This window comes from Streptomyces neyagawaensis (assembly GCF_023516595.1).
GTDB classification, from domain to species: domain Bacteria; phylum Actinomycetota; class Actinomycetes; order Streptomycetales; family Streptomycetaceae; genus Streptomyces; species Streptomyces neyagawaensis.
In genome coordinates this window covers 282,101-379,289 of record NZ_JAMGBG010000011.1, presented here as the reverse complement: position 1 = coordinate 379,289, position 97,189 = coordinate 282,101, and the positions used below count along the sequence as shown (strand labels likewise).

86 protein-coding genes and 4 pseudogenes (1 of these 90 only partly in view) are annotated in these 97,189 nt (G+C 70.5%); 53 read left to right on the top strand and 37 right to left on the bottom strand.

Translation table 11 applies throughout. The annotated features are described in order from the left end of the window. Positions 1-464 (bottom strand): annotated as a pseudogene (locus M8J73_RS08190) (IS5 family transposase); the annotation flags it as partial. A 433-nt stretch (positions 465-897) separates the two neighbouring features. Between M8J73_RS08190 and M8J73_RS08185 the strand changes: the two are divergent. From M8J73_RS08185 to dacB, 6 genes and pseudogenes are all read left to right on the top strand, one after another. Then, positions 898-2,976, top strand: coding sequence for a sensor histidine kinase (locus M8J73_RS08185; protein WP_055541151.1), 2,079 nt, complete (start codon positions 898-900; stop codon positions 2,974-2,976). Between the two features lie 634 nt (positions 2,977-3,610). Continuing rightward, complete coding sequence (locus M8J73_RS08180; RefSeq protein WP_249828395.1) at positions 3,611-4,219, top strand: DJ-1/PfpI family protein; 609 nt, start codon at positions 3,611-3,613, stop codon at positions 4,217-4,219. 679 nt (positions 4,220-4,898) lie between these two features. Next, a complete protein-coding gene (locus M8J73_RS08175) occupies positions 4,899-5,729 on the top strand; it encodes an alpha/beta fold hydrolase (RefSeq protein WP_055542326.1) in 831 nt (276 codons plus the stop codon). Between the two features lie 406 nt (positions 5,730-6,135). Further along, positions 6,136-7,338: pseudogene (locus tag M8J73_RS08170) on the top strand (IS3 family transposase). 173 nt (positions 7,339-7,511) lie between these two features. Next, a complete protein-coding gene (locus tag M8J73_RS08165) occupies positions 7,512-7,730 on the top strand; it encodes a hypothetical protein (RefSeq protein ID WP_169797940.1) in 219 nt (72 codons plus the stop codon). Positions 7,731-8,083: 353 nt separating this feature from the next. Continuing rightward, positions 8,084-9,463: a D-alanyl-D-alanine carboxypeptidase/D-alanyl-D-alanine endopeptidase gene (dacB, locus tag M8J73_RS08160; protein WP_055542328.1), complete on the top strand. Its 1,380-nt coding sequence runs from the start codon at positions 8,084-8,086 to the stop codon at positions 9,461-9,463. 192 nt (positions 9,464-9,655) lie between these two features. Here the strand turns inward: dacB and M8J73_RS08155 are convergent, their stop codons facing one another. Both M8J73_RS08155 and M8J73_RS08150 read right to left on the bottom strand, forming a co-directional pair. Continuing rightward, entirely contained in the window at positions 9,656-10,525 is an 870-nt protein-coding gene (locus M8J73_RS08155; protein WP_055542329.1) for a DUF1989 domain-containing protein, read from the bottom strand. Next, positions 10,522-11,214 (bottom strand): GntR family transcriptional regulator, encoded by a 693-nt coding sequence (locus tag M8J73_RS08150; RefSeq protein WP_055542330.1) that lies wholly within the window; start codon positions 11,212-11,214, stop codon positions 10,522-10,524. The genes M8J73_RS08155 and M8J73_RS08150 overlap by 4 nt, the downstream gene beginning before the upstream one ends. A gap of 180 nt (positions 11,215-11,394) precedes the next feature. On the opposite strand from M8J73_RS08150, the gene M8J73_RS08145 reads away from it, so the two are divergent. Together M8J73_RS08145 and M8J73_RS45735 are read left to right on the top strand one after the other, a co-directional pair. Then, positions 11,395-12,237, top strand: coding sequence for an ABC transporter substrate-binding protein (locus M8J73_RS08145; protein WP_055542331.1), 843 nt, complete (start codon positions 11,395-11,397; stop codon positions 12,235-12,237). 2 nt (positions 12,238-12,239) lie between these two features. Then, positions 12,240-13,769 (top strand): amino acid ABC transporter permease/ATP-binding protein, encoded by a 1,530-nt coding sequence (locus M8J73_RS45735; protein ID WP_435026445.1) that lies wholly within the window; start codon positions 12,240-12,242, stop codon positions 13,767-13,769. A gap of 435 nt (positions 13,770-14,204) precedes the next feature. On the opposite strand, the gene M8J73_RS08130 is transcribed toward M8J73_RS45735, so the two are convergent. Next, entirely contained in the window at positions 14,205-15,965 is a 1,761-nt protein-coding gene (locus tag M8J73_RS08130) for a S8 family peptidase (RefSeq protein WP_055537324.1), read from the bottom strand. A 280-nt stretch (positions 15,966-16,245) separates the two neighbouring features. Here M8J73_RS08130 and M8J73_RS08125 point away from each other — a divergent pair. Further along, positions 16,246-16,653: pseudogene (locus M8J73_RS08125) on the top strand (SDR family oxidoreductase); the annotation flags it as partial. A gap of 83 nt (positions 16,654-16,736) precedes the next feature. On the opposite strand, the gene M8J73_RS08120 reads toward M8J73_RS08125, so the two are convergent. From M8J73_RS08120 to M8J73_RS08100, 5 genes are read right to left on the bottom strand one after another with little or no spacing between them, the layout of a single operon-like run. Continuing rightward, positions 16,737-17,753 carry a branched-chain amino acid ABC transporter permease gene (locus M8J73_RS08120; RefSeq protein ID WP_055537323.1) on the bottom strand — a complete coding sequence of 339 codons (1,017 nt, stop codon included), beginning with the start codon at positions 17,751-17,753 and terminating at the stop codon, positions 16,737-16,739. After that, positions 17,750-18,622: a branched-chain amino acid ABC transporter permease gene (locus tag M8J73_RS08115; RefSeq protein WP_055537322.1), complete on the bottom strand. Its 873-nt coding sequence runs from the start codon at positions 18,620-18,622 to the stop codon at positions 17,750-17,752. Before M8J73_RS08115 ends, M8J73_RS08120 begins: the two co-directional genes overlap by 4 nt. Continuing rightward, the gene (locus tag M8J73_RS08110; protein WP_055537321.1) at positions 18,619-19,347 is read right to left on the bottom strand and encodes an ABC transporter ATP-binding protein; all 729 of its coding nucleotides are present in this window, start codon (positions 19,345-19,347) and stop codon (positions 18,619-18,621) included. The genes M8J73_RS08115 and M8J73_RS08110 overlap by 4 nt, the downstream gene beginning before the upstream one ends. After that, positions 19,344-20,072: an ABC transporter ATP-binding protein gene (locus tag M8J73_RS08105; protein ID WP_055537320.1), complete on the bottom strand. Its 729-nt coding sequence runs from the start codon at positions 20,070-20,072 to the stop codon at positions 19,344-19,346. The genes M8J73_RS08110 and M8J73_RS08105 overlap by 4 nt, the downstream gene beginning before the upstream one ends. Beyond that, positions 20,069-21,391, bottom strand: coding sequence for an ABC transporter substrate-binding protein (locus tag M8J73_RS08100; RefSeq protein ID WP_055537319.1), 1,323 nt, complete (start codon positions 21,389-21,391; stop codon positions 20,069-20,071). The genes M8J73_RS08105 and M8J73_RS08100 overlap by 4 nt, the downstream gene beginning before the upstream one ends. Before the next feature lie 550 nt (positions 21,392-21,941). Between M8J73_RS08100 and M8J73_RS08095 the strand changes: the two genes are divergently transcribed. The 7 genes from M8J73_RS08095 (at position 21,942) to M8J73_RS08065 (ending at position 30,164) form a co-directional block, all read left to right on the top strand. Further along, positions 21,942-23,309: an amidase family protein gene (locus M8J73_RS08095; RefSeq protein ID WP_063799159.1), complete on the top strand. Its 1,368-nt coding sequence runs from the start codon at positions 21,942-21,944 to the stop codon at positions 23,307-23,309. 20 nt (positions 23,310-23,329) lie between these two features. After that, positions 23,330-24,340 carry a carbon-nitrogen hydrolase family protein gene (locus M8J73_RS08090; RefSeq protein WP_055537318.1) on the top strand — a complete coding sequence of 337 codons (1,011 nt, stop codon included), beginning with the start codon at positions 23,330-23,332 and terminating at the stop codon, positions 24,338-24,340. Next, on the top strand, positions 24,337-25,074 hold the full coding sequence (locus M8J73_RS08085) for an IclR family transcriptional regulator (protein ID WP_055537317.1): 738 nt from the start codon (positions 24,337-24,339) through the stop codon (positions 25,072-25,074). Before M8J73_RS08090 ends, M8J73_RS08085 begins: the two co-directional genes overlap by 4 nt. A 105-nt stretch (positions 25,075-25,179) precedes the next feature. Next, on the top strand, positions 25,180-26,808 hold the full coding sequence (locus M8J73_RS08080) for a thiamine pyrophosphate-dependent enzyme (protein WP_055537316.1): 1,629 nt from the start codon (positions 25,180-25,182) through the stop codon (positions 26,806-26,808). Positions 26,809-26,848: 40 nt separating this feature from the next. Then, the gene (locus tag M8J73_RS45215; protein WP_055537315.1) at positions 26,849-27,790 is read left to right on the top strand and encodes a malate dehydrogenase; all 942 of its coding nucleotides are present in this window, start codon (positions 26,849-26,851) and stop codon (positions 27,788-27,790) included. A 49-nt stretch (positions 27,791-27,839) separates the two neighbouring features. Next, entirely contained in the window at positions 27,840-29,300 is a 1,461-nt protein-coding gene (locus tag M8J73_RS08070; protein ID WP_055537314.1) for an aldehyde dehydrogenase family protein, read from the top strand. Positions 29,301-29,534: 234 nt separating this feature from the next. Continuing rightward, on the top strand, positions 29,535-30,164 hold the full coding sequence (locus M8J73_RS08065; protein WP_055537313.1) for a TetR/AcrR family transcriptional regulator: 630 nt from the start codon (positions 29,535-29,537) through the stop codon (positions 30,162-30,164). A 25-nt stretch (positions 30,165-30,189) separates the two neighbouring features. Here M8J73_RS08065 and ccrA read toward each other — a convergent pair whose 3' ends face one another. The 4 genes from ccrA to M8J73_RS08045 form a co-directional block, all read right to left on the bottom strand. Then, positions 30,190-31,470, bottom strand: coding sequence for a crotonyl-CoA carboxylase/reductase (ccrA, locus tag M8J73_RS08060; protein ID WP_055537312.1), 1,281 nt, complete (start codon positions 31,468-31,470; stop codon positions 30,190-30,192). Between the two features lie 33 nt (positions 31,471-31,503). Continuing rightward, entirely contained in the window at positions 31,504-32,892 is a 1,389-nt protein-coding gene (locus tag M8J73_RS08055; protein ID WP_055537325.1) for an aldehyde dehydrogenase family protein, read from the bottom strand. Positions 32,893-32,897: 5 nt separating this feature from the next. Then, on the bottom strand, positions 32,898-35,012 hold the full coding sequence (locus tag M8J73_RS08050) for an acetate--CoA ligase family protein (RefSeq protein WP_249828394.1): 2,115 nt from the start codon (positions 35,010-35,012) through the stop codon (positions 32,898-32,900). Between the two features lie 118 nt (positions 35,013-35,130). Then, a complete protein-coding gene (locus M8J73_RS08045) occupies positions 35,131-36,504 on the bottom strand; it encodes an aspartate aminotransferase family protein (protein WP_055539703.1) in 1,374 nt (457 codons plus the stop codon). A gap of 672 nt (positions 36,505-37,176) precedes the next feature. On the opposite strand from M8J73_RS08045, the gene M8J73_RS08040 reads away from it, so the two are divergent. Continuing rightward, entirely contained in the window at positions 37,177-38,622 is a 1,446-nt protein-coding gene (locus M8J73_RS08040; protein WP_107424004.1) for a family 43 glycosylhydrolase, read from the top strand. Between the two features lie 158 nt (positions 38,623-38,780). Here M8J73_RS08040 and M8J73_RS08035 read toward each other — a convergent pair whose 3' ends face one another. The 9 genes and pseudogenes from M8J73_RS08035 to M8J73_RS07995 all read right to left on the bottom strand — a co-directional run bounded on the left by M8J73_RS08035 (position 38,781) and on the right by M8J73_RS07995 (position 47,627). Further along, complete coding sequence (locus tag M8J73_RS08035) at positions 38,781-39,716, bottom strand: ABC transporter permease (RefSeq protein WP_055539704.1); 936 nt, start codon at positions 39,714-39,716, stop codon at positions 38,781-38,783. Beyond that, on the bottom strand, positions 39,713-40,840 hold the full coding sequence (locus M8J73_RS08030) for an ABC transporter permease (RefSeq protein WP_055539705.1): 1,128 nt from the start codon (positions 40,838-40,840) through the stop codon (positions 39,713-39,715). Before M8J73_RS08030 ends, M8J73_RS08035 begins: the two co-directional genes overlap by 4 nt. Continuing rightward, positions 40,837-41,541 carry an ATP-binding cassette domain-containing protein gene (locus tag M8J73_RS08025; RefSeq protein ID WP_240501380.1) on the bottom strand — a complete coding sequence of 235 codons (705 nt, stop codon included), beginning with the start codon at positions 41,539-41,541 and terminating at the stop codon, positions 40,837-40,839. Before M8J73_RS08025 ends, M8J73_RS08030 begins: the two co-directional genes overlap by 4 nt. A gap of 407 nt (positions 41,542-41,948) precedes the next feature. Continuing rightward, positions 41,949-42,419 (bottom strand): annotated as a pseudogene (locus M8J73_RS08020) (ATP-binding cassette domain-containing protein); the annotation flags it as partial. A gap of 26 nt (positions 42,420-42,445) precedes the next feature. Beyond that, positions 42,446-43,540 (bottom strand): BMP family lipoprotein, encoded by a 1,095-nt coding sequence (locus M8J73_RS08015; protein ID WP_055539706.1) that lies wholly within the window; start codon positions 43,538-43,540, stop codon positions 42,446-42,448. Between the two features lie 121 nt (positions 43,541-43,661). Then, positions 43,662-44,393 carry a purine-nucleoside phosphorylase gene (gene deoD / locus M8J73_RS08010; protein ID WP_055539707.1) on the bottom strand — a complete coding sequence of 244 codons (732 nt, stop codon included), beginning with the start codon at positions 44,391-44,393 and terminating at the stop codon, positions 43,662-43,664. After that, complete coding sequence (locus M8J73_RS08005; protein WP_055539708.1) at positions 44,393-45,142, bottom strand: glutamine amidotransferase; 750 nt, start codon at positions 45,140-45,142, stop codon at positions 44,393-44,395. The genes deoD and M8J73_RS08005 overlap by 1 nt, the downstream gene beginning before the upstream one ends. Positions 45,143-45,220: 78 nt before the next feature. Next, positions 45,221-46,273: a LacI family DNA-binding transcriptional regulator gene (locus tag M8J73_RS08000; RefSeq protein ID WP_249828393.1), complete on the bottom strand. Its 1,053-nt coding sequence runs from the start codon at positions 46,271-46,273 to the stop codon at positions 45,221-45,223. Continuing rightward, positions 46,263-47,627 carry an amidohydrolase gene (locus tag M8J73_RS07995; protein WP_055538044.1) on the bottom strand — a complete coding sequence of 455 codons (1,365 nt, stop codon included), beginning with the start codon at positions 47,625-47,627 and terminating at the stop codon, positions 46,263-46,265. Before M8J73_RS07995 ends, M8J73_RS08000 begins: the two co-directional genes overlap by 11 nt. A gap of 552 nt (positions 47,628-48,179) precedes the next feature. On the opposite strand from M8J73_RS07995, the gene M8J73_RS07990 reads away from it, so the two are divergent. Beyond that, positions 48,180-51,128, top strand: a complete 2,949-nt coding sequence (locus M8J73_RS07990) for an esterase-like activity of phytase family protein (RefSeq protein WP_055538043.1) — start codon at positions 48,180-48,182, stop codon at positions 51,126-51,128. Between the two features lie 130 nt (positions 51,129-51,258). On the opposite strand, the gene M8J73_RS07985 is transcribed toward M8J73_RS07990, so the two are convergent. Next, the gene (locus M8J73_RS07985; RefSeq protein ID WP_249828392.1) at positions 51,259-52,407 is read right to left on the bottom strand and encodes a LacI family DNA-binding transcriptional regulator; all 1,149 of its coding nucleotides are present in this window, start codon (positions 52,405-52,407) and stop codon (positions 51,259-51,261) included. Positions 52,408-52,617: 210 nt separating this feature from the next. Between M8J73_RS07985 and M8J73_RS07980 the strand changes: the two genes are divergently transcribed. Next, positions 52,618-53,064 (top strand): ATP-binding protein, encoded by a 447-nt coding sequence (locus M8J73_RS07980; protein ID WP_055538041.1) that lies wholly within the window; start codon positions 52,618-52,620, stop codon positions 53,062-53,064. Positions 53,065-53,203: 139 nt separating this feature from the next. On the opposite strand, the gene M8J73_RS07975 is transcribed toward M8J73_RS07980, so the two are convergent. Continuing rightward, positions 53,204-53,449 carry a DUF5133 domain-containing protein gene (locus M8J73_RS07975; protein ID WP_055538040.1) on the bottom strand — a complete coding sequence of 82 codons (246 nt, stop codon included), beginning with the start codon at positions 53,447-53,449 and terminating at the stop codon, positions 53,204-53,206. Positions 53,450-53,741: 292 nt separating this feature from the next. Here M8J73_RS07975 and M8J73_RS07970 point away from each other — a divergent pair, with 292 nt between their 5' ends. Then, positions 53,742-54,347, top strand: a complete 606-nt coding sequence (locus M8J73_RS07970; RefSeq protein ID WP_055538039.1) for a dihydrofolate reductase family protein — start codon at positions 53,742-53,744, stop codon at positions 54,345-54,347. A gap of 81 nt (positions 54,348-54,428) precedes the next feature. On the opposite strand, the gene M8J73_RS07965 is transcribed toward M8J73_RS07970, so the two are convergent. Beyond that, positions 54,429-55,454, bottom strand: a complete 1,026-nt coding sequence (locus tag M8J73_RS07965; protein ID WP_055538038.1) for an alpha/beta hydrolase — start codon at positions 55,452-55,454, stop codon at positions 54,429-54,431. A gap of 91 nt (positions 55,455-55,545) precedes the next feature. Then, a complete protein-coding gene (locus M8J73_RS07960) occupies positions 55,546-56,949 on the bottom strand; it encodes an APC family permease (protein ID WP_055538037.1) in 1,404 nt (467 codons plus the stop codon). A gap of 77 nt (positions 56,950-57,026) precedes the next feature. On the opposite strand from M8J73_RS07960, the gene M8J73_RS07955 reads away from it, so the two are divergent. From M8J73_RS07955 to M8J73_RS07920, 8 genes are all read left to right on the top strand, one after another. Then, positions 57,027-57,626 carry a TetR/AcrR family transcriptional regulator gene (locus M8J73_RS07955; RefSeq protein WP_240501150.1) on the top strand — a complete coding sequence of 200 codons (600 nt, stop codon included), beginning with the start codon at positions 57,027-57,029 and terminating at the stop codon, positions 57,624-57,626. Positions 57,627-57,897: 271 nt separating this feature from the next. Further along, the gene (locus tag M8J73_RS07950; protein WP_169797828.1) at positions 57,898-58,068 is read left to right on the top strand and encodes a hypothetical protein; all 171 of its coding nucleotides are present in this window, start codon (positions 57,898-57,900) and stop codon (positions 58,066-58,068) included. 223 nt (positions 58,069-58,291) lie between these two features. Next, positions 58,292-58,849, top strand: a complete 558-nt coding sequence (locus M8J73_RS07945; RefSeq protein ID WP_206187803.1) for an MOSC domain-containing protein — start codon at positions 58,292-58,294, stop codon at positions 58,847-58,849. 198 nt (positions 58,850-59,047) lie between these two features. Further along, a complete protein-coding gene (locus tag M8J73_RS07940) occupies positions 59,048-59,329 on the top strand; it encodes a hypothetical protein (protein WP_055538036.1) in 282 nt (93 codons plus the stop codon). Positions 59,330-59,370: 41 nt separating this feature from the next. Then, positions 59,371-59,604 carry a hypothetical protein gene (locus tag M8J73_RS07935; RefSeq protein ID WP_055538035.1) on the top strand — a complete coding sequence of 78 codons (234 nt, stop codon included), beginning with the start codon at positions 59,371-59,373 and terminating at the stop codon, positions 59,602-59,604. Positions 59,605-59,622: 18 nt separating this feature from the next. After that, positions 59,623-59,838, top strand: a complete 216-nt coding sequence (locus M8J73_RS07930; protein WP_055538034.1) for a hypothetical protein — start codon at positions 59,623-59,625, stop codon at positions 59,836-59,838. Positions 59,839-60,224: 386 nt separating this feature from the next. Further along, positions 60,225-62,192 (top strand): sensor histidine kinase, encoded by a 1,968-nt coding sequence (locus tag M8J73_RS07925; protein ID WP_169797827.1) that lies wholly within the window; start codon positions 60,225-60,227, stop codon positions 62,190-62,192. A 763-nt stretch (positions 62,193-62,955) separates the two neighbouring features. Then, entirely contained in the window at positions 62,956-64,392 is a 1,437-nt protein-coding gene (locus M8J73_RS07920) for an FG-GAP repeat protein (RefSeq protein WP_055538032.1), read from the top strand. Between the two features lie 333 nt (positions 64,393-64,725). On the opposite strand, the gene M8J73_RS07915 is transcribed toward M8J73_RS07920, so the two are convergent. Further along, the gene (locus M8J73_RS07915) at positions 64,726-65,760 is read right to left on the bottom strand and encodes a S8 family peptidase (RefSeq protein WP_240501149.1); all 1,035 of its coding nucleotides are present in this window, start codon (positions 65,758-65,760) and stop codon (positions 64,726-64,728) included. A gap of 207 nt (positions 65,761-65,967) precedes the next feature. Between M8J73_RS07915 and M8J73_RS07910 the strand changes: the two genes are divergently transcribed. Further along, complete coding sequence (locus M8J73_RS07910; RefSeq protein ID WP_249828391.1) at positions 65,968-66,876, top strand: NAD-dependent protein deacetylase; 909 nt, start codon at positions 65,968-65,970, stop codon at positions 66,874-66,876. A gap of 129 nt (positions 66,877-67,005) precedes the next feature. Here the strand turns inward: M8J73_RS07910 and M8J73_RS07905 are convergent, their stop codons facing one another. Further along, positions 67,006-67,869 (bottom strand): oxygenase MpaB family protein, encoded by an 864-nt coding sequence (locus tag M8J73_RS07905; protein ID WP_055543073.1) that lies wholly within the window; start codon positions 67,867-67,869, stop codon positions 67,006-67,008. A gap of 158 nt (positions 67,870-68,027) precedes the next feature. On the opposite strand from M8J73_RS07905, the gene M8J73_RS07900 reads away from it, so the two are divergent. The 7 genes from M8J73_RS07900 to M8J73_RS07870 all read left to right on the top strand — a co-directional run bounded on the left by M8J73_RS07900 (position 68,028) and on the right by M8J73_RS07870 (position 74,967). Further along, positions 68,028-68,873 carry a UbiA family prenyltransferase gene (locus M8J73_RS07900; RefSeq protein WP_079055282.1) on the top strand — a complete coding sequence of 282 codons (846 nt, stop codon included), beginning with the start codon at positions 68,028-68,030 and terminating at the stop codon, positions 68,871-68,873. Between the two features lie 3 nt (positions 68,874-68,876). Next, the gene (locus M8J73_RS07895; RefSeq protein WP_283946406.1) at positions 68,877-70,046 is read left to right on the top strand and encodes a type III polyketide synthase; all 1,170 of its coding nucleotides are present in this window, start codon (positions 68,877-68,879) and stop codon (positions 70,044-70,046) included. Further along, positions 70,043-70,561 (top strand): isoprenylcysteine carboxyl methyltransferase family protein, encoded by a 519-nt coding sequence (locus M8J73_RS07890; RefSeq protein ID WP_055543070.1) that lies wholly within the window; start codon positions 70,043-70,045, stop codon positions 70,559-70,561. The genes M8J73_RS07895 and M8J73_RS07890 overlap by 4 nt, the downstream gene beginning before the upstream one ends. 12 nt (positions 70,562-70,573) lie before the next feature. After that, positions 70,574-71,731: an NAD(P)/FAD-dependent oxidoreductase gene (locus M8J73_RS07885; RefSeq protein ID WP_249828390.1), complete on the top strand. Its 1,158-nt coding sequence runs from the start codon at positions 70,574-70,576 to the stop codon at positions 71,729-71,731. Positions 71,732-71,834: 103 nt separating this feature from the next. After that, complete coding sequence (locus M8J73_RS07880) at positions 71,835-72,536, top strand: TetR/AcrR family transcriptional regulator C-terminal domain-containing protein (RefSeq protein WP_055542535.1); 702 nt, start codon at positions 71,835-71,837, stop codon at positions 72,534-72,536. A gap of 128 nt (positions 72,537-72,664) precedes the next feature. Continuing rightward, entirely contained in the window at positions 72,665-73,654 is a 990-nt protein-coding gene (locus tag M8J73_RS07875; protein WP_055542536.1) for an NAD(P)-dependent alcohol dehydrogenase, read from the top strand. A 128-nt stretch (positions 73,655-73,782) separates the two neighbouring features. Further along, positions 73,783-74,967 carry a serine hydrolase domain-containing protein gene (locus M8J73_RS07870; RefSeq protein ID WP_079055175.1) on the top strand — a complete coding sequence of 395 codons (1,185 nt, stop codon included), beginning with the start codon at positions 73,783-73,785 and terminating at the stop codon, positions 74,965-74,967. Between the two features lie 46 nt (positions 74,968-75,013). Here M8J73_RS07870 and M8J73_RS07865 read toward each other — a convergent pair whose 3' ends face one another. Then, positions 75,014-75,451 carry an Lrp/AsnC family transcriptional regulator gene (locus tag M8J73_RS07865; RefSeq protein WP_055542067.1) on the bottom strand — a complete coding sequence of 146 codons (438 nt, stop codon included), beginning with the start codon at positions 75,449-75,451 and terminating at the stop codon, positions 75,014-75,016. Between the two features lie 166 nt (positions 75,452-75,617). On the opposite strand from M8J73_RS07865, the gene M8J73_RS07860 reads away from it, so the two are divergent. Together M8J73_RS07860 and M8J73_RS07855 are read left to right on the top strand one after the other, a co-directional pair. Beyond that, complete coding sequence (locus tag M8J73_RS07860; RefSeq protein ID WP_055542068.1) at positions 75,618-76,892, top strand: ArgE/DapE family deacylase; 1,275 nt, start codon at positions 75,618-75,620, stop codon at positions 76,890-76,892. Positions 76,893-77,058: 166 nt separating this feature from the next. After that, the gene (locus tag M8J73_RS07855; RefSeq protein ID WP_169797931.1) at positions 77,059-77,259 is read left to right on the top strand and encodes a hypothetical protein; all 201 of its coding nucleotides are present in this window, start codon (positions 77,059-77,061) and stop codon (positions 77,257-77,259) included. A 37-nt stretch (positions 77,260-77,296) separates the two neighbouring features. On the opposite strand, the gene M8J73_RS07850 is transcribed toward M8J73_RS07855, so the two are convergent. Beyond that, complete coding sequence (locus M8J73_RS07850) at positions 77,297-77,893, bottom strand: GNAT family N-acetyltransferase (protein WP_055542070.1); 597 nt, start codon at positions 77,891-77,893, stop codon at positions 77,297-77,299. A 274-nt stretch (positions 77,894-78,167) separates the two neighbouring features. Between M8J73_RS07850 and M8J73_RS07845 the strand changes: the two genes are divergently transcribed. The 3 genes from M8J73_RS07845 to M8J73_RS07835 all read left to right on the top strand — a co-directional run bounded on the left by M8J73_RS07845 (position 78,168) and on the right by M8J73_RS07835 (position 81,254). After that, on the top strand, positions 78,168-79,448 hold the full coding sequence (locus M8J73_RS07845; RefSeq protein ID WP_249828389.1) for a serine hydrolase domain-containing protein: 1,281 nt from the start codon (positions 78,168-78,170) through the stop codon (positions 79,446-79,448). 123 nt (positions 79,449-79,571) lie between these two features. Continuing rightward, positions 79,572-80,561, top strand: coding sequence for a BtrH N-terminal domain-containing protein (locus tag M8J73_RS07840; RefSeq protein ID WP_055541267.1), 990 nt, complete (start codon positions 79,572-79,574; stop codon positions 80,559-80,561). A gap of 129 nt (positions 80,562-80,690) precedes the next feature. Next, complete coding sequence (locus M8J73_RS07835) at positions 80,691-81,254, top strand: dihydrofolate reductase family protein (RefSeq protein WP_055541268.1); 564 nt, start codon at positions 80,691-80,693, stop codon at positions 81,252-81,254. Here M8J73_RS07835 and M8J73_RS07830 read toward each other — a convergent pair. Then, positions 81,211-82,182, bottom strand: a complete 972-nt coding sequence (locus M8J73_RS07830) for a LysR family transcriptional regulator (RefSeq protein ID WP_079055098.1) — start codon at positions 82,180-82,182, stop codon at positions 81,211-81,213. The two genes, M8J73_RS07835 and M8J73_RS07830, sit on opposite strands and share 44 nt — an antisense overlap. Positions 82,183-82,292: 110 nt before the next feature. Between M8J73_RS07830 and M8J73_RS07825 the strand changes: the two genes are divergently transcribed. The 3 genes from M8J73_RS07825 (at position 82,293) to M8J73_RS07815 (ending at position 85,159) form a co-directional block, all read left to right on the top strand. Beyond that, positions 82,293-83,237, top strand: a complete 945-nt coding sequence (locus M8J73_RS07825) for a PhzF family phenazine biosynthesis isomerase (RefSeq protein ID WP_249828388.1) — start codon at positions 82,293-82,295, stop codon at positions 83,235-83,237. Positions 83,238-83,401: 164 nt separating this feature from the next. Continuing rightward, positions 83,402-84,118 carry a hypothetical protein gene (locus M8J73_RS44725; RefSeq protein WP_274757683.1) on the top strand — a complete coding sequence of 239 codons (717 nt, stop codon included), beginning with the start codon at positions 83,402-83,404 and terminating at the stop codon, positions 84,116-84,118. A 216-nt stretch (positions 84,119-84,334) separates the two neighbouring features. Then, positions 84,335-85,159 carry a phytoene/squalene synthase family protein gene (locus M8J73_RS07815; protein WP_308408337.1) on the top strand — a complete coding sequence of 275 codons (825 nt, stop codon included), beginning with the start codon at positions 84,335-84,337 and terminating at the stop codon, positions 85,157-85,159. A 31-nt stretch (positions 85,160-85,190) separates the two neighbouring features. Here M8J73_RS07815 and M8J73_RS07810 read toward each other — a convergent pair whose 3' ends face one another. The 3 genes from M8J73_RS07810 to M8J73_RS07800 form a co-directional block, all read right to left on the bottom strand. After that, positions 85,191-85,838, bottom strand: coding sequence for a DinB family protein (locus tag M8J73_RS07810; protein ID WP_055541387.1), 648 nt, complete (start codon positions 85,836-85,838; stop codon positions 85,191-85,193). Between the two features lie 5 nt (positions 85,839-85,843). Further along, a complete protein-coding gene (locus tag M8J73_RS07805) occupies positions 85,844-86,488 on the bottom strand; it encodes a GNAT family N-acetyltransferase (protein WP_055541386.1) in 645 nt (214 codons plus the stop codon). Between the two features lie 240 nt (positions 86,489-86,728). Continuing rightward, entirely contained in the window at positions 86,729-86,962 is a 234-nt protein-coding gene (locus M8J73_RS07800; protein WP_055543024.1) for a hypothetical protein, read from the bottom strand. A 181-nt stretch (positions 86,963-87,143) separates the two neighbouring features. Here M8J73_RS07800 and M8J73_RS07795 point away from each other — a divergent pair, with 181 nt between their 5' ends. The 3 genes from M8J73_RS07795 (at position 87,144) to M8J73_RS07785 (ending at position 90,728) form a co-directional block, all read left to right on the top strand. Then, on the top strand, positions 87,144-88,232 hold the full coding sequence (locus M8J73_RS07795; protein WP_055543023.1) for a glutamate--cysteine ligase 2: 1,089 nt from the start codon (positions 87,144-87,146) through the stop codon (positions 88,230-88,232). Positions 88,233-88,388: 156 nt separating this feature from the next. After that, complete coding sequence (locus tag M8J73_RS07790; protein ID WP_055543022.1) at positions 88,389-90,116, top strand: SpoIIE family protein phosphatase; 1,728 nt, start codon at positions 88,389-88,391, stop codon at positions 90,114-90,116. 165 nt (positions 90,117-90,281) lie between these two features. Further along, positions 90,282-90,728 (top strand): ATP-binding protein, encoded by a 447-nt coding sequence (locus tag M8J73_RS07785; RefSeq protein ID WP_055543021.1) that lies wholly within the window; start codon positions 90,282-90,284, stop codon positions 90,726-90,728. 105 nt (positions 90,729-90,833) lie between these two features. On the opposite strand, the gene M8J73_RS07780 is transcribed toward M8J73_RS07785, so the two are convergent. From M8J73_RS07780 to M8J73_RS07770, 3 genes are all read right to left on the bottom strand, one after another. Then, positions 90,834-91,292 (bottom strand): ATP-binding protein, encoded by a 459-nt coding sequence (locus M8J73_RS07780; protein ID WP_372503911.1) that lies wholly within the window; start codon positions 91,290-91,292, stop codon positions 90,834-90,836. A gap of 48 nt (positions 91,293-91,340) precedes the next feature. Next, complete coding sequence (locus M8J73_RS07775) at positions 91,341-91,643, bottom strand: DUF5133 domain-containing protein (protein WP_249828386.1); 303 nt, start codon at positions 91,641-91,643, stop codon at positions 91,341-91,343. A 108-nt stretch (positions 91,644-91,751) separates the two neighbouring features. Beyond that, positions 91,752-92,618 (bottom strand): SigB/SigF/SigG family RNA polymerase sigma factor, encoded by an 867-nt coding sequence (locus M8J73_RS07770; RefSeq protein WP_249828385.1) that lies wholly within the window; start codon positions 92,616-92,618, stop codon positions 91,752-91,754. Between the two features lie 358 nt (positions 92,619-92,976). On the opposite strand from M8J73_RS07770, the gene M8J73_RS07765 reads away from it, so the two are divergent. The 6 genes from M8J73_RS07765 to M8J73_RS07740 all read left to right on the top strand — a co-directional run. Then, positions 92,977-93,855, top strand: a complete 879-nt coding sequence (locus tag M8J73_RS07765; RefSeq protein WP_249828384.1) for an RNA polymerase sigma factor SigF — start codon at positions 92,977-92,979, stop codon at positions 93,853-93,855. Between the two features lie 119 nt (positions 93,856-93,974). Beyond that, complete coding sequence (locus M8J73_RS07760) at positions 93,975-94,379, top strand: STAS domain-containing protein (RefSeq protein ID WP_055540091.1); 405 nt, start codon at positions 93,975-93,977, stop codon at positions 94,377-94,379. 540 nt (positions 94,380-94,919) lie between these two features. Continuing rightward, positions 94,920-95,819: an STAS domain-containing protein gene (locus M8J73_RS07755; RefSeq protein WP_055540090.1), complete on the top strand. Its 900-nt coding sequence runs from the start codon at positions 94,920-94,922 to the stop codon at positions 95,817-95,819. After that, positions 95,816-96,256, top strand: a complete 441-nt coding sequence (locus M8J73_RS07750) for an STAS domain-containing protein (protein WP_055540089.1) — start codon at positions 95,816-95,818, stop codon at positions 96,254-96,256. The genes M8J73_RS07755 and M8J73_RS07750 overlap by 4 nt, the downstream gene beginning before the upstream one ends. After that, positions 96,256-96,696, top strand: a complete 441-nt coding sequence (locus M8J73_RS07745; RefSeq protein WP_055540088.1) for an anti-sigma regulatory factor — start codon at positions 96,256-96,258, stop codon at positions 96,694-96,696. Before M8J73_RS07750 ends, M8J73_RS07745 begins: the two co-directional genes overlap by 1 nt. Further along, a protein-coding gene (locus M8J73_RS07740) for an ATP-binding SpoIIE family protein phosphatase (RefSeq protein WP_055540087.1) crosses the window boundary here: on the top strand, positions 96,696-97,189 show its start. Its footprint extends 568 nt past the window's final position; the window shows 494 of its 1,062 coding nt (coding positions 1-494); its start codon is at positions 96,696-96,698; its stop codon lies off the right edge, out of view. Before M8J73_RS07745 ends, M8J73_RS07740 begins: the two co-directional genes overlap by 1 nt.

The window sequence follows — 97,189 nt, the reverse complement described above, 5'->3', positions numbered from 1 at the left end:
CCGGATACCTCGTTTGCGGAGCCAGCGGCGCAGGTGGTCGTAGTCGTAGCCCTTGTCCGCGTGCAGCTTGGCGGGCCGGCGTCTGCGCGGGCCGCGGCGTGAGCGGATCGGCGGGATACCGCGCACGAGCGGCTCGAGTGCCTGGCTGTCGTGCAGGTTCGCGCCGGAGATGCCGATCGAGAGGGGTAAACCGGTCCGCTCGGTGATCAAGTGGACCTTCGAGCCCTTCTTGCCCCGGTCCACAGGATTCGGACCTGTCCGGTCCCCCCTTTCAGGGCCCGCATGTTCACCGAGTCGATCGCGCAGCGCGACCAGTCCAGATCGCCGCGCGAACCCAGTTCGTCGAGGACGAGGGGGTGCAGCTTCGCCCAGACCCGGGCGGCACTCCACTCGGTGAAGCGCCGGTGCGCGGTCGGCCCCGACGGGCCGAGGACCGGCGGCAACTGCCGCCAGGTGCAGCCCGTCGCGAGGGTCCGTCAGCTTGCTGCCGGACCCTTTCTGCTCGTTGTGAGCGGCAATTCCTGCTTGCGGGCAGGCTGACGGCCCGGCTGTCGTGCCGCGTGAGCGCCGGATTCCACGGCTCCGGGGTGTGCTGTTCATAGGGACGGGATGCTGCTGATCAGCCAGGGTTGGGGAGGGCATCAAGCCGGTCGAGCGCGGGGATGATCCTGTTGGTCCCGGGCCGGTGGGCCGCGAGGCGGAGGATGCGGCGGCGGCCGGCGGTGACCAGCTGGGCAGCGGCGGAGTACAGCGCAGGCGCAGGCGGGCTTCGCCGACCTCGCGGCCGAGAGGTCGTCGGGGGGGAGCCGGCGGCCTTGCCCCAGGCGATCGAGGCCACCTGGGAACTTGTCCTCGTACTGATCTGCGGTTGGGGTCATTGTCTGGACGGACGGCTTCGTGCTGCTTCGGGCGCCGTTCAAGGACATGTTGCTTGTTCTGTCGTGGTCGGCTGACGGTCAGTGCGGTGCGCGCGACACTGGGTTCGTGTCGTCGTTGTCGCGAGTGTCGGATGCTGCCCTGCGCCGAACCGGCTTTGTTCTGGCGGCGGTTGCAGTGGTGGCCGCCGGCCTGACGGTGTTTCTGGGGCGTGGACTGCGGTTTCCGGCGGAGGCGGGGGACCAGCCGGTTCCGTATGCGCAGCTTGTCGGTGTGACGCTGGCGCTTCCAGCGAGCGTGGTACTCATCGGCGCACGCCCGCGCAATTCGATCGGTTGGTTGCTGCTGGCCGTCCCGGTGTTCGGCACGGCCCAGGATGTCGCCTCGGTCTACGCGGTGCGGGCCCAGGCCAGGCCTGAGGAGCGGCTGCCCTGGGGAAGCCTGGCTTACTCGCTGGGCAACGCGCTGTGGGTGCCGGCACTCTGCCTGCTGATCATGTTGGTGATTTTCTATCCGCAGGGTCGGCCGGCCTCCGCCGCATGGGCCTGGCTGGCATGGCCCCTTGTCATCGGTGCCCTCCTGGCGACGCTCGGCATGGCCACAGCGGCTCGGCCCGCTGCGGAGTACTACCGGGGCGAAGGCCCCGTCGTCCAGCTTCCGGCCGTGTGGACGCACGTGCTGACGCTCGGTGGAGCAGGGCTCGCGGCTATTGCGACTGTGCTGATCCTGGGAGGTGCTTGCGTGCGCGTGCGGCGAGCCGCCGCGCCGGAGCGTCAGCAACTACTGTGGCTTCTGTCGGGGTTGGGGCTGCTGCTCGGCGTGTCGTTCGTGCCCGCAGGGGAGTGGATGCTGCCGCCAGCCCTGGCGTCGGTCTCGTTCGCCGTCACGGTGGGCGTGCTGTGGTACCGGTTACTCGGCATCGAGCTCATTCTGCGGCGCACACTGCTGTACGGCGGGCTCACCGCGGCGGTCCTGTGCGTGTACGGCGGGGTGACCGCCGCCCTCTCCACGGCCGTGTCGGCAGGGCCGGTACCCGCGGTGGTGGCGGCCGCCGTGGTGGCCGTGCTGCTCACTCCGGTAAGGGACCGTCTGCAGCGGGCGGTCGACCGGGTCGTCTACGGTGCCCGCCATGACCCGCTCCTCCCCTTGCGGCATCTAGGCAGCCAGGTGTCCGCCGGTGCGGCCGACGTCCTGCCCGTTGTCGTGAAGGCGGTGGCCTCCGCGGTGCGTGCGCCCTACGTCGCACTCACCGCGGCCGACGGGACCCTCCTCGCGGAGACCGGGACACGGTCTGAGCCGGTGCTGGTGCGACCGCTCACCGTGGCCGGGGCGCACGTCGCCGACCTTGCGATCCGTCCGGCGGAGCGCGACGGTCTGGCCGCCACCGATGCCCGGATCGTCGATGCCCTGACGGCACCGGTGGCGCTCATCGTGCACACCCAGCACCTCAACCGCGAGCTCCGGGCCGCCCGTCGGCGTGCCGCGGACGCGTCCTCGGCGGAACGCGCCCGTATCCGCCACGATCTGCACGACGGCCTGGGGCCCTCGCTCGCCGGTGTCGCGCTGGGTCTTGAGGCGGTGGAGACGTCCGTCGCGGGACATTCCGCGGACCTGGACGCTCTCGTCCGCCGACTCCGGACGGAAGTCGCCGCCGCGATCGACGACATCCGACGCGTCATCGACGCGCTTCGCCCAGTGGCGCTCGACCTGCGCAGCCTAGTCGCGGCTCTGCGTGAGCGGGGGGACATCCTGACCCGGACGACGGGCGGTCGCCCACGCGTCACGGTGGAGGCACCCGACGAAGCCCCCGTGCTTCCGGAGCAGGTCGAGACCGCGGTCTACCGGATCGCCGACGAAGCGCTCACCAACGTGGTCAGGCACGCCGGTGCCTCGCACTGCCGGGTCCGTCTGACGTTCGGTGCGGACCTGGTCCTGGAGGTGCTCGACGACGGTCGGGGCCCGTATCCAGCCCGTTCCCGCGACGGAGGGGTGGGGCTGGCCTCCATGCGCCGTCGGGCCGAGGAGTTGGGCGGCAGCTTCCGGATCGTCCACAGCCGCCAGGGCCACCGCGTATACGTCCGGCTCCCCCTGCTGGCATGAGACGGGACGGAGGCCCGGGTGCCAGGGCCGGATCCAGCGCACCAGCTACAGCTCGTTTGTGTCCTTCAGTGACCCGGACGGCAACGGTTGGCTTCTGCAAGAGGTCACCAGCCGGCTTCCGGGACGCCTCGATCCCGCGACCACGACGTTCGCCTCGGCCGAGGACCTGCGAGCGCGCTGCGCCGTGCCGTGACCGCGCACGGGGAGCATGAGAGCCGCATCGTCGCGGAGGACGAGAACTGGCCGGACTGGTATGCCCAGTACTGGGTGCGCGAGCAGGCAGGGACCGAGCTGCCGTCGTGACCGCATAGCGCTGCAGGAGGCCAGGACCGGCTCCTCTTCGCAGTCGAACGTCGCGGCAGAGGAGGGCGAGGCACTTGGCGTGGACGCGGCCGCCGCCGTCCGCCGACGGACGCATGCGTGCGGCCGGACGGTGCCGGGCCGTGGGGCTGCGGGGGGGGCCGGGGGCGACTCGGTCGCGTGCTCGGTCCGGGAATGACGTGCGTCGGGACCTGACGCGGGTGGTGCTCGAGCGATGGTGGGCAGGCCACAGGCAGCAGATTGGCCCTCGTCCGGTACAGGTGGCCCGGAGGAGACTGCAGATGGCGCGGATGCCGTACGTGAGGGAGTTGCGATGCAGGTAGCGGTAGTCACCTTCGACGGGTTCAACGAACTCGACAGCTTCATCGCTTCCGCGCTGATCAACCGATGTCGCGGGGACGGCTTGGAAGCTTTCATCACTACGCCGACATCGGTGGTCACGTCGATGAACGGCGTCAAGGTGACGGGGCAGCGCCCGGTGGAGTTCGTCACCGAGGCTGACGTTGTGCTGATCGGCAGTGGCGTGAAGGCGCGAGAAGTGGTGGCCGACGACCAGCTGATCTCCCAGCTGCGGCTCGATTCGTCGCGCCAGCTCATCGGCGCCCAGTGCTCCGGCGCTCTGGTGCTCGCCCGTCTGGGGTTCCTGGATGGCATGCCGGCGTGCACGGACATGAAGACCCGGCCCTTTGTCGAGGCTCTCGGCATCCCTGTGCTCGACGAGCCGTTTCACGCCGAGGGGAACATCGCCACGGCGGGCGGTTGCCTGGCGTCCCAGTACCTGGCCACCTGGGTGATCACTCGCATGCTCGGGGAGGACTCAGCGCGCAACGTCCTCGACTACGTGTCCCCGGTCGGCGAGAACCAGGAGACGATCGAGCGCGCCCTGCGCGCTGTCCACTCGGCCGAGGGCGCACTGGCCTGACGCCCACGCGATCGCGTACGGCGCGGTCGCAGGCGTCACCGTCGCTGCATTCGCCGAATCGGGGATACCAAGCGGGTGACCAATCCCGCCCAGGATGGACCAAGGCCAGGCGGCTTGCTCATTGCCCAGGCGAAAGAAGGCACCCCATGGACGAGCCTGGGCGGGGAGAAGTGTGGAGTGGGCCCGGTGTCGCGGCCTCATCCGTGCGGGGACGGTCGGCCTGGACGGCGACCACATCGTGCCAGATGGACCGCCGCCGCTCGACGACGGGGCTGCCCGCCGCGCCCCCGGCGGCACGCCCCGGGCGGCAGCGGCTTTTCCCGGGGCGTCGTGCAGCGTGGCGGGACGGAGATTTCTCCCCTGCCTGAATGGGCGGAATGTCGCAGGTGGCGGAACTGGACAAGGGGCAACGCGAGCGCCTGTGACTGAGCGCGCTACTTGGCCATTCGGAGCGTCACAGTTGGCCACACCTGCCCACCTTGAGATGCGTGTCCCCCGGGGCCGTCCTTGAGACGATTCCGAGACTTGGCGAACGTCGACAAGCTGCGGATGTGGCCTGCAGGGACAGGGCGTAATGTGGGCCATACATCCGGACCGCGCCCGCTGGGCGTGAAGTCGCAGGTGCCCCACACTCATTGGTCCGTGGCTAGGGTGCGCCTGGACGAGCGGAGGATCTGCGATGGGTACAGTCACGACCGACGACCGCACCACGATCTTCTACAAGGACTGGGGTCCTCGGGATGGGGAGCCGATCGTCTTCCACCACGGGTGGCCGCTGAGCGCCGACGACTGGGACAATCAGATGTTGTTCTTCCTGGCGCAGGGCTACCGAGTCATCGCACACGACCGCCGTGGCCACGGACGCTCCACCCAGAGCGCGACCGGCCACGACATGGACACCTACGCCGCGGACGTGACCGCTCTGACCGACGCACTCGACCTGCGGGGCGCCGTGCACATCGGCCACTCCACCGGCGGTGGCGAGGTGGCCCGCTACGTCGCCCGCGCCAAGCCCGGCCGGGTCTCGAAGGCGATCCTGGTGGGCGCGGTGCCCCCGCTGATGCTGAAGACGGAGGCCAACCCGGGCGGCCTGCCGATGGAGGTCTTCGACGGCTTCCGTGCGGGCGTTGCCGGCAACCGGGCTCAGACGTTCATTGATATTCCCTCGGGGCCGTTCTACGGCTTCAACCGTCCCGGAGCACAGGTGTCGCAGGGTTTGATCGACAACTGGTGGCGCCAGGGCATGATGGGCGCGGCGAACGCGCACTACGAGTGCGTTGCGGCGTTCTCCGAGACCGACTTCACCGAGGACCTGCAGCAGATCGAGGTGCCCGTCCTCGTCGCGCACGGAACCGACGACCAGGTCGTCCCGTACAACGACTCGGCACCCCTGACAGTCAAGCTTTTGAAGAACGGGACCCTCAAGTCCTACGAGGGCTATCCGCACGGGATGCTGTCCACGCACCCAGAGGTCCTCAACCCGGACATCCTCGCGTTCATCCGTTCCTGACCCCGGCGGGCCGGCCTCACAGCGAAAGCCTGCCTTTGTCATCGACCCCTGGGGTTCGACTCATCCGGGGTGTGGGGCACCGCTGGTCATGGCGTGTGCAGGCCCGCATCAGGTGCCCGCTGGTCCTGTGGGTCCCGGCTGCTGAATTCCCGGTAACGGCGCATGGCCTCATCTACGCGTTCAAGATCCTCGGCAGAGTGTCTGCGTAGGTCGCCGAAGAGCACCCGCAGGCTGGACCCTGCCTCGCAAGCCCTCAACCACCAAAATCACCATGGCTCCGACAGCGACGAAGCCGTCCCGAAGCGCCTCAAAGATCCTGTCACGCAGAGCGACACACGGGTCTGCCGCACGATCGGGTGACATCTGAACTGGCTTGCCCTGTGGGGCGGGTGTGAAGGATGTCGCTGTGCCCAAGCCTTGTCCGGAAGAGTTCCGCCAGGACGTCGTGCGGGTCGCGAGGAACCGTGGGCCGGGTGTGACGGTCGAGCAGGTGGCCACCGACTTCGGAGTCCACCCGATGACGTTGTGGAAGTAGATGCGTCGCGCGGATATCGACGACGGGGTCAAGCCCGGCACGACCAGCCAGGAGAGCGCAGAGCTTCGGCAGGCGCGTCGGCGGATCAAGCTGCTGGAGCAGGAGAACGAGGTCCTGCGGCGGGCCGCGGCCTGTCTGTCGCAGGCGCATCTGCCGGGAAAAGGATCTACCCGCTCGTGAAGGAGCTGGCCGGGGACGGGGTGCCCGTCACGGTTGCGTGCCGGGGCTGAAGCTCGCCAGACAGCCCTACTACCGCTGGCTGGACCAGCCGGTGACCGACGCCATGCTGGAAGAGGCGTATCGCGCGAACGCGCTGTACGACGCGCACCGTGACGATCCGGAGTTCGGGTACCGCTTCCTGGCCGACGAAGCGCGCGACGCCGGGGCCGTGATGGCGGACCGGACCGCGTGGCGGATCTGCCGGGACAACCGCTGGTGGAGCGTGTTCGGCAAGAAGCGCGGCAAGGGCAGGAGGGCCGGCCCGCCGGTGCACGACGATCCGGCCCGCCGGTGCACGACGATCCGGTCCGCCGGTGCACGACGATCCGGTCCGCTGTGACGTCACCGCGACCTGCGCGAACCGGCTGTGGCTCGCCGACATCACCGAGCACGCCACCGGCGAAGACAAGCTCTGTCTCTGCGCGATCAAGGACGTCTTCAGCAACAGGATCGTCGGCTGCTCCATCGACGAGCGGATGAAGTCCAACCTGGCCGTGGCTGCCCTGCGCCATGGCCCGGCGTGGAGACGTCGACGGGTGCACTCTGCACAGCGAACGCGGATCGCAGTTCCGCTCCCGGACGTTCGTCCGGGCGCTCGACCGCCACCGGATGGCCGGATCGACAGGGAGGGCCGGAGCTGCCGGCGACAACACGGCCACGGAGTCCTTCGTCAGCCCGCTGCAGAAGAACGTCCTCGACCGCCGCGTCCGGGCCACCCGTGAAGAACTCCGGATCGCGATCGTGACCTGGATCGAGCGGACCTACCACCGGCACCGCAGACAAGCCTCACTCGACCGGCTGACCCCCATCGAATGCGAGACCGTCATGACCACGCCAGCCCTCCAGGCCGTGTGACCGAACCTGTCACCCGAACCTGCATCAGACCCGCGGTGGTGGTGGCGAGTGCCAGCAGGGCCCGGGCAGTCTGCGCTGGAGAGGCACCGGGCTTTTCTCCCTGTTCCGTTCAGGTCCTTCAGAGCGATCCGGCCGGGCAGGTTCTGGTCCTGTGCCCGCAGCCAGGACGCCAGATGGGCCTTGGCGAAGAGATGGTCGGCGCTGTCCTTGCCGCGCTCCTTGCGGCCGCACTGATGGCCGGAGCCACTTCCGTAGTGGGCGAAGTGGCAGACCTTATCGGTGCACCGCCGGGTCAAGAGCCGACGGCCACAACCGCCCTCGAGCATGGTGCCGCACCAGATGGTGACGCCCTCATGCTCACGCCGGAACGCATCCAGAAAAACACGCACTGACAGGGAGTCCCGGGAGACCGGCCAGGGCAGCCGCTCAGGTGACGCGGCGGGCGGCTGACGGTCGGAGGGCGGCTGATGGTAGGCGCGCCGTAGGACGACGTATCGGTGGGACACCTCTGGTCCTCTTGAGCGGCCGAGGAAGGGGAACAGTCGGCAACGCCCTTTGGGATCCGGGCCGGCTGGCGTGCGCTAACTTGTGATTCCTGTCTCTTACTTGTGAGTCATCTTTCGCCGGTCGTGGGGTTCATGCAACCACTTGTGCGGCACTGATCATTTAGCGTCACAGGCTCATATCCAGTCCCACCGCGCCGGCTTGACCTTCCGTCGGCGCGTCCCATCACGGAAAGCCCCCCATGAACGACAGAACCGAAGCCGTGCCCCCATCCGCCTTCACCCCCGGTGGACGCCACCGGCACCGCAAGTCGAAGCAGCTCGGCGCGGGCGCCCGCCGAGCTCTGGTCCTCGCCATGGCCGTGCCCGTCGCGTCGGCGGCACTCGCCGGCCCCTCGGCCTTCGCCGCCAACGGAAAGACCACCGCGACGGCCCCCGACGCGGCCCCGGCCACGGACGAAGACCTCGACCCTGCCGACCAGGCGATCGCCGCGAACCTCGACACCCGCATCAACGACGCGCGGTTGGGCGGCAACGTCAGCGGCGTGGTGCTGGACGCCGAGTCGGACAGCACCGTCTGGGACCACAACGGCGCCACCGCATTGATGCCGGCGTCCAACACCAAGCTCGCCACCGCGACCGCCGCCCTGACCGTGCTCGGCCCGAATCACCGGTTCAAGACGAAGGTCGTCTACGGCGACGGCACCCTCACCCTCGTCGGCGGCGGCGACCGGACGCTGACCACCGCGGACCTTGCCGCCATGGCCAAGGACGCGGTGGCCGGGCTGAAGGCCGCGGGCCTCACCACCGTGAAGGTCGCCGTGGACGACAGCCTCTTCTCCGACTCGACCCAGGCCCACGGCTGGAAGCCCGACTACTTCCCCGGCGACGTCGCTCCGGTCCGCGCCCTCGTCGTCGACGGACACGCCGTCAACGACACCTCCATCGACGCCGGACAGGTCTTCGCCAAGCAACTCGCCGACGCCGGCGTCACCTTGGACGGCGAGGTCACGCGCCGGACGGCTGAGATCACCGACGTACCGGTCGCCCGCCACAGGTCCGCTCCCCTGTCGGACATCGTCCACCGCATGATCAAGGTCAGCGACAACAACATCGCCGAGACCCTGCTGCGGATGACCGCGCTGGGCGCCGGGCAGCCCGCCACGTTCGAGGGCGGTACGGCGGTCGTGCGCGACGTACTGAGCCGGCGCTACGGAGTGTCGCTGGAGAACTTCCAGATCTACGACGGCAGCGGCCTCTCCCGTGCCAACCGCATCCCGGCCCGGACCCTGGCGGAGATCCTCGACCTGCTGACGGAGAAGCGCTACGAGCACCTGCTGAGCTCGATCCGCGACGGCCTCCCGGTCGCGGGCGAGGCCGGCAGCACGCTCGGCCCGGAGTGGGGCCGCTTCGACGACGAGAACTCGAAGTGTGCCGTCGGCAAGGTGCACGCGAAGACCGGCACCCTCACCGGCGCCATCGCCCTGAGCGGCCTGACGGTGGGCAAGGACGGCCGGTGGAAGGTCTTCTCCTTCGTGGAGAACGACTCGACGGCCGGCAACAGCGCCATCAAGGACGCGATGGACGGCCTCGCCGCGACCGTGAACGGCTGCTGGGCATAACGGCTGCCGGGCCTGACACAGAACGTGCGCCCCGGGCGCGGATGCCCCAGGGCGCACGTTCTGCGTGAAGGCTGTTCCCACCGTGCCGCCGGCACCTCCCGGTCAGCATTGCATGTCGGCGGGCGCTCTGGGGCCCCACGAGCGCACCGGGCCGCCTGGGGCGCCCGGCCGGCCCGGGTTCGCAGTCACCGCTCAGCCGGTGGCCTCGGCGTGGTCGGGCCGGCGCAGGCCGTGGAGGTTGCGGTAGGCGGCCCTGGCGGGTGGGGTCCAGCCGTCCAGAAGGGCGGAGTCAGGGCGGTAGACCTCGACGCCGAGGGGGCGGCAGACGTCCAGGGGGTCGCGGGCGTCAGGACCCCACAGCGGCACGGACAGGTCACCGCCGGGGCAGGTGGACAGGGCGCAGAGCAGGTCGGTCTCGGCGAAGAACTCGAAGTGGTCGCCGGGGCGCGCCGGGCAGTCCTTCATGAAGTACTGGTCGGCGTCGTTGAGGCCGGTGCACTGGAAGACGTTGAGCACGTCGTGCACGTCGAACTCGGTCAGCCCGTACGGCAGTACGGCCCGGACCAGGTTCGAGTGGCAGTGGAAGTCGAAGTCCTCGCCGGTGAGCATGCGGTTGACGTACGGGTCGCAGCGGGTGCCCAGCAGGTCGTGGACGCGTCCGCCGTCGGCGTCCACGCCGTAGCCCGCGAGCGAGTCGGCGGTGACGGTCAGCAGGGGGCGCAGGAACGGCAGGTTCGACCAGATCCGGTCGTAGGTGGAGATGTGCGCGCGCTGCAGCTGGCGGGTGCGGGCGGCCCACATGCGCTCGCGCGGGTCGTTGAGGTTCCACACGTTGAGGTCGCCGACCTGGGGGCCGTCGACGGTGACGATCCGGCACAGGTGCCCCTGGGGGACGGTCCAGGCGCGGCCCGAGCGTATCGGGATCTCGAAGGAGTCCACCAACTCGTGGTCCACCCCGGCGAAGCGGTCGTAGAAGGCACGATCGACCTCGAGGGCGCCGCCCTTCGTGCTCTGGTAGGCGGCCGCCGCCCTGGGCGCCGCGGATGCTGTGCGGGAGGTCATCGCTTGCCTTTCGCTGCTGTTGTCGTACGGGAGTTGGCGCGTACGGCGTCGAGCACCGTGCGTTCGGAGTCGTCGAGGTAGAGCCGCAGCGCGGCTGCGGCGTCCGCGCGTCGGCCGCCGCGGACCAGGTCACAGATCTCGCGGTCGCGGGCGACCCACGGAGCCTGGAAGGCGCCCTGGTCCGCCATGACGGCGAAGGCCAGACGCAGTTGGGCGATCGTCACCCGGAAGAATCCGTCCAGGCGGGCGCTGCACAACAGCGCCACCAGCGACTGGTGGAAGCGCAGGGACGCGGTGCCGACCTTGTCCCACGCCTCGGCGGACACGGCCAGTTCGGCGGCGGCGACCTTGGCCTCCATCGCGTCGAGCAGCGGTTCCGGGGCGAGGGGGCTTGCGTCGATGGCGCTGAGTTCGAGCGTCCGGCGGGCGATGTAGATGTCCGTCACGTCCTCGGCGGACAGGGTCTTCACTGCTGTGCCCTTGTGCAGTTGCTGCGTCACCAGACCCTCGTCGTGCAGGGTGCGCAGGGCTTCGCGCAGGGTGTTGCGGGACACCCCGAGCTCGGCGGAGAGCGCCACGTCCCGCAGCGGGGTGCCCGGCGGGAGGTCTCCCTCGACGATGCGTTCGCGCAGCACATCGGTCACCAGGACGGGCCGTCCCGCGGCCGCCGCACTGTTCTGAGTCGACATGGCCCCACCCTAGCGCACCCTTTGTTGAACAAAAAAGGCCCGACTGATGACCTGCCGAGGCCTGTCCGCATGCAGCACTGAGGGGAGTTTCGACCTTTTACCTGGTTGAAACAATGAGGCGCCACCATCATCGGCAACCAGATTGTTCAACAGTCTCAGTTCCGCTGGAGAGGCCCCCTCATGCGCGTGACCGTCCCCGCCCTCATCCGCTCCACCACGGCCCTCGGGGCCATCGGCGTACTCCTCGCCCTGTCCGGCTGCTCCGGCGGTTCCCCGGAGGGCGAGGCGGCGGACGGTTCGGGCACCATGACCGCCGGCACTCTGACCGTCGGCTCGGACCTGACGTATCCGCCCTACGCCTATCTGGACGGCAAGACCCCGGCGGGCTTCGACCCGGACATCTCCCGGGCCTTGGCCAAGGCCTCCGGGCTGAAGGCCACCTTCGTCGACACGCGCTTCGAGCAGCTCATCGCCGGGCTCGGCACCGGCCACTTCGACGTGATCGCGTCCGACCTCTACATCACCGACGCGCGCAAGAAGCAGGTCGACTTCATCCCGTACTTCACCACCGGCAACTCGATCATGGTGAAGGCCTCGGGCGGCCCTGGGCCCACCGGGGTCACCGGACTGTGCGGAAAGACCGTCGCGGTGATCAAGGGCGGCCAGATCGTCGGGAAACTGCGCGACGAGGCGAGCAAGGAGTGCGGGGCCAAGGGCGCCAACGCCATCGACGTACGGGAGTTCGCCACCGATCCCGAAGGCACCCAGGCGCTGCTGTCCGGCCAGGTGGACGCGCAGGTCACCGACGGCGCGGTCGCCAAGGCCGCCGCCGACAAGACCGGCGGGAAGCTCACCATCTCCAGCCGGGAGCTGATCTACCCCGTCCAGTCCGGGCTCGCGGTCAAGCGGGGCGACACCGCCCTGAAGAAGACCCTCACCGACGCACTCGCCGAGCTGAAGAAGAACGGCACCTACGCCGAGCTGCTGAAGAAGTACAACCTCGGTCAGGCCCAGGAGAGCTGAACATGGGCAGCTTCGACTGGCACTACGCTCTCGGCCTGCTCGCCGACGCCGACCTGTGGCGGGCGGCCCTGCTCGTCGTCGAACTGGCCGTCGCCGCCTGGGTCCTGTCCACCGCGCTGGGCCTGCTCGTCGCCCTCGCCCAGCAGTCGCGGCTGCGCCCGCTACGGCTGCTCGCCTCGGCGTACGTCTGGTTCTTCCGCAGCCTGCCCCTGCTGGTACTGCTGATCTTCGTCTACAACTCGCCGCAGCTCTTCCCCGACCTCCGGCCCCTGCTGTCGAGCCCCTTCACCGCGGGCCTGGTCGCACTCGTGCTCAGCGAGACCGCGTACATCGCCGAGATCCACCGCGGCGGTCTGCTGGCCGTGGGCAAGGAACAGGGCGAGGCCGCGCAGGCACTGGGCATCCCGTACGCGGGCGTGCAGCGGCACGTGGTGGTGCCGCAGGCGTTCCGGGTCGCGCTTCCCGCCCTGGGCAACGAGTTCATCAGCATCCTCAAACTGACCTCACTCGTCAGCTCCATCTCCCTGGCCGAACTGCTGCTCGTCGGCCAGCGCCTGTACACCCAGAACTTCCTCGTCCTGGAGACACTGCTGGCCGTCGCCGTCTACTACGTCATGCTGGTCACCGCCTTCGACCGGCTGCGGGCCCTGCTCGAACACCGCCTCGACGTCCGCAGGCGCCGTACGAAGGCCGGGGCCGACACCGCCCCGAAGAGTGTGGCCGTCCCCGCCGCCCCGCAGGGCGAGGCCGTCCCCGCCGCCCCGGTGCGGACGCGGCCCCGCACCCCGCACGAAGGCGAGGTGGTGGTACGGGCCCGGGGACTGCGGAAATCGTTCGGCCCCGTCACCGTCCTGGACGGGGTGGACCTCGACGTGCACCGCGGCGAGGTGGTGGCCGTCATCGGCCCCTCGGGCTCGGGCAAGACCACCCTCGTCCGCACCCTCAACCACCTCGAACAGCCCGACCAGGGCAGTGTGGAGATCGACGGCCGGCTCATGGGCGGCAAGGACCGTGAACTCGCCGCCCAGCGTCGTCACGTCGGCATGGTCTTCCAGCGGTTCAACCTCTTCCCGCACCGCACCGTGCTGCAGAACATCACCCTCGCGCCCCTCCAGCAGCGGCTGTCCGGCCGGGCGGACGCCGAACGCCGGGCACGGGAACTCCTCGGCAAGGTGGGCCTTGACTCCCATGCGCACAAATACCCCCACCAGCTGTCCGGCGGCCAGCAGCAGCGCGTGGCCATCGCCCGCGCCCTGGCGATGAACCCCAGCGTGCTGCTCTTCGACGAACCGACCTCGGCCCTCGACCCTGAGCTCGTGGGCGAGGTCCTGTCGGTGATGAGCGACCTCGCCGCCGACGGCACGACCATGGTCGTCGTCACCCACGAGATGCGCTTCGCCCGCGAGGTCGCGGACTGGGTGGTCTTCATGAACCACGGCCGCATCCTGGTCCAGGGCCCGCCCGAGACGGTCTTCGACCACTCCGGCGAACCACGCCTGGAACGGTTCTTCGCCGCGATCGGCCCCGCGTGAACCCCGCCTGCGTGAATCCCGCCGGCCCGGTGCGCCGTGCGGTGGAGTCCGTGTCGACTTTGAGCAAGCATCCTGGCCGAGGAGAAATGCGCGACGCTCATGGTCGGTGGTGCTGCGGTCCTGGCGGGGACGGTGACCTGCCGCTCAACCGGCCGGCACTCCTCGAGGCTGTGTCCGCACCGCCCGTACCGTCAGCGCGGACACAGCCCCGCAGCTCGTCAGGCAGGCGCACGGTGCGCTGGACACCGGCTCCAGGCCGTCCGGAGCCTTCCTGGACGCCTCCGACAAATGGGCCCCAACTGCGGCGTACACCGCCGCCGGGGCCCATATGCCCTCTGCCCGCCCGCAGTTCGCAGCGCTGGCCGAACAGACCGCAGCCCGCCTTGTCCCCGGCCGCGGGGCGGGAGCTGTACGCGGGCGTTGCCCGGCCCTGCGCTAGAAGGTCAGGTTCCAGGCGTCGATCTTGCCTGTGTCGGAGGCGGCGTTGTCGTTGACGCGCAGCTTCCAGGTGCCGTTCGCGACCTCCGAGGAGGCGTCCACGGTGTAGGTCTGGGCGATGTTGTCGGCGCTGCCGCCCGCGCGGTTGTGCAGCGTGTGGACGGTGCCGTCCGGCGCCACCAGGTCGACCTTCAGGTCGCCGATGTAGGTGTGCTTGATGTCCACACCCACCTTGAGGGTGGCCGGGGCGTTGCCGACCACACCGGTCACGGCGATCGGGCTCTCCACGGTCGCGTTGTCGTTGATGGCGAAGTCTGCGAGGTTCTCGAAGTACTTGCCGGGCGGCGGGGTGGCCCCGACGGCCTTGAGGGCGTCGACCTGTCCTTCGCCGAAGAACGCGTTGTTGGCCGTCGTGCCCGTGCAGCGGCTGTCCGAGGGGCAGGCGATGTCATTGGCCTGGGTGGCCAGCTTGGCGCGGATCTGCGCCGGGGTGATGCCCGGGTTGGCGCTGGCGATGAGCGCCGCCACGCCGGCCACGTGCGGGGTGGCCATCGAGGTGCCGCTCTTGCTGCCGTAGCCGCCGCCGGGGACGGTGGAGTAGACGTTGCTGCCCGGCGCCGCGACGTCGATGACGCCCTGACCGTAGTTGGAGAACGAGGCCTTGGTGACGCCCGTGCCGTTGGCCGCGACCGTGACCACGCCCGGCAGCTCGGTCGGGATGTCGAGGCAGGCGTTGGTGATGGTGCGGGTGACCGGCGTCGAGTCGTTCGGGCTCGCGGAGTCGGTCGTCTTGTGGGCGAGGTCGTAGTTCTCGTTGCCCGCGGCGGCGATCTGGAGGGAGCCCTTGCCCTCGGCGTACTCCTGGGCGCGCTTGACGCCCTCGATGATGGCGGCCTGGTCGATGTTGTCCGGGCAGTTGAACTGCCACGGGTCCGTGTAATAGCTGTTGTTGGTGACCTTGAAGCCGTGGTCACCGGCCCAGACGAAGCCGCAGATGGTGTTCTCGGCGAAGAAGAAGGCGTTGCCCGGCTCGGCGACCCGGACCGCGGCGATCTTCACCCCGGGGGCCACGCCGACGACGCCCTTGCCGTTCTTGGCCGCGGCGATGGTGCCCGCCACGTGCGTGCCGTGCGTGTCGACGTCCCGCCACGCGCCGGCACGGGTGTCGGGCTTGCCGTAGGCGCACGAGACCGAGTCGGCCGCGTCGAAGTTGGGCGCCAGGTCCTGGTGCTGGTCGTCCACACCGGTGTCCAGGACGCCGACCGTGACGGAGGCCGAGCCCGGGTTCACGGCCCACGCCTGGTCCGCCTTGATCTGGCTCATGTCGGCCCGGACCGGTTCTCCGGCCGGCGTCGAGGACTGGGCCGGATTGGCCGGGAGTGCCGGGTTGTAGGCGTCGGCCGGGACGTCCGAGGTACGCGTGGCGCCGACCTGCTGCACGCCGGCGACGCCGCGCATGGTGGCGGCGAATCCACTGGACGCCGAGTGGGCGACGATCACGCCGATGGCGTCGAAGTCCGAGAAGACGGTGCCGCCGTTGGCCGTGATCGCCGAGCGGACCGCCGAATTGTCACCGGGGGCGGTGATCACGAGGTAGGCACGCGTCCCGGCCACCCAGGCCGCGCTCTGGGATCCCGGCATGGCGGCAGGAGCGTGGGCCTTGGCGGCCGGCGCGGTGGAGGGGCCGACGGGGAGCGTGCCCGCGAGGGCGCCCGGAGCGCCGAATGCGAGGGCGGCACCGACCGTGGCCGCCAGCACCAGCGTGCGTCTGGGGCGGCTGGATATGTGGGGTATCAATGCGTCCTCCGGAAACGGCCCGGCCGTGCTGAGGGCACCGGCCGGGCCGTACGAAACGAATGGTGGATGCAAGATGTCAGGTACATGCCCTCATACGGAAGTACCTTTCCGTACAGGGACGTTGCAAAGACATGGCTGAAAACAGACGTACTCCGGGCACCGAGGACCGGGATCCACCGAGAGCTCCAGCCGGACCCCGCAGTGGCGTGCCCTCGTGCGCATGAGGTCCCCACATTCCAGGGCGTTGAGGGGGAACCTGCGGGCGGGGATGGCGCACCGGGGCGTCCGCTTGGGCATCGCCTACCTCAACTGGACCGACACGGACATGACCCGCGACGCCGACCGGTACGCCGCTCTGCGCGAACTGCGCGCCCACATGCCCCCGCCGGCCCGGCGGGTGTATCCCGTCGACACGGTCGCCGCCCGCCTGGTCCGCGGTTCGGAGTGCCGTCGTACGGCCGTGTACGCGCCGGACTGGCTGCGTCTGACCCAACCGGTGCGCGTGGTCCTGGTGCCGGTGGTCCTGCGTGTGTCACTCCGGGCGCCGGCCCGCATCGAGGCGGCGGAGCCCCTGGGGAGCACCGGGACGCTCGGCCCGGGAGGGCTCGCCGAGCGTGCAGTGTCCGAACGGGGGACGGCTCACCACTGACAACCAGAACGGGGCGAGAAGGGGGTGGCCCCCAGCCCGGGCCGTCCTCCTCGGCGTGGGGGATTACAACCCGGCGTGGGGCATTACAACCGCACTGTGTGGCGCACCGGGAAGACCGCGAAGCCCGTGCGGTGGGCCAGTGTTCCCCACAGGCCGCGCGGCAGGTACAACGAGACGACGATGGCCGCCGCGCCGACCACGACCAGATACCAGACACCGCTCTGCGCGAAGTACTTGTCGAGCAGGAAGTAGGCGACCGCGCCGACGACCGGTCCCTCGACCGTGCCGATGCCGCCGATGACCACCATGAAAACCATCAGGGCCGAGTACTGGACCCCGAAGATCTGGTTCGGCGAGGCGACGCCCAGGCTGTTCACGCAGATCACCGCGCCTGCCGCCGCACAGCCCGCCGCCGCGGTGACGTAGATGATGCGCTTGCCGCGGGTGACGTTCACACCGAGGGAACCCGCCGCGGTGTCGTCGTCGCGGATGGCCTGCAGGGCCAGGCCGAGCCGGCTGCGCAGGACGGCGTACGTCCCGAGCACGGCCGCCGCCATGACGACGAGTGCCAGCCAGTAGGTGTATGCCCGCCGCAGCACCGGATCGGCGGTGACATCGGACAGGCTGCGTCCGCTCGCCGCTCCCAGCGAGTCGAAGCGCACCACGATCAGACGCACGACCTCGGCGATCACCCAGGTGCCCACGGCGAAGTAACCACCGCGCAGCCGGAACGCGAGGTACGACATCGGCCAGGCGACCAGGGCCACCAGCGCGGAGACCACCAACGTGCCCATGTAGACGTTCAGGCCGTGGTCGTTGACGACGAACAGGAGGTAGGCCCCCAGGCCGATGAAGGCCTGCTGGCCCATGGACATCATGCCCGCGTAGCCCGTGAGCAGGTTCCACATGGAAGCGAGGGCCACCAGGTAGCAGAGCTTGACGAGTTGGGCGGTGACGTCGGAGGCGACGAGGTACGGCAGGGCGGCCATCGCCAACAGGACGACGGCCGTTCCGGTCAGGCCGAGGGCCGTGGCGCGGCCACCGCGGTGGACGGCGGGCAGCGCGGTCGCCTCCGGGGCGGGGGCTGTCTGGACGGTCATGCGAGAACGCTCCTGCCGAACAGGCCCTGGGGGCGGAACACCAGGATCAGGAGGAAGACCAGATGCCCCGCGAGCAGGGGCAGGTCGGGAGAGATCTGGGCGCCGACGGACTGCGCGATGCCCAGGACCATGCCGCCGGCGAGGGTGCCCCACAGCGACCCCAGGCCGCCGATGATGACCGTCTCGAAGGCGAACAGGACGGTGAGCTGACCCTCGTACGGGGTCACTCCGCCCTGCCGCATGGTGTAGAGCGACCCGGCCAGGGCGACCGTGGCGAAGGCGATGACCGAAGTCAAGGCGTAGACGCGGCGGTTGTCCACGCCCATCAGGCGGACCGTGGTGCGGTCGTCCGCTGTGGCGCGGACGATACGGCCCGGCTGGGTGCGGTGGAGGAAGAGGTGGAGGGCGGTCAGCACGGCGACCGCCGCCGCGACGGTGATCAGCGGGAACCAGCCGACCGCCAGGCCGCCGCCCAGGTCGATGCTCGCGGTCCCGAGGGAGCCCGTGGACAGGGGCTGGGCGTCGTTGCTGAACACCTGGACCAGCACATTCGGGATGATGAGGGAGATGCCGAAGGTGACCAGCATCGGGGCGAGTTCGCCCAGGCCCATCGCGCGGTCCAGCATGGAGCGCTGGACGAGATAGCCGAGCGCGCCGACGGCGGTCATCGACACGAGGACGGTGAGGGGGACGGGGACTCCGTAGTGGGCCGCCGCCACGGAGGCGACGTAACCGCCGAGGATCATCAGGTCGCCGTGGGCGAGGTTGGCGATCCGCATCACGCCGAAGATCAGGGACAGGCCGGCGGCGGCCATGGCGAAGATGCCGCCCAGCAGCATGCCCTGCACGATCGCGTTGACCCAGGTCATGTGGAGGTCACCTCCGGGAGAGCGCCGGTGCCGAAGTAGGCGGCGGTCACCTGGTCGCGGGTGATCCCGTCGGCCCGCCCGGTCAGCACGATGCGCCCTTCCAGGACGCAGGCGATACGGTCCGCCACGGCGAGCGTGCGGTTGAGGTCCTGTTCGACGAGGATCACTGTCGTGCCTTCGGCGCGGATGCTCGGCAGCGCCGTGTACAGCTGGTCCACCACGAGCGGGGCCAGCCCCAGGGACACCTCGTCGAGGAGCAGCAGACGCGGATTGCCCATCAGGGCGCGGCCGATGGCGACGGCCTGTTGTTCACCGCCGGAGAGCCGGGCCGCCCTGCGGGTACGGCGGTCGGCTACCAGCGGTATCGCCTCGTACACCTTGGCCAGGTCCCAGGGGCCCTTGCGGCCGGTGGCGGCGCCCACCTGGAGGTTCTCCTCCACGGTGAGGGAGGGGAAGAGCCGACGGCCCTCAGGGACCAGACCGATGCCCTGGCGGGCGCGCCGGAGGTCGGGCTCCGCGGTGACGTCCTGGCCTGCGAAGCGGACGGTGCCGCCGAACGGCCTCAGGGCCCCGGCGATGGTCCGCAACAGCGTTGACTTTCCCGCCCCGTTGGCGCCGACGAGGGCGAGCAGCTCGCCCTCGTCCACCTCGAGGTCGATACCGAACAGGGCCTGGAAGTCCCCGTATCCGGCGTCGACGTTCTCCACGCTCAGCAGAGCGCTCATGCCGCCGCTCCTCCCAGATAGACCTCGGCCACCTCGTCGCTGGCCAGTACCTCGTGAGGGTCGCCGTCGATGCGGATGCGGCCGTAGGCGAGGCAGACCAGCCGGTCGACGACCTGGACCAGGGCCTTGACGACGTGCTCGATCCACACGATCGTCACGCCGGACTCCTTCAGGGACAGCACGGTGGCGACGAGTTCCTCCGCCTCGGCCTCGGTGAGGCCACCCGCGATCTCGTCGAGGAGGAGCAGTTCGGGGCCCGTGGCGAGCGCCCGCGCAAGCTCCAGCCGTTTGCGGCCCAGGAGGGGCAGGGAACCGGCGGGCTTGTTGGCGAGGCGGAGCAGCCCTGCTGTCTCCAGCGCGCGCAGGGCCTGTTCGCGGGCGTGAGCGCCGCGCAGCCGGGCTCCGCGCTCGGCGCCGACCAGGGCGTTCTCGAACACGGTCAGGTCGCCGAAGGGGCGCGGTATCTGGAAGGAGCGGCCGACGCCCAGCTGACATCGGTCGGCCGCGGAGGTGCGGGTGACGTCGCGGCCCGCGAGCCGCACGGCACCCGCGGTCGCGCGCTCGACGCCCGAGATCGCGCTGAGCAATGTGGACTTGCCCGCGCCGTTGGGGCCGACGATGCCGACGGCCTGTCCTCGAGGGACGGCCAGCTCGACGTCCTCCAGGACCCGCAACTCACCGAACCGCACGGCAAGGTGGTCCACTTCGAGCAGCGGGGTGGTCACAGTTCCGCCGCCTTGGCGTCGGTCTTGACCTGCGGGAGCAGGTCGTTGCTGATCACCTTCAGGTCGTACGCCCCACCGCTGCCCTTGACCCACTGGGTGCCGACCATGGGGATGGTGGCGACGTTCTTGACCGGGTTGGCCGGGCCGCCGCCGGTCCAGGAGAGGTGGCCGAGGACGGTGTCGAGGCTGGTCTTCGCGATCTGGGCGGCGACGGCCTCGCGGTCCTTGGGGTTCGCCTTGCGCAGAACGTGGTTGGCGACCTCGAACAGCGCGTGGTTGGGGCCGAGGCCCTGGTTCCACGTTCGGCCCTTCGCCAGCGGGGACTTCTCGTAGTCGTCGGCGAGCGCGGTGGCGGTCTGACCGGTGATCGTGGAGGTGAACGGGAACTGCGGTACCCACCAGCTCGCCGTGCACAGCCCGTTGCCGAGACCGTTCGGCAGGGAGGCCACCGTCGACTCGAAGAGGATGGCCTTGGAGATGGTGGCGACCCTGGGCTTGAAGTTCTGCTGTGCGGCCTGTGTCCAGAACGTCGCGAAGTCGGGCGGCGAGGGCACGCCGGCGAGGATCTCGACGCCCTCCTTCTTGAAGTTCGCGATGATCGACGAGAAGTCCTTGGTGCCGGGCTCGTAGGAACCCGGGTCGACGAACGTGAAACCCTTGGTCGAGGGCTGCGAGCGGTAACCGGTGGTCTTGTCCCGGAAGGCGTTGCCGTCGGAGTCGTTCGGCCACAGCACGCCGACCTTCTTGTTCGTGTCGTGCTGCCGCCACATGTCGGTCTCGACCCTGGACAGGTGCTCGATGCCGTCGAAGAAGTGGAACGTGTACTTGAAGGTCTTCTTCGGCGTTGCGCCACGCCCGAAGAACCAGGCCTGCCACGGCTCGATGGTCGAGACGCAGGGCACGCCCTCGCTCTCGCACTTGGCCGCCACCGGGTGGATCGTGTCCGGCGTCGCGGTGACGAGGACGAGGTCGACCTGCTGCTGGGAGATCAGCTCGTCCGCGATGGTGGCCGCCTGCTGCGGGTCCGAGCCCGTGTCGCGGTCCAGGATCTTCACGTCGTACTTCTTGCCGTCGTAGGTGATTCCCTTGGCGAAGAAGTCACGCACCTGCTTGAGGATGTAGGCGTCGGACTCGGCGAATGCCGCGAAGGCGCCGGTGCGCGGGCTGATGTAGCCGATCTTGATGGTGTCGCCGGTCGAACCGCCCGAGCCCTTGAGGCCGGAGGAACAGGCGGACAGGATCGGAGAGGCCGCCACGGCAGTGGCTCCGAGGCCTCTGAGGACGCTGCGGCGGGACGGCTGGATCGCGGGGTGTTCCATGGCGGGCTCCGGAGGACCTTGAGCCGCAGGTCGCAGGCTGCGGCGGGTGGAGGAAGTGGCCGCGAACGTAGGCCCGCCGTCCGCACCTGGACAGGGCGCGGATTCGATATGAGAGACGGCGATGCCGTCGGTGACCTCAATGAGACATCAGCGGTACGCAGAGAGACGCGAAGGAGATACGGCTCGCCCATAACGGGATGTGTGGGACTTCCGTGGTCGGCGCCGGCGCGCGTCAGGGCGTCGCGCGGATCCGCTCGACCCTGCGGGTGTCGGGTGCCGCGGGCGTGAACTCAGCCGAGCGCCCCCGACGCCGGCTCGCCGGTTTCGCCATCGCCCGGGCCGCCGCAGGAAAGGCGACCGTCGTGGAGAGCCCAGTGCCCCACGTGCGTGCCGGTACGGCTCAGCCTCGGAAAGTGACCCCATACAGTCGTCCACCTCCATCACAGTCCGGCGTACCGGGCCCCGGGGGTCCTGCCGGCCACGTATCGGGGGTCTCGCATAGCGAAACAGTCCTGTTCACCGGTAGTGGCGAGGCCCCTATGGTCCGCCCATGCACACCGCCCTCTCCCGGCTCGCCGCCGGGACGCTCAGCAGCGTCTCCCTCACCGAGGCACTCCTCACGCGCGCGGAGCGGGCCGGCGACCTGGGAGCCTTCGTCACCCTCGATGCCGACCGTGCTCTCGCCGAGGCCGCGGCGGCGGACCGCGGCCCCCAGCGGGGCCCGCTGCACGGGCTGCCGATCGCCGTCAAGGACAACATCCACGTCGCCGGGCTCCCCAACACCGCGGGCTGCGAGGCGCTCGCCGGATTCGTGCCGGACCGGGACGCGGAGGCGATCAGCCGACTGCGGGCGGCCGGCGCGATCGTGTTCGGCAAGACCAACATGCACGAGCTGGCACTCGGCGCCACCACTGCGGGCGGCCCGTACGGCCCCGCCCGTAATCCGGCCGACCCCGACCGCTTCGCGGGCGGCAGCAGCGGCGGCACCGCCACGGCCGTCGCCGCCGGTCTGGCCCCGGCCGGGCTGGGCACCGACACCGGCGGCTCGGTCCGCGTCCCGGCCGCGCTCACCGGCATCGCCGGTCTTCGACCGACCACGGGCCGTTACCCCAGCGGGGGCGTGACGCCGCTGTCGCGGACGCGCGACACCATCGGCCCCATGGCCGCGACCGTCGCCGACCTCGTCCTGCTGGACACCGTCCTCGCCGCAGACCGGGGCCCGGCCGAGGCACCCGACCCGCGCGAGGTCGTGCTCGCCGTTCCCGAACACCACTTCGCCGAGCCGCTGCACCCGCGTACCGCCGAGGTGTGGAAGCATTCCCTGGACGTCCTGAGGACCGCCGGGGTCCGGCTCGTGCCGGTACGGCTGCCGGAGGTCGAGACGGCCGAGGAACTGGCCGGATTCCCCATCACCCTGTACGAGGCCGCCAGGCAGCTCCCCGGGTACCTGAGCACGGCGACGGGCGGCACGGAACCGGCGGAACTCCTGGCCCGGATCACCCACCCCGACGTACGCACGACGATGGAGCGGGTCGTGTTCCCGCAGACGGTCACCGAGTCGGCGTACAAGGCCGCCCTCGAGGTCCGCGACCGTGTCCTCGTGAACGGCTACCGGCAGGTCTTCCGCGCGACCGGGGCTCACGCCGTGCTCTTCCCCACCACTCCCCTGCCCGCCGGACGCATCGACACCGACACCGAGCGCGTAGAGCTCGACGGTGTCCTGCGTCCGACCTTCCCCACGTACATCCGCAACACGGGACCCGGCAGCGTCGCCGCTCTTCCCGGTCTCACCGTGCCCGTCCGGTCGGCGGGCCCGGGACTCCCGGTGGGTGTGGCGCTCGACGCGCCCTGGAACACCGACCGACGGCTCCTGGGCCTCGGCCTGCTGGTCGAAAAGCTCCTGGAAGCGGGAGCATGAAGAGAAGGAGACGATCGGACATGACAGAGACCACTCGCCGCTTCAAGGCCGCGGCCGTCCAGGCCGAGCCCGCCTGGCTCGACGCGGACGCCGGGGTCGCCAAGACCGTCGATCTGATCGCGGAAGCGGCCCGCAACGGTGCCTCGCTCATCGCCTTCCCCGAGGTGTGGATTCCCGGCTATCCGCACTTCCTGTGGCTGGGCGCGGTCGCCGACCAGGTCCCCTTCGTCGGCCGCTACCACGCCGCCTCGCTCGCCCCCGACGGCGACGGCCTGACCGCGATCCGCCGCGCCGCCCGGCAGCACGGCATCACCGTCGCGCTCGGATACAGCGAGAAGGACCACGGCTCCCTCTACATCACCCAGACCGTGATCGCCGCCGACGGCAGCGTGCTGCTGCACCGCCGCAAGCTCAAGCCGACCCATGTCGAGCGCAGCCTGTTCGGCGAGGGCGACGGCAGCGACCTCAAGGTCGTCGACAGCGCGCTCGGCCGGCTCGGCGCCCTGAACTGCGCCGAGCACGTCCAGCCACTCAGCAAGTACGCCCTGTACGCGCAGAACGAGCAGGTGCACGTGGCCAGTTGGCCGTGTTTCGGTCTCTACCGCGACCTCGCCTTCCAGCTCAGCGCCGAGGCCAACATCGCCGCGACCCAGGTGTACGCCATCGAGGGCAGCGCCTTCGTCCTGATGGCCACCCAGGTCATCTCCCCGGCCGGCATCGACGTCTTCGCGTCCACCCCCGAGCAGCGCCGCCTGCTCACGGCCGGCGGCGGCTGCTCCCGGATCTTCGGCCCCGACGGTCGTACGCTCACCAAGGACGTCGACGAGGGTGAGGAGGCACTGGTGTACGCCGACATCGACCTCGACGAGATCGACCTCGCGAAGAACGCCTACGACCCGGCAGGGCACTACGCGCGCGCCGACGCCACCTATCTCGTTCACCGTCGCGAATCCCGTCGGCCCGTGGTCCGGGAGGGAATCCCCGCCGAGAGCGTGTTCCCGGCGCTGGACGAAGAGATCCCCGAGCCATGACCGGACCCGCCGAAGACCCCCCGCCGCCGGGTCGGCCCCCCGTCCAGACCCTGGACCGAGGGCTCAGGCTGCTGGAGGTGATCGCGCTGTCGGACGTGCCGCTGACGCTGGCCGAACTGAGCCAGCAGATGGGGCTGCACCGCTCGATCGTCTACCGGCTGCTGCGCACCCTCCAGGACCACCACCTGGTCGCGCACACCACGCACGGGTACGTCATCGGCACCCGCGCGCAGTCACTGGGCCGGCGCACCCTGCCCATGCTGCAGCGCATCGCCAAGCCGGAGATCGCCAAGCTGGCGGCGCGCGTGGGCCTCACCTCCTTCTTCGTGGTACGGGACGGCGATGAGGCGGTGACGCTGGTCTCCGTCGAGGTCGAGAGCACCCGCTCGCGCACCGTCTACAGCCCCGGCGACCGGCATCCCCTGACCCTGGGCTCCCCGGGCATCGCCATGCTCTCCGCCGAGCCGCAACTGCTCGGTGAGCGACCGGAGGTCAGCCGGGCCCGGGTCTGCGGCTACGCCGCCACACGCAACGAGGTCGTGCCCGGTCTCGGGACGGTCTCGGCGCCGGTCGTGTCGGCGCCGGGCCACGCCGTCGCCGCCGTGTCGATCGCCTTCACCGTCGAACTCCCGGGCCCGCCACAGATCGAGGCGGTCCTCGACACCGCCCGCCTCATCACCGGGCGGCTGCGCGGAGAGTTGTCCACCGGAGCGGTCCTGCCCGGGGTCGACTGACTCGTCCGCCGTTCCTTGAGCGACACGTTTCGCATAGTGAACGTGCCGGTGGTCCCCCGGTATTGAACGGCTTAGCGTCCAGTCCTGCCAGAAAGGGGACCCGAGATGACCACGGCCGCCCACTCCAGGACCGTCAAGGAACAGACCTTCGACGTCCTGCGCACGTACGACCTGACGACGCTCTTCAGCAATCCGGGCTCCACCGAGGTCGGTTTCCTCGCCGACCTGCCGGCCGACATCTCCTTCGTCCTCGGCCTGCACGAGGGCTCGGTCGTCGGGATGGCCTCCGGCAGTGCCCTGGCCACCGGTCGTCCGGCGCTCGTGCTGCTGCACACCACCGCCGGATACGGCAACGCCGTCAGCGCCCTGGCCACCGCCCGTGCGAACCGCGCGCCCCTGGTGGTGATCGTGGGCCAGCAGGACCGCCGGCATCTGGCCCACGAGCCGTTCCTGGCCGGTCGGCTGGACGGACTGGCTGGGGAGTACCCGGTGTGGCAGCACACCCCGGCCCGTCCCCAGGACGTGCCCGGTGCCGTGGCCCGAGCCTGGCACGAGGCCCGGGAAGGCCGTGGCCCGGCGGTGGTGGTGGTCCCGATGGACGACTGGTTCGCCGAGGCCGACGAGGACGTCGCGCAGGCCGTACCGCACGGACCGGCCGCGGTCCGAGGCGGTCGTACGGCCTCCGACGACGCCCTCGCCGCCCTCGCCGCGCTCCTGGCGGAGGCCGATTCGCCCTGCCTGGTGGCGGGCGCCGGCAACGACACGTCGGACGGCTGGCAGGCACTGGTCGCGCTGGCCGAGCGGCTGGACTGCCCGGTGTACCAGGAGCCGTTCGGTGCCCGCGCGGGCTTCCCCCAGGACCACCGTCTCTTCGCCGGCCATCTGCCGGCGGTGCGCTCCGGGCTGCGCGAGGTGCTCGCGCCGTACGACACGGTCCTCACGGTCGGAGCCGCCGCGTTCCGCCAATACCCCTACGCCCCTGGTGACTTCACCGAGCCGGGCACCCGGGTCGCCGTCATCACGGACGACCCGGACGAGGCCCACCGCAGCCCGGCGGAGCTGGTGCTGCTCGCCGAACCCGCCGACACCGTAAGCCGGTTGGCCCCGCTGGTGCCCGCCGTCCCGCGTTCCTCGTCGCCGAACCGGCCGACGGCACCCCAGCCGCCCGTACCCGGTGAACCGCTGCGCGCCGCCCACGTACTGGCCGCTCTCGCCGAGCGGCTCGATCCGAAGGCCGTGGTGGTCGAGGAGACCCCCTCCAGCCGCCCGGACCTGCACCGGCTGCTGCCCGCCCGCGCACCGCTCGGCTTCCTCAGCGCGGCCATGGGCGGACTGGGCTTCGCCATGCCGGCGGCGATCGGTGTCCGCCATGGCGCCCCGGACCGGCCGGTCGTGGCCGTGCTCGGCGACGGCTCCTCCCTCTACTCGATCCAGGCCCTGTGGAGCGCCGCCCACTACGGCGTCGGCGTCCTGTTCGTCGTCCTCGCCAACGGCCGCTACGCGATCATGGACCGCCTCTCCGAGCGCGAGGGCTCCGCCGCCCCGGCCTGGCCCGCCTTCACCGAGCTGAGTGTGTCGACCCTGGCCAAGGGCCTGGGCTGCCCGGCCGAACGGGTCGAGGACCACACCGCGTTGCTGTCCGTCCTGGACAAGGTCCTGCCCACACTGGCGGACCGGCGTGAGCCGCTCGTGCTCGAGGTCGCCGTCGAGGCCGACGCCCACTACTCCTCCTGACCAGCCTCTTCCTGACCCGCCGAACAGAAGGCACAGACACGTGAAGGTCGTCATCATCGGAGGCGCCGGCGGCATCGGCTCCTCCGCCGCGTTCAACCTGCTCTCCGCGCAGGGGACCTACGAGATCGTGCTCGTCGACACCCGGCCGAACATGATCACCAGCCACACCATGGACCTGGAGAACGCCCTCGGCCTCGGCACCACCGCCGACACCGTGCGCGGCGGCGCCCCCGAGGACGCCCTCGACGCGGACGTGGTCGTCCTCAGCGCCGCCGTCCCGCTGCGGCTGAACTCCTCACGCTCGGTCTTCCTCGCCGACAACGCGCGGATCGTGGAGGAGTGCCTGCGCCCGGTGCGGGAAGCCGGAGCGGACTTCGGCGGTGTGGTCCTCATGCTCACGAACCCGGTCGACCCGCTGCTGACATGGGTGCACCGGCAGGGCTGGCTGCCCCGCGAGCGGCTCATCGGCTACACCCTCAACGACAGCCTCCGGCTGCGCACCGGCGTCGCCTTCGCGCTCGGCGTCCCGGTGAGGGACGTCGGCGCCTGGATGCTGGGCGAACACGGCGAGGGCCAGGTCCCGCTGTACAGCCGCATCACGGTCGGCGGCGAGCCCGTCGTCCTCACCGAGGCGCAGCGCACAGCGGCCGAGGAGTATGTGGACACCTGGTACACCAAGCACGTCGCCCTCGACTCCGGCCGCACCTCCACCTGGACCACCGGCCTGGGCACCGCCCGCCTCATCGAGGCGCTGAGCACCGGGTCCGGGACCGTCGTCCCCGCGTCGGTCGTGCTGGACGGCGAGTACGGCGTCCACGGCGCCAGTCTCACCGTGCCCGTCGAACTGCGACCCGAAGGCGTGCGCCGCATCGTGGCCTGGGACCTCCCGCCGGAGGAACTGGCCGGCATGAGCCGGGCCGCGGCCAACGTCGAGGCAGCAGCCTCCGAACTCACCGCCCACTGCGCGACCCGGCTTTCCTGACACGGCTCATCGCGTACCGACGACGTTACGTAGCAAGGAGATCACCCCCATGGCCATCACCCGCGACTTGTTCATCGCCGGCAGAGACGTACCCGCAGCCTCCGGACGGACCACCGACGACATCAACCCCTTCACCGGGGAGGTGTACGCCACCGTGGCCGCCGCGGGACACGACGACGTCGTGCGCGCCGTGGACGCGGCCCACGCGGCTTTCGAGGAATGGGCGTCGACGACCCCGTTCGCCCGACGCGCGATCTTCCTCAAGGCGGCCGACCTGCTGGAGGGGCGGAGTGACCAGGTCGCTGACCTGATGGCGCAGGAGGCGGGCGGTACCCGGCCCTGGGCGTACTTCAACGTGGCTCTGGCAGCGAACATCCTGCGCGAGGCCGCCGCGGCCGTCACCGCGCCGCGCGGTGAGGTGCTCAACGCCCAGGAACCGGGCGCGCTGGGTCTGGCCGTGCGTGAACCGCTGGGCGTGGTCGCCGCGTTCGCGCCGTGGAACGCGCCGGTCATCCTCGGCGTGAGGGCCGTGGCGGCGCCCTTGGCCGCCGGTAACACGGTCGTCGTCAAGGCCAGCGAGGACGCGCCGATCGCCTGCGGACTGCTGGTCGCCGATGTACTGCGGGAGGCCGGGCTGCCGGACGGGATGCTGAACGTGATCACGAACGCCCGTGAGGACGCCGCCGAGGTCGCCCAGACCTTGATCGCCGACGAGCGGGTACGGGCGGTGAACTTCACCGGCTCCACGGGTGTGGGCCGCATCATCGGCGAGCTGGCGGCCCGTCATCTGAAGCCAGCGGTATTGGAGTTGGGCGGCAAGAACGCCGTTCTCGTCCTCGATGACGCCGACGTGGACTACGCCGTCGACGCCGTGACCTTCAGTGTGTTCATGAACGCCGGGCAGATCTGCATGTCCGGTGACCGGATCCTCGTCCACGAGTCCCTGGCCGAGGAGTTCATCCAGAAGTTCACCGCCAAGGCGGCCTCGCTCCAGGCCGGCGATCCCGGGCATCCCCACACAGTGGTGGGCCCGCTGGTGAGCGCGCAGGCCGCGCGACGGGTGGCCGGGCTGGTGGCGGACGCCGTGGCCAAGGGCGCGAAGGTTCTCGTCGGTGGCGGCGAGGCGGAGGGCGCGGTACACCCGGCGACCGTTCTCACCGGCGTACCGAAGGAGGCGGATCTCTACCACGCCGAGGCCTTCGGCCCCGTCTGCGTGGTCGAGACGTTCACCGACGACGACACGGCGGTGGCCCTCGCCAATGACACCGCGCATGGTCTGACGTGCGGCATCATCACCGAGAACGCCACTCATGGGCTCGCCGTCGCCCGCCGGATCCACACGGGCATCGTGCACATCAACGACCAGTCGGTGGCCGACGAGCCCCAGGCACCGTTCGGCGGGGCGAAGGCATCCGGATACGGCCGCTTCGGTGGCCGTTGGGGGATCGAGGCGTTCTCCAACACACGTTGGGTGACCATCGCCACGCAACAGGCGCACTTCCCGTTCTGAGGCACCTGCTCGGACTGAGCGGTCGTGTCGCGTGTGGGACTGACGTCGCCGCCGTTCTCGCCCAGCCCCCGGCCGCGAACCCGGGTGTCGGGCGGGCGAGCGGCTGGTCAGCCGCCCAGCGAGGGGGCACGATCTGCCCGTCCACGGCCCCTACTAAACGTTCATACGAAAGCTTGGGGGCGGTAGGCTGGCAGGTGAGGGGGTCCGACGGGCCCGTCCAGCGGGAGGGCGAGAATGCCACGAGGCAGATTCGCGACGGAACAGGACGACGGCAGGCGTGTCCGGCGTGTCGCGTCCGAGACCGAGGACCGGCGGAACCAGATCCTGCGCGCCGCCGCCGACGTCATCAGCGAACGGGGCTTCGCCGACACCCGCATCGCCCAGATCGCCGACCGGGTCGGGGTCAGCGGTGCCACCATCATCTACCACTTCCGCACGCTCGACCGCCTGCTGGTGGAGGCTCTCAAGCACGCGGAGGAACACTTCTACGCCTCCGCCGAGCAGGTTGTCGCCGACGGCGCCACCCCCGAGGAACGCCTGCGGCGCCTGGTCGAGTGGGTCTTCTCCGCGGAGCACGACAACCCCCAGCTCTGGGCTCTGTGGCTCGACACCTGGTCGCAGGCGACGCGCCATGAAGAGGTGGCGGCAACCCGTGCGGCACAGGACGAACGGTGGCGGGCCATGATCGCCGACATCGTCCGTGAGCTTCCGCTCGAACCGGAAGACGTCGAGCGCTTTTCCGTGGGGTTCGGCGCCTTCATCGACGGGCTCACCATCCAAGTCGCCCTCGACGACCCGAGCATGACACCCAAGTTCGCGTGCGAGCTGGCCCTGTCCTATGCGAAGGCCGCACTCGGACGGTGAGTCACGTGCGGTGCTCCCGCTCCCGTCAGGACGCGCCCGTACCGGGCCCCGGGGCACCGACGAGGGCGACGACATTGCCGAAGACATCCTCCCCACGCCCCATCGCCGCGTGCGCCGCGGGGAGTTCGGTGAAGGCGATGGTACGTCCGAGGCAGGGATCGATCTTCCCGTCACGGACGAGGTCGTTGTAGGCGACGGCCTGGGCGTCGTTGGTGCCGTGTGAGCCCTGCAGACGCTTCTGCCTCGTCCAGTGGTAGCGCAGGTCGACGACGGCGTCGTATCCGGTGGTTCCCGCGCAGATGACGACCATGCCGCCCGGCCGGCAGACGAGGACGCTGGTGGGGATGGTGGCCGCGCCGGGATGCTCGAAGACGATCGCGGGATCCTTTCGCTCACCGACGATGTCCCAGAGCCGCTTGCCGAAACGTCGTGCCTCGGCGGTCCACTCCTTCTGACCGGCCGTGTCGTCGACGAGGGGCGGGATGCCCCAGTGGGTGAAGTCCCTGCGGTCGATCCAGCCGACGGCGCCGTGGCGTTCGCTGTACTTGCCGCGTTCCTCGTCCGAGACAACGGCCACCGGCGTGGCCCCGGCGAGCCGGGCGAGCTGCGACGCCTGGGTTCCCAGACCGCCCGAGCCGCCCCAGACGAGCACGACGTCGCCCTCCTGGACGGTGTTGCCGGCCCAGCCGTGCAGCATGCGGTAGGCGGTGGTGCCCACGAGTGTGGGTGCGGCGGCCTGTTCCCAGGTCAGGTGGTCGGCCTTCGGGAGCACCTGGTGGGCCTGGACGCGGGCGAACTGGCCGAACGACCCGTAGTTCGTGTCGTAGCCCCAGATCCGGGCGCTGGGCGCGATCATCTGGTCGCGGCCCTCGGTGATCCAGGGGTCGTCCGCGTCCCACCATCCCGGGTGGATGACCACGTGGTCGCCGACGGTGATGCCGGTGACCTGGTCGCCGACGGCGTAGACGATGCCGGAGGCGTCGGAACCCCCGACGTGGAAGTCCTCCGTCTCGCCGCGCTTCTGTCGGGTGCCGATCTGGTCGACGGGGTAACCGCGGGCGGCCCAGACGTTGTTGTAGTTGACGCCGGCGGCCATGACGGCGACGAGTACCTCGTCCGGTCCGATGGCCGGGGTGGGTACGAGTTCGGGCCGGAACGCCTGGGCCGGGTCACCGTAGCGGTCGGGTCGTACGACCTGCGCGTGCATGTGCGTCGGCACCTGGCCCAAGGGGGGAAGGCTGCCGATGTCGACCGATGACAGGCCGGGAGTGGATACGGAACGCCGGTCGGCGTCTGTGGTGCTCATGTGCTGCCTCTCCGAAGGAAATGCCGGGGCGGGTCAGAGGAGTTGGATGGCCTTGGTCTCCAGGAACTCCTCAAGGCCGTAGCGACCGAGTTCGCGGCCGTTCCCGGACTGCTTGTAGCCGCCGAAGGGCGCCGCGATGTTGAACTCGGCGCCGTTGACGTCCACTTGTCCGGTGCGAAGTCGCCGCGCGATCGCCAGGCCGCTTTCCGCGGTCGCGGCCCAGACGCCGCCGTGCAGCCCGTAGGGGCTGTCGTTGGCGAGCGTGATCGCCTCGTCGAGGGTGTCGTAGGAGAGGATCGCCAGCACCGGGCCGAAGATCTCTTCCTGGGCGATGGTCATCTCCGGGGTCACGTCGCCGAAGACGGTCACCTTGGCGTAGTTGCCGTCCGGCCGGTCGTCGGGATGCCCGAGTCCACCGGTGATCAGTGTCGCTCCGGCGTCCAGCCCGGCCGCGATGTGGGACTGCACGCGGTCGTACTGGTCGCGAGACACCAGCGGGCCCAGCTCGGGCTGGATCTCGGCGGCGACACGGGCGGCGATCCGGGCGACGTCGTCCCTCGCGGACCGCGGGACGATGAGGCGGGTCCAGGCGTTGCAGCACTGCCCGGAGTTGGTCATGCAGTACCGCACGGTCGCGGTGACCGCCTGCTCCAGGTCCGCGTCGGGCGTGACCAGGCTGGCCGACTTGCCTCCGAGTTCGAGTGCGACCCGTTTGACGGTCGCGGCGGCGGCCTGGCCGACGAGGGCGCCCGCGCGGGTCGATCCGGTGAAGGAGACCATGTCCACGTCGGGATGACGGCTCATCGCGTCCCCCACGACGGGACCGGTGCCGAAGACCAGGTTGAACACGCCCGCGGGGAAGCCCGCTTCGTCGAGGAGTTCGGTGAAGCGGAAGGTCGCCAGGGGCGTCAGCTCGGCCGGCTTGGCCACGACCGTGCATCCCGCGGCCAGGGCCGGGACGATTTTGGCGACGAGCTGGTAGAGCGGGTAGTTCCAGGGCAGGATCGCGGCGACCACGCCGATCGGCTCCCGGACGACGAGCGAGTTCCCGATGCGCTCCTCGTCGGGTTCGTGGGCGAGCCCGGCCACGTAGTCGTCGATGATGGCGATGGGTGTGCCGACATGCTCGCTCAGCGCGAACGCCTGCGGTGCGCCCATCTCCGTCTCGACGAGCCGGGCCAGCTCCCCGGCATGTGAGCGGAGGAGCTCGCCCAGCGCGCCGAGCAGCCGGGCCCGTTCGGCCCGTGGTGTGGCCGCCCAGCCGGGGAAGGCCGAACGGGCGGCGGCGACGGCCGCGTCGACGTCGGCGGCGCCGCCGACGGGCGCCGAACCCACGACGAGGTGGGTGGCCGGGTCGATGACGGGTGTCCGGTCCGTGGTCGTCGGCGGGCACCAGCGGCCGTTGATGTAGTGGCACTTGATGTCGGTCATGGTGAGTCCTCGTCGGGGGAAGCGTCGGCCGTGAGCACGATCAGTGCGTCGACCGCTCGGGCCCCGCCGTCCGGAGCGCAGACGACGGGGTTGATGTCGATCTCGCCGATGCGTGGCGCGCCGCGCGCCAGGGCGTCCATGGCCAGCAGCGCTCCGGCCAGCGGCGACTGCCATGTCTCGAGCCCGGCCCGGCTGACCATGAGCCGCACCAGCTCGGGGGTGAGAGGGCCGACGAAGGTGACCGGTGTGGTGCTCTCGACCTCGGTGCCGCCACGGCCCAGGGCGTAGACAGGCCCCCAGACCGGATCGCGCACCATGCCGCAGAACACCTCAAGGCCCGGGGCGATCTGTTCGGCCACGAGCACGCGGCCGGCCAGTCGCGTCGCGGCGTCGGACACCGCCTCGGGGCCGTTGAGGTTGAGCATGACGCCACCCGCGCGTGCCTTGTGGGCCGGGCCGTCCGTCTTGACGACCACCGGGAACCCGAGCGTCCTCGCCGCCTCGACGGCGTCGTCGGGCGACTCGGCGAGGAGGCGCCGGGCGAAGGCGACGCCGTTGCCTTCCAGCAGCGCCGAGGAGTCGAACTCGGAGAGCGGACCCGCGGGCAGCCCGGCCAGTGCGCCGGCGATGCCGGCCGTGCGAGGGGGTGGCACCGCCGCGTCCGGCAGGCCCGCTCCCGGGGACCAGGCGGCGGCGCGGGCGATGGCCGTCAGACCTGATCCGATGCCCTTGAGCAGGCAGACGTCATGCTCGGCGGCATAGCGTGCGAGGGCTTCGGGAGGGTCGGTGTGATGCACCGTCGTCACCGCGGTGAAGGTGTTCGTACGACGGCCCGCGTCGGCCAGGGCGCGCACGACCGCGCCGCACCACGTCTGCTCGGTCTCGCCCCGGTGGCGGGACAGGTCGACCTGCCCGATCAGGAGGTCGTACGCACCGGCGTCGGCCAGCGCTTCGATCGCGGCCGAGAACGCGGCCACCGGTTCGGCGATCGCCCACGGGTCGAGCGGGTTGTCCGTCGGCAGCAGCGGATGGTCGGCGCGCAGCCGCCGCTGGATCGACTCCGGGAGAGCGGGAAAGGTCAGCCCGTTGCGCTCGGCGTGATCACCCAGTAGGGCCGCTTCGGCTCCGGACTCGGTGACCGCGCCGATCCTTCCTCCGGTGGGCCGGCGTGCGGTCGAGAACACACCGAGGAGTTCGATCATCTCCGGCAGGTCGTCCACCTGGAGGACACCGTGGGAGCGCAGCACGGCGGAGAAGGCCGCGTGCGACCCGACGATCGCGCCGGTGTGGGCGAGGGCGGCACGGCGAGCCTGTTCGCTGCGCCCGATCTTCAGGCACACCACGGGCTTGCCCGCCTCGGCCGCGACGCGCAGGGCCTGGCGGAAGGCATGGGGCCGCCGCACCGTCTCCAGGAACAGCCCGATCACCCTGGTCGCCGGATCGGCCGCGAAGTGGGCGACCCAGTCCGCGGCGTCACGGTTGAGTTCCGCGCCGCAGGAGACGACTCCGCTGAAGCCGTAGCGCGGGCCGAGCGCGAGGAACGCGTCGGCTATGGAGCCCGACTGGCTCACGATCGCGACCGAGCCCGGCAGGAAGGACGCGGGGATGGTCCCGAGCCAGGCCGAGGGCGAATCCGGGCTGGCCGAGCCCATGCAGTTGGGGCCGAGGACCGCGGCTGCGAAGTCCTCGGCGATCCGGTGCAACTCCCGTACGGCGGCCGGGCCGTCGGCTCCGGATTCGACACCGAGACCGGGGACCACGAACGACCGCACGCCGAGCGCGAGAGCGTCCCGCATACTCGCCGCGACGGTCGCCGGGCCCACCGCGAGCACGGCGAGTTCGGGTGGTGCCGGCAACGCCGCCAGCGACGGGACACACGGCAGTCCGGCCACTTCGGAGTTGTTCGGATGGATGCCTACGGCCTCGGCCGAGCCCCGTCGGACGTTGGCGGCAAGTTGGAGGTTGCGCCGTGACGCGCCGACCAGCGCGACCGACCGTGGCGCGAGGATGGCGCGCAGGCCGCTGGTACGCAGCGCGTCGCGGGGTGCGTCGGTCGGTGGCTGGGTGCGGGGCGGCGTTGCGGGTCGGGCGGTGGGCTGCGCACTGCTCATGGTTCTCCCGTCCGTTCCTCGTCGGGAAGTGGGCGACCGAAGGACTCGGCGGGTCGGGCGAGATCGGCTGGGGTTCGACAGCGCCCAAGGGGGCGCGCCGAACCGCGCAGCGGAGCGCTCAGCGCGACACCGACGCCACGAAGGTGCGGAAGTTCCGCGCGAACAGATCGATGTCCGCCTGGTCGTGCTGCGCGGACAGCAGCCACTGCTCGACCTTGCCCCACGGCGGCAGGAACGCCCCTCCGTTGTGCTGCACCAGCCAGTGCGCGTGGCTGTAGCGGTCGTCGACGCCGAGGAAGTCGCGGAAGTCACGGACCCGCTCCGGCTTGAAGATGACGCACCCCTTCGCGCCGACACTGACGACGTTCCACTGCACACCCGCGTCCGCGACGGTCTGCTCCATCTGCTGTTGCAGAGAGGCGGAGAGGCGGTCGAGGCGGGCGTACGTCTCGTCGGTCAGCACCTCGGCGAGGGTAGCGCGGGCGGCGGCCATGGCCAGGGGGTTGCCGTTGAAGGTGCCGACCTGCTCGTAACGGCCGTCGACGATCGCGCCCATGACCTCGGCGGTACCACCGATCGCGGCGACCGAGACGCCGCCGCCCAGGGCCTTGGCCAGGCACACGATGTCCGGTACGACGCCGTAGCGGGCCGTCGCCCCACCGGGTCCGGTGGTGAATCCGGTCTTGACCTCGTCGAAGGTCAGCAGTGCGCCGTGCTGGTGGAGCAGGGTGCGCAGGCCGTCCAGGTAGCCCGGGTCGGGAGGGATGATGCCCGCGTTCATCATGACCGGCTCAAGGATCATGCCGGCGATCCGGCCGCGGTGCTCGTCGAGTGCCCGCTCGACCGCGGACAGGTCGTTGAAGGGGACGATCACGGCCAGATCGGTGATCGCCTGCGGGATGCCGCCGTTGGCGGTCACGCGGTTCGGGCGCTCACGGCTGCCGATCTGTTCGGCGGCGGGCATCACCGAGACCTGCACCGAGTCGTGGTGGCCGTGGTATCCGCCTTCGAGCTTCAGGTACATGTCCCGGCCGGTCACGGCGCGCATCAGATGGATCGCGTCCATGGTGGACTCGGTGCCGGAGTTACCGAAGCGCCACAGCGGGAGGCCGAAGCGGCGCGACAGTTCCCGGCCGACCCAGATGGCGTCCTCGGTCGGCTGGGCGAAGTGGGTGCCTCGGCGGACCCGGTCGGAGACCGCCACGACGATGGCCGGGTGCGCGTGGCCGGCGATCGACGCGCCGTAGCCGCCGTGCATGTCGACGTACTCGTTGCCGTCGACGTCGTACACCTTCGACCCGGCGCCGTGGCTCATCCAGACCGCCTGCGGCTTGGCGATCTGCCAGCTCGACGTCGCGCCTCCGGCGAGGTACCGGCTGGCTTCCTCGACCAGCTCCGCGCTGCGCGGCTGGCGCTTCAGAAAGATTTCCTGCTGCTCGGCGATCACCTCGTCGACGGTGTCGACGCGGGGTGAGTTCTGGGCTTGGGACATGGGTGTACCTGACCTTCCCACGCATCTACTAAACGTTCATTTAGGAGTGTGGGAGCGGGTGGATGCGCGTGTCAAGGACCGCCTGCGACACCGCCGTCATAGCGGGGCGCGAACCGGTCGCCGTCGTCGGCGTCGGAAGCCAGGCCCCGAGTGTGCGAGCGCTGGACGGCGACTTGGAGTGCAGCACACCCCGCGACCCCACTCCCGCGGTCGCCGCGCGACTCGGTCTCACCTCGCCGTCTGCAGGCCCAGCACGGGGGCCGGTTGGGAACGCAGGGTGACAGCGGGGGGCTGCGGTCAGCCGTCGAAAGGGGCGGATCCGCCAGTGAACGGCGACATCGTCACGGGGTTGTTTGGACTCAGTAGCGGGTGGTCGGCGGCGTTCGGGATATCGGTTTCGTTCGCCCCATTGACGGGGTCCTTGGGTCGCCTTTACGTTTCGTCCGCAGTTCCGCACATTGTTCGTATTGTCGAACGGGATGCAACGTGGTCCACCTCGGCGGCGACTACGCCCGCATCTCGTCAACGCCTCCACCGGCAAGGTACTGGGCGTCGCCGACCGCGGCACGCCACCGGCACCGACGTACGCCGGTGGAGCTGGCTCAGCACCAACTGCCAGCAGTGGCGGCTCGTCCCCACGACCGCCTGATCCCGAAGGGCCGCAACACAAACATGAGACACCTCGCCAGACGGGTTCTGGTGGCCGCGGCGGCCGCGCTCGCCGTGCTCACCACCGTGTCCAACCCCGCCCAGGCCGCCGCGCCCGCGTCGCCCGCCGTGACGTTCACCAACCCGATCGCGCTCCAACGCGCCGACCCGCACATCTTCAAGCACACCGACGGCTTCTACTACTTCACCGCCACCGTCCCCGCCTACGACAAGATCGTGATGCGCCGGGCCACCACCCTCCAGGGCCTTGCCACGGCCCCGGAGACCACGATCTGGACCAAGCACGCCAGCGGTGAGATGGGCGCCCACATCTGGGCCCCGGAGATCCACTTCATCGACGGCAAGTGGTACATCTACTTCACGGCCGGCTGGTCCAACGACATCTGGAGGATCCGCCCGTACGTCCTGGAGACCAGCGCCGCCAACCCGCTCACCGGCACCTGGACCGAGAAGGGCAGGATCAGCCTGCCCATGGACACCTTCTCGCTGGACGCCACCACCTTCACCCACAACGGCACCCGCTACCTCAGCTGGGCCCAGGAAGACCCGGCACTCGGCCGCGGCACGAACCTGTACTTGGCGAAGATGGCCAACCCCTGGACCATCAGCGGCAGCCCGGTGATGATCTCCAAGCCCGAGTACGCCTGGGAGAAGGCCAACGCCACTGTCAACGAGGGCCCGGCCGTCCTCGAGAAGAACGGCAAGGTCTTCATGACCTACTCGGCCAGCGCCACCAACGCCAACTACTGCCTCGGCCTGCTCACCGCCGACGCCACCGCCGACCTGCTGAACCCGGCCTCCTGGAGCAAGACCCCCACGCCGGTCTTCAAGAGCAACGACAAGACCAGCCAGTACGGGCCCGGCCACAACTCCTTCACGGTCTCCGAGGACGGAAAGTCGGACATCCTCGTCTACCACGACCGCGACTACAAGGACATCGTCGGCGACGCGCTCAAGGACCCCAACCGCCGCACCCGCTACCAGAAGATCTACTGGAACGCCGACGGCACACCCAACTTCGGCATCCCCGTCGCCGACGGCGTCACCCCCGTCCGCTTCTCCTCGTACAACTACCCGGACAGGTTCATCCGGCACTGGGAGTTCCGGGCCAAGACCGAGGCCAACGTCACCGAACTCGCCGACTCGCAGTTCCGTGTCGTCCCCGGCCTGGCCGGCAACGGCACCGTCTCCCTCGAATCGGCCAACTTCCCCGGCTACTACCTGCGCCACAAGAACAACGAGGTGTGGGTGGAGAAGGACGACGGCACCACCCTGTTCGACAACGACGCCTCGTTCCACGAGCGGGCCGGTCTCGCCGATCCCGCGGCCGTGTCGTACGAGTCGTACAACTTCCCCGGCCGGTACATCCGCCACTACAACCACCTGCTCTACACCCAGCCGGTGACCACCACCCTCGGCCGACAGGACGCCACCTTCTACAAGGAGTAGCCCCTCGGCCGGACGCACCGATCGGGCTCCGCGAGGAACGAAGCGATCAGTGAGCCACCGGCGCGCCACCTCAGGGCGGCGCGCCGGTGGCTCACTGTCATGAAGCGGTGCCCAGATGCGGCGCTCCAGCTCGGAGCCGAGTATCTGAACGAGTCCAGTCAGAGCGACGCCGGAGCCACCTGCCCCACGCCCCGGCGTTTGCGGCGCCATGCGTACAGCGCGAGTGCGACGAGCGTCATGGCGTACGGGATCGTCGATACCAGCTGGGGCGGCACGTCGAGCGTGCCGAGCTGTACGGCCAGGGCCTCCGCCGCGCCGAAGCCGAGGGCGGCGAGGAAGACGCCCCAGGGGCGCAGGCCGCCGAGGAATACCGCCGCCAGGGCGATGAAGCCGCGGCCGGCCGTCATGTCCCGTACGAAGAAGGAGACGTAGCCCATGCTGAGGAAGACCCCGGCGAGTCCGGCGAGCGCGCCGCTGAGGGCGAGGCCGGCGTACTGGACGCGCCGTACCGGGATACCGACGGACGCGGCGGCGTCCGGCATCTCCCCGACCGCGCGCAGGTGAAAGCCGAAGGTCGTGCGGTAGAACAGCCAGGCGACGAACGGAGCGGTCAGGAAGGCCAGCCAGGTGATCAGGTTCTGCCCGCTGAGCACGTCCCCGAGTACCGGGATGCTCTCGATGCCGGGTAGGGGGACGGTCGGCAGGGTGCCGCTGTCAAGGCCGGAGGTGCCGCCCTTGTCGCCCAGGAGGGTGTAGACGGCGTAGGCGGTGGCGCCGGAGGCGAGGAGGTTGAGGCCGATGCCCGCGATGATCGCGTCGGCTCCGAGTTCCAGGCGCAGCGCGGCGAGCAGCAGGCCGAGGAGTGTGGCCACGGTGATCCCGCTCAGGGCTCCCAGGGCCACGGAGCCGCTGTAGCCTGCGACGAGCGCGCCCGTGCAGGCGGCGGCCAGCATCTGGCCCTCCAGGGCGATGTTGCTGATGCCGGCGCGTTCGGCGACCAGTCCGCCGAAGGCGGCGAGCAGGTACGGCGTGGAGACCCGCAGCGCGGCTGCCAGGAAGGCACTGCTCAGGACGACGTCGAAGCCGGAACTCATCGGGCGCCCACCTGCTTGTGTGCCGCCTGCTTCCGGGCGATCCGGCGTTTGAGCAGGTCCGGCAGGGCCTGTGCGGTGACCAGGAGCACGATGACCGCCTGGATGACGACGACGATCTCGGTGCCGACGTCGGTCTGCTGTTCCATGATGTCTCCCCCGGCGCGCAGGTAGGAGTAGAAGAGGCCGGCGATCACGACGACCAGCGGGTTGTTCCGGGCGAGCAGGGCCACCACGATCCCCTCGAAGGCGAGGCTTCCGGCGAGGCCGGGTTCGAGGCGGCCGTAGACGCCCTGGACGAGATGGGCTCCGGCGAGGCCCGCGACGGCGCCACCGATGACGAAGCTCCACTCGATGGCGCGGGGCACCCGGATGCCGCCGTACTCGGCGAAGTCGGAGTTGGCTCCGGTCATCCGGATGCGGTAGCCGAGCGGGGTGCGGGTGATGAGCAGCCACAGCGCGGCGGCGGTGAGCAGCATCAGGACGAGGCCGACGTTGGACCGGCCGAGCGGGATGCCGAACCAGTCGGTCAGCGGGGTGAGTACGGAGTCCGGCTGGACGCGCTCGGAGTATACGGCGCTGCTGCCGGGCTCCTTCAGCGGACCGTTGACCAGGTAGTCGTAGACGCGCACGACGATGGCGTTGAGCATCAGTGTCGCCACGATCTCGTTGGCGCCGAGGCGCGCCTTCATGGATCCTGGCACGAAGCCCATGCCCGCACCCGCTGCCGCCGCGGCGACGAGCGGGACGATCACGGCGGCGACCGGCGGCAACGGGAGGAAGATCGCGACGACGGCGGCCGCCAAGGCACCGGCGTACAGCTGGCTCTCGGCGCCCAGGCTGATCTGGCGGGCACGGAAGGGGATGGCGACCGACAGGCCGAGCAGGGTGAGCGTGGTGGCGTCCTCCAGCCAGCGGCCGACCCGGAAGGAGCGCTCCAGCGGCCCGGTGAGCAGGGCCTCGTACGCCGCGACCGGATCCTTGCCGGTGGCGAGGATGACGAGGAAGCCGACGGCGAGGGCGGCGAGGACGGTGGCCAGGGTCATGCTGAGGTCGACGGCCAGGCCGCGGCGCCGGGTCGCCCGGTACTCCCGGCGGTCCTCGGTCTCGACGAGGGTGCTGGTCATGGGGTGGGCTCCTCACCGGCGGCGAGACCCGCCGTCAGGTGCTCGTCGTCGTGGTGTTCGACACCGAGCATGTAGAGGCCGACGTGCTTCTCGGTCAGGCCGGTCGTGTCGTCGAACCTACCGACGAGCAGGCCGTCCTTGAGGACCAGCAACCGGTCCGAGAGCGCGAGCAGTTCGGTCAGGTCGGCGGAGATCAGCAGGACGGCGGCGCCGTTGTCCCGCGCGGCGACGAGACGCTCGTACATGAAGCGCATGGCGCCGACGTCGACCCCGCGGGTGACCTGGGAGGCGATCAACAGCCGGGGTCCGGCGGAGAGTTCGCGGGCGACGATCACCTTCTGCATGTTGCCGCCGGACAGTGCGCGCATGGGGACGGACGGGTCGGGGGTGCGGATCGCGTACTGGTCGATGAGCTGCTCGGCGTGGGCGCGCACCGCCTTCGGGCGCAGGACGCCGCGTCGGGCGAGGGGCGGGCGGTCATGGCGGTCGACGACGAGGTTGTCGGCGATCGACTCGTCCAGGGCGGCGCCGTTGCGCAACCGGTCCTCCGGGACGTATCCCACTCCGGCCCTGCGGTGACCGACGACGCCGAGGCCCGCGGTGACGGTGCCGCCGACGTGGATCGTGCCGGAGGTGGGGCTGCGCAACCCCGCCAGGATCTCGGCGAGTTCGCTCTGTCCATTGCCCTCGATGCCGGCCACGCCGACGATCTCCCCGGCTGCGACGTCGAAGGAGAGGCGGCGCAGCGACTGGCCCGTGGGCGCCGCGTATCCCAGCCTCCGTACACGGAGGGTGACGTCGCCCCGGCGGGCCGGGACCCGTTCGACGTCCAGGGACAGGTCGCGGCCATCATCGCGGCCAGGGAGCGCTCGGTGGCGTCGGCGGTGGGGACGGTGCCCACCAGGGAGCCGGCGCGCATCACGCTGACCTGGTCGCTGATCTCCCGTACCTCGCGCAGCTTGTGCGAGATGAACAGCACCGTCATCCCGCCGTCGCGCAGCCGTCGTACGGCGGCGAACAGGTCCTCGGTCTCCTGAGGGGTGAGTACGGCGGTCGGCTCGTCCAGGATCAGCACCTTCGCCCGGCGGTGCAGCGCCTTGAGGATCTCGGTGCGCTGACGCATCCCGACGGACACCTCGTCGATGCGCGCCTTGGGGTCGACGGCGAGTCCGGCCTCCTCGGCGAGCCGGGCGGTGGTGTCGACCGCCGCCCTCGCGTCGACCAGGCCGCGGCGGCCGGGCTCGACGCCGAGGACGACGTTCTGGGCGACGGTGAAGGAGGGCACCAGCATGAGGTTCTGGTGCACCATGCCCACGCCGAGCGCGATCGCCGAGGCCGGGCCGCGCAGGGTGCGCGGCCGTCCGCCGATCAGGATCTCGCCGGACGAGGGCTGCTCCAGGCCGTAGAACATCTTCATCAGCGTGGACTTGCCCGCGCCGTTCTCACCGACCACCGCCCGGATCTCACCGGGTGGGACCGTCAGGTCCACCCCGCGGACCGCGCGCACCCCGTTGCCGTAGGTCTTCGTCACCGCTCGGGCGGCGACGGCCGGACCTGCGGCGTGCCATGACTCGTTCATCGTCGGGACCGTTTCAATTCGTGTGGCTAGAGGGCGCTCGGGACCTTGACGGAGCCGGACTTCACCTGGTCGGCGGCCGCCTCCAGCTCGGTACGGATCTTCTCGGGCACCAACTCCTTGAAGTGGTCGTCGTTCACGTAGCCGACGGCGTCCTCGGCAAGGCCGACGGTCTCGACGGCGCCGTACTTCAGGGAACCCTTCTGGTCGTCCTGCGCCGCCTTGTACAGGGCGTTGCCGACGTTCTTGAGGATGGAGGTGACGACGGTGTCCTTCTGCGCCGGGTCGGTGAGGGTCTGGTACTGGTCGGAGTCGACTCCGAAGGCGTAGCGCTTCGCCGCGACCGCGGACTCGAAGGTGCCGAGCCCGGAGAGCCCGGCGACCGGCCACACCAGCGCGGCACCCTGGCCGTACATGGCGTTGGAGATCTCCTTGCCCTTGGCCGGGTCACCGAAGGGCTTGTCGCCGCCGACGTACTGCACGAGGACGTTGGAGCCCTTGCCGCCGGCCGCCTTGAATCCGGACTTGAATCCGACGACGAAGTCCTCGATGAGGGGGATCTTCACGCCACCCATGACGCCGGCCTTCTTGAGGGATTCGGCTCCCTTCAGGGATTTGGCGACGATGAGCTTCTCGGCGAGGAATCCCGCGAGATATCCGCCCTCGTTCTGCTTGAAGGTCACGGAGTACACGTTCTCGCACTTGTTGGAGCAGGTGCCGTTCTTGCCGCTGTAGTCGACAGGCGCGTCGAACACCCAGAACTTCTTGTCCGGGTACTGCGGGGCGAGATCGCCGATGTAGTCGGTGACGTCGAAGGTGCCGGCGGCGAGGATGTCGTAGTCGTCGGCGGCGGCCGCATCCTCGAAACCGGGCTCCCACTTGGTGCGGTCCGAGCCCAGTTCCACCACCTTGAGCTCGTAGCCGAGGTCCTTCGCGGCGCGCTTCAGACCCTCGTGGGCGGAATCGAAGAACGACTTGTCGCCCAGACCGCCGTTGATCACCAGTTTGACGCGGGGCTTGCCGGAGGCTTCCGCCGAGCCGGAATCCCCGTCCGACGCACCGCATGCGACGAGTACGAGCATTCCCGCCACCAGCGCCGCGGCGGCGCTCTTTCTCTTCCTCATCTGCTTTCTCCTGATCATGTGTGGGCCGGTTCGGGGTGTGAGTGATTACGTTGAACACTAAGAAGTGCAAAACGTTTTGGCTACGATGTCCTGTTTCTGTTTGATATCTGGAGCAAGAAATTCAGTCGGCGAGCAGGGCGTCGGCCGCTATGCGCACGGCCCGTGCGAAGCACGTCTCCCGTTCGGCGGCGGTGAGCTGCTCACCGGTGCGGAGGTGGTCCGTCGCGGTCAGAACGGCGAGTGCCTCCCCGCCCTCGTTGGCGGCGACGGCGTAGAGCCCCGCGGCCTCCATCTCCACAGCGAGGGTGCCCCTGCGTTCCAGCGTGTTGAAGACGGCGGGCCTGTCCAGGTAGAAGTGGTCGGTGCTGAACACCGGTCCGATGCGCACGGCTCCCCCGTCGTCCGGCCGCTCCTGTTCCGCGGCCCGAACGGCGGCGCCCAGCAGCCGATGGGACGGGGTCAGGGAGAGTGTGACGCCGCAGTCGGGCAGCCGACCGACCTGCGAGTCGGTGTGCGCGGCGGAGGCGATCACCACGTCCCGCAGCGCCACCCCCGCCGGGATCGCTCCCGCCGTACCGACCCGGGCGATCCTGTGCACCCCGTAGTGGCGCAGCAGTTCGGTCGCGTAGATCGACACCGACGGGATGCCCATGCCGGAGGCGAGGACCGACATGGGCTCGCCCCGGTGGGTGCCGGTGTAGCCGAGGATTCCGCGCACCTCGGTGACGAGCCGGGCGCCCTCCAGGAACGTCTCGGCGATCCGGCGCGCACGGCGCGGGTCGCCCGGCATCAGCACGAGGGGGGCGAAGTCGCCGGGCGCGGCGGCGATATGCGGTGTGCCGTGGGCGGGCATCACAGCTCCGCTCCGGCGAGCCAGCGCACGAGCCGGTCCCACAGCTCGGCATAGCCCTCCCATTCCAGGAACGGCGGCGGGGCCCAGTGCGGCGCGACATCGGAGGTGAACGCCGCCGACCTGCCCGCGCCGTGCCCACCGACGACGAGCAGCGGATGCCCGGCGCACTCGGCCAGCAGGGACGCCTCCGGCCGTACGGTGACCTCGTTGAGTCCGAGCAGCGAGGGCCAGAGCCGCCCCAGCCCTCGTACGACGGCGTGATCGGCCACCACTTCGGCCACGGCCCCGGCCGGGAGCTCCACCCGGTCGTCCCGGTCGACCATCACCACCGGCAGGGCGTCGGCCAGTGGTGTACGCCCCCAGCGTGCGCGGGCGTCGATGCCGCTGAAGGTCAGATAACCGCCGATCATCAGCACCCCGCCGCCCTGCTCCACGAAGGCCCGGATCAGCTCGGAACGGTCGGGACTCGGGATGGACCGACCGAAGGTCTGCGGCGGCAACTGGAAGCTGTTGGCTCCGACATCGCTGATGACCACGACGTCGTACGCGTCGAAGCCGTCCTCGGAGTCCGGGACCCGGGTGGCTATCTCGTGCGCGGGGACGTACGTCACCTCGTGCCCGCGCGAGCGCAGCGCCTCGAGGAAGACGTCGCCACCCTCGGTGTACTCCGCGGTGTGGAAGGCGTCGAAGCCTTTCTGATGGACCGTGTACGTGAACCAGGACTCGCCGACGACGAGGACTCTGGGCATGGTGACATCGCCTTTCGTAAGGGGGATTTGGGCACAGGGGTGGTGCGACACCGGGTCCTGCGGCACGGGCGGGAGGGATCAGCCGGCGGCGGGCGCCGTGCTGCCGCGCACCTTGAGGGTGACGGGGAGGGTGTGACGGGAGGCGGGCGGGACCTCGCCCCGGGAGACGTACTGGAGGAGCTGCGCGGTGGCGGTGCGGCCCACGTCGTAGGCCGGCTGATGGACGGTGGTCAGGGGCGGGTTGATCTGGGAGGCGGCTCGGATGTCGTCGAAACCGACCACGGAGACGTCCCCGGGAACCGAGAGTCCGGCTTCGGTGAGGGCGGCGAGGGCACCGAAGGCCATCAGGTCGTTGGCCGCGAAGACGGCCGTGCAGTCCAGGCCGCCCTCCTCGAGCAGTTTGGCCACCAGGCGATAGCCGGAAGCCTCCTTGAAGTCGCCGACGCGTTCGACGACGTGACCACGGAAGGCCCGCACGAAGCCGGCGGCGCGTGCGACACCGCTGCGCAGCGCGCGCGGACCGGTCAGCATCAGCACCCGGCGGTGGCCGAGCTCCCGCAGATGCTCGCCGACCAGCCGCCCGCCCGCCTCATGGTCGGCGGTGGCGATGAGGGCACGTTCGAGGCCGTCGACCTCCTCGTCGGCGAGCGCGATGGGGAACTTGCCCATCAGGGCCTCCAGCCGCCGGCGCGAGGGCGAGGACCCCGAGGCGTACACCATGCCGTCGACGAACCGGCTGCGGATCAAGCCGAGGTAGCTGTCCTCGCGCTCGGCGTCGAACTCGGTGTTGCACAGGATCAGCCCGTACCCCAGGTCGTGGGCGGCGTCCTCGGCGCCCTTGGCCAGCTCGGCGAAGAAGGCGTTGCTGATGTCGGGGATGAGCAGGCCGATGACGGAGGTGGAGCCGGCCTGGAGGCTGCGGGCCAGCGAGGCCGGGACGTAGCCGAGCCGGTTGACGACGCTGCGGACACGGGCGGCGGTCTGTTCGTTGACCGGCCGGTTGCCGCTGAGGACATGGGAGACGGTGGTGGGGCTGACCCCCGCGGCGGCGGCCACGTCCTTGATGGAGGCGGGCCTGCGCACCGCCGGCCGATCGTCGGCTCTGTGCTGCCCGTGCGACTCACGGGTCATAGTGCTGCACCACCCTTCCGTGGGAGGTGTCGAGGATCCGCGCCACCCGGGAATCGGCCTCCGCCAGCACCTCGGGCTCGTCCACGGTCAGCAGGTGTCCGTCACGCATGAGAACCCGGCCGTCGACCACGACCGTGCGTACATCGCTCGCGCGGGCGCTGTAGACGAGCGCGGCGCGCGGGTCGTGCAGAGGACGGCAGTGCGAGCCCGAGAGATCGGTGAGCACGATGTCGGCGCGCATGCCCGGCTCCAGCGCCCCGATCCGGTCCTGTAGACCGAGGGCACGGGCCCCGCCGCGTGTCGCCAGGCGCAGGGTGTCGGAGACCGTCATCCAGGTGGCGTCCCGCACCGCCTGCTTCTGGGTGAGGGCGACCAGCCGCAGCGCCTCCCACACGTCGAGCGTGTTGTGTCCGGCGGCCCCGTCGGTGCCGACCGCGACCGTGACTCCGGCGTCGAGCAGGCCCCGCACCGGGGTGAGCGGGGACAGCGCGTGCTTGAGGTACACCTTGGGACAGCAGGCCACGGCGGTCCGTTCGGCATGCCGGGCCAGCAGCGGCAGGTCCTGTTCGACGATGCCGCAGCCATGGGCGATGAGGGCGCCCGCGTCCAGGACCCCGGTCTCGTGCAGTACCCGGATCGGTGTGGCGCCGCGCCGCGCGAGGCTGGACTCGGTCTGCTCCAGGTGTTCGGCGGCGTGGATGTGCAGACGTAGCCCGAGTCGCCGGGCGTGTCCGGCGAGGGCCCTCAGGTCCGTGTCGTCGACGGTGTACGGGGCGTGCGGCCCGAGCGAGACGGTGACCCTGCCCTCGGCGGCTCCGTGCCAGGTCTCCGCGAACCGCACGGTGGTGTCCAGGGCCGCCTGGCCGCGGCTGCTGAAGTAGGTGGGCGCGATGTCGGCCCGCAGGCCGGTCTCGGCGACCGCCTCCGCGATCCGCTCGGGGAAGAAGTAGTGGTCGGCGAAGGTGGTGACCCCGGCGCGGATCATCTCGGCACAGGCCAGCAGCGCGCCGACGTGGACGTCGGCGGGGGTGAGGTTGCTCTCCATCGGCCAGACGCGGTCGTTGAACCAGCCTTCCACCGTCACGTCCTCGGCGGCGCCCCGCATCAGCACCATCGGGCTGTGCGTGTGCGCGTTGACCAGGCCCGGTACCGCGAGCAGGCCCCGCCCGTCGATCACCTCGGCGGCGTCGCCCGAATGCAGGCCGCCGGTCGGCCGTACCTCCTGGATACGCCCGTCCACCACGACGATGTCGTGCGACCGGAGGACCTCGCACTCGCCCTCCGCCGGAACGCGCAGCACATCGCACCCGGACACCACAAGGCCACCCGGCAGGGCGGCTGCTCTCACGCTCATGGAGCACAAACTAGGCATGCAAAACGTTTTGCACAACTGCCTTTTACTGCCCATTTCGGACGACACTGCTGCGGCGTGACGGCGACCATGCTGATCAGGAGGGCAGCGGGAAACCCGCCGCCCAGGACGAGGACGAGCCCGCGGCCAGGGGGATGCGCTCCCGGGCACCTCGACGCCGGTGGTGCGGGCACGCATGGCGAACTGCCGCCGAGCCGATGGATGTCCGCGGATCGGCGGTTGTGCAAAGGGCTTTGGATACCTAGCTTGTGCGCCAGGAACGAGCGGGCGTCCGCGCCGGACCCGAGCCGAACGGCCGACCGGTACGGCCCGCCCGGCCGACGGCGTACCCGCCGTCTCGCTCCGGCGCCCGTTCCGTCGGGCCGCTGAGCGGCCCACCCACACCCCAGCCGACACAGTCCGCCCCGGTCAACCGCCGAGGGCTGGGCCCGCCCTTGCCTGTCTCGGCACGTCACCCCCGCACGACCACCTCTCGGACAGAGTGGAAGGATCGCCATGCGACACAGACTTCGAACGCGTCGTAGACGCACGCTCGTGGCCGGTTCCACCGCAGCCCTGCTCCTCGGCGGGGTGGCCGTCGCCGGCGGGTTCGCCGCGGAGCCCGGTGGTACCGATGCCGTCGAGCAGCACGGCATACGGTTGCTGGACACCCTGACCGTGCCGGCCGGGACGAGCGAGTTCGGTATGCCCTTCGGGGGGTTGTCCGGCATCGACTACGACAGCAAGTCCGACACGTACGTCGCCCTCAGCGACGACCGCTCGGAGAACGGCAAGGCCCGCTTCTACACCCTGCGACTGCCGCTGGACGGGACCGAGTTCGCGCACGACGAGCCCGACCTCGACGGCCTCACGGTGCTGGACGACACCACCGGTGACCCCTTCGCGGCCAAGCAGGTCGACCCCGAGGCGATCCGCTGGACACCGGGCGGCAAGAGCCTGCTGTGGACCAGCGAGGGTGCCTCCTCGTCCGGACAGCCCGCCTTCGTCCGCGAGGCGAGCACCTCCGGCGGCTATGAACGTGAACTGCCGCTGCCCACGGCGTACGCGCCGGTGAAGTCCGCCTCCGGAACGCTCATTTCGGGCGTCCGCAACAACCAGGCCCTGGAAGGTCTGACCCTCTCCCCGGACGGCAGCAAGGCCGTCACCGTCGCGGAGAACGCCCTCGTCCAGGACGGCCCAGCGGCAGGTCTGACGGCCAAGAGCCCGTCCCGGCTGCTGGTGACGGACCGTGAAACCGGAGCCGTCGAGGCCGAGCACGTCTACGAGGTCGACCCGATCTCCGACGCGCCCACCGCACCGCTGCCCGCTCCCGTCGGCACCTACTCCGCGGACCGGGGCGTCTCCGAGATCCTCGCGATCAACGAGACCGACTACATCACCGTCGAGCGGTCCTTCGCCTCCGGAGTCGGCTTCTCCATCCGCCTGTACTGGACGAGCACCATCGGTGCCACCGATGTCGGCGGCGAGGACGAACTGTCCGGCTCGGACAAGCCGATGGCGAAGAAGCTGCTGTACGACTTCACCACCACCGGTACCGACGCCGACAACGTCGAGGGCATCACCTGGGGCCCGACCCTGCCCGACGGCTCCCGCTCCCTCGTCCTCGTCGCCGACGACAACTTCGGCTTCAACGGCAGCGTCACCAAGTTCCACCTGCTCTCCGTCCGCCCCGGGCTGCTCGCCGCCCACACCCCGGACGTCAACGGCGACAACGCCGTGAACGGCAAGGACCTGGCGGCCCTTCACGGCGCCGGCCCGGCCGGTGACCTCGACGGCAACGGCCGCACGGACGGCAAGGACATCAAGCTCTGGACGTCGTACACCCACGACTTCCCCACCGCGCCGAAGCCCGCACGGACCGTCGACGTCCAGCTGCTGTCCTTCAACGACTTCCACGGCAACCTGGAACCTCCCACCGGGCGGGACGCCAACCTCGGCTCCAAGCTGGACCCGAAGTCCACCACGGTCGGTGGCGTCGAGTACCTCGCCGGCAGGCTGAACCAGCTCCGTGAGGGCACCGAGGGCTCGCTCACCGTGGCCGCGGGCGATGTCATCGGCGCCAGCCCCTTCCTCTCCGGACTGTTCCACGACGAACCGACCGTCGAGTCCATGGAGAAGCTGCACCTGGACGCCACCAGTGTCGGCAACCACGAGTTCGACGAGGGCACCGAGGAACTGCTGCGCATGCAGCACGGCGGCTGCCACCCGGAGGACGGCTGCTACATCAAGGACGAGCCGTACGACGGTGCCGCGTTCCCCTGGCTCGCCGCCAACGTCGTCGACCGCACCACCGGTGAACCACTCCTCGCCCCCACCTGGACCAAGAAGGTCGACGGGGTCAAGATCGGCTTCATCGGCATGACCCTGGAGGGGACCCCCGAGGCCACCGGCCAGTCGGGCATCAAGTCCGTGCGCTTCCTGGACGAGGTCCAGACCGCCAACGCGGCCGCGAGGAAGCTGCGCGGGCAGGGTGTCGAGGCGATCGTGGTCCTGCTGCACGAGGGCGGCATCCAGGCCGGCAGCTACGGCCAGTGCGACGGGATCTCCGGGCCGATCGTCGACATCGCGAAGAACCTGGACCCGGCGATCGACGCCGTGGTCACCGGCCACACCCACCAGCCGTACATCTGCTCGCTGCCCGACCCGGCGGGCAAGCCGCGCATGGTCACCTCGGCCTCCTCCTTCGGCCGGGTGGTCACCGAGACCCGGCTGACCGTCGACCGCCGTACCGGCGACGTCGTACGCGACCGGGTGGCAGCGATGAACCACCTCGTCACTCGCACCGGCACCAAGGACGCCGACCAGACCGAGGTCATCGCCAAGTGGAAGGCTCTCTCCGCGCCACTGGCCAACCGGGTCGTCGGCAGCATCACCTCCGACATCACCCGCTCCGAGACCCGCGACGCCGAGTCCGACCTGGCGAACCTGGTCGCCGACGCCCAGCTCGCGGCTACCTCGGCCGCCGACAAGGGCGGGGCCCAGATCGCGCTGATGAACCCGGGCGGGGTCAGGGCGGACCTGGTGTACGCCACCTCGACGGGCGGCGAGGCATCCGGTGAGATCACCTACGCCGAGGCGTTCGCCGTGCAGCCCTTCTCCGGGTCCCTGGTGACCGTGGACCTGACCGGAGCGCAGATCGAGAAGATCCTGGAGGAGCAGTTCAACAACTCCGGCACCCGGGCGCCCACGCTCATCCTCGGAGTCTCCAGGGGCCTGACCTACTCCTACTCCCGCGGCGGCCCGGTCGGCGACCGCATCGACCCGGCGTCGATCAAGCTCAACGGTGAGACCCTGAAGCCGGACACCACGTACCGGGTGGCCGCCAACACCTTCCTCGCGGCGGGCGGGGACGGCTTCACCACCTTCGCCCAGGGCAAGAACACCATCGGCGGCGGTGACGACATCGCGGCCCTGACCGAGTACCTCACGGCCAGCAGCCCGGTCACCCCTCCCGGGACCGACCGCGTCACCGAACTCCCGTGACAGCACGCCGGAGTTGTCGTCAGGGCTTCATGGGCCGTGGGCCTGGGCGACGGCGGCGCCAGGCGGACCGGTGAAGGACCTGAGCAGGGCGGGCCGAGCGGCCCGCCCTGCGGCTGCGCGTCCGAACGCGTCAGGAGGCGGGCGGCGCCGTGCTTTCCCTGACTTTCAGTTGGACAGGCAGAGTGTGCCTGGCCGAGGGCGGTACCTGGTGCCGTGCGACGTACTGGAGAAGCTGTGTGGTCGCGGTGTGTCCCACGTCGTACGCGGGTTGATGCACAGTCGTCAGGGGTGGGAAGACCAGCGAGGCTGCCCTGATGTCGTCGAAACCCGCCAGCGACACGTCCTGCGGCACGGACAGGCCTGCCTCGCGGAGTGCGGCGAGGGCCCCGATGGCCATCAGGTCATTACCGGCGAACACAGCTGTCTGTTCGAGGCGGCCGGTCGCGAGAGCTTCCTTCATCAGGCGGTACCCGGATTCTTCCTTGAAGTCGCCGACTCGTTCGACCACCTCGCCTTCGAATGCCTCCTTGAACCCGGAGCCGCGCGCGCCACTGCTCCTGAGGTCGCTGGGGCCGGTCAGCATCAGCGCACGACGATGGCCGAGTGTCCGCAGGTGCTCTCCGACCAGGCGTCCCCCACCCTCGTGATCGGCCGTCGTGATGAGGGTGGCGCCGAGCCCTTCCACCTCCTCGTCGGCAAGGGCAATGGGGAACTGGCCCACCAGGGCGTCCAGCCGCTGTCGGGACGGCGGCGAGCCGGCCGCATAGACCACGCCGTCGACGAAGCGGCTGCGGATCAGACCCAGGTAGCGGTCCTCCCTGTCACTGTCGAACTCCGTGTTGCACAGAATGACGCCGTAGCCGAGATGATGCGCGGCGTCCTCGACGCCCTTGGCGAGCTCGGCGAAGAACGTGTTGCTGATGTCGGGGATCAGGAGGCCGATCACCGAAGTGGAACCTGCCTGGAGGCCGCGCGCCAGGGAGGCCGGCACATACCCGAGGCGGCTCACCACACTGCGGACCCGGGTGGCTGTCTGCTCGTTGACCGGCCGGTTCCCGCTGAGCACATGGGAGACCGTCGTCGGACTGACACCGGCCGCGGCCGCCACGTCCTTGATGGACGCGGGCCGGCGTCCGTCGGCCCGCCTCGGCGCGGCATTCTGTGGGGTCATGGTGATGCACCGCCCACCCTGTCCGGCTGAGCCGGTGGCCCCTTGCTCACACAAGTGAGCGTAATCATCTGCCGACGCTCCGCACAACGAAAGCGCCTCGGAGGACATCGGAGGACTCTTTCGCCTCGATCTTCCTGCTTCCATGCAAAACCTTTTGGGTGTTGTGCAAAACGTTTTGGAAACCTAGCGTCGAAATCGAAGTCGAAAGGCGATGGTCCCGAAAGGTGAACCGGACGGCCCCCGGTCGGATCACCAGACGCTCGGCCCCCTGGCCGTCACAGCCGCCCAAACGCACGACCGAATGCTTGCGAGAACGCCATGACATCCCTGACCTGCGTTGCATCTCCGGAAGCTGCCCCGTTCGAGAGCGTATGGCTGCTGGCGACCGCGACAGCGGCCCCCGCCATGGCCCGGCGACACGTCGCGGAGCAACTCCAGAACTGGAACCTCAAGGCCCTGATCAGCGATGTCGCCTTGATCGTCTCCGAGCTGGTCACCAATGCGATCACGCACGGGGGCGGCCCCGTTCGGCACTCACTGCGCCTGACGCCTCTCCCGGACCGCGCGACGAGCCTCAGGGTCGAGGTCGTCGACAGCGGGCGCGGGTGGGACGGCCCCGCTCCTCGCAGCCCCTTCGCCGATGCCGACCAGTGCCACGGTCGAGGGCTCCACCTGGTCGACGCGCTGGCGGCGGAGTGGGGGCACGAGGTGCTGAACGACGGCCACACCGTATGGGCCGACCTCGCCGTCCCCGCAGCGGCGTGAACGACCACGAACCTCGCCCGAGGCCGCCGGGTAGGCCCGGCGGCCCCTCGACGGGAGGCCTGGTCGACGCCCGTCACCGCCATCTGGTCGGACGCACCGGAGTGACCGCGCTCTTGAGCACGGCACAGCGGAATCCGGCTCAGGCGGCCAGCGTCTCTTCCTCGTGGGAGCGGCTCCCGTGGCGCGCGCTGTACTGGTCGAGCAGTTCGTCGGCGGCGATCAGAGCCTGCTTGGCGGTGTGAGCTCCGGTCATCACGCACAGCGTGTACGTGGCGTCCTCAAGAGCCCGGCTGGTACGGCCGGTGGGGAGCACGTCATGCTCGATACGTGCCGAAGCGAACCGGGCCAGCGCGGCCCGCAGTTCCTTCTCCGCAGGAATGATCACTTGATACCTCTCCCTCCAAGCCCGTCCCCGCAGTCCGACCGACCGCACCGCGAGGAACTGGCTGCCACCTTCACGCTCCGGCACCACGGCTCACCACCGTGTACACCGAGGGCTTTCAAGTGCCCCGTCCTGGCCCGCATATGCCGCGGTGACCTCCTCCCCCGCCGCAATGCCGCGGCCACGACCCGATCGGCTGCAGCGTCATGGGTTTCTCATTTCTCCCCAGCGCGGCCGATGAGTTTGTGGCGCCCGGCCGGTCCAAGCTGGTGACACCCCAGGAAAGGACACGGCCATGTCGGAGCTTCTCGTCGACTTCATCACTTCCCTCGACGGCTACGCATCGGGAGAGGGTTGGCCCGGGTTCTGGGGCCTCGAGGGCCCGGAGTACCTCGCGTGGCTCGGCGAGCAGCCCGAGGTCACGTACCTGATGGGAGCGAACACCTACCGCCTGATGTCGGGCTTCGCCGCAGGCGAGGTCCCGAAGGGGCAAGACGAGTTCAGGCCCGAAGAGGAGGCGTCCGTCGACGAGCTCACGCAAGCGTCCAAGGTGGTGTTCTCCTCGTCACTCGAGGAGCCCCTGACGTGGGCCAACTCCACGCTCGTCCGCGACGACGCCGTCGAGGCGGTCCGCGCCATGAAGTCGAGCGGCTCGGGGATCCTCAGCACGATCGGCAGCCTCAGCCTGTGCCGGTCCTTGCTGCGAGCCGGACTCGTCGACCGCTTCCGGGTCGTGATGTTCCCGGTGATCACCGGGGCCACGGGCGAGGAACGCATCTACGACGGCTATCCGGACGTCGCCCTCGAGATGATCGACCACCGCACCTTCGACGGCCGCACCCAGCTGGTCGAGTACAAGCCCCGCGTGCTCGAGCACCCGCCGCTTGTCGTCCCCGCGTGACATCGCCCCCCGCGTGACGTCGCCCCGCCTGCCCTGGCGCAACAGCCATCCAGCGCCTCGGGGTTGGACCGGCGGCGGTGGTCATACGTCATGCTCCTTCCCGTCGGCGTCGGCGTCGGCGTCGATGTCGGCGTCGGCAGGGACGGGCCGGAGGCCGAGAGCCCTGCGAAGCGCTCGGAACCGTACCGTCCACATGTGGCGTGCCGCCTCCGCGTCGGGCGCGTAGTGCTCCGCGGCGTGATAGACGCCGGGGTAGATGTGCAGTTCCGTGGAGACGCCGGCGGTGAGGAGGCGTTGTGCCAGGGCGATGTCCTCGTCCCGGAAGGCATCGGCGGTTCCCACGTCGATGAACGTCGGCGGCAAGCCTGCCAGGTCCTCCGCGTGCAGCGGAGCGGCGTATCCGTCTGGCTGCTGCCCGGCGAGGAACCACTCCCAGGCCTCGACGTTGGTCCTTCGGTCCCACACACCGATCTCCGTCACCTCGTGGGAGGACGGCGTGGTGTGGCGGTGGTCCACCATGGGGTAGAGGGCCATGACGTAGGAGAGCGCGGGCCCTGCGAGGTCACGCGCCTTGAGGGCGGCGGCGAGGGCCAGGTTGCCGCCCGCGCTCCCCCCGAAGATCGCCAACCTTCCCGGGTCGAAGTGCAGCGACGTCGCGTTGTCGCCCATCCAGCGGAGTGCGGCGTAGCAGTCGTCGACCTGTGCGGGGTGCGGATGTTCAGGCGCCTTGCGGTAGCCGGTGGAGACGACGAGCACCCCGAGTTCCTCGCAGATCTTCACGGCTGTCGTGTGCTCGTAGTCGAGGTCTCCGAGGCACATGCCGCCGCCGTGAATGAAGAAGACGGCGGGCGAGTCGGGCCGGAGCCGTTCGGGCCGGTAGAGGCGTACGGGCACGTCTGCACCCCCCGCCGGGCCAGGCACCCGTCTCTCTTCCGTGGTGCACGTCTGTGCCGCCTTGACCGCCTCGACCAGCTGGGCGGCGTGCAGGGCGTCGATGCGCCTCCGTTCCGCCAGGTCCTCGATGGCGTACACCCCGCCGGGGTAGTTCCCGAGGAGCTCTTCCAACGGTCCCCGTAGCTCAGGATCAAGGCTGTCGAGCTGACTCATCTTTGCAGCGACCTCTCTGTCGGATGCGAATGGTGAGATGTGGATGGTGGGACGCCGACGTCGACCCGGACTGGTGCCGCCCCTCGATGGGTCACCGGTCCGCCCTCGCGTCCACCACGAAGCGGGTGCTGCGGCGGCGGCGCAGGTACAGCACCTCGTAGCCGAGCGCGGCGGCGACGATCCCGGCGGTGATGAGCAGGTCCACCGGAGCCGACCGGGAGACGGCGTACGTCAGGGAGATGATCACCACCACTGGAGCCAGCGGCCACAGCGGCATCTTCCAACCGGCATGCGGCGTACGACGGACAGCGAGCGCCCCGAAGGCCAGCAGCAGGTAGACGGCGGCGACGATGACGCCGGTGATCCCCAGCAGGGACTCGATGTCGACGAAGTAGGCGAGCACGGCTCCGGGCAGCGCCACCACAAGCGTCGCCACGACCGGCGTGTGGAAGCGTGGATGCAGGCGGGTGAGCGCGGAGTTGACCGGAGCGGGCCACGCCCGGTCCCGCCCGGACGCATACATCACGCGGCCGTTCTGCAACACCATCACGATTACCGCGTTGAGGATGGCCAGCGCGATGCCGGCGCTCACGGCCGCGGCGACGCCCGGGCCGGCCCATGCCTCGACGAAGTCGGGGAAGCTCAGCACCCCCAGGTCTCTGAGTGAACCGGCGCCCAGGACGACGGCGGCGGTCGGCACGATGATGACCGTCGCAGCGATGAAGATCGAGGCGAAGACGGCGCGTGCCACGTCACGGCGAGGCTCGATCATCTCCTCGGCGAGATACGACGCGGTGCCGAAGCCGTTGACGATGAGCATCGCGACGACGAGCCCGGACATCAGGATGCCGAGCGTGAACGGGGAGAGCGTCCCTTCTGTCAGCGCCTCCGGCTTCACCAGCGTGCTCACCGGACGCTCGGCGTGGGCGAAGCCGAGGAAGGCGACCACTGCGGCGGCGCGGACCTCCAGGGCGAGGAAGCAACTGGTCACGAACGCGTTCGCTCGGACGTCGAGGATGGCCGTGCAGGTGGCCAGAAGCATCACGACGGCACCGGTGGTGGCCCGGTCGAGGTGCGCGATCGAGCCCAGGTAGTCCGCCGTGCCGAGCGCGATGATCGGCGGAATGATCACGAGCAGGGCGGCCGTGAGCGCGAAGGTCAGCCAGCCGAGCGTGCGCCCGATCGTGTGGGTGATCATCGCGTACTCACCGCCCGAACTCGGGGTACGGGTGCCCAGTTCCGCGTAACAGGCGCCGACGGCGATCGAGACCACGACGCCGAGGAGCAACGCGATGACGACGCCCGAACCCTGCGTGGCCAGCAGCTCCGGCACGATGATGAACAGGCTGGAGGCCGGCGTGATGCACGAGACGGTCAGCAGGATCACGGCCGTCACGCCGAGCACGGGCTTCAGCCGCCCCGACGCTCGGACGGAAGCATCGGCGGGAGTGCCCGCAGGAGGCTCGGCGGTCGTCTCGGCGGGGTTCGGTGCCATGATGGACTCCTTGAATTGAAAGCCTTTCAAACTCAGGCCCGCGTAACTGTGCGGCGCGCCGCGGCTAGAGTCAAGAGGTGACCAACCAGAAGTCGAGGCGACACCGCCGGCTCGAACGTCCGCGCGAACGGGTCATGCAGGAGGCATGGACGCTGCTCGTCGAGCGCGGCTTGGCCGATCTGAGCCTCTCCGAGCTGGGGCGTCGCCTGGACACCAGCGCGGGTCACCTCTCCTACTACTTCGGCAGCAAGAGCGGCCTGCTCCTCGAACTGCTCCGCTGGAGCGAGGACGAGCTGGCCGAGCAGCGGGACCTCCTGCTGGAGTCCGGCGGCTCGGCCGAGGAGCGGCTGCACCGTCTGTGCGTGCTCAACTTCCCCCGTGCCGCCGGTGATCCCCGCTGGCTGCTCTGGGCCGAACTCTGGCCGCGGGTGATGCACGAGCCCGCCCTGCGAGAGGCGCAGCTCGAGTTCGACACGGCGTGGCGCGAGGCGATCGCTCAGATCCTCGGCGAGCTGACCGACGACGTCGAAACGCTCACGCAGCGGGTCGTCGCCCTCATGGACGGGCTGAGCGTGGCCCTGCTGACAGGCGACACGACGCTCACCGTCGAGCGGGCTTGGCAGCACGTGAAGGCACTGCTGCCCACCACCGACGGCGACACGCGGCGGAGCGACTAGGAGTGCGTCGTCAGACGCTGGAGCAGGTCTGAACAGCGTCGAGGACTGGACAAGGTTCGTCGTGAACGGTCAGAACAGTTGCGTGACAGCCCAGTTGGGCGTGCGTACGTGTCCGAGCCACGGCTTTCAGGGCCTGCCTGGCGATATCAATGTCAGTGCCCGGCCGTAGGGTGCACCGGGCGTGGCCTGTGATCGGCCGCACCCGCAGTTGTAAGCCACCCCACCGGCCCCGCACCCTCGGCCGGAAGATGAAAGAGAGCACCATCCCGCCGTGTTTCAAGAGACCCCCATCTTCAGCCGCCTCGTCGACGAGCGTGGCGACATCCCCGCCCAGGTGCGCGGCGAAGCCGAACGCATACGCCGTGACCTCGCGCGGGTGATGCCCTGGGCCCCTGTGTCCGACCTGCCCGCCCGCACCATGCCAGACCGTGGCAGGCCCTGATCCTGCCGACGCCCCGGGTCGCGTGGCGGCTCGCTGTCGCCGGACAGCGAGCCGCCCGCCGTCATGTGCGGGAGTTGCCACCGCGCCCCACACAGAACCGGAGGGGTCTGCCGCAAAGAGCACCGATGTGGACGAGCGGGGTCTACTGGGTGACCGGCTGTATGCGGTACGGGACGCTGAGGGAAGGTTCGGTTCGGGAAAGAACACCCGCCGGTTCCGAAGGATGCCCGGCCTGCTGCGGCTGCGCTCCCGCTACCCGTGCGCGGACTGCCTGGGGCAGCCCGAGTTGCTCGACCCGGACGGGGTGCCGGCGGCCGACGCCACCGCCTACCTGCGCCGCTACCTGCGCCGCTACCTGCGGCGCCAGGACGTCGAGGTGGCCCGTGAAGGGTCCGTCTCGCACTTCGACCAGCTTCCGCTGAGTGTGCTGAGCACCGCCACCCTCGACTGGATGCGCACCGCTCTCGCGGGAACCGCGGTCGACGAGCGCCGATTCCGGCCCAACCTCCTCATCCGTACACCACCGGGCACGCCCGCGTTCGTGGAGGACCAGCGGCTCGGCTCCACCGTCCGCATCGGCGGCACGGTGTGCGTCACCTTCGTACGCTCCAGCGAGCGCCGCGTCATGGTCAATGGGTCCCAGCAGGGCCTGCCGCACTCCCCGCTCGTGTTGAGGACGATCGCGCAGGCGCATGACATGCGTCTGGACGCACTGGCCACCGTGACCGCGCCGGGCACCATCGACGTCGGGGACCCCGTCGCCGTGCTCCGGCAGTGGTGACCATTCCGGCGTCGTCGCACCGCGCCCCGGCCGAGGAAGGGTGAAGTATCCCGGCCCGTCCGGGACTTGAGCCCGGCGCCTGCGGGACCGGGGCCTCATGACGCTCGCCTGCCCTGCACGGGACAGTCAGTGGGCGGCCACGGGGTGAGCGCGTGGTCGTCGCAGAGACTCCAGGACAACGCAGAAGGAGAAGGTCTCATGGCAGTGGCCAATGCGGTGGAACTGTCCGGGTACATCACGGCGATGGCGGCATCGGCTCGGGCCGCCCAGGCGGTGCTGTCGGCGGGCACCGACCCGATGACGGTGCGGGAGTTCAAGTTCAAGGTGAACATCAGCGCCGACTTCAACATCAACAGCCAGACGGATGTCGGGCTGAACATCTGGGTGCTGACGATCAAGGAGAAGCTGACCGTCGACTACAAGAGCCACTGGGGCCTGGAGGTCGACTGCACCATCGTCCCGACCTTCGCAACGGTGTGACGGGGCCGGCTGTGGCTTCGGAGTTCCTTCCGCTCGATCAAGTGATCGAGATCGTGCACCGTGCGGTGCTGTCGGCCGGCGGTCGTCTCGATCAACGGCCGGGCAGTACCCCATTCGTGCTCGGGGAGTGCAGTGCCGCGCTGTCCCTGGAACTGCGAACCGACGGGCGGCGGGCCGAGGCGCGCTTCCCCTCCATCGAGGAGAAGGTTCCACCCGAGTACGTGTCCCAGATCCGGCTCACCTTCCGGGCCGGGGTTCGCCTCGAAGACGGCTGACGGAAGCAGAAGGCAGGCATGACAGTGCAGATACTCCTGGTGGGACTGCGAGGGCCAGGCGGATTCCTGCGAGCCGACAGCGCTCCCCTGAGTGAGAGCGACGCTCAGCAGCAGCTGGCGGCTGTGGCGGAGGCCAAGAAGGCCGGCCCCGACACGTTGTTGCAACTTCCGTGGCTGGTCGTCGCGTCCGGCGATGTCGTCTTCGGCCGCCTGATCCCGATGGCCGTCCCGTGACGACAGAAGCAGTACAGGGTGCCCGGCCGTCGAGGCCGGGCACCTTCCCTCTTCGCTCGCTCCGGCGTCGTGCGAGGGGCGAGCTGGACGCGAGGGCGGTGTCGCCGGTGGTGCGGCCGCCCATCGTGGCCGGCACTCATGTGTCGCCGACCTCGGTCTGTGCCCCGTTCCCGTGCTACCGGAACCGATGGAGAACGCGGCTGTCCGGATCACGGACGAGGCCAACACGGTGGTGCACCGAGGCGTCCTCGCCGCGCGGCGGGGACGCCTCGGTGCACGAGTTGACTGTCACGAGGTGCCTATCCCGGATCAACCGGGCGAACATCCCGGAATAGTCATCACACAACATGTATCGGGCGAGCCGCTCGCCCCAGCACACTGGGGAGATGGTCGCGCGAACGGTTGCCTGGGCAGTGGTGCTGTGCAGCACCGTGGCGCTGGGGTGCTCCGTCTGGATCGAGACGCTTCCTCGCTCGGAGCGTTTGGAGGACTTCACCAACTTCGTGTGGATCGTCGGTACGGTCGGGGTGGAGTGGGTCATCGCCGGCGCGGCCCTGATCCATCTACGGCCCCACAATGTCCTGGGATGGCTGTTCCTCGGAGCCGGGGCCCTGAACGTCTTGCAGGTCATCCTGGCCGCGTACGGAGGCTACGGCGTCATGGCGGCGCAGCCGGCGTGGCCGGGAGCGGCGTGGGCCGCCGCGGCCAGTACCGGATTGTGGATTCCCTCCGCCCTGCTCACTCCCACGATCGTGGTCGCCCTCTATCCGAACGGTCGCTTACCGAGCCGATGGTGGCGATGGCCTGTCATCGGGGCGGCGGTGGCGGTCTCACTGCCGGTGCTGGTGATGCCGTTCGACCCGACGGCCTACGAAGACATCGCTCCCGGGCATGCTCCTCCGGCCGTCCTGCCGTCATGGGTTCCGACGCTCATGCTCTGGGGTGGCTTCGTTCCGCTGCTCGGGGCGTCGATCGTCGCCATCTGGGCGGGCACCATCGTCCGGCTGGCGCGCTCCGAGCCCCCCGAGCGTCAACAACTGGCGTGGTTCGTCTGCGCCGCGGGTCCACTCCTCACCTTCACCTACGTCGATGTGCTGCCTCAGCAGGTGGTGGCTCTGTGCGCGGCACTCATCCCCGTGGTGGTGGCGGTCGGGGTGTTGCGCTACCGCATGCTGGGGATCGAGATCGTGCTGCGGCGCGGGCTCGTCTACGGCGCGCTGACCGCCGCGGTGATCGCGCTCTACCTGGGCGTCACGGTCCTCGTCGGATCGGCCCTGGACGAACGTCCGTTGCCCGGGGTGCTGGCGGCGGCGCTGGTGGCGGTGTCCCTCACACCGGCCCGGGACCGGTTGCAGCGGCTGGCGGACCGCCTCGTGTACGGGGCGCGCAGGGATCCGCTGCGCGCCATCGCCCAGTTGGGCGACCAGGTCGCCGTTGCCGGGGAGCCCGACCTGCTGCCGACCGCGCTCCAGGCCGTCAGCGCCGCCGTGCGGGCACCCGCGGCCTCGGTGACCGGGCCGGATGGGCGTTGTATCGGCTGCACGGGGGAACTGCCGACATCCGGTCCGACCTTCCCGTTGCAGGTCGGAGGGCGCTTCGTGGGCGAGCTGCAGGTCGCCGACCGGGCGCCCGCCGACGCCTACGGCGAGACCGAGACGCGGCTGCTCGGCGCGCTGGCACCGCAGGTGGCCGTTCTGGTCCGCGCACTGGAACTCACCGAGGCCCTGGAGACCGAGCGGAACCGGGTCATCGGCGCCACCCGCGCCGAACGCGACCGGATCCGGCACGACCTGCACGACGGCCTCGGCCCGTCCCTGTCCGGAATGGGGCTGGGCCTCCAGGCCGCCGTCGACACCCTGCGCGTCGGCGACCAGGCGACCTGCGCCACGCTGCTCACCCGCATCGGCGACGAGGTCGTCATCGCGGTCCAGGAGATCCGCAGGATCATCGACGGACTCCGTCCGATCGCGCTCGACGCCATGAGCCTGTCCGAAGCCATCCGCCGCCACGCCGAAGCCGTCTCCGGCAGCCTGGCGGTCGAGGTGACCGTCGGTGAACCGGCCGAGTTGCACCCCGAGGTCGAGACCGCGGCCTACCGGATCGTGACGGAGGCGATCACCAACACCGTGCGCCACGCGGCGGCCAGGCACTGCCACGTCGTGCTCTCCGCCCGCGACGGCGTACTGCACATCACCGTCACCGACGACGGGACGGGCATGCCGGCGGGCACTACGGTCGGCATCGGCCTGTCCTCGATGCGCCGTCGAGCCGAGGCACTCACCGGCACACTCACCATCGAGTCCACGGCGAGCGGCACCGTCCTCACGGCCACGCTTCCGCTCAAGGCCCCGTGACCGGCCCGCCGCGGTCGAGTGGCATCGCCGACGACTACCAAGGGTGGGAGGAGGTGCGGCGCTTCCACCAGGGATCTGTGGGTGATGAGAACGGATCTGGAAGGGTCCGCGCCACGAAGCGGTCGTCCAGGGGTGCGACCGCGCCGAGAAGTTCACGGCGTGCCTCGCGGTTCATGGCTGAGGCCGCGCCGTGCAGCAGAGTTCGCGCGTGCCTGTCTCTCCAGACGGTGGTTCCGCACCGTGGTCGGGGCCGTGGTCCGGCCACGGGTGGAGTGCGAGAGCCCATGCCCGGAAGGCGTGTGCGACGTGACCGGAAGGCAACCGGTACCGAACTTCGAACTGTGCGATCTGCCTGTTCGTCGCAGCGGACAGACCAGGGATGACCTGTCGACTTCCGGCGCTCCTGCGGCGCGGTCGTTCCGCTCTGGTCTCGCCCGGTGACCGGCGAGGCATGGGCACTTCCAGCTGGGAAGACGAGTGACCTTGTGACTGTGACGGTAGGTCGCGTCAATTCTGAGGTCAAGCCGTCAACTGGTCGCTTGATCTCCGGGGAAGGCGGGGGTCGGTGAGGCTCGGGTGCCTCGCGTATCAGCGGGCTCGGGCCATGGGTGTGCCGAGGTACTTCGGCGAGGGCGTCCTCGATGCCGTACGTCGACGTCGTGTCCACCGGACGGCAACTCTCACACAACCGTTCGTACACCTCGTGAGTCACATCCCCGTAAGCCTTCGCTCTCATTCTCTGCTCTGACTAGGGGAGTTCACCGTGCGCGCACGCACCTTGGCCGCCACCGCCGCCGTAGCGGCACTCACCGCCACCGGCCTGACCCTGCCGCTCGCCGGGAGCGCTGCCGCTGCGACGGCTCCGCGGTTCGACTTCAACGGCGACGGATACGCGGACATCGCGGTCGGCATGCCCGACGCGACGGTGGACGGCAAGGCCAAGGCCGGCTACGTCAGCGTGATCTTCGGCGGCCCGCAGAGCCCGAGCCAGTCCACCGGCGTCATCAGCCAGGCGGATGCCGGCGTACCCGGCACGCCCGAGGCGGGCGACCGCTTCGGCTCCTCCCTGGCCCCTGTCGACGTGAACGGCGACGGCGTCTTCGAGCTTGTCGTCGGCGCGAGCGGGGAGTCGCTGACCTCGGACCAGCTCAAGGACGAGGGCACCATCACCGTGCTGGACGGCTCGGGGTGGAACGTCAAGGGCACCACCGTGGCCAGGGGCACGTCCGAGTACAGCAGCATCGGCAGCACCATCGCCACGGGTGACTACGACGGCGACGGCGACACCGACCTCGCCTACGGCGAGAACGGCGAGGAGCACGGCGCGCTCCGGTTCCGTCCGGGCCCGCTCACCGCCGATCCGGTGACCCCCACCACCTTGCGCAGGTACAGCATGGGCGGCCGCACGAGCGCCCTTGCCACCGGCGACTTCGACGGTGACGGCCGGGACGACCTCGCCACCACCTGGCGGGCACTGGAGGACTCCGGGACCTTCATCACGCGGTGGGACGACCAGGCCGCACCCGCCCAGTGGTGGAGCGACGCCGACCGCGGCAGTGCCCTCGCTGCCGCCGACTTCGACCAGGACGGCACCGACGACCTCGCCGTCGGGCTCGTACAGCCCAACCCGGAGACGGAGACGACGCATTGCGAGGACCGGCTCGGCGGTGCGGTGCTCCTCCTCAAGGGCTCGAAGACCGCGAAGTTCGGCACCGAGCACGACTGCATCACCCAGTCGAGCCCGGACGTCGGCGGTGCCGCCGAGCAGGGCGACGACTTCGGCGCCGCGCTGTCCGCCGGTGACCTGAACGGCGACAGCCGTCCCGAACTGGTGGTCGGTGTGCCCGGTGAGGACGTGGGCACCGTGAAGGACGCGGGCGGGTACGTCGTCATGAACGGTACGGAGAAGGGCCTCTACGGTGGTCTGGCCCGCAGCCAGAGCACCCCGAACATGCCGGGCACGGCCGAGGCGGGCGACCGCTTCGGCGCCCAGGTGGCCGTCGGCGACTACAACCGCGACGGCCTGTGGGACACCGCGGTGAGCGCTCCCGGGGAGAACGCCGGGGACCCCAGGTCGGGTGGAGTCTGGTTCGTGCCGACCAGCGCCGAAGAGACGTACCCGCAGGGCAAGTCGCTCACCCCGTTCGGCTTCGCGCTGCCCAACGGTGCCATCAAGTACGGCGAAGTGCTGGGCTTCTAAGGATCGGCGACCCGGCGCGCGCGGCTACGTCGGCGACGGCCGCCGCCGTGATTGCTGCACCGCGCCGCTGACCTGATGTGTTGATGGCTCCGCTTGATGACCCCATCGGCTTGATGGACCGCATGGAGGCGCGGAGAACCCCCTGATCTCCACCGCGCAGCATTGGTGCCCCGGGCTCCTCACTCTCGCGATGCTGCCGGTCGGGCCCCACATGTGACGGGCTCGCCGGACGGTGCCGTCAGCGGCTGAGGTGCGGCCGCTGACCGGTACCGCCGGAGCAAGGTGATTGGGGCGACCGGGCCGGGACAACAGGGTCCGGGCGACCGCGGTGGGTCAGATGCCGCCGGTGTTGAGGAGTCGGTTGGGGGTGTCGGCCCGGACACCCCGTACGACGCCTCGGGTGGCCGTACGGTCGAGCCAGACGTGCACCTCGTCGGCCGTGGCTCGGGGGTGCGCCGACAGGTACAGCGCGATCACGCCGGTCGCGTGCGGCGCGGCCCAGGACGTCGCGCCGAATTCCTCGGTGACCGTACCGCCGCCGGCGAGGGCGGCGGTGACCTTCTGGCCGGGGGCGTACAGGTCCACGCACCGCCCGTAGCCCGATCCGTGGGAGGCGGTGTCGTTCCAGACCCGGTCCTTCGAGGTGGAGGCCGCGACGACGATCGTGCCGCGGACGCCGGCCGGGGAGTGCTTGCAGGCGTCGTCGCGGAAGTTGCCGGCCGACACCACCGTCGGGATCCCCGCGTCGACCATCTTCTTCACCGCGGCGTCCAGGGCCGCCGACCTGCGGTCGAGGTTCAGCGACATGTTCACCACCGCGGGCTTCTGCGCGTGGGCGGTGACCCACTTGACCGACTTCACCAGGGCGGCCTCGGCCGCCGCCCGGGATCCGCCGCCGCCGCTCTCGCAGAGGATGCCCTGGACGCGTACGAGTTCCGCCTTGGGCGCCACGCCGTACTTCGCCCCGCCGATGACGCCCGCGACGAAGGTGCCGTGGCCGACGCCCTCTTCGCTGAAGCAGTCACCGGAGTCCTTCGGGCCGACGAAGTCGGCGCCGCGGTGAGCGCGTCCGCCGAACTCCTTGTGGGCGATGTCCATCCCCGTGTCGATCACATAGACGTGAACGCCCTTGCCCGTGGCGTTGGTGGTGAACTTGCCGTTCAGGGGTCGCGCGCGCTGGTCCAGGATGTCCAGGTTCCACGGCACCTTCCGGGTGAGGGGTGACGCCGCCGTCTGCGCGAGCCCGGACGACTTTCCCTCGATGTCGAGCGAGGTCGAGGCCGAGGCCGCGCCGGACGTCCCGCGGTCCCCCTCGGCCGCCGCACCGGCTTCACCACCGCAGGCCGAGGCCCCGAGCATCGTCAGCATGGCCATCACCACAAGCCCGGCCTTTGTCACGTTCCGCGCCACAACGTCCCCCATGGTCCTCTTCGCGCACAGTCAGCGCACTAGACGACGAGGGAGGGGCGGACGGTTCCGGCCGGGTGTGCGGACAGATCAGGCACGCGACGAGGCGTTCGCCGGGGGATTCAACGGGGAGACATTGGCCGGGGCATGTTTCGTACCCTGGGCGGCATGCGCACGCGCCCCACCTTGAGCTGGTCTCCCACCGAGGACCTTCCGCCGGGCACCACGGATCTCGGACCCGTCGCCGACGCCCTGCGTTCCGGTGGTGTGCTGGTGCTCAGCGGGGCGGGCATCTCCACGGAGTCGGGCATCCCCGACTACCGCGGCGAGGGCGGCAGCCTGAGCCGGCACACCCCGATGACGTACCAGGACTTCACGGCGAGCGCCCGGGCGCGGCGCAGGTACTGGGCGCGCAGCCACCTCGGCTGGCGCACCTTCGGCCGTGCTCGCCCCAACGCCGGGCACCGCGCCGTGGCCGCGTTCGAGCGGCGCGGGCTGCTCTCGGGTGTGATCACCCAGAACGTCGACGGTCTGCACCAGGCCGCCGGCAGTGAGGGTGTCGTGGAACTGCACGGAAGCCTCGACCGGGTCGTCTGCCTCTCCTGCGGCGCGTTCAGCCCGCGCCGTGAACTCGCCCGGCGGCTGGAGCAGGCCAACGAGGGCTTCGCGCCGGTGGCCGCCGGGATCAACCCGGACGGCGACGCCGATCTCACCGACGAGCAGGTCGGGGACTTCCGTGTCGTGCCGTGCGCCGTCTGCGGCGGCATCCTCAAGCCGGACGTGGTGTTCTTCGGGGAGACCGTTCCGCCGCAGCGGGTCGAGCACTGCCGCTCCCTGGTCCGCCGGGCGGCGTCCGTGCTGGTCCTGGGCTCCTCGCTGACCGTGATGTCCGGGCTCCGGTTCGTCCGCCAGGCGGCCGAGACCGGGACGCCCGTGCTGATCGTCAACCGGGACGCCACTCGGGGTGACCGGCACGCCGTCACCCGGGTCGCCCTCCCGCTGGGAGCGGCCCTCACCACGGTGGCCGGCCGCCTGGGCGTGCCCGTCGACGACGGGGTGGCCTCCGGGGCGGGGTAGCGCTCAGGCCAGGCCTTGCGGGCGAAGGCGGGACTGCCGTCGCCACGCGGGGCGTGCGCACGCGGGGCGGTGCGGGTGCGGGGCGCCGGGCAGTCCGCCTGCCTGAGGGCGCGGCCCGGACGCCACGGGTTATGCCGGGGGCCGCATGCTCCATCTGATCGCCCTCGTCAGGGCGTGGCCCGTGAGCGGTATCGCGACGCCCTCCAGACCGGGGAGGTGAGGGAGGCCCAGCAGGGTGCGGGCCCACTCCGGGAGGGAGGTCACCGCGTTGGCGGCGAGCAGGGCGTAGGCGGGGCGGGCGGCGATCGGCAGAGGTGGGTGTATGAGCAGGAAGCGTGCGGCTGCCCTGCTCTCCGGTGTGGCACGGAGTTCCGGACGGTACGCGGCGAGGCGCGCGTCGAGTTCCGCGCGGGAGCGGGGTGGGTCCGCTACCCCGAGGGCCGTCGCCACCTTCGCCGTGTCGGCCACGTAGCCGTCGTAGTCGGCGGCGGAGAGGGTCCGCGCCCCGAAGCGTTCGTGGGCGCGCAGGAAGCTGTCCGTCTCGGTGAGGTGCACCCATGCGAGCAGATGGGGGTCGGCGGCCCGGTAGTACTCGCCCTCCGTCGTCGTCCCCCTGACCCGCTCGTGGATCGCGCGGACCCGTTCGACTGCGCTGCGGGCGTCGTCGGCGGTTCCGAAGGTCGTCACGGCCAGGAACGTACTGGTGCGTTGCAGTCGTCCCCAGGGGTCGCCGCGATACCCGGAGTGGGCAGCCACGGCGGCCATGGCCAGGGGGTGCAGGGACTGCAGCAACAGGGCCCGCAGTCCGCCGATGAACATGGAGGCGTCGCCGTGCACGACGCGGATGGGCCGGTCCGGGCCGAACCAGCGCGGGCCCGGTGTGTTGTGGATACGGGCACGGTTCGCGGGACCGTCCGGCCCCGCGACGCGCCGGAAGAGTGCTTTGCCGATCCTGTCCCGCACGCCCGAGACCGTGAGGACGTCCCTGTCCATGGTCCTATTCTGCGTCGTCGTCGGCGAGGAAACAGGTGGCGGTGTTACTGGGGGCGTCCGCCGAATGCCGGACCGCCTCGTGTGAGTGGGCCGGTGGCGTGGCAGCGATCCTGTATGTCCCTGGTGATCACGCCTGCCGGACCGGTCGAGGTGCTGCGATGCCCGTGACCGCCCGTACGGTTCCGGCCCGCCCCGGATCGCCCTCCATGCCCGCGCTGTTCGTCGCCGCCCACGGCGGGCCCGCGCTCGCGGTCACCGCTGTCACGGCCCTGCTCGCGCTGCGTGCCGAGCTGCGCCCGTTCGACGTCGTCGCCGTCACTTCGGCGGTGTTCACCGGTCAGCTCACGATCGGCTGGGGCAACGATCTGCTGGACCTCCGTCGTGATCGCGCCGTCGGCCGCGCCGACAAGCCGCTGACCACCGGGGCCCTGCCGGTCGGCCGGGCGGTGACGGCGCTGGTCGTGGCGGCATGCGCCTGCCTGGTGCTGTCCGTGCTCGCCGACTGGCGGGGCTCGCTGCTCAACGCCACCCTCGCCACCGGCGCGGGCCACGCCTACAACCTGGGGCTCAAGGCGACCGTGTGGTCCTGGGCGCCGTACGCCTGCGCGTTCGGGACGCTGCCCTCCGTCGTCACTCTCGCCGACCCCGCCCGGGGCTGGGCCCCGCTGTGGATGACCGGCGCGAGCGCCACACTCGGGGTGGGGGCGCACCTGCTGAACGCGCTGCCCGACCTCGTCGACGACGAACGGACCGGTGTCCGCGGCCTCCCGCACCGGATCGGGGAACGCCGCTCCCGCGTTCTCGCCGCCGGGCTGCTGTCCGCCGCCTCCCTGCTCGCCGTGCTCGGCCCCCCGGGGGCACCGCCGGCCTGGGCGTGGGCGGTCCTCGCCCTGGTGACGGTCCTGGCGCTGCTCACGCTGGTCGCCCCGGCCCGTACTCCGTTCCGCGTCGCGGTGGCCATCGCCCTCCTCGACGTCTTCCTGCTCCTGGCGGCCGGCCGATGACACCTGGCAGCCATCCATGACGTCTCAGGAACTCAGAAGACCCACCGGAGCCACAGGACCCACAGGAACAACGGAGACCTCATGAGCACGCGCATCGTCAGCGTTCGCGGCGTCCTGCCGGAGCATCGTCATCGGCAGGAGGACATCACCGAGTTAATCACCACCACCATGATGGTCGACGAGCCGACCCGACACGGCGTCGTCGAACGGATGCACCGCAATGTGTGCGTCGAGACCCGGCACACCGTGCTCCCGCTGGAGGAGTACGCCCGGCTTCAGGACTTCGGCCAGTCGAACGACGTCTTCATCCGGGCCGGCGTCGAACTCGGCGCTCGGGCGGTCGTGGACGCGCTCAAGGGCGTGGGCCTCACGCCGGCCGACGTCGACTACATCGTGTCGTGCACGGTGACCGGCCTCGCCGTCCCCTCGTTGGAGGCGCGTGTCGCGGCGGAGATCGGGCTGCGTCCCGATGTGGTGCGCCTGCCGCTCGTCGGCCTGGGCTGCGTGGCGGGAGCGGCCGGTGTCGCCCGTCTGCACGACCTGTTGCGCGGTCGCCCGGACGGGGTCGCGGTGCTGATGTCGGTCGAGCTGTGCTCGCTCACGCTTCAGCGCACCGACACCTCGGCCGCCAACATCGTGGCCGGCGGGCTGTTCGGGGACGGCGCCGCGGCCGTGGTCGCCGTCGGGGCCGAGCACCCGCTCGCGCAGTCCGACGACCCGGTACGTCCGGAGGTCCTCGCATCGCGCAGCCGTCTCTATCCCGATTCGGAGCGCATGATGGGCTGGGACGTGGGTGCCGGGGGGCTGAAGATCGTGCTCGATCCCTCCGTCCCCGACCTGGTCCGTCATCACGTGGGAGAAGACGTCCGCGGCTTCCTCGCCGACCACGGCCTGACCCGCGACGACCTCGGCTGGTACGTGGCGCACCCCGGCGGGCCCAAGGTGCTGGAAGCGCTGCAGGACGCCCTCGGGGTCGAGCGGGACGCGCTGCGCATGACCTGGGACTCGTTGCGCCGGATCGGCAACCTGTCCTCGTCCTCCGTGTTGCACGTCCTGGCGGACACGCTGGCCGAGCGTCCGCCCCCGCCGGGCTCCCACGGGCTCATGCTCGCCATGGGGCCGGGCTTCTGCTCCGAGTTCGTACTCCTGCGTGCTCCGGGTGGTGCGCCGTGAGCAGCGAGGTCCTGTTCACCGTCCTGGTCCTGGCGGTCGGCCTGGAGCGGGTGGCCGAGCTGGTCGTGTCCCGGCGCAACGCCGCCCTGAGCTTCGCGCGGGGCGGCGTCGAGGCCGGGCGGGGGCACTACCCCTTCATGGTGGTCCTGCACACGGGTCTACTCGTCGGCGCGCTCGTGGAGGTGTGGCTGCGCCGGCCGGACACCGCGGCGGTCCTCGCCTGGTCCATGCTCGCCGTCGTCGCGGCCTCGCAGGCGTTGCGCTGGTGGTGCATCGCAACCCTGGGGCGGCAGTGGAACACCCGGGTGATCGTCGTGCCGGGCGCCGCGCGGGTGGCGGACGGCCCCTACCGCTGGATCCCGCATCCCAACTACGTCGCCGTCGTCGCGGAGGGGCTCGCGCTCCCCCTGGTGCACTCGGCGTGGGTCACGGCGGTCGCCTTCACCACGCTGAACGGGCTCCTGCTCGCCACCCGCATCCGCACCGAGGACGCCGCCCTGGCCCAACTGACCTGAGGGAGACCACCCATGGACCTGCTCGTCGTGGGCGGAGGACCGGCAGGCCTGGCCAGCGCCCTGCACGCGGCCCGCGCCGGGCTCGACGTCGCCGTGTGGGAGCAACGCGCGGGCACCGTCGACAAGGCGTGCGGTGAAGGGCTGATGCCCGGCGCCGTCACCGCCCTGGCGGCGCTCGGCCTGGACCCGCCCGGCAAGGCCCTGCGCGGCATCCGCTATGTGGCCGAACGGCACCGGGTCGACGCGGACTTCGCGGCGGGCCCCGGCCGGGGCGTCCGTCGTACGACGCTGCACGCGGCGCTGCGGGAGGCGGTGCTCGACGCTGGCGTACGGATCGAGCAGCGCACCGCGCGTCGCGTCGAACAGGACGACGACGGTGTGCGGGTCGACGGCACCCGTGCCGCCCATCTGGTCGCGGCGGACGGCCTGCACTCGCCGATCCGCCGGGCCCTGGGGCTCGACCGGCCACGCCGGATCCGCTCGCGACACGGGGCGGGGGACGGATCGGGGCGCGGGGCGGGGGACGCATCGGGAAGCACGGCGGGGGACGGATCGGGGCGCGGGGCGGGGCGGGGATCGCGGCACGGGTTGCGGCGCCACTACCAACTCGCCCCGTGGAGCGATCACGTCGAGGTGCACTGGGCTCCGCGCGCAGAGGCCTATGTGACCCCGGTGGCCGACGATCTCGTGGGCGTCGCGGTGCTCACCGCCGCCCGTGGATCCTTCGACGACCATCTCGCCGCCTTCCCCGAACTGCGGGAGCGGCTGGCCGGGTCCGCCCCGGCCGGGCCGGTACGGGGGGCGGGCCCGCTGCGCCAGGACGCGAGCGCGCGTACCGCCGGGCGCGTGCTGCTCGTCGGCGATGCCGCCGGTTATGTCGACGCCCTGACCGGGGAAGGCATCGCGTTGGCGCTCGCGCAGGCGCAGGCGGCCGTCCGGGCCGTCGTCGAAGGTGACGTGGCCGGCTACGAACGGGAGTGGCGTCGGCTCACGCGGCGCTACCGGTGGCTGACCCACGCGCTGCTCGGCGCGACGCGGGTGCCCCCGGTTCGCGGGGCGCTCGTGCCTCTCGCTCAGCGGCTGCCGTGGCTGTTCACCGCCGCCGTGGACGTACTGGCCGCACCGGTCCGGGGAGATCGGGCCGAAGTCCTGGGCCCGACCCGGATGTGACGCGTCAACCTGTACCTTCGTCATCGGAAGGCATCGTCGGCTCCGGGCCTTGTCCGGACGAGAGGGAGCCTTGTCCGGACGAGAGGGAGTCGTGGAGAGAACCATGCAGGCCGGCTACGCCGGGCGCTCTCGCGCGCCTCTGAGCACGGAGCGGGTTCTGGGCGCCGCCGTCGCCCTGGCCGACGAGGGCGGAGTGGACGCGCTGAGCATGCGCAGGATCGCGCAGTCCCTCGGTGTCGTACCCATGGCCCTCTACAAGCACGTGGCCAACAAGAACGAGTTGCTGGACGGCATGATCGACGCTGTTGTCCGGGAGATCGACCCGCCGGCCCGCGACACCGACTGGAAGACCACCGTTCGCGGGCGCGTGCTGTCGGCCCGCCGCATGCTGCTGCGCCACCCGTGGGCGGCCCAGGTCATCGAGTCGCGCGTCAAGGCGCGGACCACTCCGACCCCCGCGGTCATGGAGTACCTGGACTCGATGATCGGGGTCTTCCGGGACGGGGGGTTCTCGCTCGACCTCGTCCATCACGCCCTGCACGTCATGGGCAGCCGCCTGCTGGGGTTCTCCCAGGAGCTGTTCGAGGACACCCCCTCCCGCCCAGGGGCCGACCGTGAACCGGATCCGGACGCGATGTCGCCGGAGGCGATGGCCGCGCGCTACCCCCACGTCGCCGCACTGGCCATGGCGGTCACGCACGACACGGACTCTGTCGTCGGATCAGGCTGTGACGACCAGTTCGAGTTCGAGTTCGCCCTGGACCTGACGCTGGACGGCCTGGAGCGGCTGCTCCGTACGCCCTGACCGGCCGACGCGCTCCCCTTCTCCTCACCTCCGGCCGCATTTTCCCTTGACGGGTGTACGCCGTACACCTACCTTTCCGTCATCAGGCCCATGGGTGTACGGCGTACACCTGACATCAGGGAGGCACCGTGAAGGCGATCGTTCAGGAGCGGTTCGGCCCGCCGGAGACGCTGCGGTCGGCAGACGTGGACCGGCCCGAGATCCGGGCCACCGAGGTGCTGGTGCGGGTGCGTGCCGCCGCGCTCAACCCCTATGACTGGCACATGCTGCGGGGCGACCCGTACGTGGCGCGGCTGGTGGGAGGTGTGGGGCTGACCCGGCCGAAGTACCCGGTGGCCGGTATCGACGCGGCCGGAGAGGTTGTGGCGGTCGGCGCCGAGGTACGCGAACTGCGGCCCGGCGACGAGGTGTTGGGGTTCTGCCCGGGCGCCTTCGCGGAGTACGCGCGCACCACCGCGGACCTGCTGGTGCCGAAGCCGTCCGCCCTGACCTTCGAGGAGGCCGCGGCCGTGCCGATGGGGGCGGTGACCGCCCTGCGCGGCATCCGCACCGTGGGCCGGGTGCGGGCCGGACAGCGTGTGCTGATCAATGGGGCCGCCGGTGGCGTGGGCACGTTCGCCGTGCAGATCGCCGCGGCGTCGGACGCGGAGGTGACAGGGGTGTGCAGCGGCCGTAACGCCGACCTGGTGCGCTCCTTGGGCGCGGTGCATGTCGTCGACTACGGCCGGGAGGACTTCACCGACCGGCGCGGGCAGTACGACGTGATCCTGGACAACGTGGGCAACCGCCCGCTGAGCCGGCTGCGCGGGGCGCTCACCCCGACAGGAGTTCTGGTCGCCAACGGCGGTGGCTCGCCCGGCCACGTGTTCGGGGCGATGGGTTCCATGCTGCGGCTGAGCGCGGTCAACGCCGTCGTCCGGCAGCGGCTCCGGCCGATCCTCCCGTCCGCCCCGGCCGGGCCGACCCACGAGGACCTGCTCGCCGTCGCGGCACTCATCGAGGCGGGACAGCTCCGTCCGGTCGTCGACCGGGCGTACCGGCTGGAGGACACCGCCGAGGGCGTGCGCCACGTGGAGGAGGGACACGCGCGCGGCAAGGCCGTGGTCAGGGTGGCGTGAGGGGGCGGGGAGGGTGAGGCGGGCCGGGGTCGGGCAGCCAAGCGGGTTGTACGATCGTCGCGTCGGCCTCATGGACGTCCCGTGGCGAACTCGCGGGCCCGTTGTCGGCAGCTACGCGAGGACTCCGCATGAGGCTGCCCGCATTCCGTGCCCCTGTCGTGTGCGCATTGTCTTACGCGCTGGTGCTGGCCCTGGTCGGCTGCAGTATCCGCAGCGGGGCCGAGGAAGTCCGCCGACGCCCGCCGAGCACCGGTTCTCCCTCCACCCCGACGCCGGATCCCACGGACGATGCCATCCAGGCGATCCTCGACAAGTCCCTCCCCCGCGACGGGAGCGGTACGGTGATCGCCGCCCGCGGCGGTGAGATCACGCACTGCGCGGGCTACGGGACGGCCGATCGGGCCCACGGCACCCCGGCGACCTGCGACACGGTGTACGACCTCATGTCGATGACCAAGTCGTTCACGGCGGTGGCGATCATGAAGTTGCGGATGGCGGGAAAGCTGCGGGTCAGCGACAGGATCAGCGAGTTCGTCGGACATGTCCCCGCGGACAAGCGCGCGATCACGATCCACCACTTGCTCACCCACACCTCCGGCCTGCCCGAGGCCCTGGGGGACGACTACGATCCGGTCTCCCGCCAGGAGATGATCGACGGCGCGGTCACGTCCGAGCTGGTCGCCCCGCCCGGCACGAAGTTCTCCTACTCCAACCTCGGGTACAGCCTGCTGGCCGCCATCATCGAGAGCGCCTCCGGCATGGACTACGAGCACTTCCTGGCGGAGCAGATCTTCGCTCCCGCCGGCATGAAGGACACCGGCTACGTCCTGCCGCGCTGGGACACGGAGCGGATCGCGGTCGAGTACGACGAACGGGGCGTCTCCCAGGGGCGGCCGCTGGATCATCGATGGGCCGCCGACGGCCCGTACTGGAACCTGCGCGGCAACGGCGGTCTGCTGTCCACCGCCCGCGACATGTACCGCTTCCACCGCGCCCTGGCCGACGGCACGCTCCTGGATCGCGACGCGCGGACCGCGATGTTCACGGCCCACTCCCCCACCGGCCTGCCCGGCTACGACGGCTACGCCATCGGCTACGGGTGGGTCGTCATGCCCGACAGGAGCCTCGCGACCCACTCCGGCGGCAACGACTGGTCCTACGGCGTGAACGTACACGCCGTGCGCGGCGACCTGATGGTGTTCTGGATCAGCAACCAGGCGGTACGGGACGGGGAATGGGACCTCCAGGAGGTCGCCCGCTCCCTCACGACCCAACTGATCAAGCAGCTCCGAGGCGACTCGGGTGGCCGGTGAGTTCCGCCGGCCGTCCCAAGATCTGTGACTGATCCCCTGGTGTCGATCACACGCGAGGCCGGTTCAACAGCCGGGAGAGCACGATGGCGCTCTCGGTCCGTTCGACAGGAGCGGTGGCCCGCACACGTTGGATGGCCTGTTCCAGGTGGGTGATGTCCCTGGCCAGCATATGGACGACAGCGTCGGCGGCGCCGGAAACGGTACAGGCCTCGACGACCTCGGGGATGTCCTCCAGGGCTTGGCACAGTTCGGCGGGGGTGGGATTGCCGGTGCAGTAGACCTCGACGAAAGCCTCGGTATGCCAGGCCAACGCCTGCGGATCGATGAGAGCGGTGAACCCGCGGATCGCGCCGGTGGCCACCAGCCGGTCGAGACGCCGCTTGGCGGCGGGCGCGGACAGCCCGGCCGCCTTGCCGATCTCGGCGTACGTGGCACGTCCGTCGTGTAGCACGCAGCGGATGATCGCCTCATCGATGGCGTCCATGACCTCACTCCCGACTCAGAGCCTGCGACGGCGCAAGAAGTAGCCATGAACCCGCTGACATTGCAAGAAAGCGACAGTCGAGAGCAGCAAATGGCGATTGCTTGCGTGGTGCGCCGAACATAGTCTCCGGCTTGTCCTGATGTCACATGCCGGGAGCAGTGTTGAGATGACAGCGAGCCTGAGCGATGTGGAAGCCTCGGCACTGGCCTCGGTGGACGAGGCGGCCATCGCCCGGCTGCTGCTGGAACTTCTGGCTGTCCCGAGCGTGACGGGGAGCGCCGCGGAGTCCGAGCTTCAGCACGTCCTGGCCCGGCATCTGGAACGGATGGACCTCGATGTCGATCTGTGGTCCATGAACCTGCCCGAGCTTCGTGCCCACCCCCACTTTCCCGGCAGCGAGGCCCCTCGCACGGAGGCGTGGGGCCTGGTGGCCGGCACGCGGCCCCAGAGCGACGGGCCGACCCTGGTCCTCCAGGGGCACGTCGACGTCGTCCCTTCCGGGGACCTGGCGCAGTGGGAGGGTGACCCCTTCCGTCCCCGGATCACCGGCGACGTGGTGCACGCACGAGGAGCGTGCGACATGAAGGCGGGGGTGGTGGCGATACTCGCCACCGTGGCCGCGATACGGGCGGCGGGCGCGAGGCTGCGCGGCCAGGTGTCCGCGCACCTTGTCGTCAGCGAAGAGGACGGAGGACTCGGAGCGTTCGGCACCCTCCAACGCGGCCACACCGGTGACGCCTGCATCATCACCGAACCGACCAGCGGCGCGCTCATGACTGCCAACGCCGGCGCCCTGACCTTTCGCGTCGAGGTACCCGGCCGGGCCACCCACGGCAGCACCAGATACGTGGGAGTGAGCGCCATCGACGCATACCTGCCCATCCACCGCGCGCTCGCTCATCTGGAAGCCCGCCGCAACGCCGACGCCGACCCGCTCATGTCCGACTATCCCATCCCCTACCCGCTGTCCGTCGGCACCGTCCATTCCGGCGGCTGGGCCAGCAGTGTGCCGGACCTGTTGGTGGTCGAAGGAAGACTGGGCGTCCGGCTGGGCGAGGATCCGGCCCAGGCGCGCACCGAACTGGAGGCGTGCGTGGCCGAAGCCTGCGCGGCCGACCCCTGGCTGCGTTCCCACCCCGCCACGGTGACGTGGCCCGGTGGACAGTTCGCCAGCGGACGGCTGTCGGCCGGGCATCCGCTCGCTGCCCGGGTCGGCGACGCGCACGCCGACGTCACCAGCGGTCCGCGACCTTCTGAGCGAGGCGCCCCTTATGGCAGTGACCTGCGACTGTACTCCGGGGCCGGCATCCCCACGCTGCAGTACGGCCCCGGCGACGTACGCCACGCGCACGGTCCGCTGGAACAGGTCAGCGTGAGCGAAGTCGTCACCGTCACCCGGGCACTGGTGCTCGCCACCCTGCGCACTGTCGGCACCGAGTAAGAGCTCCTTCGACCTGCCCGAGTTCGGCGGGAGTCGCGTGTTACCCGGGGAGATGCCGGGTATCACTTCCGGGCGGTGGCGGGTCCGCCCGCCTCCGGGAGGGGGTGCCATGGCCGGCAGAAATCGGGGTCGGGTTCTGAACAAGAACCGTGTCATAGGTCTGCTCATGGCCGTGTCCACGATCGTGGCTGCGATCCCACTGGGCGTTCTGGCGTTCGCCGATCACACGCTCTGGGCGTACGGCCTCTTCGAACTACTGCTAGGCGTCCTGATCTTCGGTGTCGCCATGCTGATCATGGGGGATCACTTCGAGGAGTCCGGGGGCGAGACCAACGGGAACGACGGAGTCGGCCTCGGAGGCCTGTAGGGCTCGGCGCGTTGGTGGCGAGACGGGGAGCGTGGTGTCAGGTCGGCTCGGGCACCGTCAGCCGCATCACCCACCGCCATTTCGCGATCTTGCGTTGGCGGACGAACCCGAAGCCCGCGTACAGGTCTTCGGGGCCCGTCTGGAAGTAGGCACCGCGCTGTGGCGGTCGACCCTTGGACTGTTCCGGGTAGGCCTCGACCGTTCCCCCGCCCGCCGCCGCGATCGCCTCCAGCGCGGCGCCGACCGCGGCGCGGGCCACTCCCTGTCCACGGTGCCTTGAGGCAGTGAAGACGCAACCGATCCGCCAGTCGGGTAGATGGTCGAGGTCTCTGGCGTAGGCGGCGGCGTTCTTGATGGTGGGGAGCTCGGCCGGAGGGCCGAACTGGCACCAGCCGACGCACTCGTCGCCGGAGTAGACAAGCACCTGATGGCAGGTACCGCGGTCGACGTGGGCGCGTTTGGCGGTTCTGTTGTCCTCCGGGCTCTTGGCGTTCCGCACCCCCTCCGGGTGGAACGCCATGCACCAGCAACCGCCCCACACCCCGTTGTGCTTCTCCACGAGGGCCGCGAAGTCACCCCAGGTCTCGGAGGTGAGCAGCCGACTCGTGTACGTGGGTGCGTGCCCTGCCGTCATCACCGCATCATCGGACGTCACTTCGGTACCGGCAAGTGGGTGGATCGGCTCCTGGGACGCGATGCGGCTCCGTTCCGCGGGCTCCGCCCAGCGATCGGCGGGCTACGGACTTCGGCTCCGGCTCCTGCTCCTGCTCCGGCCGGCAATCTGCGGGCTGCTGGCCGCGCTCTCCCCACTCCCCCGTGTGTCACGATCACGCGCCTGACGGGTGATCTTCCCGCGGTTCCGTGTCGGGCCGGCCGTCGGCGTGGTGGTCGACCTCGATACTCCGCCCATGAGATCAGCCCGTTCACCCCGGCCACGGCTCGCCGCGGTCACCGCTCTGGCCGCGCTCCTCGCCCTCGGCGCCCCGGCCACCGCAGTCGGCACCACAGCCCGCACCACCACGTCCAGCGGCACGGCCGCCCGCACGGCCCCAGGCGCGGCGGAACGCGACGGTCATCGCCGGGCCTGCGTCAGTTCCCCGGCCCCCGGGCGCGGCAAGGCACGCGACATCCGTCGGATCGCTGAGAAGGCACAGGCCGAATCGGGGCTCAAGTCCGTGATCCTGCGGGTCACGCTCGGCGGCCGCGAGATCATCACCACCGCGCTCGGCGAATCGATGACAGGGGTTCCGGCGCGGCCCGCCATGCATTTCCGCAACGGCAACATCGCCATCAGCTACATGGGCACAGCCCTGCTGCGGCTGGTGGACCAGGGCCGGGTACGCCTCGACGACCCCGTCGCACAGTGGCTGCCCGACCTCAAGGACGGCGAGCGGATCACGCTCCGCATGCTGGCGTCGTCGACGACCGGGCTCGCCGACTACGTCACCGCGCCGGGATTCGCCCAGACCCTCGCCGCCACCCCGTTCCGTCAGTGGACGGCCAGGGAACTGGTGGACGTCTCCACCAGTCGGCCGCGCTGGTACCGGCCGGGCACCAACTGGAACTACTCGCACGCCAACTTCGTGCTGCTCGGCGCCGCCCTGGAGAAGATCACCGGGACCCGTCTGGACGTCCTCCTCGAACAGGAGGTCATGGGGCCGCTCGGGCTGCGTGAGACCCGTAACAGCTTCACGCCCGAGATCCCCGAACCCGTCCTGCACGCCTTCACGTCCGGCCGGGGCACCTACGAGGAGTCCACCTTCTGGAACCCCTCCTGGACCACGGCCCCCGGCGCCGTGCAGACGACCGACATCTGCGACCTCGCCCGTTCCGCGACCGGCATCGGCTCCGGCGCGCTCCTCTCCGCCGATGCCCACCGGGAGCTCCTGGACCCCGGCACCGTGGGTCTGGGCAAGCCGACCCGGACCTGCCCAGGGGCCATCTGCCTCGCCAACACGAAGAAGACCCACTACGGGATGGGCGTCCTCGTCCTCGGGGACTGGGTCGCCCAGCACCCCCTCTTCTTCGGGTACTCCGCGTCGCAGGCCTACCTGCCCGACCAGGATCTCGCCATCGCCGTCGCCACCACACAAGGGCCCACAAGTCCCGACGGCCACACCGCTCACACCATTGTCCAGCGCATCGCCGCCGCCCTCACCCCCGACCACCCCATCCCCAACTACCCGTAGGCCGGGGAAGAGTGGGGGAGGTCGGGAGCGACGGGAGCGGGGACGGACAGGGGTAACGTGTCGGACGCCGGACCAGACGGCCGGTGATCCGGTCCGCCCCCAACCTCCCTGGGAGTACCCCCCATGACCATGGTCGACGGCGTCGACGCCCGGGGTATGCAGCACTGCGAGACCACCACGCTCGCGGTGCTGCTGCGTCATCAAGGACTCGATCTGTCCGAAGCCATGCTCTTCGGGCTCGGTGCCGGGCTGTCCTTCATCTACTGGGACAGCAAAAGCATGGACTTCCCCTTCCTCGGGGGGCGTGTCAAACCCTTCACTCTCACCACCGGCCTCGCGGACATGCTGGGGCTGGAACTCCAGGTGAAGGAGACCACCTCGCCCCGCAAGGCATGGGAGAACGTGACGGCCGACGTCGAGGCAGGCCGGCCCGTAGGACTGCAACTCGACAGCTATCACCTCGACTACTTCACCTCGCGCGTGCACTTCGGCGGGCACATCGTCGCCCTGTACGGCTACGACGAGCAGCACGCCCATCTCGTCGACACGGCCCCGCAGGGCGGCGCGGTGACCACCAGCCTGGACGGTCTCGCCCGGGCCCGGGCGGAACGCGGGCCGATGACCGCGAGGCACCGCTCCTTCACCCTCACCGTTCCGGCGGACGCCGCCCCACCCCGGGACCGGATCGTCCCGGCCATCACGGCCTGCGCCGAAGCCTTCCTCGACCCGCCCATCGCCAACCTGGGCCACCGGGGCATCGAGAAGGCCGGCAAGCTGGTCCCCACCTGGCTCCGGCGGAGCGACGATCCCGAGCGCGATCTGCCGCAGGCGGCCCTGCTGATGGAGAAGGCCGGTACCGGCGGTGCCCTCTTCCGCAACCTCTACCGCGACTTCCTCGCCGAATGCGCCGAGCAGATCGACAGCCCGCACCTGCGCACGGGGCACGCGCTGTACGCGGAAGCCGCCGGGCTGTGGACGCACACCGCGGCACTCGTCACCCGAGCCGGGCAGACCCGCGACGCCCAGTACCTCGTCCAGGCCGGCACCCAACTGCGTGAACTCGCGGGGATGGAACGCGAAGCCATGCAGGCGCTCAGTCGTCTGGAGCCCTGAACGCGCTCCCGGCTCACCGGCGTTCTTCACGAGCACCGGCGGTGCGGAGTACGGCACCCGACGGTGCGTCGTACGACATACGGCGGCGGGCGGTCGTACCGTCGGACGCGTCACCGAGGAGGACTTCTGATGCGCAGAGTGACCTATTCGATGAACATCTCGCTCGACGGGTACATCGTCGGCCCGGACGGCGGAATGGACTGGGCTCCGCCCGACGAAGAGGTCTTCCGTTCCTGGATCGACGAGATCCGAGGGGTCGGCACCCATCTGCTGGGGCGGCGGCTGTACGAGACGATGCTGTACTGGGAGACCGCCGACGAGGATCCCTCGCTCGACGAGTCGAAGCGCGAATGGATCGCGCTCTGGAACCCGCTTCCCAAGGTGGTGTTCTCCACCACGCTGTCGACGGTGCAGGGCCATGCCCGCCTGGCCTCGGGCGGTCTGGCGGAGGAGATCGAGCGGCTGCGGGCCGAGCCGGGGACGGGTGACATCGCGATCGGCGGCGCGACGCTCGCCGCCGAGGCCGCCGAGCAGGGGCTGATCGACGAGTACCGGGCCAGGGTCTACCCGGTGCTGGTCGGGGGTGGCATCTCCTTCTTCCCCCAGCACGAGCGGCACGTGGATCTCGAACTCCTCGACACCCGCATCTTCACTTCGAAGGTCGTCTACCTCCGCTACCGCGTGGTGCGGTGAGAGTCGCCCCCGGCGTCTCCCCGCCCGCCCACTGCCGCGTCATCTCCTCCGCGAGAGCCTCCGCGGCCGGCGATGTCCACCGCCTGTGGTGGCGGGCCAGCCGTACGGGCACATCGCGGAAGTCCGGCGCCGGTACGCGCGCCAGTCTGCCCTGCCGCACCTGCTCCTCCACGCTCGTCAGCGGCAGCAGGGTCAGCCCCAGTCCGGCGGCGGCGCACGAGCGGGCCGCGTCGACGCCGCCGAACCGGGTCAGCCGGGGCCGGGCGTCCGGCACGGCGAGCAGCCGCCGTTCCAGTGCGTCGCTGTACGAGCAGCCCTCCTCCAGCAGGAAGAAGGTCTCCTTCGCCAACCGCTCCCAGGTCGGTGCGTGTTCGCGTTCCGCAAGGGGGTGCCCGGAGGCGCAGACGAGGGCGAGTTCCTCATGCGCCACCGTCTCGGCAGCGACGTCCGGAAAGGGCAGCTCCGCCTCCTCCTCCAGCAGCAGCGCCAGATCCAGCCGCCCGGACCGCAGTCCCTCCACGCATTCGCCCGTTCCGGCCGCGTACAGGTCGACGTCCACCTCGGGATGGCGGGTGCGCAGTGCGACGATCACCGAGGGCATCCTGGTCGCGCACAGCGACTCGGGGGTGCCGACTCGCACCCGCCCCCGTACGACCCCGTCACCGTCCTCGCCGGCCCCCGCACCACCGTTGCGGAGCCGGGCCACGGCGTCGAGCACTTCCTGTGCTCCTTCGAGACGTCGTCGCCCGGACTCGGTGAGCAGCGTTCCGGTCGGCAACCGGTCGAACAACCGGGTGCCCCACTCCCGCTCCAGCGTGCGGATGTGAACGGTGACCGTGGACTGGGCGAGATGCAACTCGGCTGCGGCCGCGGTGAAGTTGCCGGTCCGGGCGAGCGTGAGGAAGGTCTGCAGAAGTCGGGTGTCCACGCGGCCAGGGTAGGTGCTTGCGGCGCTGCCTGCAGCTATGTGGTTCTTCGATGGGTTCGATCGGTGATGATCGTTGGACGCGATCGGTGGGGTGCTGGCAGCTTGGGAGCATGAGCAGCGACGCGTACGACAAGAACGGTGTGATCGGCACGAGTGCGGGGGCCGAGGGGGCAGAACGAGCCGAGGGGACGGAACGGGCCGAGGGGGCGGCCGGGGTTCTGCGGTACTCCGCCTTCACCGACGACCCGGCAGGTGGCAATCCGGCCGGGGTGGTCCTCGACGCCTCCGCGCTCGACGACGCGGCGATGCTGGCGATCGCCGCCGAGGTCGGGTACTCGGAGACGGCCTTCGTCACCGCCGGCGACGCGTCCGCGCGCCGCTTCCGGGTCCGTTACTTCAGTCCGCTCGCCGAGGTGGCGTTCTGCGGTCACGCGACGGTGGCCCTTGCCGTGGCCCTCGCGGAACGGATGGGCGCGGGCGATCTCCTCTTCGACACGCCCGTCGGCGAGATTCCCGTCGTCACGGCGATCGACCCCGCCGACGGCATGGCCCGCGCGACTCTCACCAGCGTGCCGGCCCACTCCCGCCCGGCCACGCCGAGTGAACTGGAAGAGGCTCTCGAAGCCCTGCGCTGGTCCGTGGAGGACCTGGACGCCGCCCTGCCTCCCCATGTGGCGTTCGGCGGCAACGAGCACCTCGTCCTCGCCGCTGCCTCCAGGGCCCGCCTCGCCGACCTGGACTACGACTTCGACGGCCTCGCCGATGTGATGCGCCGCTACGGCTGGACGACGGTCCACCTGGTGTGGCGCGAGTCGCCGTACCTCTTCCACGCGCGCGACCCGTTCCCCGTGGGCGGGGTCGTCGAGGACCCGGCGACCGGCGCGGCCGCGGCGGCCTTCGGCGGCTATCTGCGTGCCCTCGGCCTGATCACCGCCCCGTCCACGATCGGCATCCGTCAGGGCGAGGACATGGGTCGCCCGAGCGACCTGCGGATCGACGTGTCCGCCGAGGACGGCCGCGTCCGCGTCACGGGCGGGGCGGTGCCCATCGGGTGAGCCCGCCACCTGTGTCGGGTGAGGGTGACACCGGCTGCGGCCGGTCTGCGGGCGGCGTGCAGAATCTAGCCAGGACGCGCACCTGCCGATGGCTGGAACTCGTCCCTTGTACCCGAGCCGACGAGGCTCGCAGAGCACTCGAACCACGAAGTGGGGGGCGGAACATGAACCTGACGCCGAGGGAGAGCCGACGCAGACCCGGCGCCGTCCGGACAGCCGTGTTGAGCGTGTGCGCCGCTGCGGCGCTGGGCCTGACCGGTTGCTCCGGGGGCGGGGGCACGGACGATGCCGGCGACGACGCGCAGCCGAGCGTGACGGCGACGAGCGGCGCCGGTGGCAAGGGGGACAAGAAGGGGACGAACGCCGGTACGACGGCGGGAGGAAAGTCCGACACGAAGGCATCCGCGGGCGGGGGCTCGGGTGCGGACAGCGGCGGCAAGTCGGGCGGGGGGACTTCGGCCACCTCGAAGCCGTCCGAGCCCGCCACGACAGGGTCCGGGGGCGGCGGGGGCGGCTCCGACGAGGGTGACGACTGCGACCACAAGATGCCCATCTCCCCCGACGAGATCGCGGTCTACCGCTACACGCCCGAAGGGGGGTCCTTGAGCCTGATCGTGAAGCACGGCAACTGGGGATGCGGCACCCCCGACTCGGACGGGGCGCCGTTCGAGACGGTCGGCAAGGAGACGTACATCCCGATGGACCAGGCCGCGTACGTCACCGTGACCAACCCCATTGTCGAAAGCACCACGAACCAGAAGATCGGCGTCCAGGAGTTCCTCGACTGGCTCGACGCGAACCCGAACTCGGGGCTCGTCTTCACGTACCACCTGGGCGACAACGGGGCCATCGACCGTCTCGAAGAGGTCTTCACCCCGTAGGAGCCGACCGGTCGAACAACGCAGGCGCGTTGGCCGGGACGGGGCCGGCCAACGACAGTACTCGCGCGGCGGGCAGCGCCCTGGAGCGGGCCACGGTGCTCCAGATCCGTGACCGGCGCATACGATCTGTGGATGGGTTTGTGGGAGCGGAGTCTTGATGCTGCGGGGGTTCGGGGAACCCGGTTGCGTGGGGATTATGGGGCGCAACGGAGCGTCGTGGCTCGTTTTCGGCGGGCTTCCTATGTGGCGGCCCGGCTGCTGCTGCCGCCGTACCTGGTGCCCCATGTAGTGGCTGCCACGGCCGTGATGCATCACGGGGACAATCTGCTGGACACCGGGACCCGGGCGCAGCGTGCGGCGGCGTGGGCGAGCTGGGAGGGGCGGGTTCGGCGGGCGTTGGAGACGGGCGTCGGCGACGACCCCCTGATGCGGACCCTGGTGCACACCATGGAGACGTATCCGCGGCTTCGCGGTGTGGTGGAGACGTATCTGTCCACGGCCACCGCCGAGTTGGAGTTCGACGGCTTCGCCACCGAGACGGATTTCCAGGCGTACGTGGACGCCTACTCGCTGCCGGGCTTCATGCTCGTCGCCTCCTTGGTCGGACCGGACGCCGACGACGGGTCGTTCCGGGCGGGGTGCCGGACGTTCATCGAGGCGGGCCAGCGGCTCGACTTCGTCAACGACCTCGCGGAGGACCTGCGGGAGGGGCGGCTCGGCGTGCCGATGGAGACGCTCAAGCGGTTCTCCGTCAGCGTGGAGGATCTCGCGGCGGGGCGTGAGTCCGCCGGTGTACGGGAGTTGGTGGAGGAGCAGGTGCGGGCGGCCCGTGCCGGGCTGTTGGCCTCCCGAGAGCTGTCGGCCCTGGTCCCCGGGCCCAGCCGGGCGTTGGTGGAGGCGCTCGTGGAGATCGAGTTGCTGACCGCCGACTCGGCGCTGCGGCGGGGGGCCGCGCTGCTGCGTGGCTCGGCGTCCCCGCCTCCTCTGGGCGCCCTGCGGGTGTTGGCCCGCGGCTGTCGGAGGGCTCGCGCGGAACGTTGAGTCGTCCGGCCCGGGCCCTGCCCGGACCTGGTCAGCTGGTGGCGTCGGCTTCCTTCGCCGCCTCTTCCAGTCGGTTTCTGTACTTCTCCCACCAGGCCGGATCCCCCGACGGCAGGCTCGTGTTGCTCACGCTCATGCCCGCGGAGCCGTCCAGGAGTTCCCTGACGATGTCGGCGTGGCCTGCGTGGCGGTGGGTGTCCGCGGTCACGCGGACCACGGCGTGGTGGAGGGTAACCTCGTTGCGGTCGCTCGGCCACCACGGCACCCTGCCGATCGTGTCGAGGGGCAGCGCGTCGATCGTCGCGTCCGCGTGCGCCCAGGCTCGGCGGTAGAGGTCGACGAGGTCCGCGCGGGACTCCCCCGCGGTGGCCCACATGTCCGCGTTGAGGTCCGCCCCGTCGTCGAGCCACGGCAGGGGTTCACCCGAGGGGCGTTCGAAGGTGTCGCACAGATAGCCGAGTTCGATGCCGGCGCAGTGCTTCACCAGGCCCAGGAGGTTGGTGCCGGTGGGGGTCATCGGGCGGCGGATGTCGTACTCCGACAGCCCCTCCAGCTTCCAGAGCAGGGCGTCACGGGCTTCCTGCAGATAGAAGCGCAAGTCGGACTTGGGGTCAGTGGGGCCCGTGGGGACGGCACGGACCGTGGGATCAGCCGTATCAATGGGGTCTGGTGAGGTCATGGGGGTCAGTCTGCCGCTCCTGTGATCTCTGTCCATCGGCCCAGGTAGGTCACCGGGCCGGGGTCCGGGACCTCGATCTCGTGGAAGCCCAGGCGGTCGTAGAAGGCGCGGGCCGGTGTGTTGGCGGTCAGCATGGAGAGGTGGACGGCGTTCACCTGTCGCTCGCGCAGGGCCCCCAGGAAGGTGTGCATCAGGGCTCGGCCGTGGCCCTGCCCCTGCCAGGCGGGGAGCAGGTCGATATGCAGATGGGCGGGGTAGGCCGCCACCTCGGGGACGAGCATGCGCTCGGGGCGGTACAGCAACTCGGTGATCGCCTCGTCGGATGTGCGCGGCGGGGACGGCGGCTTCGGGAATCGGTTCGCCACGCGGGGGAGCCACTTCGTGCGGAAGTTCTCCACGAAGGCGGGGGTGTCCGCGGTGCCGAGGATGTAGCCGACGGCCCGGCCCTCACCGTCGTCCAGGACGAACGTCAGGTCCGGTTCGAGGTGGGCGTAGGGCGTCGCGAAGATCGCCGGGAAGATGTCGGGGTCGGCGTAGTGGGGGCGGCTGTCCTTGCCGACGTGGGCGGTGCGGACGCAGATCTCGTGGAGCGCCTCGGCGTCCTCGGGGCGGTAGAGGCGTACGGCGGCGGGCGCTGCGGGTCGAGTCACCGCAGCATCCTGTGCGGTCCGGGGTCGTTCCGGCAACAGTCCCCGGTCCGGGGTCGTTCCGGCGACACTCCCCGGTCCGGAGTCGTTCCGGCGACACTCCCCGCTCCGCCGACCGCCGCTCCCGTGCGGCCCCCCGTCCTGCCCTGCCGGGCGTGGCCGGCCCCCCTTCGGGGGGCCTGGACATGGTGCTGCCCGGGTGAGGGGGCTCACCCGGGCGCGTGGGGACTTCCCCGCTGCCGGTCAGTTCGCCAGGCGTCGGCTCAGCAGCTGCTTGCCGAGGTCGGCTCCCTTGCGGCTGTCCGCCTGTGCCTTGCGGAACAACTCGGTCAGTTCCTTGTCGCCGGCCCGCTCCGCGTCCTGGATGTAGGTCTCGAGCCGCAGCGCGTTCTCCAGGCAGGCCTCGACGTACCAGATCAGGTTGTAGTCCTTGTCGGCCGTGCCGGTCACATGGCCGGTCTCAGCGGTGCTGGTCACGTTCTCCTCCTCCTCGGTCGGATGCCGGGGCCGCACCGGTTCGGCGCGGCTCCCGGAGCGCAGCACGGGTACCCGGACCGTGGAGGCGTACACGACCCATGTGTCGTACGACGACAAGGTGTCCCTACCTCGGGCGAGGGCACACGGCTGTCACCACCTCATGGGAGAAGGGCCAGATCACGTGCGTACCGTCGGAGTGGAAGAAGAACTCCTCTTGGTCGATCCGGAGACCGGTGAGCCGCAGGCCAGGGCCGCGGCGGTGCTCGCGCGCGCCTCGCGGGACGGCACGGGGCAGGACGTGTTCGAGAAGGAGCTCCATGACGAGCAGGTCGAGTTCGCGACGCATCCCCAGTCGAAGATGGCGGACCTCGGGTCGGAGATCGTCCGCTGCCGCAAGGACGCGGCACGGCACGCCGAGGAGGTCGGCGGGGCCGTCGTGGCGCTGGCCACGTCGCCGCTGCCCGTGCACCCGACGATCACCATGAACAGCAGGTACCAGTGGATGGCCCGGGAGTTCGGGCTCGACACACAGGTGCAGCTGGTGTGCGGCTGCCATGTCCATGTGTCGGTGGAGTCGGAGGACGAGGGCGTGGCCGTGCTGGACCGTATCCGGCCGTGGCTGTCCGTGCTGACGGCGCTCAGCGCGAACTCGCCGTTCTGGCAGGGCCGCGACAGCGGGTACGCCAGCTACCGCAGTCAGGTGTGGGACATGTGGCCGATGGCCGGTCCCACGGAACTCTTCGGCACGGCCGAGCGGTACCACCGGTACGTGGCGGAGCTGACGGCCACGGAGGTGGTGCGCGACGAGGGGATGGTGTACTTCGAGGCGCGGCTCGCCCAGCGGTATCCGACGGTGGAGATCCGGGTCGCGGACGTGTGTCTGCACCCCGACACCGCGGTCCTCGTCGCGGCGCTGACCCGGGGGCTCGTGGAGACCGCGGCCCGGGAGTGGCGGGCCGGCCGGGAACCGCTCGGCCACACCGCCGGGCTGCTCCGGCTGGCCCGGTGGCGGGCCGCCCGGTCCGGCATGACGGAGAACCTCCTGGACCCGGCGACGATGCGTCCCCGGCCCGCCGACGAGGTGATCCACTCCCTGGTGGACCACGTCGAGGAGGCCCTCGCCGACAACGGCGACCTCGATCTGGTCCGCGACTCGCTCGCCACGCTCGCGCGGCGGGGCAACGGGGCCCGGGTGCAGAGGGAGGTGATGGAGCGGACGGGGAGTCTGCGGGAGGTCGTCGCCGCCTGCGTCCGGCACACACAGGCGTGAGGTCTCCCTGGCCGGGCGGCCTCCCCTGGGCGAAAATGTGGTGCGCGTAGGTCGACGCGAACGGGGTAATGCGTTCCGAACGCACGTCGGCGCTCCTCCCCCGGTCAGGGGGCCGGCGGCCCCGTTGGCAGAGTCTCGAAGGCGAGGAATCCGAGCATGAACGCGTGGAGTCCCGACCACACCGCCGGGCGGCATCCCGGCCCCGCGGTGCGGTCGCCGGGCGATCTGCCCGACCTGGTGCACGCGGGCATGTATGTGGTCGACGACCACGGCTCCATCGTCGCGGTGAACGCTCGGGCCGAGTTCCTGCTCGGCCGGTCGGCCGACGCGCTCGTCGGCCGGGACGCCCACGACCTGCTGCACCGCGACGGCCTCGGCCAGAGCATGCCGCGGGCCGCCTGCCCCATGATGCACGCGTTCCTCGGCGGCAGTACGCGGGGCGGGGCGCACGAGTGGTTCGCCCGGGGCGACGACACCCTGCTGCCGGTGTCCTGGCTGGTCACCCCGTGCAGGCTCGAAGGAGGCGTGCTGGGCGCCACGGTCCTCTTCTACGAGACGGACCCCGAGGAAGGGGTGCCCTCGATGTCGGCCTCGCCGACGCTGTCGCAGCTGGACCGGCTGGCGCTGCTCGCCGAGACGACGACCCGGCTGACCTCCACGCTGGATGCCGAGGAGGCCGTGGCGCGGCTGGTGCGGCTGGTGGTGCCGCGGCTCGCCGACTGGGCGGTGGTCGACCTGATCACCGAGAGCGACGACGTCTGGCGGACCACCGTGGCGACCCATCACGGCGGTGCCGTGGTGCGGTGCGAGGAACTGGAGGGGCCGCTGCCGCCGGTGCACGAGGAGTCCCTCATGCCGTTGTCACGGGCGCTGCGCGGTGCGGCGTCCACCCTGGCCGGGCCGCAGACGTACCAGGGGCCACCGGATTCGGGGATCGCGGTGGCGCAGCAGCGGCTGTTCAAGGTGACGGGCATGCACTCGGCGGCGATCGCGCCCATCCGGGGGCCGCGCGCGGTGCTGGGCGCCCTCACGCTGGGCCGCAACGCCGAGTCCGGGGTCATGACGGACGCCGAGCTGTCGCTGCTGGAGGACATCGCGCGGCGGGCGGGGCTGGCGCTGGAGAACGCCCGGCTGTACCAGCGGCAGCGGCACATCGCGGAGACCATGCAGCGGCATCTGCTGCCACAGCTGCCGGAGGTGCCGGGGCTGACCATGGCCGCGCGGTATGTGCCGGCGTCGCAGTCGGCGCAGGTCGGCGGCGACTGGTACGACGCGTTCACGCTGGCCGACGGGGCGACGGCGGTGGCCATCGGGGACGTCGTGGGGCACAACATCGACGCGGCGGCCGGGATGGCGCAGATCCGCAACATGCTCCGTGCCTACGCCTGGGCGTTGGAGGAGCCACCGAGCGCGATCGTGGAGCGGCTGGACCAGGCGGTGGTGAACGTGGCCGAGGCGTCCATGGCGACCATGATCTTCGGGAGGGTGGAGAGGGACGCCGAGGGGTGGGCGCTGCGGTGGACCAACGCCGGTCATCCGCCGCCGTTGCTGATCACGCACGACGGCCGGTCGGCCTTCCTCGACGAGGAGCACGACCATCTGCTCGGCACCGGCCTCGTCCGCGGCCGTACCGACACGCGGACCCCGCTGCCGCCGCTGTCCACGCTGGTGCTGTACACGGACGGCCTGATCGAGTCGCCCGGGCACATCCTGGACCGCGGCATGGCCCGGTTGCGGCAGCACGCCGCGGCGCTGGCCCACCGTCCCCTGCACGCGTTCTGCGACCTGCTGCTGGAGCGCGCGCGTCCCGCGGAGAACGACGACGACGTGGCGCTGCTGGTTCTGCGGACACCTGCCGGAGAAGGTGAGTCGGCCGGGCGGTAACGGGCACTCGTACGGGGAGAGCGGCAGGAGGCCACAGTCTTCCCCAAAGCCCCATAGATCCCTACCATTTCGAACGCGTAGCCGCTCTCATCGGGGGAAGCACGTGCCTCTGAGAGGGAACGCGAGTTCGCGTCAGCCTCGATGAGCCGAGCGGGGAAAGACGAGATGGCAACAGAGCCGTGTTGGGACGACAAACTGCCTTCCGAGGAGATTCAGAAGAGTCACGCCGCCTTCGACGGGGAACTCGGCGACGTGACGGGTGCGCGTGCGGCGGCGGAGGGGTTCCTCGGCGCGTTGGCGCGCACGTCTCTGCCCGCCGCGCAGGAGCACTGGGACGACATTCTGCTGGTGGTGACCGAGCTGGCCGCGAACGCCGTGCAGTACGCGCCCGGGCCGTTCGAGCTCACCCTGCGCCGCACCTACGACGGGGTGCACGTGATGATGCACGACACCAGCGTCACGTCGCCCGAGCCGCGCCCCTTCCATCCGAGCAAGGGGGGCGGCGGTATCGGCTGGTATCTGATCCACACGCTGTGTGACGAGGTCAGCGTGGTGGTGCACGACGAGGGCAGGCAGCGCGGCAAGGACATCCACGTCTTCCTGCCCTGGTGAGCCCTGGGGCGATGCTCCGCCCCGGTGCTCCCCGGTGCTCCCCGGTGGGAGACGACACGGAAGTGCCCCGGCCCGGTGGGTCGGGGCGCTTGCCGGTGTTCGTGATCAGGTCAGCGGCACCAGGACGCTGATCGTCTTGCCGCCCTCCGCCCGGCTGCGGACGTCGACCTGACTGGACAGCCGGTTGATCAGCGGCCAGCCGTATCCGCTGCCCTCGTGGGAGCGGGGCGGCATACCGGGGCCGTGGGCCGCGGTGGGGACGGCGGGACTGTAGTCCCGCACGTCCAGCCGTACGCCCTCCTCGGTGACGCTCACGTCGAAACCGGCCAGCCCGCCGCCGTGCCGGACCGCGTTGGTGACCAGCTCGGAGACGACCAGCAGCAGATCGATCATGGCTGCCTCGGTCGGCGGCCCCGACGGCGAGCGCCACCCCTCCCCCACGACCGAGCGCACATAGCGACGGGCGGCGGCGGCACTGGTGATGGTGACCGGCGGGCGCGCCGCCTCGGCGGACGTGCCCTCGGGAAAAGCGGTGCCGTGCTCTCCGACCGGTCGACGTTCCATCGCCGTCATGCTGTGCGCGGGGCCGGCGAGGGAGGGCAGGGGTGTGCGTCACTGTTCATGAAGCGCCGCATACCCGCTCCAGCCCGGTCCATGACTGCCGAGATCGCCACTCGTTCCCATCCCGTGCCCGCACAGCTCGGCCGTCACGGTGGCCTGCGCGGCGGCGAGCTGCCGGCGCGCGGCCTCCAGGGCCTGCCGGACGTCGCGGGTGCCCGTGGACACGCACAACGTGTACGCGAGGTCCTGCGCTCGGCGCGTGGCCTGCGGGTCGCTCTGCTCGCCCTCGTACGACTTGAGCGACTCGTACTCCTCGACGAGTCGGCGCAGCGTCGCGGGATGGGGCATCAGCATCTGGTTCGCTCCTGGGTGATCTCGACGACAGGGTTCATGGACTGGACGACTTGTTTCGTGGACGGGTCGGTCCCGGGTGCGGCGCGCGGCCGGGGCCCGGGCGGTCGCTCAGCTGTCGCGGGTGCGCCGGCCGTCGCGGTCGCCGGTTCGGGCGGCCTGGCCGAGGGCCTCCTCTCGGACCCGTGCGCAGCTGCGGCTGATGAGGCGGGAGACGTGCATCTGGGAGATGCCGAGGCGGTCGGCGATGCGGTTCTGGGTCATGTCCTCGAAGAAACGCATGTAGAGGATGGCGCGCTCCCGTTCGGGCAGTCGGCGCAGCCCTTCCTTCGCTGCCTCCCGGTCCACGACGACGTCATACGCGTCGTCGCACGAGCCGAGGGTGTCGGCGAGGCTGTAGCCGTCGTCCCCGGAGGACATCTCGGCGTCCAGCGACAGGGCGCTGAAGCTCTCCAGCGCCTCCATCCCCGCGTTGACCTCTTCCTCGGTGAGCCCGGTGTGGGCGGCGATGTCGGCGATGGAGGGCTCGGTGGCGCCGGAGGTCTGGCTGAGTTCACGGCGGGCGACCCGCACCTTGTTGCGCAGGTCCTGCACGCGGCGGGGGACCCTGAGGGTCCACATCCTGTCGCGGAAGTGCCGTTTTATCTCCCCGGTGATGGTGGGCACGGCGTAGCTCTCGAACGCCCCCCGTTCGGGCTCGTAGCGGTCCACCGCCTTCACCAGGCCCATGGCGGCGACCTGGCGCAGGTCCTCCAGTGACTCGCCCCGGTTGCGGAACCGGCCCGCGATGCGGTGTGCCATGGGCAGCCAGGCCTGTACGAGTGCGTCTCGTACGGCGTCCCGCTCGGGTCCTTCGTCCATCGCGGCCAGCCGGGCGAAGGCGGCGGCGGTGTCGGGGGCGTCGTCGTGTGACCTTCTGTCGATGGTGCCGGGGCGGGCGGACGTACCGGATCCGTTTGCGGACACGTTGACCAGCATGCGGAATCGCTCCTGAACGACGCTGTCAGGGACTCGCGGAGGGGAACGGCGGGCGGGCGATGAAGACCCGGACGCGGAACACCGTTTCCTCCGGCGCGCCTCCGTCACGGAGGCGTGGACAACCGATTGCCCCTCGATTCGGGAGGCAAACAACCGTGTGCCGCATTCTTCGTGTCGGGTACACGTATCGGGAGGCGGTGCGGGTGGGGCGGCCGGGCCGACCGGGCGGAGCCGCGGCGACGACTTCCGGCCAGAGTGCGGAGCCGGAGCGTCCCTTTCGGGGCGGAGTGGGACTGACTTGGGAGGACGGGGGCAAGCGGGGGGGGCAGTAGGCATTCGGGCGAGAGGGGTGGACGGCATGGCAGCCGTGACGGCAGTGCGGACAACGGCCACGGCACGGGAGAAGGTCCTGACCAGGAGGGCGGCCCTGCCGTGGATCGAGGACCCGTCGCAAGTCAAGCCGAAGGACGCGCGGGCGATGTCGCGGCAGTTCTTCGACCGGCTGGCCATGCTGGACGAGGGGACCCACGACTACCAGTACGTGCGCAACACGCTGATCGAGATGAACCTGTCGCTGGTGCGGTACGCCGCCTCGCGCTTCCGCGGCCGTGAGGACTCCCTGGAGGACATCGTCCAGGTCGGGACGATCGGGCTGATCAAGGCCATCGACCGGTTCGAACTGTCCCGTGAGGTGGAGTTCACGACGTTCGCCGTGCCGTACATCGTCGGCGAGATCAAGCGCTTCTTCCGTGACACGAGCTGGGCGGTCCATGTGCCGCGGCGGCTCCAGGAGGCGCGCGTGGAGCTGGCCAAGGCCACGGACGAGCTGCAGTCCCGGCTGGGCCGCATGCCGACCACTCGTGAGCTGTCGGAGCTGATGTCCCTGTCCGAGGAGGAGGTCATCGAGGCGCGCAAGGCCTCCAACGGCTACAACACCTCCTCACTGGACGCCGCGCTCACCTTCGACGGGGGCGAGGACGGCGACACGGTGCTGGGCGACCTCATCGGCGAACTGGATCCGTCACTGGAACTCGTCGAGGACTTCCATTCGCTGGCCCCGCTGATCGCCCAACTCGACGAGCGGGAGCGACGGATCATCCATCTGCGGTTCGTCGAGGAGCAGACCCAGTCCCAGATCGCCGCGCAGCTCGGTGTGTCCCAGATGCATGTCTCCCGGTTGATCAGCCGCATCATCAAGCGGCTGCGCAAGGGACTCCTGGAACCGGGTGTTGCCTGATCACACCCCGTGTGGACGGATGATTCGCGGGTATGCGCACGGGCGCGTCGCCGAGCGATGCATCGATTCCGTTGATCGGGGCACCCGGCCCCGATCGGTAGCGCCTGTGGGAGGCCCTTGTGTCCGTTGCCCAGAACCCCCTGTCGATCAAGGTGGATCTGCCGCGCGAGGACGCCGTTCTGCTCACCATCGAAGGGGAACTGGACATCGATACGGCGACCGAGCTGCAACATCATCTGGCGAATCAACTGAGCCACGGTCGACGGCATTTTCTCCTCGATGTATCGGCCGTCCCCTTCATGGACTCGTCCGGCATGAACATCATCCTGCGGACCTATCAGGAGGTGCGGGAGATCCCGGGGGGTGTGTACCTCATCGCCCCGACGCCGGCGGTGCGGCGGATCCTCGACCTCACGGGCGTCAGCCTCACCGTGGCGACGGTGGACAGTGTCGACGAGGCGCTGGAGGCCGTGGACTCCGGTCGGCTGCCGAGCCGGCCGGACGAGCCGTCGGCCGAGGCGTAGTCGTCGCAGGGGGTGGCGGGCGGCGCAGCTCGGGCGGTGTCTGTCCGCAGGTGGGCGGGCTCGCACCGAAGGCCAATGGTTGCCGTTTGACAACTGTCGCCGGAAGCAACAGAGTGAGCGCGAGGCAAGCACGTGGGAAGGGTTCGGATGCCTTTCGGACCGAGGCCGGGTCGGCGGTCGGACGCTCCTGGCGTCGACGGCGTCCCCCTCGTGGATCCGTGCCCCGGCAGTGTCGCGCGAGGCGCGGCAGGGCCGTCCGCGCCGACCCGACGGCGGGCACGGTGCGCACCGGCCGACGACGCCGGACCCGCCCGCGTCGTACCCCAACTCCTGGAGACCGCCGCGGAGTCGGTGGGCTCGAGGGGGTACCGGGCCGCGGGTGCGCGGGGCGATGCGGCCCCCGCGAGTCGTGTCGAACGGCCGGCTCCTCCTCAGGGGTGTCGGACCGTACGACCCCATGACCGGGTGCGCGGCCCCAGGACTTCGCCCCCCACTCGTTCCCCGCAGCGGGGAGTCACCACAGCACGTGAGGAGAGACCCGTGCCGGAGCAGGAAACGGCAGCCCATCGCAGGACACCCGCCCAGGAGGTGGCGGGCTTCCTGCGCGACCGGCAGGAACAGATCGCGCAACGCTGGGCCGACGCCGCGCTGTTCCGTACCGTCTTCACCCACTCCCGGGACGAGGCGGTGGAGGCGGGCCGGGCCGTCGTGGACGCGCTCGCCGCGGTGGCCACCGCGGAAGCGGTCGAGGACGCGGAGTCCGGCGGCTTCCACGTCGTCCGCGACCAGCTCGCCCGGACGGCGGCCTCCCGTGCCCGGGCCGGTTCCAGCATCACCGACATCTCCCGTGAGGTCGACGCGCTGCGGCCCCCCGTCACCGAGCTGTTCCTCGCCGAGTTCCCCGACGCTCCGGCGGAACACGTCCGAGAGTGCACCACGACCCTGACGGTCCTCATGGGCACGCTGCGTCTGGTCGTGCTGGAGACGGCGCTGAGCGAGGGCGAGGAGGTCATCCACCGGCAGCGACTGCAGCTGCTCGAAGTGGCCACTCCCGTGATCAAGCTGTGGGAGGGCATCGTCGCCGTCCCCCTGATCGGCACCCTGGACAGCGCGCGCAGCCAGGTCGTGATGGAGACGCTGCTGGACTCCATCGTCGAGCAGCACGCCAGGTTCGCCATCCTGGACATCACCGGCGTCCCGACCGTCGACTCCCTGGTGGCCCAGCATCTGATGAAGACGGTCGCGGCGGCACGGCTGATGGGCGCCGAGTGCATCGTCTCCGGGATCCGGCCGCCCATCGCGCAGACCATCGTGCACCTGGGCATCGACCTCAGCTCGGTGCTGACCCGGGCGAGCCTCGCGGACGCCCTCGCCTACGCGCTGCGGCAGCAGGGTGCGGACATCGTCGCGCGCGAGGGCGCCGGTTCGGAGTACAGGTGAGCGGCGGCTTCCCCTCGCCGTACGGCGGGCCGTCCCCGTACGCGGCTCCCGTCCCCGTCCTCAGACTGGGCGACGTGCTGCTGGTCACGCTGCAGGGCGATCTGCACGACGGTACGGCGGAGCAGCTCCAGCAGGACATCAGCGACACGGTCGCGCGCAGCGGGGCCACGGGCGTGGTCATCGACCTGTCGGGTGTCGAGATGGTCGACTCGTTCCTGGGGCGGGTCCTCAGTGACATCGCCGCCCAGACGAGTCTGCTCGCCGCCCGCACCGTCATCGCGGGCATGCGTCCGGCGGTCGCGATCACCCTGGTGGAGCTGGGGCTGACGCTGCCCGGGCTGCGTACCGCGCTCAGCACCGAGGACGCGATGCGTCTCCTCGGCGACCAGGGCCCGACCCTCCCCCGCCCGGGGCGCACCCGCCAGGAGAGTGTGTGATGCAGACCGCCGGCGGCGTCTCCGCCTGCCTGCCGATTCACTCGGACCTGGATCTGGTGTGGGTACGGCAGCATGTGCGGCAGGCGGCCGCCCAGCTCGGCTTCGGCCTGGTCGAACAGACGAAACTGGTGACGGCGGCCAGCGAACTGGCCCGCAACACCCTGATCCACGGCGGCGGGGGCCAGATGGAGTGCGCGCCGGTGGCCGCCGGCGGCGTACAGGGGCTGCGGCTGGCGTTCAGCGACGAGGGGCCGGGCATCCCGGACCTCGACCGGGCGCTCATGGACGGTTTCACCTCCGGTGAGGGTCTCGGCATGGGGCTCGGCGGAGCACGGCGGCTGGTCCATGACTTCAAGATCGACAGCCGTCCCGGCGGGGGCACCACCGTGACGGTGACGACGTGGCTGTCGGTTCCGCCGCGGCCGCGCGAGGAGCGGTGATGTCCCGCGTGTGGGAGGTGCCGGTGCGCGACTCGACCCGGGTGCGCGACGCCCGGGTGGCGGCGGAGGCCGCGGCGGTCCGGGCCGGGCTGGACGAGGGCCGGGCCGCCGAAGCGGCGCTCGTGGCGACCGAGTTGGCGACCAATCTGCTCAAGCACGCCGACGGCGGGCTGATACTGCTGGACGTCGTGGACGGGCTGCCCGAGGGTGACGACCGGATCCCGATGGTGCAGATCGTGGCGATCGACCACGGGCCCGGGATGCGGGACGTGCGGGGCGCGCTGCGGGACGGTTACTCGACCACGTCCTCGCTGGGCGCGGGGCTCGGCACCTGTCGTCGGGTCGCCGACGACTTCGATCTGCACAGCACGGTCGGCCGGGGCACCGTGGCCCTGGCGCGGCTCGGCTCCCGTCGGCGGCGCGGTGCGGCGGCGCGTTCCGCCGGGCACGGAGTACGGGCGGGGGGCGTCAACATCCCGCTGGCGGGAGCGGA

Coding starts and splice junctions, on each gene's coding strand:
- M8J73_RS08180 (WP_249828395.1), top strand. CDS start 3,611: ATGCAGGTAGCGGTAGTCACCTTCGACGGGTTCAACGAACTCGACAGC.
- M8J73_RS08175 (WP_055542326.1), top strand. CDS start 4,899: ATGGGTACAGTCACGACCGACGACCGCACCACGATCTTCTACAAGGAC.
- M8J73_RS08165 (WP_169797940.1), top strand. CDS start 7,512: ATGGGCCTTGGCGAAGAGATGGTCGGCGCTGTCCTTGCCGCGCTCCTT.
- dacB (WP_055542328.1), top strand. CDS start 8,084: ATGAACGACAGAACCGAAGCCGTGCCCCCATCCGCCTTCACCCCCGGT.
- M8J73_RS08155 (WP_055542329.1), bottom strand. CDS start 10,525: ATGACCTCCCGCACAGCATCCGCGGCGCCCAGGGCGGCGGCCGCCTAC.
- M8J73_RS08150 (WP_055542330.1), bottom strand. CDS start 11,214: ATGTCGACTCAGAACAGTGCGGCGGCCGCGGGACGGCCCGTCCTGGTG.
- M8J73_RS08145 (WP_055542331.1), top strand. CDS start 11,395: ATGCGCGTGACCGTCCCCGCCCTCATCCGCTCCACCACGGCCCTCGGG.
- M8J73_RS45735 (WP_435026445.1), top strand. CDS start 12,240: ATGGGCAGCTTCGACTGGCACTACGCTCTCGGCCTGCTCGCCGACGCC.
- M8J73_RS08120 (WP_055537323.1), bottom strand. CDS start 17,753: ATGACCGTCCAGACAGCCCCCGCCCCGGAGGCGACCGCGCTGCCCGCC.
- M8J73_RS08115 (WP_055537322.1), bottom strand. CDS start 18,622: ATGACCTGGGTCAACGCGATCGTGCAGGGCATGCTGCTGGGCGGCATC.
- M8J73_RS08110 (WP_055537321.1), bottom strand. CDS start 19,347: ATGAGCGCTCTGCTGAGCGTGGAGAACGTCGACGCCGGATACGGGGAC.
- M8J73_RS08100 (WP_055537319.1), bottom strand. CDS start 21,391: ATGGAACACCCCGCGATCCAGCCGTCCCGCCGCAGCGTCCTCAGAGGC.
- M8J73_RS08095 (WP_063799159.1), top strand. CDS start 21,942: ATGCACACCGCCCTCTCCCGGCTCGCCGCCGGGACGCTCAGCAGCGTC.
- M8J73_RS08090 (WP_055537318.1), top strand. CDS start 23,330: ATGACAGAGACCACTCGCCGCTTCAAGGCCGCGGCCGTCCAGGCCGAG.
- M8J73_RS08085 (WP_055537317.1), top strand. CDS start 24,337: ATGACCGGACCCGCCGAAGACCCCCCGCCGCCGGGTCGGCCCCCCGTC.
- M8J73_RS08080 (WP_055537316.1), top strand. CDS start 25,180: ATGACCACGGCCGCCCACTCCAGGACCGTCAAGGAACAGACCTTCGAC.
- M8J73_RS08070 (WP_055537314.1), top strand. CDS start 27,840: ATGGCCATCACCCGCGACTTGTTCATCGCCGGCAGAGACGTACCCGCA.
- M8J73_RS08065 (WP_055537313.1), top strand. CDS start 29,535: ATGCCACGAGGCAGATTCGCGACGGAACAGGACGACGGCAGGCGTGTC.
- ccrA (WP_055537312.1), bottom strand. CDS start 31,470: ATGAGCACCACAGACGCCGACCGGCGTTCCGTATCCACTCCCGGCCTG.
- M8J73_RS08050 (WP_249828394.1), bottom strand. CDS start 35,012: ATGAGCAGTGCGCAGCCCACCGCCCGACCCGCAACGCCGCCCCGCACC.
- M8J73_RS08045 (WP_055539703.1), bottom strand. CDS start 36,504: ATGTCCCAAGCCCAGAACTCACCCCGCGTCGACACCGTCGACGAGGTG.
- M8J73_RS08040 (WP_107424004.1), top strand. CDS start 37,177: ATGAGACACCTCGCCAGACGGGTTCTGGTGGCCGCGGCGGCCGCGCTC.
- M8J73_RS08035 (WP_055539704.1), bottom strand. CDS start 39,716: ATGAGTTCCGGCTTCGACGTCGTCCTGAGCAGTGCCTTCCTGGCAGCC.
- M8J73_RS08030 (WP_055539705.1), bottom strand. CDS start 40,840: ATGACCAGCACCCTCGTCGAGACCGAGGACCGCCGGGAGTACCGGGCG.
- M8J73_RS08015 (WP_055539706.1), bottom strand. CDS start 43,540: ATGAGGAAGAGAAAGAGCGCCGCCGCGGCGCTGGTGGCGGGAATGCTC.
- deoD (WP_055539707.1), bottom strand. CDS start 44,393: ATGCCCGCCCACGGCACACCGCATATCGCCGCCGCGCCCGGCGACTTC.
- M8J73_RS08005 (WP_055539708.1), bottom strand. CDS start 45,142: ATGCCCAGAGTCCTCGTCGTCGGCGAGTCCTGGTTCACGTACACGGTC.
- M8J73_RS08000 (WP_249828393.1), bottom strand. CDS start 46,273: ATGACCCGTGAGTCGCACGGGCAGCACAGAGCCGACGATCGGCCGGCG.
- M8J73_RS07995 (WP_055538044.1), bottom strand. CDS start 47,627: ATGAGCGTGAGAGCAGCCGCCCTGCCGGGTGGCCTTGTGGTGTCCGGG.
- M8J73_RS07985 (WP_249828392.1), bottom strand. CDS start 52,407: ATGTCCTCCGAGGCGCTTTCGTTGTGCGGAGCGTCGGCAGATGATTAC.
- M8J73_RS07980 (WP_055538041.1), top strand. CDS start 52,618: ATGACATCCCTGACCTGCGTTGCATCTCCGGAAGCTGCCCCGTTCGAG.
- M8J73_RS07970 (WP_055538039.1), top strand. CDS start 53,742: ATGTCGGAGCTTCTCGTCGACTTCATCACTTCCCTCGACGGCTACGCA.
- M8J73_RS07965 (WP_055538038.1), bottom strand. CDS start 55,454: ATGAGTCAGCTCGACAGCCTTGATCCTGAGCTACGGGGACCGTTGGAA.
- M8J73_RS07960 (WP_055538037.1), bottom strand. CDS start 56,949: ATGGCACCGAACCCCGCCGAGACGACCGCCGAGCCTCCTGCGGGCACT.
- M8J73_RS07945 (WP_206187803.1), top strand. CDS start 58,292: ATGCCCGGCCTGCTGCGGCTGCGCTCCCGCTACCCGTGCGCGGACTGC.
- M8J73_RS07940 (WP_055538036.1), top strand. CDS start 59,048: ATGGCAGTGGCCAATGCGGTGGAACTGTCCGGGTACATCACGGCGATG.
- M8J73_RS07930 (WP_055538034.1), top strand. CDS start 59,623: ATGACAGTGCAGATACTCCTGGTGGGACTGCGAGGGCCAGGCGGATTC.
- M8J73_RS07925 (WP_169797827.1), top strand. CDS start 60,225: ATGGTCGCGCGAACGGTTGCCTGGGCAGTGGTGCTGTGCAGCACCGTG.
- M8J73_RS07915 (WP_240501149.1), bottom strand. CDS start 65,760: ATGCTGACGATGCTCGGGGCCTCGGCCTGCGGTGGTGAAGCCGGTGCG.
- M8J73_RS07910 (WP_249828391.1), top strand. CDS start 65,968: ATGCGCACGCGCCCCACCTTGAGCTGGTCTCCCACCGAGGACCTTCCG.
- M8J73_RS07905 (WP_055543073.1), bottom strand. CDS start 67,869: ATGGACAGGGACGTCCTCACGGTCTCGGGCGTGCGGGACAGGATCGGC.
- M8J73_RS07900 (WP_079055282.1), top strand. CDS start 68,028: ATGCCCGTGACCGCCCGTACGGTTCCGGCCCGCCCCGGATCGCCCTCC.
- M8J73_RS07885 (WP_249828390.1), top strand. CDS start 70,574: ATGGACCTGCTCGTCGTGGGCGGAGGACCGGCAGGCCTGGCCAGCGCC.
- M8J73_RS07880 (WP_055542535.1), top strand. CDS start 71,835: ATGCAGGCCGGCTACGCCGGGCGCTCTCGCGCGCCTCTGAGCACGGAG.
- M8J73_RS07870 (WP_079055175.1), top strand. CDS start 73,783: ATGAGGCTGCCCGCATTCCGTGCCCCTGTCGTGTGCGCATTGTCTTAC.
- M8J73_RS07865 (WP_055542067.1), bottom strand. CDS start 75,451: ATGGACGCCATCGATGAGGCGATCATCCGCTGCGTGCTACACGACGGA.
- M8J73_RS07860 (WP_055542068.1), top strand. CDS start 75,618: ATGACAGCGAGCCTGAGCGATGTGGAAGCCTCGGCACTGGCCTCGGTG.
- M8J73_RS07855 (WP_169797931.1), top strand. CDS start 77,059: ATGGCCGTGTCCACGATCGTGGCTGCGATCCCACTGGGCGTTCTGGCG.
- M8J73_RS07850 (WP_055542070.1), bottom strand. CDS start 77,893: ATGACGGCAGGGCACGCACCCACGTACACGAGTCGGCTGCTCACCTCC.
- M8J73_RS07845 (WP_249828389.1), top strand. CDS start 78,168: ATGAGATCAGCCCGTTCACCCCGGCCACGGCTCGCCGCGGTCACCGCT.
- M8J73_RS07840 (WP_055541267.1), top strand. CDS start 79,572: ATGACCATGGTCGACGGCGTCGACGCCCGGGGTATGCAGCACTGCGAG.
- M8J73_RS07835 (WP_055541268.1), top strand. CDS start 80,691: ATGCGCAGAGTGACCTATTCGATGAACATCTCGCTCGACGGGTACATC.
- M8J73_RS07825 (WP_249828388.1), top strand. CDS start 82,293: ATGAGCAGCGACGCGTACGACAAGAACGGTGTGATCGGCACGAGTGCG.
- M8J73_RS44725 (WP_274757683.1), top strand. CDS start 83,402: ATGAACCTGACGCCGAGGGAGAGCCGACGCAGACCCGGCGCCGTCCGG.
- M8J73_RS07810 (WP_055541387.1), bottom strand. CDS start 85,838: ATGACCTCACCAGACCCCATTGATACGGCTGATCCCACGGTCCGTGCC.
- M8J73_RS07790 (WP_055543022.1), top strand. CDS start 88,389: ATGAACGCGTGGAGTCCCGACCACACCGCCGGGCGGCATCCCGGCCCC.
- M8J73_RS07785 (WP_055543021.1), top strand. CDS start 90,282: ATGGCAACAGAGCCGTGTTGGGACGACAAACTGCCTTCCGAGGAGATT.
- M8J73_RS07780 (WP_372503911.1), bottom strand. CDS start 91,292: ATGGAACGTCGACCGGTCGGAGAGCACGGCACCGCTTTTCCCGAGGGC.
- M8J73_RS07775 (WP_249828386.1), bottom strand. CDS start 91,643: ATGCTGATGCCCCATCCCGCGACGCTGCGCCGACTCGTCGAGGAGTAC.
- M8J73_RS07770 (WP_249828385.1), bottom strand. CDS start 92,618: ATGCTGGTCAACGTGTCCGCAAACGGATCCGGTACGTCCGCCCGCCCC.
- M8J73_RS07765 (WP_249828384.1), top strand. CDS start 92,977: ATGGCAGCCGTGACGGCAGTGCGGACAACGGCCACGGCACGGGAGAAG.
- M8J73_RS07745 (WP_055540088.1), top strand. CDS start 96,256: ATGCAGACCGCCGGCGGCGTCTCCGCCTGCCTGCCGATTCACTCGGAC.